General features: G+C 44.9%; 98 protein-coding genes, 1 tRNA gene and 1 other RNA gene (1 of these 100 cut by a window edge). 61 read left to right on the top strand and 39 right to left on the bottom strand.

The window, feature by feature from the left end; genetic code table 11:
* The coding region (locus OH456_RS16650) for a transketolase-like TK C-terminal-containing protein (RefSeq protein ID WP_333482765.1) at positions 1 to 325 on the top strand (325 nt) is incomplete at its 5' end.
* A gap of 67 nt (positions 326 to 392) precedes the next feature.
* Here OH456_RS16650 and OH456_RS16645 read toward each other — a convergent pair.
* Positions 393 to 623, bottom strand: a complete 231-nt coding sequence (locus OH456_RS16645; RefSeq protein WP_124940580.1) for a hypothetical protein — start codon at positions 621 to 623, stop codon at positions 393 to 395.
* 189 nt (positions 624 to 812) lie between these two features.
* Here OH456_RS16645 and epd point away from each other — a divergent pair, with 189 nt between their 5' ends.
* From epd to mscS, 4 genes are all read left to right on the top strand, one after another.
* A complete protein-coding gene (gene epd / locus OH456_RS16640; RefSeq protein WP_124940581.1) occupies positions 813 to 1,838 on the top strand; it encodes an erythrose-4-phosphate dehydrogenase in 1,026 nt (341 codons plus the stop codon).
* Positions 1,839 to 1,990: 152 nt separating this feature from the next.
* Positions 1,991 to 3,154, top strand: a complete 1,164-nt coding sequence (locus tag OH456_RS16635) for a phosphoglycerate kinase (protein WP_270033897.1) — start codon at positions 1,991 to 1,993, stop codon at positions 3,152 to 3,154.
* A gap of 136 nt (positions 3,155 to 3,290) precedes the next feature.
* Positions 3,291 to 4,367, top strand: a complete 1,077-nt coding sequence (fbaA, locus tag OH456_RS16630) for a class II fructose-bisphosphate aldolase (protein WP_124940582.1) — start codon at positions 3,291 to 3,293, stop codon at positions 4,365 to 4,367.
* Positions 4,368 to 4,628: 261 nt separating this feature from the next.
* On the top strand, positions 4,629 to 5,495 hold the full coding sequence (gene mscS, locus OH456_RS16625) for a small-conductance mechanosensitive channel MscS (RefSeq protein ID WP_124940583.1): 867 nt from the start codon (positions 4,629 to 4,631) through the stop codon (positions 5,493 to 5,495).
* A gap of 37 nt (positions 5,496 to 5,532) precedes the next feature.
* On the opposite strand, the gene OH456_RS16620 is transcribed toward mscS, so the two are convergent.
* Together OH456_RS16620 and OH456_RS16615 are read right to left on the bottom strand one after the other, a co-directional pair.
* The gene (locus tag OH456_RS16620; RefSeq protein WP_006075600.1) at positions 5,533 to 6,036 is read right to left on the bottom strand and encodes a YbaK/EbsC family protein; all 504 of its coding nucleotides are present in this window, start codon (positions 6,034 to 6,036) and stop codon (positions 5,533 to 5,535) included.
* Positions 6,037 to 6,038: 2 nt separating this feature from the next.
* Positions 6,039 to 6,659, bottom strand: a complete 621-nt coding sequence (locus tag OH456_RS16615; protein WP_124940584.1) for a LysE/ArgO family amino acid transporter — start codon at positions 6,657 to 6,659, stop codon at positions 6,039 to 6,041.
* Between the two features lie 142 nt (positions 6,660 to 6,801).
* On the opposite strand from OH456_RS16615, the gene OH456_RS16610 reads away from it, so the two are divergent.
* Together OH456_RS16610 and OH456_RS16605 are read left to right on the top strand one after the other, a co-directional pair.
* Positions 6,802 to 7,698 carry a LysR family transcriptional regulator ArgP gene (locus OH456_RS16610; RefSeq protein WP_006075602.1) on the top strand — a complete coding sequence of 299 codons (897 nt, stop codon included), beginning with the start codon at positions 6,802 to 6,804 and terminating at the stop codon, positions 7,696 to 7,698.
* 104 nt (positions 7,699 to 7,802) lie between these two features.
* Entirely contained in the window at positions 7,803 to 8,498 is a 696-nt protein-coding gene (locus OH456_RS16605; protein ID WP_006075603.1) for an oxidative stress defense protein, read from the top strand.
* A gap of 47 nt (positions 8,499 to 8,545) precedes the next feature.
* Here the strand turns inward: OH456_RS16605 and serA are convergent, their stop codons facing one another.
* The 5 genes from serA to OH456_RS16580 form a co-directional block, all read right to left on the bottom strand.
* Entirely contained in the window at positions 8,546 to 9,775 is a 1,230-nt protein-coding gene (gene serA, locus OH456_RS16600; RefSeq protein WP_124940585.1) for a phosphoglycerate dehydrogenase, read from the bottom strand.
* Positions 9,776 to 10,066: 291 nt separating this feature from the next.
* Entirely contained in the window at positions 10,067 to 10,723 is a 657-nt protein-coding gene (rpiA, locus tag OH456_RS16595; protein WP_006075606.1) for a ribose-5-phosphate isomerase RpiA, read from the bottom strand.
* Between the two features lie 151 nt (positions 10,724 to 10,874).
* A complete protein-coding gene (locus OH456_RS16590; protein ID WP_268665826.1) occupies positions 10,875 to 11,468 on the bottom strand; it encodes a 5-formyltetrahydrofolate cyclo-ligase in 594 nt (197 codons plus the stop codon).
* Positions 11,469 to 11,471: 3 nt separating this feature from the next.
* Positions 11,472 to 11,655: non-coding RNA, 6S RNA (gene ssrS, locus OH456_RS16585), on the bottom strand.
* A gap of 1 nt (position 11,656) precedes the next feature.
* On the bottom strand, positions 11,657 to 11,968 hold the full coding sequence (locus tag OH456_RS16580; RefSeq protein ID WP_240206453.1) for a cell division protein ZapA: 312 nt from the start codon (positions 11,966 to 11,968) through the stop codon (positions 11,657 to 11,659).
* Between the two features lie 285 nt (positions 11,969 to 12,253).
* On the opposite strand from OH456_RS16580, the gene OH456_RS16575 reads away from it, so the two are divergent.
* The 3 genes from OH456_RS16575 to OH456_RS16565 are packed head-to-tail and all read left to right on the top strand — an operon-like array spanning position 12,254 to position 15,291.
* Entirely contained in the window at positions 12,254 to 12,835 is a 582-nt protein-coding gene (locus OH456_RS16575) for a YecA/YgfB family protein (RefSeq protein WP_006075507.1), read from the top strand.
* A gap of 32 nt (positions 12,836 to 12,867) precedes the next feature.
* Positions 12,868 to 14,061 (top strand): 2-octaprenyl-6-methoxyphenyl hydroxylase, encoded by a 1,194-nt coding sequence (gene ubiH, locus OH456_RS16570; RefSeq protein WP_270033893.1) that lies wholly within the window; start codon positions 12,868 to 12,870, stop codon positions 14,059 to 14,061.
* Positions 14,062 to 14,070: 9 nt separating this feature from the next.
* Positions 14,071 to 15,291, top strand: coding sequence for an FAD-dependent 2-octaprenylphenol hydroxylase (locus tag OH456_RS16565; protein WP_031494012.1), 1,221 nt, complete (start codon positions 14,071 to 14,073; stop codon positions 15,289 to 15,291).
* A 130-nt stretch (positions 15,292 to 15,421) separates the two neighbouring features.
* Here OH456_RS16565 and OH456_RS16560 read toward each other — a convergent pair whose 3' ends face one another.
* The 3 genes from OH456_RS16560 to ygfZ all read right to left on the bottom strand — a co-directional run bounded on the left by OH456_RS16560 (position 15,422) and on the right by ygfZ (position 17,751).
* Positions 15,422 to 15,628, bottom strand: coding sequence for a DUF1107 domain-containing protein (locus tag OH456_RS16560; protein WP_006075511.1), 207 nt, complete (start codon positions 15,626 to 15,628; stop codon positions 15,422 to 15,424).
* A gap of 683 nt (positions 15,629 to 16,311) precedes the next feature.
* Entirely contained in the window at positions 16,312 to 16,776 is a 465-nt protein-coding gene (locus OH456_RS16555) for an aminoacyl-tRNA deacylase (RefSeq protein ID WP_006075512.1), read from the bottom strand.
* A gap of 3 nt (positions 16,777 to 16,779) precedes the next feature.
* Positions 16,780 to 17,751 (bottom strand): tRNA-modifying protein YgfZ, encoded by a 972-nt coding sequence (ygfZ, locus tag OH456_RS16550; protein ID WP_270033892.1) that lies wholly within the window; start codon positions 17,749 to 17,751, stop codon positions 16,780 to 16,782.
* Positions 17,752 to 17,929: 178 nt separating this feature from the next.
* Between ygfZ and OH456_RS16545 the strand changes: the two genes are divergently transcribed.
* Positions 17,930 to 18,190, top strand: coding sequence for an FAD assembly factor SdhE (locus OH456_RS16545; RefSeq protein WP_006075514.1), 261 nt, complete (start codon positions 17,930 to 17,932; stop codon positions 18,188 to 18,190).
* 440 nt (positions 18,191 to 18,630) lie between these two features.
* Here the strand turns inward: OH456_RS16545 and nadB are convergent, their stop codons facing one another.
* Positions 18,631 to 20,253, bottom strand: coding sequence for an L-aspartate oxidase (nadB, locus tag OH456_RS16540; protein ID WP_006075515.1), 1,623 nt, complete (start codon positions 20,251 to 20,253; stop codon positions 18,631 to 18,633).
* A 372-nt stretch (positions 20,254 to 20,625) separates the two neighbouring features.
* Here nadB and rpoE point away from each other — a divergent pair, with 372 nt between their 5' ends.
* The 11 genes from rpoE to acpS all read left to right on the top strand — a co-directional run bounded on the left by rpoE (position 20,626) and on the right by acpS (position 29,766).
* A complete protein-coding gene (gene rpoE, locus OH456_RS16535) occupies positions 20,626 to 21,204 on the top strand; it encodes an RNA polymerase sigma factor RpoE (RefSeq protein WP_038228970.1) in 579 nt (192 codons plus the stop codon).
* A gap of 26 nt (positions 21,205 to 21,230) precedes the next feature.
* Positions 21,231 to 21,833, top strand: coding sequence for an RseA family anti-sigma factor (locus tag OH456_RS16530; protein WP_038228972.1), 603 nt, complete (start codon positions 21,231 to 21,233; stop codon positions 21,831 to 21,833).
* The gene (rseB, locus tag OH456_RS16525) at positions 21,830 to 22,810 is read left to right on the top strand and encodes a sigma-E factor regulatory protein RseB (protein ID WP_006075274.1); all 981 of its coding nucleotides are present in this window, start codon (positions 21,830 to 21,832) and stop codon (positions 22,808 to 22,810) included. Before OH456_RS16530 ends, rseB begins: the two co-directional genes overlap by 4 nt.
* The gene (locus tag OH456_RS16520; protein WP_124940592.1) at positions 22,807 to 23,277 is read left to right on the top strand and encodes a SoxR reducing system RseC family protein; all 471 of its coding nucleotides are present in this window, start codon (positions 22,807 to 22,809) and stop codon (positions 23,275 to 23,277) included. Before rseB ends, OH456_RS16520 begins: the two co-directional genes overlap by 4 nt.
* Positions 23,278 to 23,400: 123 nt before the next feature.
* Positions 23,401 to 25,194, top strand: a complete 1,794-nt coding sequence (gene lepA, locus OH456_RS16515; RefSeq protein WP_006075276.1) for a translation elongation factor 4 — start codon at positions 23,401 to 23,403, stop codon at positions 25,192 to 25,194.
* Positions 25,195 to 25,295: 101 nt separating this feature from the next.
* The gene (gene lepB / locus OH456_RS16510; protein ID WP_270033887.1) at positions 25,296 to 26,192 is read left to right on the top strand and encodes a signal peptidase I; all 897 of its coding nucleotides are present in this window, start codon (positions 25,296 to 25,298) and stop codon (positions 26,190 to 26,192) included.
* A 10-nt stretch (positions 26,193 to 26,202) separates the two neighbouring features.
* Positions 26,203 to 26,880, top strand: a complete 678-nt coding sequence (rnc, locus tag OH456_RS16505; RefSeq protein WP_006075278.1) for a ribonuclease III — start codon at positions 26,203 to 26,205, stop codon at positions 26,878 to 26,880.
* Positions 26,873 to 27,862, top strand: a complete 990-nt coding sequence (gene era, locus OH456_RS16500; protein WP_006075279.1) for a GTPase Era — start codon at positions 26,873 to 26,875, stop codon at positions 27,860 to 27,862. The genes rnc and era overlap by 8 nt, the downstream gene beginning before the upstream one ends.
* Before the next feature lie 60 nt (positions 27,863 to 27,922).
* On the top strand, positions 27,923 to 28,627 hold the full coding sequence (gene recO, locus OH456_RS16495) for a DNA repair protein RecO (protein WP_006075280.1): 705 nt from the start codon (positions 27,923 to 27,925) through the stop codon (positions 28,625 to 28,627).
* Between the two features lie 17 nt (positions 28,628 to 28,644).
* The gene (pdxJ, locus tag OH456_RS16490; protein ID WP_006075281.1) at positions 28,645 to 29,379 is read left to right on the top strand and encodes a pyridoxine 5'-phosphate synthase; all 735 of its coding nucleotides are present in this window, start codon (positions 28,645 to 28,647) and stop codon (positions 29,377 to 29,379) included.
* 6 nt (positions 29,380 to 29,385) lie between these two features.
* A complete protein-coding gene (gene acpS, locus OH456_RS16485) occupies positions 29,386 to 29,766 on the top strand; it encodes a holo-ACP synthase (protein WP_006075282.1) in 381 nt (126 codons plus the stop codon).
* 15 nt (positions 29,767 to 29,781) lie between these two features.
* Here acpS and barA read toward each other — a convergent pair whose 3' ends face one another.
* Positions 29,782 to 32,601: a two-component sensor histidine kinase BarA gene (barA, locus tag OH456_RS16480; protein ID WP_006075283.1), complete on the bottom strand. Its 2,820-nt coding sequence runs from the start codon at positions 32,599 to 32,601 to the stop codon at positions 29,782 to 29,784.
* Positions 32,602 to 32,798: 197 nt separating this feature from the next.
* Here barA and rlmD point away from each other — a divergent pair, with 197 nt between their 5' ends.
* From rlmD to OH456_RS16450, 6 genes are all read left to right on the top strand, one after another.
* Positions 32,799 to 34,112, top strand: coding sequence for a 23S rRNA (uracil(1939)-C(5))-methyltransferase RlmD (gene rlmD / locus OH456_RS16475; protein ID WP_270033886.1), 1,314 nt, complete (start codon positions 32,799 to 32,801; stop codon positions 34,110 to 34,112).
* 69 nt (positions 34,113 to 34,181) lie between these two features.
* Complete coding sequence (gene relA / locus OH456_RS16470; protein ID WP_038228982.1) at positions 34,182 to 36,404, top strand: GTP diphosphokinase; 2,223 nt, start codon at positions 34,182 to 34,184, stop codon at positions 36,402 to 36,404.
* A gap of 95 nt (positions 36,405 to 36,499) precedes the next feature.
* Positions 36,500 to 37,306, top strand: a complete 807-nt coding sequence (gene mazG, locus OH456_RS16465) for a nucleoside triphosphate pyrophosphohydrolase (protein WP_031493536.1) — start codon at positions 36,500 to 36,502, stop codon at positions 37,304 to 37,306.
* Between the two features lie 162 nt (positions 37,307 to 37,468).
* Positions 37,469 to 39,109: a CTP synthase gene (locus OH456_RS16460; RefSeq protein ID WP_038228988.1), complete on the top strand. Its 1,641-nt coding sequence runs from the start codon at positions 37,469 to 37,471 to the stop codon at positions 39,107 to 39,109.
* A gap of 75 nt (positions 39,110 to 39,184) precedes the next feature.
* On the top strand, positions 39,185 to 40,486 hold the full coding sequence (gene eno, locus OH456_RS16455; protein WP_063605881.1) for a phosphopyruvate hydratase: 1,302 nt from the start codon (positions 39,185 to 39,187) through the stop codon (positions 40,484 to 40,486).
* Between the two features lie 198 nt (positions 40,487 to 40,684).
* The gene (locus OH456_RS16450; RefSeq protein WP_006075619.1) at positions 40,685 to 41,860 is read left to right on the top strand and encodes an Ldh family oxidoreductase; all 1,176 of its coding nucleotides are present in this window, start codon (positions 40,685 to 40,687) and stop codon (positions 41,858 to 41,860) included.
* Between the two features lie 24 nt (positions 41,861 to 41,884).
* Here the strand turns inward: OH456_RS16450 and OH456_RS16445 are convergent, their stop codons facing one another.
* Entirely contained in the window at positions 41,885 to 42,937 is a 1,053-nt protein-coding gene (locus OH456_RS16445) for an AraC family transcriptional regulator (protein WP_006075618.1), read from the bottom strand.
* Positions 42,938 to 43,050: 113 nt separating this feature from the next.
* Between OH456_RS16445 and OH456_RS16440 the strand changes: the two genes are divergently transcribed.
* The gene (locus OH456_RS16440; RefSeq protein ID WP_006075617.1) at positions 43,051 to 44,190 is read left to right on the top strand and encodes an arginase family protein; all 1,140 of its coding nucleotides are present in this window, start codon (positions 43,051 to 43,053) and stop codon (positions 44,188 to 44,190) included.
* 88 nt (positions 44,191 to 44,278) lie between these two features.
* Here the strand turns inward: OH456_RS16440 and OH456_RS16435 are convergent, their stop codons facing one another.
* From OH456_RS16435 to OH456_RS16425, 3 genes are all read right to left on the bottom strand, one after another.
* Positions 44,279 to 45,418: a glycerate kinase gene (locus tag OH456_RS16435; RefSeq protein WP_270033885.1), complete on the bottom strand. Its 1,140-nt coding sequence runs from the start codon at positions 45,416 to 45,418 to the stop codon at positions 44,279 to 44,281.
* 9 nt (positions 45,419 to 45,427) lie between these two features.
* Positions 45,428 to 46,693, bottom strand: coding sequence for a GntP family permease (locus tag OH456_RS16430; protein WP_031495021.1), 1,266 nt, complete (start codon positions 46,691 to 46,693; stop codon positions 45,428 to 45,430).
* Between the two features lie 161 nt (positions 46,694 to 46,854).
* Positions 46,855 to 47,997 (bottom strand): sugar diacid recognition domain-containing protein, encoded by a 1,143-nt coding sequence (locus OH456_RS16425; protein ID WP_107306340.1) that lies wholly within the window; start codon positions 47,995 to 47,997, stop codon positions 46,855 to 46,857.
* Positions 47,998 to 48,090: 93 nt separating this feature from the next.
* On the opposite strand from OH456_RS16425, the gene OH456_RS16420 reads away from it, so the two are divergent.
* From OH456_RS16420 to OH456_RS16395, 6 genes are all read left to right on the top strand, one after another.
* On the top strand, positions 48,091 to 48,462 hold the full coding sequence (locus OH456_RS16420) for a YacL family protein (protein WP_031494037.1): 372 nt from the start codon (positions 48,091 to 48,093) through the stop codon (positions 48,460 to 48,462).
* A gap of 207 nt (positions 48,463 to 48,669) precedes the next feature.
* Complete coding sequence (locus tag OH456_RS16415) at positions 48,670 to 49,008, top strand: P-II family nitrogen regulator (protein WP_038229080.1); 339 nt, start codon at positions 48,670 to 48,672, stop codon at positions 49,006 to 49,008.
* 18 nt (positions 49,009 to 49,026) lie between these two features.
* The gene (locus OH456_RS16410) at positions 49,027 to 50,256 is read left to right on the top strand and encodes an ammonium transporter (protein WP_038229081.1); all 1,230 of its coding nucleotides are present in this window, start codon (positions 49,027 to 49,029) and stop codon (positions 50,254 to 50,256) included.
* Between the two features lie 136 nt (positions 50,257 to 50,392).
* Positions 50,393 to 51,403 carry a Fe(3+) ABC transporter substrate-binding protein gene (locus OH456_RS16405; RefSeq protein WP_038229082.1) on the top strand — a complete coding sequence of 337 codons (1,011 nt, stop codon included), beginning with the start codon at positions 50,393 to 50,395 and terminating at the stop codon, positions 51,401 to 51,403.
* A gap of 83 nt (positions 51,404 to 51,486) precedes the next feature.
* Positions 51,487 to 53,112, top strand: coding sequence for an ABC transporter permease (locus tag OH456_RS16400; RefSeq protein ID WP_270033882.1), 1,626 nt, complete (start codon positions 51,487 to 51,489; stop codon positions 53,110 to 53,112).
* Entirely contained in the window at positions 53,112 to 54,143 is a 1,032-nt protein-coding gene (locus OH456_RS16395) for an ABC transporter ATP-binding protein (RefSeq protein WP_236109186.1), read from the top strand. The genes OH456_RS16400 and OH456_RS16395 overlap by 1 nt, the downstream gene beginning before the upstream one ends.
* 208 nt (positions 54,144 to 54,351) lie before the next feature.
* On the opposite strand, the gene OH456_RS16390 is transcribed toward OH456_RS16395, so the two are convergent.
* The 16 genes from OH456_RS16390 to rpsU all read right to left on the bottom strand — a co-directional run bounded on the left by OH456_RS16390 (position 54,352) and on the right by rpsU (position 75,096).
* Entirely contained in the window at positions 54,352 to 55,764 is a 1,413-nt protein-coding gene (locus OH456_RS16390) for a phosphoglucomutase/phosphomannomutase family protein (protein ID WP_006075052.1), read from the bottom strand.
* Positions 55,765 to 55,824: 60 nt separating this feature from the next.
* Positions 55,825 to 58,230, bottom strand: coding sequence for a GH36-type glycosyl hydrolase domain-containing protein (locus tag OH456_RS16385; RefSeq protein ID WP_088876657.1), 2,406 nt, complete (start codon positions 58,228 to 58,230; stop codon positions 55,825 to 55,827).
* Between the two features lie 21 nt (positions 58,231 to 58,251).
* Entirely contained in the window at positions 58,252 to 60,222 is a 1,971-nt protein-coding gene (locus OH456_RS16380; protein WP_236109183.1) for a beta-N-acetylhexosaminidase, read from the bottom strand.
* A gap of 9 nt (positions 60,223 to 60,231) precedes the next feature.
* A complete protein-coding gene (locus OH456_RS16375) occupies positions 60,232 to 61,110 on the bottom strand; it encodes an N-acetylglucosamine kinase (RefSeq protein ID WP_270033880.1) in 879 nt (292 codons plus the stop codon).
* A complete protein-coding gene (locus tag OH456_RS16370; RefSeq protein WP_270033879.1) occupies positions 61,103 to 62,824 on the bottom strand; it encodes a glycoside hydrolase family 9 protein in 1,722 nt (573 codons plus the stop codon). Before OH456_RS16370 ends, OH456_RS16375 begins: the two co-directional genes overlap by 8 nt.
* Before the next feature lie 53 nt (positions 62,825 to 62,877).
* The gene (locus tag OH456_RS16365) at positions 62,878 to 63,870 is read right to left on the bottom strand and encodes an ABC transporter ATP-binding protein (protein WP_270033878.1); all 993 of its coding nucleotides are present in this window, start codon (positions 63,868 to 63,870) and stop codon (positions 62,878 to 62,880) included.
* A 52-nt stretch (positions 63,871 to 63,922) separates the two neighbouring features.
* On the bottom strand, positions 63,923 to 64,912 hold the full coding sequence (locus OH456_RS16360; protein ID WP_252038697.1) for an ABC transporter ATP-binding protein: 990 nt from the start codon (positions 64,910 to 64,912) through the stop codon (positions 63,923 to 63,925).
* A 2-nt stretch (positions 64,913 to 64,914) separates the two neighbouring features.
* Positions 64,915 to 65,940: an ABC transporter permease gene (locus tag OH456_RS16355; RefSeq protein ID WP_006075061.1), complete on the bottom strand. Its 1,026-nt coding sequence runs from the start codon at positions 65,938 to 65,940 to the stop codon at positions 64,915 to 64,917.
* 2 nt (positions 65,941 to 65,942) lie between these two features.
* Positions 65,943 to 66,929: an ABC transporter permease gene (locus tag OH456_RS16350; protein ID WP_006075062.1), complete on the bottom strand. Its 987-nt coding sequence runs from the start codon at positions 66,927 to 66,929 to the stop codon at positions 65,943 to 65,945.
* A 149-nt stretch (positions 66,930 to 67,078) separates the two neighbouring features.
* Complete coding sequence (locus OH456_RS16345; protein WP_038229092.1) at positions 67,079 to 68,761, bottom strand: ABC transporter substrate-binding protein; 1,683 nt, start codon at positions 68,759 to 68,761, stop codon at positions 67,079 to 67,081.
* 696 nt (positions 68,762 to 69,457) lie between these two features.
* Positions 69,458 to 70,153, bottom strand: coding sequence for a VC0807 family protein (locus OH456_RS16340; RefSeq protein WP_124940604.1), 696 nt, complete (start codon positions 70,151 to 70,153; stop codon positions 69,458 to 69,460).
* Positions 70,154 to 70,394: 241 nt separating this feature from the next.
* Positions 70,395 to 70,470: transfer RNA gene (locus tag OH456_RS16335), tRNA-Ile, on the bottom strand.
* Between the two features lie 141 nt (positions 70,471 to 70,611).
* On the bottom strand, positions 70,612 to 72,462 hold the full coding sequence (gene rpoD / locus OH456_RS16330; RefSeq protein WP_006075065.1) for an RNA polymerase sigma factor RpoD: 1,851 nt from the start codon (positions 72,460 to 72,462) through the stop codon (positions 70,612 to 70,614).
* Positions 72,463 to 72,562: 100 nt separating this feature from the next.
* Positions 72,563 to 74,329, bottom strand: coding sequence for a DNA primase (gene dnaG, locus OH456_RS16325; RefSeq protein WP_006075066.1), 1,767 nt, complete (start codon positions 74,327 to 74,329; stop codon positions 72,563 to 72,565).
* Between the two features lie 81 nt (positions 74,330 to 74,410).
* Positions 74,411 to 74,854, bottom strand: a complete 444-nt coding sequence (locus OH456_RS16320; RefSeq protein WP_006075067.1) for a GatB/YqeY domain-containing protein — start codon at positions 74,852 to 74,854, stop codon at positions 74,411 to 74,413.
* A 26-nt stretch (positions 74,855 to 74,880) separates the two neighbouring features.
* Entirely contained in the window at positions 74,881 to 75,096 is a 216-nt protein-coding gene (gene rpsU, locus OH456_RS16315; RefSeq protein WP_001145625.1) for a 30S ribosomal protein S21, read from the bottom strand.
* A 242-nt stretch (positions 75,097 to 75,338) separates the two neighbouring features.
* Between rpsU and tsaD the strand changes: the two genes are divergently transcribed.
* The gene (gene tsaD / locus OH456_RS16310; RefSeq protein WP_038229098.1) at positions 75,339 to 76,358 is read left to right on the top strand and encodes a tRNA (adenosine(37)-N6)-threonylcarbamoyltransferase complex transferase subunit TsaD; all 1,020 of its coding nucleotides are present in this window, start codon (positions 75,339 to 75,341) and stop codon (positions 76,356 to 76,358) included.
* 111 nt (positions 76,359 to 76,469) lie between these two features.
* Positions 76,470 to 77,282, top strand: coding sequence for an alpha/beta fold hydrolase (locus OH456_RS16305; RefSeq protein ID WP_270033875.1), 813 nt, complete (start codon positions 76,470 to 76,472; stop codon positions 77,280 to 77,282).
* 78 nt (positions 77,283 to 77,360) lie between these two features.
* Here the strand turns inward: OH456_RS16305 and plsY are convergent, their stop codons facing one another.
* A complete protein-coding gene (plsY, locus tag OH456_RS16300) occupies positions 77,361 to 77,957 on the bottom strand; it encodes a glycerol-3-phosphate 1-O-acyltransferase PlsY (protein WP_038229101.1) in 597 nt (198 codons plus the stop codon).
* Positions 77,958 to 78,062: 105 nt separating this feature from the next.
* Between plsY and folB the strand changes: the two genes are divergently transcribed.
* The 3 genes from folB to OH456_RS16285 are packed head-to-tail and all read left to right on the top strand — an operon-like array spanning position 78,063 to position 79,718.
* Positions 78,063 to 78,422 carry a dihydroneopterin aldolase gene (folB, locus tag OH456_RS16295; protein ID WP_270033874.1) on the top strand — a complete coding sequence of 120 codons (360 nt, stop codon included), beginning with the start codon at positions 78,063 to 78,065 and terminating at the stop codon, positions 78,420 to 78,422.
* Positions 78,419 to 78,901 carry a 2-amino-4-hydroxy-6-hydroxymethyldihydropteridine diphosphokinase gene (gene folK / locus OH456_RS16290; protein ID WP_031494595.1) on the top strand — a complete coding sequence of 161 codons (483 nt, stop codon included), beginning with the start codon at positions 78,419 to 78,421 and terminating at the stop codon, positions 78,899 to 78,901. Before folB ends, folK begins: the two co-directional genes overlap by 4 nt.
* Before the next feature lie 13 nt (positions 78,902 to 78,914).
* Positions 78,915 to 79,718: an undecaprenyl-diphosphate phosphatase gene (locus OH456_RS16285; protein ID WP_038229107.1), complete on the top strand. Its 804-nt coding sequence runs from the start codon at positions 78,915 to 78,917 to the stop codon at positions 79,716 to 79,718.
* A gap of 11 nt (positions 79,719 to 79,729) precedes the next feature.
* On the opposite strand, the gene OH456_RS16280 is transcribed toward OH456_RS16285, so the two are convergent.
* Positions 79,730 to 80,956: a multifunctional CCA addition/repair protein gene (locus OH456_RS16280; protein WP_270033873.1), complete on the bottom strand. Its 1,227-nt coding sequence runs from the start codon at positions 80,954 to 80,956 to the stop codon at positions 79,730 to 79,732.
* Positions 80,957 to 81,042: 86 nt separating this feature from the next.
* Here OH456_RS16280 and OH456_RS16275 point away from each other — a divergent pair, with 86 nt between their 5' ends.
* Together OH456_RS16275 and OH456_RS16270 are read left to right on the top strand one after the other, a co-directional pair.
* The gene (locus tag OH456_RS16275) at positions 81,043 to 82,707 is read left to right on the top strand and encodes an AAA family ATPase (protein ID WP_236109178.1); all 1,665 of its coding nucleotides are present in this window, start codon (positions 81,043 to 81,045) and stop codon (positions 82,705 to 82,707) included.
* On the top strand, positions 82,704 to 83,306 hold the full coding sequence (locus OH456_RS16270) for a general secretion pathway protein GspB (protein ID WP_236109177.1): 603 nt from the start codon (positions 82,704 to 82,706) through the stop codon (positions 83,304 to 83,306). The genes OH456_RS16275 and OH456_RS16270 overlap by 4 nt, the downstream gene beginning before the upstream one ends.
* Positions 83,307 to 83,360: 54 nt before the next feature.
* On the opposite strand, the gene OH456_RS16265 is transcribed toward OH456_RS16270, so the two are convergent.
* From OH456_RS16265 to OH456_RS16250, 4 genes are all read right to left on the bottom strand, one after another.
* The gene (locus OH456_RS16265; RefSeq protein ID WP_236109176.1) at positions 83,361 to 85,112 is read right to left on the bottom strand and encodes a PglL family O-oligosaccharyltransferase; all 1,752 of its coding nucleotides are present in this window, start codon (positions 85,110 to 85,112) and stop codon (positions 83,361 to 83,363) included.
* A gap of 70 nt (positions 85,113 to 85,182) precedes the next feature.
* The gene (uvrA, locus tag OH456_RS16260; RefSeq protein ID WP_006070977.1) at positions 85,183 to 88,011 is read right to left on the bottom strand and encodes an excinuclease ABC subunit UvrA; all 2,829 of its coding nucleotides are present in this window, start codon (positions 88,009 to 88,011) and stop codon (positions 85,183 to 85,185) included.
* Between the two features lie 158 nt (positions 88,012 to 88,169).
* Positions 88,170 to 89,039 (bottom strand): UTP--glucose-1-phosphate uridylyltransferase GalU, encoded by an 870-nt coding sequence (gene galU, locus OH456_RS16255; RefSeq protein WP_006070978.1) that lies wholly within the window; start codon positions 89,037 to 89,039, stop codon positions 88,170 to 88,172.
* Between the two features lie 175 nt (positions 89,040 to 89,214).
* Positions 89,215 to 89,865 carry a LuxR C-terminal-related transcriptional regulator gene (locus OH456_RS16250; protein WP_006070980.1) on the bottom strand — a complete coding sequence of 217 codons (651 nt, stop codon included), beginning with the start codon at positions 89,863 to 89,865 and terminating at the stop codon, positions 89,215 to 89,217.
* Positions 89,866 to 90,125: 260 nt separating this feature from the next.
* Here OH456_RS16250 and OH456_RS16245 point away from each other — a divergent pair, with 260 nt between their 5' ends.
* From OH456_RS16245 to OH456_RS16155, 19 genes are all read left to right on the top strand, one after another.
* A complete protein-coding gene (locus OH456_RS16245; RefSeq protein WP_006070982.1) occupies positions 90,126 to 90,677 on the top strand; it encodes a single-stranded DNA-binding protein in 552 nt (183 codons plus the stop codon).
* A gap of 262 nt (positions 90,678 to 90,939) precedes the next feature.
* Positions 90,940 to 92,931 carry an RNase E specificity factor CsrD gene (gene csrD, locus OH456_RS16240; protein WP_270033870.1) on the top strand — a complete coding sequence of 664 codons (1,992 nt, stop codon included), beginning with the start codon at positions 90,940 to 90,942 and terminating at the stop codon, positions 92,929 to 92,931.
* A 12-nt stretch (positions 92,932 to 92,943) separates the two neighbouring features.
* The gene (locus OH456_RS16235) at positions 92,944 to 94,452 is read left to right on the top strand and encodes an MSHA biogenesis protein MshI (RefSeq protein ID WP_268665842.1); all 1,509 of its coding nucleotides are present in this window, start codon (positions 92,944 to 92,946) and stop codon (positions 94,450 to 94,452) included.
* Positions 94,449 to 95,099 carry a type II secretion system protein GspM gene (gspM, locus tag OH456_RS16230; RefSeq protein ID WP_124940615.1) on the top strand — a complete coding sequence of 217 codons (651 nt, stop codon included), beginning with the start codon at positions 94,449 to 94,451 and terminating at the stop codon, positions 95,097 to 95,099. The genes OH456_RS16235 and gspM overlap by 4 nt, the downstream gene beginning before the upstream one ends.
* Positions 95,092 to 95,418 (top strand): hypothetical protein, encoded by a 327-nt coding sequence (locus OH456_RS16225; RefSeq protein ID WP_038229124.1) that lies wholly within the window; start codon positions 95,092 to 95,094, stop codon positions 95,416 to 95,418. Before gspM ends, OH456_RS16225 begins: the two co-directional genes overlap by 8 nt.
* Positions 95,419 to 95,433: 15 nt before the next feature.
* Positions 95,434 to 97,107, top strand: a complete 1,674-nt coding sequence (gene mshL, locus OH456_RS16220; RefSeq protein WP_268665973.1) for a pilus (MSHA type) biogenesis protein MshL — start codon at positions 95,434 to 95,436, stop codon at positions 97,105 to 97,107.
* A 48-nt stretch (positions 97,108 to 97,155) separates the two neighbouring features.
* A complete protein-coding gene (locus OH456_RS16215; RefSeq protein ID WP_006070992.1) occupies positions 97,156 to 97,995 on the top strand; it encodes an ExeA family protein in 840 nt (279 codons plus the stop codon).
* Positions 97,996 to 97,997: 2 nt separating this feature from the next.
* Entirely contained in the window at positions 97,998 to 99,071 is a 1,074-nt protein-coding gene (locus OH456_RS16210) for a tetratricopeptide repeat protein (protein ID WP_270033868.1), read from the top strand.
* Complete coding sequence (locus OH456_RS16205; RefSeq protein ID WP_270033866.1) at positions 99,061 to 100,785, top strand: GspE/PulE family protein; 1,725 nt, start codon at positions 99,061 to 99,063, stop codon at positions 100,783 to 100,785. Before OH456_RS16210 ends, OH456_RS16205 begins: the two co-directional genes overlap by 11 nt.
* 29 nt (positions 100,786 to 100,814) lie before the next feature.
* Positions 100,815 to 102,038: a type II secretion system F family protein gene (locus OH456_RS16200; RefSeq protein ID WP_006070996.1), complete on the top strand. Its 1,224-nt coding sequence runs from the start codon at positions 100,815 to 100,817 to the stop codon at positions 102,036 to 102,038.
* A 6-nt stretch (positions 102,039 to 102,044) separates the two neighbouring features.
* Positions 102,045 to 102,512: a hypothetical protein gene (locus tag OH456_RS16195; protein WP_270033864.1), complete on the top strand. Its 468-nt coding sequence runs from the start codon at positions 102,045 to 102,047 to the stop codon at positions 102,510 to 102,512.
* Between the two features lie 89 nt (positions 102,513 to 102,601).
* Positions 102,602 to 103,138, top strand: a complete 537-nt coding sequence (locus OH456_RS16190) for a prepilin-type N-terminal cleavage/methylation domain-containing protein (RefSeq protein WP_412104842.1) — start codon at positions 102,602 to 102,604, stop codon at positions 103,136 to 103,138.
* Positions 103,139 to 103,155: 17 nt separating this feature from the next.
* Complete coding sequence (locus OH456_RS16185) at positions 103,156 to 103,632, top strand: type II secretion system protein (RefSeq protein ID WP_006071001.1); 477 nt, start codon at positions 103,156 to 103,158, stop codon at positions 103,630 to 103,632.
* Between the two features lie 147 nt (positions 103,633 to 103,779).
* The gene (locus OH456_RS16180) at positions 103,780 to 104,253 is read left to right on the top strand and encodes a prepilin-type N-terminal cleavage/methylation domain-containing protein (RefSeq protein ID WP_006071003.1); all 474 of its coding nucleotides are present in this window, start codon (positions 103,780 to 103,782) and stop codon (positions 104,251 to 104,253) included.
* Positions 104,243 to 104,821, top strand: coding sequence for a type IV pilus modification PilV family protein (locus tag OH456_RS16175; protein WP_270033863.1), 579 nt, complete (start codon positions 104,243 to 104,245; stop codon positions 104,819 to 104,821). The genes OH456_RS16180 and OH456_RS16175 overlap by 11 nt, the downstream gene beginning before the upstream one ends.
* Positions 104,821 to 105,549 (top strand): PulJ/GspJ family protein, encoded by a 729-nt coding sequence (locus OH456_RS16170; RefSeq protein ID WP_270033862.1) that lies wholly within the window; start codon positions 104,821 to 104,823, stop codon positions 105,547 to 105,549. Before OH456_RS16175 ends, OH456_RS16170 begins: the two co-directional genes overlap by 1 nt.
* Complete coding sequence (locus OH456_RS16165; RefSeq protein WP_270033861.1) at positions 105,539 to 106,012, top strand: hypothetical protein; 474 nt, start codon at positions 105,539 to 105,541, stop codon at positions 106,010 to 106,012. Before OH456_RS16170 ends, OH456_RS16165 begins: the two co-directional genes overlap by 11 nt.
* On the top strand, positions 106,009 to 109,983 hold the full coding sequence (locus OH456_RS16160) for a DUF6701 domain-containing protein (RefSeq protein WP_270033860.1): 3,975 nt from the start codon (positions 106,009 to 106,011) through the stop codon (positions 109,981 to 109,983). The genes OH456_RS16165 and OH456_RS16160 overlap by 4 nt, the downstream gene beginning before the upstream one ends.
* A gap of 151 nt (positions 109,984 to 110,134) precedes the next feature.
* Positions 110,135 to 110,148 carry the 5' portion of a rod shape-determining protein gene (locus OH456_RS16155; RefSeq protein ID WP_006071009.1) on the top strand. It continues 1,030 nt past the right edge of the window, so 14 of the gene's 1,044 nt are visible here — the first part of the coding sequence; the start codon lies at positions 110,135 to 110,137; its stop codon lies beyond the right edge, outside the window.

Raw genomic sequence — 110,148 nt, 5'->3', positions numbered from 1 at the left:
GGGCTCTGAAGTTGAGCTAGCAACAAACGCTTACGCTGAACTGACAGCTGAAGGTAAAAAGGTACGTGTAGTGTCTCTTCCTTCTACTGACGTATTTGATGCGCAAGATGAAGCATACCGTGAAGCGGTTCTTCCTGCGGCAGTGACTAAGCGTATTGCTGTTGAAGCAGGTATTGCGGATTACTGGTACAAGTATGTTGGCTTCGGTGGCAAGATTATCGGCATGACAACATTCGGTGAATCTGCGCCAGCGGGTGAGCTGTTTAAGATGTTTGGCTTCACAACTGAAAACGTTGTAAACACAGCAAAAGAGCTACTTGCTTAATTTAGAAGACTCAATAAGCATCGTTAGTACATGAAAAGCCGAGCCCTAGAGCTCGGCTTTTTTATGACTATTCAAATTCACTACCTTTGTTATCCAACTCGCGTCTGCCACAGGTTTGGCAAGTGACATAGCGGTCCATATCATAGTAGTGCCCGCCATTGATAAACGCGTGCAGCAATAACTTAATTCGACCAAGGACCTTTGGGTCTTTGTCATAGCGACTTGGTTTACGTATCAAGACTTCGTTATGAACAGTTTCTTTATTACATGATTGGCAGTAATGCTGACCAGTAAACATGGGGCACCTCCTGTGCAGTGAAAACGAGGTCGTTAAATGGCACGAGAGATGAACCCTTTAACCATGGTAGCAGAGTGAACTTCTAGCGGATGGCGTGTTTTGGAGACTTGCCTCGCAACTGTTAATGCGAAATGACAGTTGATCGGTTACTATGCACACCTTCATAACGTGAACTAAGGATGTAGTGCGATGTTAAAAGTGGCTATTAATGGCTTTGGTCGCATTGGACGAAATGTACTTCGAGCAATCTATGAAAGCGGCAAAAACGATAAAATACAAGTCGTCGCGGTCAACGAGCTTGCTCAACCTGAAGCAATGGCACATTTGCTTCAATACGATACTAGTCATGGTCGATTTGCCAAGAAGATCTCTCACGATCAAGAGCACCTGTATGTTAATCACTGCGATGGCAAGTTCGATACGATTCGAATTTTACACTCTGCTGAGATAAATTTGCTGCCTTGGCGTAATTTGGACGTTGATATCGTCTTGGATTGCACCGGGGTATTTGGTTGTCGTGCCGATGGCCTAGAACATATCGCTGCGGGTGCTAAAAAAGTGCTATTTTCTCACCCTGGTTCACACGATCTTGATAACACTATTATTTATGGTGTGAATCATGACTCCTTGACACAAGAGCAGGTTATTGTTTCTAACGGCTCTTGTACCACTAACTGTATTGTTCCTGTCATTCAAGCGTTAGATGAAGCCTTCGGCATCGATTCCGGTACCATTACCACTATTCACTCGGCGATGAATGACCAACAAGTTATTGATGCCTATCACAGTGACTTACGAAGAACGCGTTCAGCAAGCCATTCTATCATTCCAGTTGATACTAAGTTGCATAAAGGTATTGAACGCATTTTTCCGAAATTTTCTAACAAATTTGAAGCAATTTCTGTCAGAGTGCCAACAATTAATGTCACCGCTATGGATTTAAGTGTAACTATAAATACGAATGTGAAAGTTAATGACGTAAATCAAGTCATTATTAACGCATCTCGGTGTACATTAGACGGCATTGTTGACTATACTGAAGCACCGCTGGTTTCGATAGACTTTAACCATGACCCACACAGTGCCATTGTCGATGGGACACAGACCCGAGTAAGCGATGGTCGCTTGGTCAAGATGTTGGTTTGGTGTGACAACGAGTGGGGCTTTGCTAATCGTATGTTAGACACTGCTTTAGCGATGCAGGCGTCCAAGTAGTATCAAGGGCGCAATTTGGGAAAATATTAATTTTGATGCTTGAAATTAATATTCATAAGCCCAATATAAGTAAGCAGTTGATGAATTCCAAAACTTGGCAAGAAGCCGGGTTTTCAAAAACTTTATTTATTTTTTAGTTGAGAGGACTAAACATGTCTGTAATCAAGATGACTGACCTGGAACTAGCAGGTAAACGCGTATTTATCCGTGCGGATCTGAACGTACCTGTGAAAGACGGTAAAGTAACTTCTGACGCGCGTATCCTAGCGTCTCTACCAACCATCAAGCACTGCCTAGAAGCTGGCGCTAAAGTAATGGTTACGTCTCACCTAGGTCGTCCTACTGAAGGCGAGTACGCAGAAGAGTTCTCTCTACAACCAGTTGTAAACTACCTAAACGACGCTCTTGATTGCGAAGTTAAGCTAGCAAAAGACTACCTAGAAGGCCTTGAGCTAAACACAGGTGAACTTGTTGTTCTTGAAAACGTTCGCTTCAACAAAGGCGAGAAGAAGAACGAAGAAGAGCTATCTAAGAAATACGCAGCACTATGTGACATCTTCGTTATGGATGCATTCGGTACAGCTCACCGTGCACAAGCATCTACTCATGGCGTTGGTATGAACGCACCAGTTGCATGTGCAGGTCCTCTACTAGCTAACGAACTAGAAGCGTTAGGTAAAGCAATGGATAAGCCAGCTCGTCCAATGGTTGCTATCGTAGGTGGTTCTAAAGTTTCTACTAAGCTAACAGTTCTTGAATCTCTATCTAAAATCGCTGACCAACTTGTTGTTGGTGGTGGTATTGCGAACACGTTCATCGCAGCTGCGGGTCACAACGTAGGTAAGTCTCTTTACGAAGCAGACCTAGTAGACACAGCTAAGAAGCTAATGGATGAGTGTGCAATTCCAGTGGCAACTGACGTTGCATGTGCAAAAGCATTCGACGAGAACGCTGAAGCAGAAATCAAACACGTTTCTGAAGTTCAAGACGACGATATGATTTTCGACCTAGGTCCAGACTCAACTGCTGAACTAGCGAAAATCCTAAAAGATGCTAAAACTATCCTATGGAACGGCCCTGTAGGTGTATTCGAGTTTAAGAACTTCGAAGCAGGTACTGAAGGCATTTCTAAAGCGATCGCTGAATCAGAGGGTTTCTCTGTAGCAGGTGGTGGTGACACGCTAGCGGCTATCGACAAGTTCGGTATCAAAGCTGACGTTTCTTACATCTCTACAGGTGGCGGTGCATTCCTTGAGTTCGTTGAAGGTAAAGTACTACCAGCAGTAGCAATGCTTGAAGAGCGTGCTAAAGCATAATCATCTTTATAGAGCGGGCTTATTGGTCCGCTTTTATCTATGCTGCAATGGGTGATTAACTTTGATACAATGCCGCCCATTGTGAGCAAACGATTGCCAATTTTTATTTAAAACGACAGAAAATAGGACTTATTCCATGTCTAAGATCTTCGACTTCGTAAAACCAGGTGTTATCTCTGGCGATGACGTTCAAAAAGTATTTGAAGTTGCTAAAGAGAACAACTTCGCTCTTCCTGCAGTAAACGTAGTTAACACTGACTCTATCAACGGTGTTCTTGAAGCAGCAGCTAAAGTTAAAGCTCCAGTTGTTGTTCAGTTCTCTAACGGCGGTGCTGGCTTCTTCGCTGGTAAAGGCGTTAAGCTTGAAGGTCAAGGCGCGCAAATCCTAGGTGCAGTTGCTGGTGCAAAATACGTTCACGCAGTTGCTGAATCTTACGGTATCCCAGTAATCCTTCACACTGACCACGCTGCTAAGAAACTTCTACCTTGGATCGACGGTCTTCTAGATGCGGGTGAAGAGTTCTTCGCTCAAACTGGTAAGCCACTATTCTCTTCTCACATGATCGACCTTTCTGAAGAGTCTCTAGAAGAGAACATCGAAATCTCTGCTAAGTACCTAGCTCGCATGGCGAAAATGGGTATGACTCTTGAGATCGAACTAGGTTGTACTGGTGGTGAAGAAGATGGCGTTGATAATTCTCACATGGACGCATCTGAGCTTTACACTTCTCCAGAAGACGTAGCATACGCATACGAGAAACTACACGCTGTTAGCCCACGTTTCACTATCGCTGCTTCTTTCGGTAACGTACACGGTGTATACAAGCCAGGTAACGTTGTTCTAACTCCAACTATCCTACGTGACTCTCAAGCATACTGTGCAGAGAAGTTCGGTATTGCACCTAACGCTCTAAACTTCGTATTCCACGGTGGTTCTGGTTCTACTGAAGCAGAAATCCAAGAGTCTATCGGCTACGGTGTTATCAAAATGAACATCGATACTGATACACAGTGGGCAACTTGGGATGGTGTCCGTTCTTACGAAGCTGAGAACCATGATTACCTACAAGGTCAAATCGGTAACCCAACTGGTGAAGACGCGCCAAACAAGAAGTACTACGACCCACGCGTATGGCTACGTGCTGGTCAATCTTCAATGGTTGCTCGTCTAGAGAAAGCATTCGCTGACCTAAACGCTATCGACGTACTATAAGATTAAATCGTATAAGATTTAACTGATAGTCAGATTAAAAAAGTCGCTCTTTAGAGCGGCTTTTTTTGTGTCTGATGAAAATTATGTGATTGTGCTTAAAAAAACTGGCATAAACGTATATGTTTGCGTAACCTTTTGTTAAGTAATGTGTATTGGTATTCATACTCTCAATACATCTCACCAAGTGCACCTTTGCTAATAGTACAGTGGTATTAGCTAAGGTTCGCTACGCACTATTTATATTTTCAAGAGGTAAACAATATGGCCAATGAGTCAGTTGATATCCAAGCACCTATTGTGGATGGATTGTCGAAAGCGGAGCAGTGGTTAACCAACAACTCCGATTTACTTGTTCAATATGGCGTGAATATCATTTCAGCTATTCTGATTCTGTTTATTGGTAATATCGTTGTAAAAGCGGTGGCTAATAGCGTTTCTAAATTGCTGCATAAGAAGAAAATGGATAAGGCCGTTGTTGAGTTTATCCACGGTATTGTTCGCTACACATTATTCGTTATTGTTTTAATTGCCGCATTAAGCCGAATTGGTGTTCAAACTGCGTCAGTGGTAGCGGTAATTGGTGCCGCTGGTTTAGCCATCGGTCTAGCACTGCAAGGTTCACTATCAAACTTTGCAGCAGGTGTCTTGATTGTGGGTTTCCGTCCTTTCAAATCAGGTGACTATGTTGAGATCGGTGGAGTGGCTGGTTCAGTGGACTCTATTCAAATATTCCAAACGATTCTAACTACTCCAGACAACAAGATGGTTGTTGTGCCTAATGCCTCGGTTATTGGCTCACCGATCACGAACTACTCTCGCCATGCCACGCGTCGTATCGACCATGTTATCGGTGTCTCTTACGGTGCAGATCTGAAGAAGACTCAAGAAGTGATTCGCAAAACCCTTGAAGCGGATGAGCGCATTCTAAAAGAGCCAGGCACTACAATTGGTGTCGTCGCCCTTGCAGATTCTTCAGTGAACTTTGTTGTGCGTCCTTGGGTTCGTACCGAGCAGTACTGGGATGTATATTTTGACTCGCTCCAAGCGATCAAAGAAGCATTAGACGCAGAAGGCATCGAAATTCCATTCCCTCAAATGGATGTTCATTTGAACAAAGTTGAAAGCTAATCCGCGTTTTACTGTCAATAAAGCAAAAGGTGAAGCATTATGCTTCACCTTTTTTCATGTCTAGTTCAATGATGTCATTTGGCAGCAGAAACAGTACTCGTTTTAAATCTGCTCCTGACAAACCGAAAGTCCATTCAGGTAAACCTGGTGTGTATAAGACTTCCTGAGCTGAAAACAGAGCCTTATCGACGACAATCATTATCTCTTCTGGTAACCCAATAGGACAAACCGCTCCTGGTACACAACCTATTTGTTCAGTCATATCTTCGTTGCTGCAAATTGAAGTGCGCTTTCCAACCGCTTGCTTCAATAGAGCTTTGTCGAGTCGGGTATCTTTATCGGTGAGAAAGAGTGCAAACCCGCCTCCTTTCTTCTTCAAAAATAAACTCTTACTATGAGTGCCTGTCCATCCTAACTCTTTGGCAATTCGTTCATCAGTGGCAAAGTCAAGAATAGGCTCGTGTTGCCACTGGTTAAATGAAATAGCATGCTCATTGAGTAGGGCAACATTGGTCAAATATATCTGCTGGGTATTATCCATCGTTAGGCCATCAATCCTTTAGTCAGTAGCAAGGCGATAGTAAACATCATAGCGGCTACTGCCAAGTCGATACCTTTCTTCACCCTTGGTTTAGACAAGGTTGGTCCCAGTTTTGCGGCTCCAAGCGATAAGGAATAAAACCAAACAAACGATGCGAGTACTGTGCCAATCGCAAAAGCGATACGATCGTTTCCTTCAAACTGACCACCAATGGAGCCGAGAATGACCACGGTATCCAGATACAGATGAGGATTTAATACCGTAACCGCTAATGCTCCTAGAACGACAGTGCGGCGACCGCGAGCTAAGACTTCACCTGAAGACTCTTGAGCCGATGGCTTTTTAAAAGCGCTCTTTAGAGAGAGCAGACCATAGCCAGTTAAAAATGCAATGCCGCCTAACGTTACCCCAGTAAGCAACAGTTCATTTTGCGATAATATCGCACCGCCACCGAAGATCCCCAAAGAGATAAACGTCATATCTAGCAGGCTACAAACCGTTGCCGTCGTAAGATGATGATTACGCTTAATTCCTTGATTTAAAACGTAAGCGTTCTGAGCGCCAATTGGGATAATCATTGTCGCGCCCAATCCGAAACCTTGAAGAAGCACCCAAAAATTCACTTTAATTTCCTCACCGCAGCATAAAAGAGAGCGTGAGAATAGCGATTCGTTTATGATTAGGATAGTTAATAATATTAATGAGAAATAAGTCATACTTATGATGTGTGATTTGTAATCAAAGCGATGAAAAAGAGGGCGATTTATGCGCGGATTAGATTACAAATGGATCGAAGCGTTGGACGCAATTGTTGAGCAACGAAGCTTCGATAAGGCGGCAGAGCACCTGTATATTTCTCAGTCTGCCGTGTCTCAACGAGTTAAGCAATTAGAAAAATGGCTGGCTCAGCCTGTCCTTGTTCGAGAGCAACCACCAAGACCGACCGCTGTAGGGAAAAAGCTCTTAGGTTTATATCGTCGAGTGCGGCTACTTGAGCAAGAACTGGTGCCAGAACTCGCGGCTGACTTGGGGGATAAACCGCTTTCAGTGTCATTAGCAACCAACGCTGATAGCTTAGCGACGTGGCTGCTTCCGAGTTTGTTTCCGCTTTTGGAAGCGAAACGAGTTGAACTCAATCTCATTGTTGATGATGAAGGTCGCACCATCGAAAAGCTCAAAAACGGTGAAGTAGTCGGCGCAATAAGTTTAGAGTCGCAATCTATCCCTGGGTGTGTGGCTGACTATTTAGGGCGAGTCGATTATCTTTGTGTGGCAAGCCCAAGCTTTATTAAACGCTACTTCAGCCAAGGAGTGAACCGAGAAAGTTTAATTAAAGCGCCAGCAGTGGCTTTTGACCAACATGATAAGATGCATCAGCGATTTGTTAATCAACACTTTAATATTATGCCGGGCAGCATACTCAAACATACGGTGCGCAGCTCAGAAGCCTTTGTGAAGCTTGCGGTCGCGGGTGTGGCTTACTGTCTTATCCCCAAGTTACAAATTCAAGATGAACTGGCATCGGGGGCGTTAATTGAGCTTACGCCTAATATTTTGCTGTCTCATCAAATTTATTGGCACCACTGGCAACTTGAAAGTGGGGTGCTTGGTGAGGTTTCAGACGCCATTATTAGTCACGCGAGACAGTATTTGCCTCAGTAGTGGAACGTCATGTTTGTGTCAGTGTTTACTTTTTAGGGAACCTATATTCTCAACTTATGCCTAATCTTGAGTATAAAGGTTAAAAACAGAACGAGGATTCTTCAATGAAACGCTCATTTGCACTAGGTACATTAGTCGTTGCCCTGTTTGCTACGCCAGTTTTTGCAAGCCAACCAGATTTCCCCCATATCTCAACCACGGGTTATGGTGAGATAGAGGCAACACCAGATATGGCAGAGTTTTCGGTGCGAGTTGTACAGTCTCAAATGAATGCTGACCAAGCTAAACAAGGTGTTGACTCTGTGGTAGACAAGTTTCTTTCTGGCTTGATGTCTGAAGGCATCGAAAAGAAAGATATTCAGAGCTCAAACCTGTACTTATCGCCTCAGTACCATTATCCAGAAAAAGGTAAACCTGAGTTGGTTGGCTATCGTGCATCGCGTACAGTGACCGTTCAGGTGATGGACTTAGAGAATCTTAATAACTATCTCGATCTTGCGCTTGAGTCAGGGATTAACCAAGTTGACAACATTCAACTTAAAGTGAAAGACCAAGGTCAGTACCAAGAAGCGGCACGCATGGCGGCCATTAAAGATGCGCAAAGCAAAGCTGCTTCGCTAGCGAAAGGATTTGATCAAAATCTTGGCAAAGTATGGCGTATTGAATATCGTCAGCCGATGAACCAACCCGTAGTGATGCGCAGTATGGCGATGGATAGTAAAATGGAGTCTAATAGCTATCAAGACTCGGTAATTACTATTCGTGACCGAGTGGATGTTACCTATCAAATTGGAAAATAAAAAAACGCCCTGACTAGTCAGGGCGTTTTTTTTTAGCTGTTGTTCGCTTAGTGCAGAATACGAGCTCGTAGTGTGCCTTCAATCAACTTTAGCTTAGCCAGCGCTTCTTCAGAGCGTGCTGTTTCGACATCAATAACCACATAACCGATATCTGAAGCTGTCTGCAAATATTGACCTGCGATGTTGATACCTTCATCCGCAAAGATGGTGTTTATCTGAGTTAGAATACCAGGGCGGTTTTTGTGAATGTGCAATAGTCGTGAACACTCGGTGTGCTCTGGCAGTGATACTTCTGGGAAGTTCACACTTGAAAGCGTTGAGCCGTTATCAGAATATTTCGCCAGTTTTCCAGCCACTTCTATACCGATGTTCTCTTGAGCTTCTTGCGTAGAACCACCGACGTGCGGCGTTAGGATCACATTGTCGAATTTCATCAATGGAGACTCAAATGGGTCTGCATTGGTCTTTGGTTCTTCAGGGAATACGTCAATTGCAGCTCCTGCAAGGTGACCTGCTTCGAGGGAATCGCAGAGAGCAGGGATATCCACCACGGTGCCACGGGCAGCGTTAATGAAGATGGCGCCCGGCTTCATTCTTTCAAACTCAGCGGCTCCCATCATATTCTTGGTTCCTGGGGTCTCTGGTACATGCAGAGAGATAACATCACACTTATTTAGTAGCTCAGTCATGGTATGAACCTGAGTTGCATTACCAAGTGATAGTTTGTTCTCAATATCGTAGAAGTACACACGCATACCTAAGTTTTCAGCAATAATGCCAAGCTGGGTACCGATGTGACCGTAGCCAATGATACCGAGTCGCTTACCACGCGCTTCGTATGAGTTATCGGCACTTTTCTTCCAGATTCCACGATGGGCAAGGGCATTTTTCTCAGGGATACCGCGCAGTAGTAACAGGATTTGACCAAGAACCAATTCTGCAACACTTCGCGTGTTAGAAAATGGTGCGTTGAAAACAGGGACGCCACGTTTCGCAGCAGCATCAAGGTTAACCTGGTTGGTACCAATACAGAAACAGCCGATTGCGACTAATTTGTCTGCGGCATTAATCACTTCTTCAGTCAGGTTAGTTCGTGAACGAATCCCGATAAAGTGAACGTCTTTAACGGCTTCAATCAGCTCTTCTTCTGGTAAGGAGCCTTTATGATAGGTGATATTGGTGTATCCAGCCGCTTGCAAAACTTCTACTGAAGATGGATGTAAACCTTCAAGTAGCAGAATCTTTATCTTATCTTTTTCCAGTGAAACTTTGGCCATTTAACTCATCCTTAACATGGGAAATTCGGGCTTAATTAGCGCACATTTGACAGTGAGAATATCGAGGAGGGAGCTTCCAACTGCTTGAGGCAAACGTTTTCCTTGTGCGTCTTGTGACCAATAAAGTAACAAAAAAGTTGTACGTTGGGTAAGAAAATTACGGAATAAGGCATAATTTTCTTATAGAAAAACGAAAAAACGGCACCTAAGGTGCCGTTTGTAGTCTAATGACGTAATCGCGTTTAATATATTGACCAGCTTTGCTAGGTGCTATTAGAACCCGTTTAGTCTTTATTCTTCGATTTTTGCACCTTCTGGAGTGCCAGTAATGATCACATCAGCGCCACGGTGTGCAAATAAACCTACCGTTACCACGCCTGCTAGAGCGTTGATTTTGTCTTCCATATCTTTAGCATCAGTGATTTGCATACCGTGTACGTCTAAAATGACGTTACCGTTGTCTGTAATCACGCCTTCACGGTAAACCGGGTCACCACCAAGTTTCACTAGTTCGCGAGCCACGTAAGAACGTGCCATTGGAATAACTTCTACAGGTAGTGGGAACTGGCCAAGAACATCAACGGCCTTAGTACCATCAACGATACATACAAACTTGTCTGAGATAGCGGCTACGATCTTCTCACGTGTTAGTGCTGCACCACCGCCCTTGATCATGTCACGAGTTGGGTTAATTTCATCTGCGCCATCAACGTAAACATCAAGATAAGCCACATCGTTGCAGTCGAAGACTTCAATGCCTAGCGCTTCTAGCTTCTCTGTTGAAGCAATCGAACTGGATACTGCACCTTTGATATCTTCTTTGATTGTGCCTAGTGCATCAATGAAGTGGTTTACAGTTGAGCCTGTGCCAACACCAACAATGCTATCTTTTTCGACATACTTTAGCGCCGCCCAACCAGCAGCTTTCTTCATCTCGTCTTGAGTCATGGTTGAATCCCAGTTTTGATTTAAGGTGAAAATGCGGGCGAATTATATATCAATTTCGACGACAAATGCGCTGAAAAAATAGTGATATGACAAAAAACTGCGAAAAACAGCAATCGATTGCTCTATTTCTCTTCGGAGGTGAAGTAGGAAGCTATTTGTTCCAGTGCCAGATCTTACTTGGTGTGACTATAGTGGCTAGTGGAATGTCCCATGACTCGCTCGGCAGTGTATCTACTTGTTGGCAATCATGCGCAAGGCCAATAGCAGTCGGGCCTAAATCAGAGTTTTCCCAAGGAGCTAACGTTCGATCATAGTATCCACCTCCCATGCCTAAGCGTTGACCTGAATCATCAAAGGCGACCAAAGGGGTAAAGATAATATCCAACTCGGACACTGGACAAATAGCTCGCTGATCAAGCTTGGGCTCTAAAATCTTATATTGATTGAGGACTAAAGGCGTATCTTGAGCGTAGCGAAGGAAAAGTAACTGACCTTTTGAGAAGGGGTGAATCACTGGCAAATAGGTTTCGATACCCTGTTGCCAAAACGATTGAATGGTCGGTAACGTATCCAGTTCACCATCTGTGGCTAGGTACAAAGCGACTTTTCTGGCAGTACTAAGGATGCTCAATTCGCCAACTCTTGTCATTAAGTTATTGGCGTGGATAGATTGTTGGTCTTGGTTTATCGATTGGCGACGAGAGCGTACGAGAGTACGTATTTGTTGTCTTGTAGAAAGAGACATTAGGAATACCCCAGAGTGCCGTTGAGGATTGTGGCCCTTGAACCAGCTGGTTCAAGGCGGATCAGCAATGTTAACCGTAGGCTTCTCGGTACGAGCCGAGCTTGCTCAATAGTTATCAAATACTAACCCTTTGGTATTGCTTATCGGCTCAGGGACTTAAATCCACTGACGTACACCCCAGGGTAAAATTAGGTTTGCTGTCCTTGCTTTACTTTACTAATTGCATCTTCTAGAGATGCGGTGAGCTGTTCCATACGCTCGTTCATTTGTGCCACTTCTTGTTGTGACTCATCGCTACGATTATTGAGTTCATACGACATGTTCAATGCAGCAATGGTAAGCAGTTTAAGCTCGTTGGTTACTTTAGTCCTTTGGGACATTTCTTGCAATCGATTATCTAGGTCTTGGGCTGCTTTAATCAGGGTTTCTCTCTGATCTGGGGGGCAATTCACCCGTGTCAGTTTTCCCAAGATTTCGACTTCGACAGCTTGATTTTCCATAATGACAAGAACTCTTTTAAGTATCACCACATTAGGTAATGTTGAGGAAGAAACTATAGGTAAACGAGCATTAAGATTCAAGCTTTTCTGTAGTGTCGGTGCCAATTGCGTGGCTAACAACACACGAAATCGACAATTCGCACAAAAGCTACTCAGAAACGTGTGGGATGGCGTTTTCGCCAGAGGTGGGAAGTGATAGCATTGCAGGTCAGATTCAAAAACCTATGTTATGAATAGCGAGCTTATTCATAAACATGGTGCTAATTCATTGAAACGAGTATTGCTATGAGTGAAACAACACTACCTAATTACATTACGATTGCTACTGAGCTGCAGCAGGCGGGGTTGGCAGTATCGCCAGCGGAACTTCATGGCTTGCTTGTGGGTATGGTAAGTGGTGGATTAGGGCTGAGCGATGACAGCTGGCAGCCACTTATTTTCGATTACACCAATGATGGTATGGGTTGGCCGCAATCGAATTTGGCTACGGCGAAATCTCTACTCGCTTTTTCAATCAAAGAACTAACGGCAGAACAGGGTTTTGAGCTTTCATTGCTTATCCCTGGAGAAGAGGTTGAAGCAAGTGTCTTTGAAATTGCCGATGGTTTGAGTGAATGGGTAAACCACTTTATTTCCGGACTGGGCTTAATTAATGCGCCTCTAAAAAAGGCATCTGCTGATGCCAAAGAAGCGCTTGCTGATTTGGAAGAAATAGCAAGACTGGGCATCGATGAAGATGATGATCTAGAAGAACAAGCTCAGCTTTTGGAGCAGGTAATCGAGCACGTAAAAGCGTGTGCATTGACCATTCATGCTGAGTTTGGCGTAAAACCAAGTAAACCGTCAGAAACACCGACCATTCACTAATTAGTTCGTCCGTCTTATCAAGGAGAAAGGCAGTGTCAAATAAGTATGATGTTGTAATTGCAGGAGGAGCAATGGCAGGGGCTACTCTAGCTATGGCTCTCGACTACTGCAGTGATCATGCGTTGAAGATTGCTGTTATCGAACCATTTCTTTCGGACAGCCAATCGCACCCTGGCTTTGACGCTCGTTCGATCGCTCTTTCCCATGGTACCGTAGAGATTCTCAAGCAGTATAAGTTGTGGTCGTTGATTCAAGACCATGCCACACCTATTACTCATATTCATGTCTCAGATCGCGGTCACGCCGCCATGACTGACTTCTACGCGGCGAAAGAAGGGTTAAAGGCAATGGGGTATGTGGTCGAACTTGCGGAGCTAGGGCGCCGATTTAATCAAAGACTCACTAATAGCTCGAACATTGATTTACTTTGCCCTTGCTCGGTAGAGGATGTAGCTCAACACCAGCATCATGTTGCCGTCTCAGTCAAAGATGAGTCTGGCAGCGTCAGCCTACTTGAAGCAAAACTTCTTGTGGCTGCTGATGGAGCAGACTCAAAGAGCTGTCAAACTGTAGGTTTAGAGCAGCTGAGTCATGATTTCGGACAAGTTGCGATCGTCGCTAACGTCAAAACCAGTGAAGATCCTAATGGTCGCGCCTTCGAGCGTTTCACTGAACATGGTCCGTTAGCCTTGTTGCCTATGTCTGATGAGCGAAGTTCTTTAGTATGGTGTATGACTCCGGAGCGTGCACAGCAAGTCGTGAACCTTCCTGACACTGACTTCTTGTCCCTTCTTCAACAAGAATTCGGCTGGCGCTTAGGTCGTTTTACTAAGGTAGGGGCGGTTGCCAGTTACCCACTTTTGCTACGTCATCGACCACAAATTGTTAAACATCGAGTCGCTGCTGTCGGTAATGCAGCTCAGACGCTACACCCTATTGCAGGGCAAGGCTTTAACCTTGGGATTCGCGATATTGCGACTTTGGTCGATTCGTTGCTTGAAAGCCTTCAAGATGTAGGTGAATACGCTAATCTAAATAGATTCCAAAGCAATCGCCAGCAAGATCGAGAGCTGACGATCACCATGACGTCTGGGTTAGTACACATATTTTCAAATGACTTTTTTGCCCTTCGATTAGGCCGAAATGTAGGTTTAGGGCTAATGGATAATTTTCCACAGCTTAAGTCGCCGATTTTTAATCGAGCACTTGGGGTTGTGAATAGGTAGTACAGAGATATGCAAAGTTTTGACTTAGCCATCATAGGTGGCGGAATGGTGGGCCTTGCTCTCGCCCGCGCACTGAAAGACACCGATCTGCGAATCGCAGTCGTAGAAGGGAATACTCCAGACAAAGATATTTCAGGAGACCCTGATATTCGTGTCTCAGCTTTAAGCCGTGCCAGTGAGACCATATTGAAAAACCTCGGGGCATGGGATGCAATTCAGAAACATCGCTGTGCTCCTTATTACGCTATGGAAGTTTGGGAGCAGGACAGCTTTGCTCGTATTGAGTTCTCTGCTAGTCAGATGTCTCAACCAGACCTTGGCCATATCGTTGAAAATCGTGTCATTCAGTTGGCCTTGTTAGAGCAAGTTGAAGGACAAAATAACGTGACGCTCTTTATGCCGCATCGTTGCCAGTCAATGGCCGTAGGTGAAAGTGAAGTGTGGATGACGTTAGATAATGGGCAGTCATTTACTAGCAAATTGGTAGTGGGTGCAGACGGTGCCAACTCATGGGTGAGAAAGCAGCAAGATATCCCACTTACTCATTGGGATTATGGACACAGTGCCCTAGTTGCGAATATCTCGGTTGATGACTTTCATGATTGTGTTGCGAGACAAGTGTTTACACCGCAAGGGCCGCTTGCATTTCTACCATTAGATGACCGCAGTCTATGTTCTATCGTTTGGTCAACCGAACCACAACGAGCAGAAAAACTTGCCAAAATGTCGGAAGCGGAGTTCAACAAAGCGCTGACCGCTGAATTTGATAGCCGCTTAGGTCTCTGCCATGTGAAGTCTGAACGACGAGTTTTCCCTTTGAAGATGCGTTATGCGCGTGACTTTGTTACCGAGCGAGTTGCACTTGTTGGTGATGCTGCACACACCATCCATCCACTCGCAGGGCAAGGTGTTAACCTAGGATTGCTTGATGCTGCCAGTCTGTCACAAGAAATATTTAAGTTATGGCGCGCAGGAAAAGATATTGGTCGCAAGCGTAACCTGCGTGAATATGAACGTTGGCGCAAAGCGGAGGCGGCTAAAATGATCGCTGCTATGCAAGGCTTTAAAGACCTGTTTGAAGGAGATAACCCTGCGAAGAAACTTATTCGCGGTATCGGTATGAGCTTGGTAGGACAGTTGCCTGGTGCGAAGCAAGAAATTATGAGCCGTGCTTTGGGAATGAGGGGGCACCTACCAGAACTAGCAAAGACAGAAGTCAGTCAGAGTTAACCACTGAGTTAAATTTAAAAACTAAAAAGGGGCAGCGTGGCTGCCCCTTTTGGATGGTTGTAGTTGTTGCCCATCTTGGTGGGCTTAAGTTTAGCGTAGGGTTGTTATCGTTATTCGATTGTAATGTTCTTTAAGCGTATGCGCAGCGAAGTTTCATAACCTCTTGGTTTATCTCTTTTACCGCTTGGAAATGACGCTTTTCGGCGCGTTCAGGAATGATCAATTTACCATTGTCAAACTCAAATCCGCCTAAACCATAAATATAGATTCTGCCTCTGAATAGTCGACTCACATGTTTAGCAATCATACCTGGTGTATAGCGCTTAAACAGTCTCATTTAGCCTTCCTTATAATGTTACCTAGCGAACGAATTATAGTTAAAACCCTAATCTAAATGTGTGATAGCACGGGCTTTACGAGCGTGCTGATACAACCAAGTGAGCGTTTTGTGGAGCGTTTTGCAATTCCATTGCGATGTCACGATATCTCCGTGATATTTAGCACAAAAGCCTCGATTGGGGTCTTCCATTCTCAATTTTTGCTCTATTTGAATAGCTTAGTATGACACTGGTATGAATCGAGCTTTTTAGTCGCCCTGCAATCATCAACCTGTTTGTTCCATTGGCTATTATTAATAGGTACGTATATGTAGACCGACCAAATCAGAAAAAGTTGTCACGAGGACACACTCTTTTACAAAACCTAGACATAAAGGGGAGAGATCGTGTGGAAGGTAGCAAGGGAACTCGAAAAAAAAGCCCGCATAGCGGGCCAAATGTCACAGATGCATTACACAAAAGTGGAGTTACTGCCTGAGCAGAGATTCACTCTAGTGTTGCCACCAGTAGCCTTGAAGTGCTAACTGGTGACAATATGTACAATACCCCAAAAAAACATCAATGACTATTTATGCTTAAAAAATGTATAAAATCTCATTGAATCTAAGTGTTAAATTAGATCCATTTCACGCTTCTATGATCTAAGACGACATTAATTTGCATCGATTGGTTACGGAAACCGCTACCGAGTGATATCCGACCATTGAGGAGAACAGTGAGCAACGAGATCACTGAGCGCGATCTCAAGACCCGCAATGCGTTGCCCACTGCTGATGGTGACTAAGGTATTTTGCTTTAATTCATTATCAAAAATGATAGGCATGGGGTTTTTTAACAGCAAGGGAGTGACTGTGCCAATAGCAAAACCTGTAAGAGCTTCAACTTGTTCACTGGAAACACAGGTCATTCGACGAGTATTCAATAAAGCGCGTACTTTTTTCGGATCCACTTGTTTGTTGCCCTGACAGCAGGCAAGGACAAGTTGGTTATCCATATCTCGCAGTAACAAGGTTTTGACCATTTTGTGAGTTTCGATACCACGTAATTTGGCAGCATCCTCGATGGATACTGCCTCACGGGATTGCATCAAGACTCTATAGGGAATATCACGTTCATCCAGATAGGCGGTTATGCGTGTATCAATCATCCCTTACTCTTGGTCGAGTGGGTAAGGTGGCAGTTCTAGGCTCAAACGACTGTTTGGTTGAGAAGCTAAACGGAACTGAGAATCTTCATCGAGATTGTTGGCAATAACCATAGCGGCAACGAATTCGCCATTGCTGTACTGGTAATGTGCCAGTACCTCTCCGGCCTTACGCCAGTTCTCTCCCACTGAACGCTCGATGTCAATAATGTCGTCAACGCTAAGTGGAGAATCGAGTAGACCTCTCACATTTGCCAGCATGCGTTTGTTGATGCCACGATATTTCGCTCTTGCGACGGTCTCTTGACCTGTGTAGCAGCCTTTATTGAAGCTAATGCCATCTAGTGCTTGTAAATTCAAGGCTTGAGGTATGTGTTGATTTTGCTGCTCTGCTTCTAAGATAGGTAGCCCTTGCTCAATATCGAACTTGGTCCATAGTGATTCCGCGACCCAAAGTAACTCAGAATCAGAAGAAAGTAATGATTGCAGGTCATCATCAACTAACAGCATCCAACGCTCATCATTAATTTGAATAGCGGTGCTGCCCTTGTTTTGGCGCACAGCACCAGAGGTTGGGAATTGTTGATCAACCCATTGTTGAGCGCTTTTTCCCATCACACCTATAAGTGTTTTGGTGCTAATAATGAGTTCTACCTTAGAAAAAACGGCATATTTCTTGAGTTCCGTCAGTTCTTTCTCTAGTGCCGATTGAGGTTGAATCATGGCGTATCCGTTCTCAATGTGACACAGTCTAAAAGCACTCCACACTTTACCTTTAGCGTCACAATGCGCTCCAAAGGTGGATTGATTCTGCTCCAGCGAAACCACATCACAGGTAACCTGACCTTGAAGGTAAGACTTACGATCGTCGCCGGTCATTTCGAGAGCACCCCAACGATTCAGTTTGGTAAACAACAAATCGGGTAGTTCTGTGGTAGGTGTTATTTCAATTGCCTGTGTGTTTGGTTGCCAATCCATAGTTCTTGGTCTCGTTGGTAAACATATCACCCATGTTAATCTTCAGGATGGATTTTGTCAGCTGAATGTTGTTGCACGAAATCTTGTGATGAAAGTAGAGTTTGTGTGATGCAGACAGTGGTGAGCGATAAACTTGCTTGTTACACTCGGCCGATATTAGTTGTAGATGGAGAATGGAATGTACTCTAGTGAAGAAAAAGCTCGAATTAAGTGGGCATGTCGTCGGGGTATGTTAGAACTGGACGTAGTGATTATGCCGTTCTTTGAGGAATGCTTTGACACTCTCAACGATCAAGAACAGAAAGACTTTGTCTCTCTGTTAGAGTGTGACGATCCAGATTTATTTACTTGGGTAATGGGCCATGGTCGTAGTGAAAACTTAGGACACGCCTCTATGGTTGATAAAATCGTTGCTCATAACCTCAGCAAGGTCCGCTAAGCTCTTTTCAAGTCATGCAGGTAAGGCTGCGCTCGATAATGCCTACCTGCAGATTCATCCCTCATGTCTCGCTGCGATTATTAATAGTTCACTTACTATTCTAGTATTGGCAACTTGCATCGCGTCGTCCGCCCCGCTTTTACTCACACTTTACGTCATCGCTATATTCGGTCGGACTTATTGGTTGCATCCTGCCTTAAATGGCCAATTAATCTTGAAGTCATCTTTGGTCACATTAAATAATACCGAGCTTAACTCCCCCCGTTACTTTCTTGCTTTTCGCTACTGGCTTATAGGAATTTATGATCAAGACAATGGCTGGCGCTTAATCTGGCGGGATAGTTGTGATGAGTCGGCGTATCGTCGTTTGATTTTGGTAATAAAAAAGCAGTCACATCAGTGACTGCTTCGATATCATGGTGACGAGATAGGTCCCCAGATCAGACCGTTGGAGCTTGGTCTTGAGGCGATAGTATCGTTGGTCCGCTATTTTCTAACATATCAGGGTAGTCGAGAGTATAGTGCAGTCCGCGACTTTCTTTACGCTGCATTGCGCATCTCACCATCAATTCGGCAACTTGCAGTAAGTTACGCAGTTCAAGTAAGTTATTCGACACTTTGAAATTGCTGTAGTACTCATGTGTTTCTTGTTGCAACATTTGAATACGACGAAGTGCTCGCTCTAGTCGCTTGTCTGTGCGTACGATACCCATGTAATCCCACATAAATAGGCGTAACTCGTGCCAATTATGTTGAATAATGACTTCTTCATCAGAACAGCTAACTTGGCTTTCATCCCAAGCTGGAAGACCATCAACCAGAGCTGCATCGTCGAATTTCTCTAGAATGTCATTGGCTGCAGCCCAAGCATAGACCACACATTCAAGTAGAGAGTTTGATGCCATACGGTTCGCACCGTGAAGTCCGGTATAACTTACTTCACCGATGGCGTACAACTGTTCAAGGTCTGTTTTACCAGACTTATCCACCATGACACCGCCGCAGGTATAGTGAGCGGCCGGAACGATTGGAATTGGCTCCTTCGTCATATCGATGCCAAGGTCTTGAAGGCGCATATGGATGGTTGGGAAGTGTTTAATAATAAACTCTTCAGGCTTATGACTGATATCCAAATACATGCAATCTGCACCGAGACGCTTCATCTCGAAGTCGATAGCGCGAGCCACAACATCACGAGGAGCAAGTTCTTCACGCTCATCGAAATCGGGCATAAAACGCGTTCCATCAGGGCGTTTTAAGTAAGCGCCTTCGCCACGTAAAGCTTCCGTCAACAGGAAGTTTCGCGCGTCAGGGTGGAATAGACAAGTTGGGTGGAATTGGTTGAATTCTAAGTTAGCAACACGACAGCCTGAGCGCCAAGCCATAGCGATACCGTCACCAGAAGAGACATCAGGGTTAGATGTGTACTGATACACTTTTGATGCACCACCTGTGGCTAAGACAACAAACTTAGCGCGTACCGTTTCAACGTGCTCTTTATTGCGGTTCCAAATATAGGCGCCAACCACTTTGTCTTTATCACCGCCAACCTTGTCTTCAGTAATAAGGTCTAGTGCGTTGTAGCGTTCGAAGATTTCGATATTAGGATGGCTATTAACGTTATCTTGCAGAGTGGTTTGCATTGCCATGCCTGTGGCATCGGCGGCATGCAGAATCCTACGATGGCTATGACCACCTTCACGAGTCAGGTGATAACGAGGTTCTTCGTCTTTGGCGGTCTCTACTTGGTCAAAAGGAACACCACCATCGATTAACCATTGCACGCACTCTTTCGCATTTTCTGCGATAAACTGAACGGTGTCTTGTTCACAAAGCCCGGCTCCAGCGATATTGGTATCGTTAACGTGAGACTCGATGCTGTCTGTCTCATCGAATACCGCAGCAATGCCACCCTGGGCGTAGTAGGTCGCCCCTTCACTTCTTGGGCCTTTACTTAATACGATAACTTTAGCGCGTTCGGCGACTCGTAAAGCCAACGATAAACCTGCGGCGCCACTTCCTATGACTAAAACATCACAAAGATGCTCTCGGTTTGTGTTCATAATTACTTTAAAATCCTGACCTATCGTAGAGTAAAATCACTCTACCTAGATAAAAGTGCGCGATAGGAAGCTGCATAGACAGCTGGCGAAGGGCACTTGCATCAAGGATTACCTACCTGAGATAACACGTTGAAAAATCGATTGTGTTAAGGAGCTAAGTAATCCATTCTTGTAAATTGACAACATTGTAGTTGACGCCAAATCACATTGTGAATGATTAATGACAAAAAAACTGAGAAAGTTTTGAACTTTCCTATCTGCCTAGAGTCACAATAGTGCTCATGTTAGCGGTGGTGTCAAGACTACAATATGCATAATTAATACTCATATCTGTGAAGGTAAGGGTAATAACGAATAGGAGTGAACGCTCGCATGAACGAGCAGCCGACCGATCAGGTGTTGATTGAGCGCGTTCAAAGTGGAGATAAACAAGCATTTAACCTATTGGTTTTGCGCTATCAAAACAAGGTTTGCAATCTCATATCAAGATACGTGAGCAATTCGGGTGATGTAGCGGATATCGCCCAAGAAGCGTTTATAAAGGCGTATCGTGCGATCCCGACGTTTAGAGGTGAGAGTGCCTTCTATACTTGGTTGTATCGCATAGCAGTGAACACCGCAAAGAATCACATTGTGGCTCAGAGCCGTAGGCCGCCAGCCAGCGATGTTGATGCAGAAGATGCCGAATTTTTTGAAGCCGGTAACGCTTTGAAAGAAATTTCGAACCCAGAGAACTTAACGTTGTCGAATGAATTGAAGCGAACTGTTTTCGCTGCAATTGAAGCGTTACCTGAAGATTTGAAGACTGCAATGACGCTTCGAGAGCTTGATGGTTTGAGCTACGAAGAAATTGCAGAAGTAATGGATTGCCCAGTAGGAACGGTACGTTCGCGTATCTTCCGTGCTCGTGAAGCGGTAGAGAAGAAGATTAAGCCTCTTCTTCAACGCTAAAACTAGTTACAACTATGGTGAATATAATGGCTGACAAACAGAAGCTTTCAGCATTCATGGATGGAGACCTGATCGATGACGCGCTTATTGAAGCGTTGGAAAAAGATCAGGAGAGCAAAGAAACTTGGCATAATTATCATCTTATTGGTGATGTCATGCGTGGTGATGAGCCACAAAGTTTAGATTGGAATATTGCTGAAAGTGTGGCGTCTGCGCTCGAAAATGAGCCAGCGCATACGAGTGATATCGTAATGCCTATCGAGTCACAACCTACGCCTTCACAAGCGAAGCGCTTATTACCAGCTTGGATAACACAGTTTGGTCAAGTAGCGGTAGCGGCGTGTGTGTCTTTGGCAGTTATTTTAGGAGTACAGCAGTACTCTGGCCAAGATCCAGCACAGCCTGAAGCTGAGCAATTACCTGTTTTGCAGACTATTCCGTTTGCGGGCAGTGCTGAGCCAGTCAGCTTGACACGTGATTCGGTTGCAAAAAGCTCGAATGAAAGTGTCAACGTGCAAGAACAGCGTCGTCGTATCAACGCATTACTGCAAGATTACGAGTTACAGCTAAGACTAAACAGCGAAGATAATGCTTCGCACTCTGCTGATACAGAATCGGTAATTGAATGAAAAAATTTCTGACCAGTTCATTATTGCTGTTCAGTTTATTTGGTACCCAAGCCTTTGCAGAAGAAGAGTCTTCTGCGGAGGCTTTGTTGCATCAAATGAACGATGCCAGCCAGCAATTGAATTATGAACTGTCCTACATCCTTATCAAAAAGAACAGCATAGAGCCGTTACTTTACCGACACGCGAAAAGCGATACTCAACAATTAGCCCATCTTGTTTATCTAAGTGGTCCAGTAAGAGAAGTGATTCGACGTGGTAATGAAGTCAGTTACATCGAACCGGGTGTCGATCCGTTCACGATTGAATCTGGCAAGATGGTGGCTCCGTTGATGCCTTTACTCAACAGCGATGTAAAGCAGCTGAGTGAATACTATGATTACGTTCGAGTAGGCCGTGCGCGTGAAGCGGGAGCGCCGACACAAGTATTTAGAGTCGTTCCAAAAGATGGACTGCGTTACTCTTATGTATTGTGGGTGGATGAAAAGAGCAAGCTTCCGTTACGTGCTGATCTATTGGATCGTGACGGTGAAATTTTAGAGCAGTATCGTGTGATCTCATATGCGGTGAATGATCATATTGCCACAATGTTGAGCTCGCTTGATGACGTGCAGCTTCCGGCGGTTCTATCACTACCGAAAGGTAATATTGAGCAAACATTTTGGCATGTGGGTTGGGTTCCCAATGGTTTTCAACCTAAAGATCTTAATCGCTACCGTATGCTAGCAACTGAAGATGTGGTTGAGAGCCAAATGTTCACTGATGGTTTGTTCAGCTTTTCGGTCTATATCTCTGATCGTGATAGTAATTCTCTAAAAGGTCAGTTGATCCGTCAAGGCCGACGTACGGTTCATAGCATTGTTCTTAATGACAAACAAATTTCAGTCGTTGGTGATATCCCTCCTGCCACAGCGCAGCGTATTGCACAATCTGTTACACTTAACAAAGTAAATAAGGCAGATGAAGGCATTACCCCATGATGACCGCACTCGCGACGGTGACCTCGGTTGAACCCCAGGGTCACCAGCTCCACGTTGAACTAAGCTGTGATCAGCAAACCAGTTGTAGCTCCTGCCAGTCAAAGAGTAGTTGTGGAACTGGTATTGTTAGTAAAGCAGTGGGTAAGAAGCAACTTCATTGGCAGCTTGCTACGTCTAAACCTGTAAAGGCAGGCGATGTGGTTGAAATTGCGTTTCCGGAAAAGAGCTTACTTCAATCCGCAGCGTTGATTTACCTACTACCGCTACTGTTTTTGTTCATTGGAGCTATTGTGGGTCAATTGTGGTTAGCGCCATTATTAGGTGCTGGCGAGCTGGTGGTCATACTGACTTCAGCGTGTTTTGCTTTTATTGGCTTTAGGTTAGCCAAAAAGTGGGTTACCCCAATGGAGCGAGCTTCTTTCCAGCAAGTGAAGTTGGTCAGAGTGCTTGGTGAGTCGATTCTCTAGCCCATTGTCTAAATAAGGTGCGAACCGCATCGAAATTGGGTAGAATCTGCCAACTTAATTGAAATGCGCGTTTTTCCGCATTTTCTATTCCTTTTTGTTTAAGAGTTTAGCTACATCAAATCTATGAAGCACATTCGTAACTTTTCGATTATCGCCCACATCGACCATGGTAAATCAACCTTGTCGGACCGTTTGATCCAGGTTTGCGGCGGCTTAAGCGACCGTGAAATGGCGGCCCAGGTTCTTGATTCTATGGACCTAGAGCGTGAGCGCGGTATTACCATCAAAGCTCAGAGTGTTACTCTGGATTACACGGCGAAAGATGGGGAAACCTATCAGCTAAACTTTATCGATACTCCAGGGCACGTAGACTTCTCGTATGAAGTATCTCGTTCTCTAGCGGCTTGTGAAGGCGCGCTTCTTGTTGTTGATGCGGGCCAGGGTGTGGAAGCACAAACACTGGCGAACTGCTACACAGCCATTGAAATGGAGCTGGAAGTTGTTCCAGTATTGAACAAAATCGACTTACCAGCTGCGGAACCAGAGCGTGTCGCTGAAGAGATCGAAGAAATTGTTGGTATCGACGCAATGGAAGCAGTGCGTTGTTCAGCAAAAACAGGCCTTGGTGTTGACGATGTTCTAGAAGAAATCGTCAAAGCGATTCCTGCGCCAGAAGGCGATCCAGAAGCGCCACTTCAAGCACTGATTATTGACTCTTGGTTCGATAACTACCTTGGCGTAGTTTCTTTGGTTCGTATTAAAAACGGTAAACTGAAGAAAAACGACAAGATCAAAGTGATGAGTACTGGTCAAGTTTGGGGTGTAGACCGTTTAGGTATTTTCACACCAAAACAGATTGATACGACAGAGCTCAACACCGGTGAAGTAGGCTGGGTTGTTTGTGGTATTAAAGACATTTTAGGTGCGCCAGTTGGTGATACGCTGACTACCGCGAAAAACGGTTGTGAACAAGCGTTACCTGGTTTCCAAAAAGTGAAACCACAGGTTTATGCAGGTCTGTTCCCAGTCTCCTCTGACGATTATGAGAACTTCCGTGATGCACTTGGTAAGCTAAGTCTAAACGACGCATCTCTATTCTACGAGCCAGAGAGCTCTGCAGCACTTGGTTTTGGTTTCCGTTGTGGCTTCTTGGGTATGCTTCACATGGAAATCATCCAAGAACGTCTAGAGCGTGAATACGATCTGGATCTGATTACAACAGCTCCAACCGTAGTCTACGAAGTAGAGAAAACCGACGGTTCACTTCACTACGTGGATAGCCCAGCTAAGCTACCTGCTACCAATGATATTGAAGAGATTCGTGAGCCAATCGCACGCTGTAATATCTTAGTGCCGTCGGACTACCTAGGTAACGTGATTACATTATGCGTTGAGAAACGTGGTACTCAGGTTGATATGGTTTATCACGGAAACCAAGTTGCGGTGACTTACGATATTCCGATGGCAGAAGTGGTATTGGACTTCTTTGACCGTCTAAAATCAACGTCTCGTGGTTATGCATCACTGGACTACAACTTCCAACGTTTTGAAGCGTCAAACATGGTACGTGTTGACGTGTTGCTGAACGGTGACACAGTTGATGCATTGGCGATCATCACTCACAAAGACCAATCACAAAGTCGTGGTCGTCAGCTTGTTGAGAAGATGAAAGAGTTTATCCCTCGTCAGATGTTCGATATTGCGATTCAAGCGGCAATTGGTAACCACATCATCGCGCGCTCTACCGTTAAGCAGCTACGTAAAAACGTAATTGCAAAGTGTTACGGTGGTGACGTGAGTCGTAAGAAGAAGCTGTTGAAGAAACAGAAAGAAGGTAAGAAACGTATGAAGCAGATCGGTAACGTCGAGCTGCCACAAGAAGCGTTCCTTGCAATTCTGCATGTTGGCAAAGACTAATTCTTTGTTTTACGACGACATAATTTAAGTTTGAAGTGAAAGTGCCGTTGTGGTGCTTTCACTTTCGTTATTTTTATAGATACGAAAATTAAGGGAATGAAATGGCAAATACCTTCTCATTGATCCTCGTCATCGTGACGTTAGTGACAGGTGTCGTTTGGGTGCTGGATAAGCTCGTATTGAGAAAAAAACGTGAGCAAAAGCTCGCGGATATCCAAGCTCAAGCTACCCAAATCGATGAAGCAACCGCAAACAAAGCTGTTGCCCCATCATGGTTTGTTGAGAACAGTGTTTCTATTTTCCCTGTTATCGCCTTTGTTTTGGTATTGCGTTCATTCATTTATGAACCATTCCAAATTCCATCTGGTTCGATGATGCCGACGCTTTTGGTTGGCGACTTCATCTTGGTTGAGAAATATGCTTATGGTCTAAAAGATCCAGTATGGCGTACTCAGCTAGTTGAAACCGGTAAACCAGAGCGTGGCGATATTGTGGTATTTAAATACCCACCTCAGCCAAGCATCGACTACATCAAGCGTGTTGTTGGCTTACCAGGTGATACTGTTCGATATAGCGCGCGTAAGGATATTTGCATCCAAACCAAAGGTACATCGACGTGTAAACCGGTGAAGCTATCCAATGTGGAAGATAGCCCATTTGTACAAAATGGTATCCCTCTGATTCAGATGGATGAAAAGCTGGGTAAAGTGGAACACCAAATCTTGGTTAACCCTTTGCGTCGTGACCGTGTTGACCAGTATCAACCACGTAACGGTGTGAATGAATGGGTGGTTCCAGAAGGTCATTACTTTGTAATGGGTGACAACCGCGATAACAGTGCTGACAGCCGCTACTGGGGATTTGTGCCAGCAGGTAATTTAGTGGGCAAAGCTGTTGGTATCTGGATTAGTTTTGAATTTGAACGTGGCGCAGATAGCATTCTGCCTACATGGATCCCAACCGGTGTAAGATTTAATCGCATCGGTGGAATAGACTGAACGAGAGAGCATGAATTCTTCTATTGAACGATTAGAAAAAAAGCTCGGCTATCATTTCAATGATAGCGAGCTGCTCATGTTGGCGCTGACTCACCGCAGCGCCAATGGTAACCATAATGAACGACTAGAATTTCTGGGCGATTCAATTTTAAGTTTTGTCATCGCTGACGATCTTTATCACCGCTTTCCTAAAGTGAATGAAGGGGATATGAGTCGAATGCGTGCCACCTTAGTGAGAGGGAATACTCTGGCTGAGCTAGGGCGCGAGTTTGTCTTGGGAGATTACTTAAAATTAGGTCCAGGCGAATTGAAGAGCGGTGGTTTCCGTCGTGACTCAATTTTAGCGGATGCCGTTGAAGCGATCATTGGCGCGATTTATCTCGACAGCGATGTAGAGATGGTTCGTAAAATTGTATTGAGCTGGTATATGACTCGCTTAGAAGCAATTAAGCCAGGTGTTTCCCAAAAAGATCCAAAAACTCGCTTGCAAGAGTTCTTACAAGGTCGAAGAAAACCACTACCAGTCTATACAGTGACTAATATTAAAGGGGAAGCGCATAACCAAGAGTTTACCGTTTCCTGTGAAGTGGCAGGTGTGGATGAACCTGTTATCGGTCGAGGCACCAGTCGCCGCAAGGCAGAGCAAGCGGCTGCGGAACTGGCTTTAGAGAAAGTGACCAATGTCTGATAAACCTGAGTCTGAACAAGAATTCGATATTGATGCATACTTTGCATCATCTGGCGAAGCGACAACCAGCGCAGAAAACCAACACTGTGGTTTTGTTGCGATTGTTGGTCGTCCAAATGTAGGTAAATCAACGCTGCTAAATCATATTTTAGGGCAAAAGATTTCCATCACATCGCGTAAACCGCAAACTACTCGTCACCGTATTATGGGTGTCGATACCGATGGGGATTACCAAGCGATTTATGTGGATACGCCAGGGCTACATATTGAAGAGAAGCGAGCGATTAACCGTTTGATGAATCGTGCAGCTAATAGCTCATTGAGTGATGTGAACCTAGTGTTATTCCTAGTTGATGGCACTCACTGGACTGACGATGACGAAATGGTGCTTAATAAGCTGCGTAAGTCAGACTTCCCAGTCATCCTATGTATGAACAAAGTCGATAACGTGAAAGATCGTAACGACGTAATGCTGCATATGCATGAGCTGTCGAAGAAGATGGACTTCGTGGATGTAGTGCCTATTTCTGCCAAACATGGTAAGAACACAGATGTGCTTCGTAAGCATGTACGCGAACATCTACCTGAAGCGGTACATCATTTCCCTGAAGAGTATGTCACGGACCGTTCTCAGCGTTTCATGGCGTCAGAAATCCTGCGTGAGAAACTCATGCGTTTTACGGGTGATGAACTGCCTTATTCAGTGACGGTTGAGATTGAGCGTTTTGATTACAACCCAGACACTGATGGCTTCCATATCAATGCTTTGATTCTTGTTGAGCGTAACGGCCAGAAGAAAATGGTTATTGGTAAAGGCGGCGAAAAGATCAAGACGATTGGTCGTGAGGCTCGTCTAGATATGGAAGAGCTGTTCGATCGTAAGGTTTACCTTGAGACTTGGGTAAAAGTGAAATCGGGCTGGGCTGATGATGAGCGTGCTCTGCGTTCATTGGGCTATATCGACGATATCGAAAACAAATAATACTATTAGGTAGCGAGGACGCTGAGCGTCCTGCTCCGAGACCTTAGACAAGATATAGTTATGGATGGATTACAACGCTGTTTTGTTTTGCATCGAAGACCCTACAGTGAGTCGAGTCTTATTCTTGACGTATTCAGTGAAGAGTATGGTCGAGTTACGCTTTTGTCTAAAGGTGCTAGAAGTAAGCGCTCCAACCTTAAAGGGGCGCTGCAACCTTTTACCCCTCTCCTGTTAAAATGGTCCGGCGGCGGTTCCATGAAGACCCTTCGTCAAGCTGAAGCCATCAGCCTTGGGTTACCTTTATCTGGTATCAACCTTTACTCAGCTATGTATGTGAACGAACTCATTGCCCGTGTTCTCGCCAGTGAAATCCCGTTTCCCGCTTTATTTCATGACTATCTTCAAGCTTTAACAGAACTGGCTCACAATACCAATCCTGAGCCCGCTTTACGGCGATTTGAACTCGCTCTCCTTTCTGCAATGGGATACGGTGTAGACTTCCTTCACTGTGCCGGAACAGGTGAACCTATTGAGCCAACGATGACTTATCGTTATCGAGAGCAGAAGGGGTTCATTGCCAGTGTGCGTAAAGACAATCTCACCTTTCTCGGTGAGGAATTGATTGCCATCAGTGAGCGTCGTTTTAACAGTAAAACACAGTTACAAGCGGCAAAACGCTTTACACGCATAGCATTAAAGCCGTATCTTGGCGGGAAACCATTAAAAAGCAGGGAGTTGTTTCTTCCGAGACTGAAACAGCTCTGACCATGGAGTAAACATCGATGAGTTCTATCCTTTTAGGTATCAATATTGACCATATCGCTACGCTACGTAATGCGCGCGGTACTAAGTATCCAGATCCAGTTCATGCAGCAGAAATTGCAGAGCGTGCTGGCGCTGACGGTATTACTATTCACCTTCGTGAAGACCGTCGCCACATCTTAGATCGTGATGTACGCATTTTGCGCGAAACACTACAGACTCGTATGAACCTAGAGATGGCGGTCACCGATGAGATGATCGATATTGCCCTAAAAACTCAACCTGAGTTTGTTTGCTTAGTACCTGAAAAACGTGAAGAGCTGACGACCGAGGGTGGGTTAGATGTAAAAGGTCAGCTTGAAAAAATCAAAGCGGCAACTGAGAAGTTGTCTGCAGCAGGCATTAAAGTGTCGCTATTTATTGATGCCGATCGTGAGCAGATTGATGCCGCTAAAGCAGCTGGTGCACCATTCATTGAACTGCATACTGGTCATTATGCGGATGCAGAAACTGAAGAAGATCAGCAAGACGAGCTGAAAAAAATCGCGGCAGGCGCAAGCTACGCTGCAGATATCGGCATCACAGTGAATGCTGGTCATGGTTTGACTTACCACAACGTCGCACCTATTGCGGCATTACCTGAGATTTATGAATTAAACATTGGTCACTCTATCATTGGCCGCGCGGTATTCGATGGCCTACATAAAGCCGTTGCAGATATGAAAGCGGTCATGGAATCGGCTCGTCGAGGTTAATGAATCGTGGCAATTCAAGGTCTAGGTACCGATATCGCAGAAATAGAACGTGTTGAGAAAGCCTTAGCGCGTTCAGGCGAGGCGTTTGCGCAGCGTATTTTGACCGATAATGAGTTGGTTCAGTTTCAGCAATTGAAACAGCAAGGTCGCTTTCTTGCTAAGCGCTTTGCTGTAAAAGAGGCGGCATCAAAGGCATTGGGGACCGGGATTGCTCATGGTGTGACTTTCCAAGATTTTGAAGTCTCTAATGACGAAAACGGCAAGCCAATACTCACCCTGACAAAAAAAGCCGCAGAAATTGCGGCTTCAATGGGTGTGACGTCCAATCATTTGTCTATCTCTGACGAGCGTCACTACGCTGTCGCTACCGTCATCTTCGAAAGCTAAACGATAGAACCTAACCTAGTCGTTAGGTTCTCTATTTCCCTTCAAGTAAAGCTCAGACGTTTTTAGCACTTTTTCCATTTCATCTTGCAGTTCAAAGAGCTCTGGCTCGATATCTTCTAAGCTGTCGCCAGCGCGCAAGGCTTTCTCTATGGTCGCGCAGATAGATTTAAGTCTCGGTACGCCGCAATAAGAGCAACTGCCATGCAATTTGTGGATTAGATGGATAACCTGTTCCTTATCATCGAAATCAGTGTCCAACACTTGCTCTGAAAGTGCATACACTTCAGGGATAAAGTCGACTAACATTTGCAGCATATCGACGGCTAAGTCTTCTTTGTTAGCGGCTTGTTTGAGTGCCGCTCCCCAATCGATCACCAAATTAGTTTCCGTTTCCGCTTTAGGCTGAATGCTTGGCTCATCAGATGTTATGTCCACTTCATTTGGAGCAACGAAATCTAAGCTGGCATCAGTGTCATGATTGCGAACTGGTACCCATTTGTTGAGTACTTGCAACAACATTTTTTCATCGATAGGTTTGGTGAGGTAATCGTCCATTCCTTCAGATAAAAGTCGGTCTCGTTCACCCGTCATTGCGTGGGCAGTGACGGCGACGACAGGCGTCTGACTGTTCTGCTGGGTCTCTTTAATTAATTTGCAGGCAGTAACCCCATCCATATGAGGCATTTGAATGTCCATAAATACCATATCAAAGTGCTGCTCTTGGGCTTTCTCAACCGATACTTGGCCGTTGGTGCAAGAGACCACGCTCTCAACACGCTCCGACAATAATGCTGTAATGAGCTTGAGGTTGGCAGGGTTATCATCCACTGCCATTACGGTGAGTGCGCGCTTCTCGGTAGACTCAACTTCCATAACAGGTGCGAGTATTGCTGGCTGTTTTTCCACTAACGATTGCAGTAACTTCTTACGTGATAATGGTTTGGTTAAGCACTGTACTTGATGGGTTTGCATCAAGTAGTCAGATAGGGCGAGCTGGGTGCTGGCAGTACCGATGATGATGTTTGATGTAGCTTCCTGACAACGGGTGATCCAACTTTCAATCACCGTCAATGGCACTTCTTCATTGGTAGGCAAACACAAAATGATGTAGTCGAACGCTTCCACTTTATCTGGCAACGTTGAGCGATAGGTCACCATAACCCCTTCATTAGTAAGGGTCTGTTGTAATACCGATGCCGCTTGCATATTTGGTTCAATCAGTAGTAGTCGCTTGTTATGGATGACCGCAGGATCGATAAGGTCGATCATTGGAATATCTGTAGAGTTCAGTTTAACCGTAAACCAGAATGTTGAACCTTGGTGCAGGCGACTGGTTAAGCTAATTTCACCGCCCATTTGTCCAACTAGCTTTTGGGTAATAACCAAACCAAGTCCAGTACCGCCATAACGTCGAGAGATACTGGCGTCCGCTTGACTGAAGGCTTGGAATAACTGCGCTTGTTGTCGCTCTGAGATACCGATACCGGTATCGCGAACCATAAACTGCAGCTCAACACGGTCTTCTTTCTGAGATTTGAGTTCAACGCTGATATCAATGTTGCCACGCTCAGTAAACTTGATGGAGTTACCCACAAGGTTGGTCAAAATCTGTTGAATACGAAGTGGGTCACCAACAAGGCCGCTTGGAATTTTTGAGTCAACTTTTAAGGTTAGTTCCAAGCCTTTTTCATGGGCACTGGTTGCTTGAAGGGCGACAACTTCCTCAAGACTGTCTTGGAATTCAAATGGAATATTCTCAAGTGCCAGTTTACCGGCTTCGAGTTTGGAGAAGTCTAAAATGTCATTGATGATGTTAAGCAGGTTATTTGCCGATTTCTCAATGGTCTGTAGATAGTCTGTTTGACTGTTGGTCAGCTGAGTTTTCAGCATCTGACGAGTAAAACCAATTACACCATTAAGTGGGGTTCTTAGCTCATGAGACATGTTAGCAAGGAACTCTGACTTCACTCGTGCCGCTTCTTGCGCACGCTTTTTGGCGATATCCAATTCAACGTTTTGAATTTCAAGCTGTTCTAATGTCTCACGTAGATCGGACGTTGCTTGGTCGATACTGTGCTGCATTTCCACATGATATTCGGACAGCGAGACTGCCATGGCATTGATACCATTTTTCAACGAGTCCAGCTCGCCGTGCATTTTGCCTTCGATACGAACATCCAAGTGACCACGACGAATACGGTCTACCATGTTTTTCATGTGAGAAATTGGACGCGTCACATCGTACATCAAACGGTAGGCAAAGATTCCCGATAGGATAAGACCAAGAACAAGGACTAGAATCGCAGAGAAGACTTCCTGATATTGTTGTAAACGCAGTGAAGAAAGGTCGAGCTCTACGGCGATATAACCGAGCGTCTTATTGGTTGAGGTCAATTCTCGCGTATCTGATACCAGCTGACTTTCAGCTAGAATAGGGGCTCTCAAAATTAACGTATTGTCGTGAATTTCGTAGGAGCTTAAAAAAGGAATCGGCTGATCTTTCGGGTAGGTTAACGTATCAAAGTTGGGATGAAAGTTTGAGGTTACAAACAGCTCATGAGAAGCATCGAATACCGCAATACTGCGAACGAATTTAGAATTCTTACGGTGGGCGTAACTAATCAGGCGTCTAACCGATTCACGACTTTGGTTGATAAGACCTTGTTCACTGGCAATCGCCAGCGGTTCAATAATGCTAGAGCCGGCGTTAAGTACTTGTGATTCTAGGTCGTGGTAGCGATTGTAAGAGAAGAAGGCACTCAAAAGGAGACCGATAATTAAGGTCGGTGCCAAAGTCAATGTGATTACGCGAGCGCGCAGGCCGTATCTTGTCATTTTAATTCGAAGTCATTATTTGCCAACAGAGTTACATCTGCTGGGTGGATATGGGACAATAGCCAGTATTGCATCCTCAAGATGACGTAAGCTTAATCAAAGCAGCGCTGTTCGACAATCATTCAAATAAAGAATAGTGAAACTCTAACAAATTTTTATCGAAGCAGCGCATTACGCTCTGCTCACTGGGTACAGTAATGGCACGTTTTTTTAAACCAACAAAGAAAACTTCATTCTCAAAAAAGCACCAAGAGGTGAACATTGAACGCATGGACCATCATGGTGCAGGTATTGGTTACTTAAATAACAAACCGGTATTTGTTGAAGGTGCGCTCACAGATGAGAAGGTGTTGGTGCAGTTAACGGAAAGCAAAGCAAAGTTTGCTAAGGCTACCTTGATCAAAGTGCTAGAAGCTTCTGAGCAACGCGTGAAGCCATTTTGTCCTCATTACCATGAGTGTGGCGGCTGCAATCAGCAGCATGTAGAACGTCAGCAGCAGATTGAAAACAAACAAGTAGCCTTATCACAATTGATGAATAAGTTAGCGGGCCAATCCGTGCCGTTAGCTTCTTCTATTACCGGAGAAGGTCTTGGTTATCGCCGTCGTGCTCGCTTAAGTATTCACCTCGATAAGCAGCGCAACTTAGTCATGGGGTTTCGCCGTAAGCAGAGCAATCACATTGTTGAGATTGACCACTGTCCGGTATTGAATGCGCAATTAAACGCATTGATACCGCCATTACGAGACATATTCGCAGGCTTTAAACAGCAACAGTCACTTGGCCACCTTGAATTGGTCATGGGTGATAATGGACCTGTGGTTGTTGTTAGGCACATCAAACCTTTGACTAATCACGATCAAAAACACTTGGTCGATTTTGCTGACAGTCAGGCACTCACGCTTTACCTGATGCCAGAGTCAGGGCAGTTACAACTAATAACGGGTGAACAGCCTTATTATTCGGAAGTAGGGGTTGAATTACCCTTCCTGCCGACACACTTTATTCAAGTGAACCGCGAGATAAATAGCAAAATGGTCGCTCAAGCACTGGAGTGGCTAGCGCCTAAATCCAGTGACAATGTACTCGATCTTTTTTGCGGCTTGGGTAACTTCTCTTTACCTTTGGCGAAACTATGTCAACGTGTCGTAGGTGTTGAAGGTATTCAAGATATGGTGGATTGGGCGCAGCAAAATGCCGCGCTTAATCACCTAACGAATGTTGAATTTTATCAAGCAAATCTCGAGCAAGATCTCTCTGAGATGTCATGGGCAAAACAACAGTTTGATAAAATCCTGCTTGACCCTGCCAGAGCAGGCGCAAGCGGCGTGATAGATCAAGTTTCTGCGCTAGGAGCAACGCGAGTGCTTTATGTTTCTTGCAATCCTGCTACCCTTGCCAGAGATACTCAAAGCTTGATTGAGCAGGGCTATAAGTTGGTTCGATTGGGTATGATGGATATGTTCCCTCACACCAGTCATCTAGAATCCATGGCGCTGTTTGAGAAGTAGCTGAATTAAAATGAGAACAAGCTAACTGGGATAGGTTAGTTAACCAATAAAACTAGGAAGAAAAAAGAAATGGTTGCGGTAAGAAGCGCGCATTTGAACCCTAACGAACAGTTCGAGCTAGACAAATGGATTGCTTCTCTAAAGCAAGACAAGAACACCTCGAAAAGGCTTAAAGAAGTTTACCGTCAGTGCGAAGATATTGTCGCTGGCAGTGAACAGGGGTCCTTGTTGTTGTGGCGCGGCAGAGAGATGATTGAGATCCTCATTACCCTTTCGATGGATAAAGCCACGCTGGTGGCTGCTCAGTTGTACCCTGTTGTTTCTAGTGGCATCTACGATAGAGAGCAGCTAGAAGAAAACTATGGCAAAGAAACCATTAAGCTGATTGATGGCGTCGAAGAGATGGCGGCTATTGGTCAACTTAACGTGACGCTAGAAGGCTCAGAGGCGTCCGGTCAAGTCGATAATGTCCGCAGAATGTTGCTGGCGATGGTGGATGATTTCCGTTGTGTGGTCATCAAGCTGGCTGAGCGTATTTGTAACCTTCGTGAAGTCAAAGATGAGTCTGACGAAGTTCGCCGAGCCGCCGCTAAAGAATGCGCCAACATATATGCTCCTCTTGCCAACCGTTTAGGGATTGGTCAGCTAAAATGGGAAATCGAAGATTACGCTTTCCGTTATCAGCAACCCGAAACTTATAAACAGATTGCTAAACAATTGTCTGAGCGCCGCATTGTTCGTGAGCAATATATCAAAGACTTTGTGGATGATTTGACGGCTGAAATGAAGGTGTCGAACATCCTTGCTGAAGTCAGTGGTCGCCCTAAGCATATCTACAGCATTTGGCGAAAAATGCAGAAGAAAAGCCTCGATTTTGATGAGCTTTTTGACGTGCGCGCTGTACGCATCATCGCTGAGCGACTGCAAGATTGTTATGCGGCACTCGGTGTTGTTCACACCAAATACAAGCACCTTCCTAGTGAATTTGATGACTATGTGGCGAACCCTAAGCCCAATGGTTATCAGTCTATTCATACCGTTATTCTTGGTCCTGAAGGTAAAACGATAGAGATCCAAATCCGAACTAAGCAAATGCATGAGGATTCGGAGCTAGGTGTTGCTGCACACTGGAAATACAAAGAAGGTGGTAGTGGCGGCCGTAGCGGATACGACGAGAAAATTACCTGGTTGCGTAAGCTACTGGATTGGCAGGAAGAGATGTCAGACTCTGGCGAAATGCTGGATGAACTTCGTAGCCAAGTATTTGATGACCGTGTGTATGCCTTTACGCCTCGTGGCGATGTGGTTGATTTGCCTATGGGGGCAACACCACTGGATTTTGCTTACCACATTCACTCCGAAGTGGGACACCGCTGTATCGGTGCCAAAGTGGCAGGTCGCATTGTTCCATTTACTCATAAGCTATCTATGGGTGATCAGGTTGAGATCATTACAGCCAAAGAGCCAAACCCGTCTCGTGACTGGTTAAACCCATCGCTTGGCTTTGTTCACTCTGGTCGTGCGCGCGCCAAAATTAACGCTTGGTTTAGAAAGCAAAGTCGTGAGAAGAACTTAGAAGCTGGCCGTGAAATTCTTGAAGATGAATTAGCCAAAATCGGTGCAACGATCAAAGACGCTGAACAATATGCCTTGAAGCGTTTTAACGTTAACACTCCAGATGAGCTGTATGTTGGTATTGGTAGTGGTGATTTACGAATAAACCAAATCATTAATCACATCAACGCATTGGTGAATAAGCCTACGGCCGAAGAAGAAGATCAACAAGCACTTGAGAAACTTCAAGAGTCAGAAGGCAAAGCACCAGCTCAAAGCCGACCGCATAAAGACGCAGTTGTCGTGGAAGGTGTCGATAACTTGATGACGCATTTGGCACGCTGCTGTCAGCCAATTCCGGGCGATCAAATCAAAGGTTATATTACTCAAGGTCGCGGTATTTCGGTTCACCGAGCTGATTGTGAGCAGTTAGAAGAACTCAGCCATCACGCACCAGAGCGTATTATTGATACCGTTTGGGGCAGTGGCTTTGTTGGCTCTTATATTTTGACTATTCGCGTTGAAGCTATGGAACGTGGCGGATTACTAAAAGACATCACCACACTGCTTACTAACGAAAAGATCAAAGTGACCACTATGAAGAGTCGCAGTGATTACAAGCGTCAGTTATCGATTATGGATTTTGACCTAGAGCTGACGAATATCGAAGTGCTGTCACGCGTGACTAAGCGTATTGAACAAATTAAAGACGTCATGAGTGTGAAGCGCTTGGGTTAAGCAAGACTCAAGTGAGCGTTATACTGACGTAATCACATCATGTTGAACAATAATAAAAGGTTGGTTTTCCAACCTTTTTGTTTAGGAATCTAACTATGTCTCAACCCATTGAACAACTTCTCACTATTATGGCTCAGCTTCGAGATGAGCAGCATGGCTGTCCATGGGATCGCAAACAGACCTTCGAAACCATCGTACCGCACACCATCGAAGAAACGTTTGAAGTGGTCGACGCTATTCATAACCAAGACTGGCAAAATCTAAAAGAAGAGCTAGGCGATCTGTTGTTTCAAGTGATTTTCTATAGCCAGATGGCAAAAGAGCAAGGGTTATTTGACTTCAACGAGGTTGTTGAGGGATTGAATGACAAGCTCACTAGACGTCATCCGCACGTTTTTTCTGATGTGGAATTTGCAGATGAAGCCGCTATCAATGCCAATTGGGAAGCTGAGAAAAAGAAGGAAAAGGCTGAGGTAGGCAAAAACGAAGAAAGTATTCTAGACTCAATACCACAATCGTTACCTGCACTTTCAAAGGCCAATAAAATCCAGAAACGTTGCGCTAAATATGGCTTTGATTGGGATGCGTTAGGACCTGTCGTTGACAAGGTTCAGGAAGAAGTTGAAGAGGTGGTTCAGGAAGCGATTCAGGTTGATGTTGATGAAGAGAAGCTGGAAGAAGAGGTCGGAGATCTATTGTTTGCCGTAGTGAATCTTTCTCGACATTTGAAAAAAGATCCTGAGGTTGCGCTGAGAAAAGCGAACAATAAATTTTCTCGTCGCTTTAAAGGTGTTGAGGCAAGGGCTGGCGAAGATGGTAAATCCCTTACAGACTTTAGCCTTCAAGAGCTTGACCAGTTTTGGAATGACGTAAAAAAACAAGAAAAGTCCTCGGATTTGTGAACCGCTTCTCATTGGTGTAAGTTTCTACAATTGATTTGAAGCAAAAAATAAAAATTTTGAATGTGATAAGTTTCACGTTGTGGCGGTAAAGGGCTTCTGGTATATTTGCATCCCGTCCAGAAGAAATCCATTTTCCCTCATTCAACCAACTTCAGGTTAAACATGACGACAAATTATATTTTTGTTACTGGCGGGGTAGTATCCTCTCTAGGTAAAGGTATTGCAGCAGCATCTCTTGCAGCAATTTTAGAAGCACGTGGTCTTAAAGTGACCATGATGAAGCTTGACCCTTACATCAACGTTGACCCGGGCACAATGAGCCCAACTCAGCACGGTGAAGTGTTCGTCACGGAAGATGGCGCTGAAACTGACCTTGACCTTGGTCACTACGAGCGTTTCATCCGTACCAAGATGACAAAACGCAACAACTTCACTGCTGGTCGTGTTTACGCTGATGTTCTTCGCAAAGAGCGTCGTGGTGACTACCTAGGTGCAACTATTCAGGTAATCCCTCACATTACTAATGCTATTAAAGATCGCGTGATCGCTGGCTCTGAAGGCCACGATGTCGCTATCGTTGAAGTTGGTGGTACAGTAGGTGATATCGAATCACTACCGTTTATGGAAGCCATTCGTCAGTTAGCCGTTGAGCTTGGTCGTGAGCGTGCAATGTTTATGCACCTAACTTTGGTTCCTTACCTAGCAGCAGCTGGTGAAGTGAAAACCAAGCCGACTCAGCACTCTGTAAAAGAGCTACTGTCTATCGGTATCCAACCAGACATTCTTGTTTGCCGTAGTGATCGTATGATCCCTGCAAACGAGCGTAAGAAGATTGCGCTTTTCTGTAACGTTCAAGAAAAAGCGGTAATCTCAATGAAGGACGTAGATTCTATCTACAAGATCCCTCAACTAATTAAAGCGCAAGGTCTAGACGACCTAGTATGTTCACGCTTTGGTATCTCTGCTCCAGAAGCTGATCTTTCTGAGTGGGAACAGGTAATTTACGAAGAAGCTAACCCAACGGCTGAAGTAGTTATCGGTATGGTAGGTAAATACATCGAACTACCAGATGCTTATAAGTCTGTAAACGAAGCGCTAAAACATGCAGGCCTTAAAAACCGCCTGAGTGTGAAGATTAAGTACGTTGATTCACAAGACGTGGAAACAAAAGGCGAAGAAGCGCTAGCTGGTCTAGACGCAATCCTTGTACCTGGTGGCTTCGGTGACCGTGGTGTTGAAGGTAAGATCCTTGCTGCAAAATACGCTCGTGAAAACAAAGTACCTTATCTAGGCATCTGTCTAGGTATGCAAGTGGCACTTATCGAATACGCGCGTAACGTTGCGGGTATGGAAGGTGCACATTCAACAGAATTTAACAAAGAGACTAAATACCCTGTGGTAGGCTTGATCACAGAGTGGGTAGATGGTGAAGGTAAAGTTGAAGAACGTACCGAAACGTCTGATCTTGGCGGTACAATGCGCCTTGGTTCTCAGCTATGTCACCTAGAAAAAGGGACAAAAGCGTACGAACTATATGGCAACGCTAAGATCCATGAACGTCACCGTCACCGTTACGAAGTGAACAACGTACTTCGTCCACAGATTGAAAAAGCAGGTCTTAAAGTTTCTGGTCTGTCAGCAGACAAGAAACTAGTTGAAGTGATTGAGAACCCAGCTCACCCATGGTTTGTAGCTGCGCAGTTCCACCCAGAGTTCACTTCAACGCCTCGCGATGGTCACCCGTTATTTACAGGCTTTGTGAAAGCGGCGGGCGAATTCCAGCGCGGTACTGAAGAAAAGTAAAAGGATACGGGCGGTTGCGAAGGTTGTGCGGCTGCCCTTAATTTTGACATTTATATTCAATGAGAGGAAACATTAATGTCTAAGATCGTTAAAGTTCTAGGTCGTGAAATCATCGACTCACGTGGTAACCCAACTGTAGAAGCTGAAGTACACCTAGAAGGCGGTTTCGTAGGTATGGCGGCAGCTCCATCTGGCGCATCTACTGGTTCTCGTGAAGCTCTTGAGCTACGTGACGGTGACAAAGCACGTTTCCTAGGTAAAGGTGTTCTTAAAGCTGTTGAAGCTGTTAACGGTGCAATCGCTGAAGCTCTAGTTGGTAAAGACGCTAAAGCTCAAGCTGAGATCGACCAAGTGATGATCGACCTTGACGGTACTGAAAACAAGTCTAAGTTCGGCGCGAACGCTATCCTAGCAGTTTCTCTAGCAAACGCTAAAGCAGCAGCTGCTGCTAAAGGCATGCCTCTATTTGAGCACATCGCTGAGCTTAACGGCACTGCTGGCGTATTCTCTATGCCTCTTCCAATGATGAACATCATCAATGGTGGTGAGCACGCAGACAACAACGTTGACATCCAAGAGTTCATGATCCAACCAGTTGGTGCTAAGACTCTTAAAGAAGGTCTACGTATCGGTGCGGAAGTATTCCACAACCTAGCTAAAGTTCTTAAGTCTAAAGGCTACAGTACTGCAGTTGGTGACGAAGGTGGTTTCGCTCCTAACCTTAAGTCTAACGCTGAAGCTCTAGAAGTTATCGCAGAAGCTGTTGCAGCTGCTGGTTACGAACTAGGCAAAGACGTTACTCTAGCTATGGACTGTGCAGCATCTGAGTTCTTCGACAAAGAAGCTGGCATCTACAACATGAAAGGCGAAGGTAAGACTTTCTCTTCTGAAGAGTTCAACCACTACCTAGCTGAGCTAGCTAACCAATTCCCAATCGTTTCTATCGAAGACGGTCTAGACGAGTCTGACTGGGATGGCTTCAAGCACCAAACTGAACTACTAGGTGACAAGCTTCAACTAGTAGGTGACGATCTATTCGTTACTAACACTAAGATCCTTGCTGAAGGTATCGAGAAAGGCGTAGCTAACTCTATCCTTATCAAGTTCAACCAAATCGGTTCTCTAACTGAGACTCTAGCTGCTATCAAGATGGCTAAAGACGCAGGTTACACAGCTGTAATCTCTCACCGTTCTGGCGAAACTGAAGATGCAACTATCGCTGATCTAGCGGTAGGTACTGCTGCAGGTCAAATCAAAACTGGTTCTATGAGCCGTTCTGACCGTGTTGCTAAGTACAACCAGCTAATTCGTATCGAAGAAGCTCTAGGTGAAAAAGCACCTTACAACGGTCTTAAAGAAGTTAAAGGTCAAGCTTAATCGCTGATTTTTAAATAGCTTTTGTAAAGCCGCTCTTTATAGAGCGGCTTTTTTTATGCCTGAATATTATTGAATAGGACATCCAACGGGGTAACGAAGGAGTAACAGTATCCAGTATGTTACTTATGAAATAACTCAGATGCGCTAAAGTGATTACAGTTCAATAAAACGTATCCCTACTTACTAGAGGAAAAGATCATGGCTAAAGTGACCAGCCCTACTACTACGTTTAATAACGAGTATTTTTCATTCATTGTTTCTGAGTCATGGAAACACATCGGTGCTGACCAAACTCACGCTGATATCCTTGCTCACAACCTATTGGTTGGTGGCCTACAAGGTAAACTTCACCAAGGTCTTGGCGTTATCGAAGCAGTAACGATTCCATACGAAGCAGGCATCCTAGATCCTACATCGACGCCAGAGCTAGAGTCTGAAGGTGATACTTGGGCAGTATACAACGGTAAGAAATCTTCTGGTCACTACGTTTGTACGCTAATGGCTCAAACGGCTATCGAGAAAGCACGCAAACACGGTATCTCAATCGTATTTGGTTACGACCACTGTGACGGCGGTAACTTCTCTAACTACACACAGATGGCAATGAAAGAAGGCATGTTTGCGATGTCTTCAAACAACTCTGTACCTCTTAATGCACCATTCGGTGGTATGGATCCAGCAATGTCTTGCCCTCCGTTCGATGCAGCTCTAGTTGGTGGTGAAGAACTACCTCTAGTCACATCTATCATGATCGGTGAAGGCTACGACTCTCACATCTGTGACGCTATCGTAAACGACCGCGACCTACACGTTGCAGCGCTTGTTGACCAAGACACTGGTGAGCTAACAGCTGACGCTCGTAAGTGGGGCTCACTAATCGAAGGTTACGGCCGTGTGGCTGACTGTAAAGCACCATGGACATTCCTAACACCACGCCTTTACTCTCTAAACATCTGGAATGAAGTAATGACGGCAATCATCAACCCGAAAGGTAAGATTGCTCCTGAGCTTCCAGCAGTGCCAAGTGACTTCTTTACGATGGAAGATGCGCCATGTCCAGTAGGCGGTTCTTACATTCTAGTCATCGACCCAAGCCACTTTGGCCCAATCGAAGAAGTGAAACGTAAGAGCGACATGTTCGTGAAAGCGATTAAAGAAAACCGTCCTCGTGCCGGCTTCAACGAAGTTTACATTCCAGATGAATGGGGCTTAAAAGCACTCTCTACGGCAACCGATGAGCACCAAGTTATGGACGCTCACTGGGTTGGTTTCAAAGACTTCCTAAAACGCTCTGGCACTTCTATCGAAGAGTTGAACGCGAAATGGGAAGCGAAAGTTGGCGCTGAACGTGCAGCAGAAACTATCCGCAAATAATTTTAAAATCAGACGCACTTGATTTTATGCCCAGTCTCCCTCGGACTGGGCTTTTTTCGTTTCTAGCTTGAATTGCGAAGGCGAAACCTGATGATAAGCTTTGAACGCGCGAATAAACGGTGGTGCCGAGTGATAGTCGAGGAGGTTGGCAATATCGGATAACGATAATGAAGTCTTCAGTAAATACTCATTGGCCATTTGCATTCGAACGTCGAGCACGAGTTGTTTGTAAGTTTTACCTTCATCATGAAGTCGTCGTCGTAAGGTTCTTGCGGTGAAGCCTAAATCTTCAGCCATTTGTTCCATGGTGGGTACTCCGGAAGAGAGAAGAGCGTACAGGCGCATTCTTATCTGATCGCAACTGGTGCTGGCTCGTGATTGCTGGTTCATCTCCGCACTGTGCTTCGCTGCGATATTGGCGACTAAGGATTCATTCGCAGAGATGGGCATATCGATCCATTCAATGGGGAGCCTAATTTGATTACTCGCTGCGTTGAAGGTCGGCATGATACCTAAATACTGGTGATAGAGGTGTTTATAACTTGGCGCGGCATAACTAAGGGAAATTGAGACTTTATCTTTATCAAATTGCTCTCCCAAGAGCTTTTTTATTCCAAGGTAGTAATGACCAATACTGTCTTCGATAGTGTAGGGCTGCGGCGTCCAAAATGCGGAACGATCTTCGGCAGTGATATAGGCATATTCTCGGTCGTAGGCAATACGAATATCCACGTAGTCACTGGTCATCCAGGGTATATGAATGATCGTTTCTAATAGCTGCTTAAGTGTCTTACAGCCTAGCATGGCAAAGCCCAAAGCTCCGGTGTCTTCAATGGTAAGCCTACTTGCGATGCGTAATCCGATACCATCGATGTTCAACTGTTCCATGGACAATTTCATTAACGTCAGCACTTGTTGAGTCGTCATCAATTCATAATGACCATAGCTAATACGTCTGATTTTAGCGCGGCGAAGAAACGGATCGATAGCCAGTGGCTGTTTCGCCAAATCTCTGAGTAATGATTCCCAGTGGCCAACAATGGCTTGCAAAAACTGCTGCTGATGTAGTGAGCTCATGTTGTTGTCCTGAAATGTAATCTCATTGGCCGGAAATGTAATTATAGTAAGCGAGGTGAGTGGATACAATATAGACATCGCTGAAAAGCAGAAAAAACAATGAGGACAATAATATGTTCAAGCCAAAACGTGTAGAAATTTCAAAAGAGAAACTCGAACTTTACCAAGATATTTATTGGAATAAGTCGGATGCAGACTTTTATATCAATGAAGACATCGCTCCAATGCAGCAGCGTATGGCGGAACAAGGTGTAGAAGCATTCAGTTTACTGGGTAAAGAGCATGTTGGTGCATTTGGCGCACCTTATGTGAACAGCTTTGAAAACGCGGACATTGTTATGTATGGCTTGACCATGGATAAGTGTTCACCAAATGCTGGTGGTCATAAATTTGGTCCTGGTGCGATTCGTGATGCCTCTAAAACTGGTATGGGCCTTATTCACCAAGATGGCACGATGCCATTTGAACTATGTAACATCATCGATTACGGAAACTGGGATGGCCTTGGTCAGTTCAACTTAGATGAAGAAATGCGCAATGCGCAGAAAGTGGTTGATGACATGGTGATCAACCACGGCTGTACTCCATTCTTCTTTGGTGGCGACCATACCGTTGCTTACCCAGGGCCTGCGGCACTTGCGAAAGTGCACGGTCCGGTTTCACTTATTCATATTGATGGTCACTTTGACCTACTCACACGTGCTGACTTTGATTACGAGTCATATTCAGGTAACTGGTATTGCCGCCTAGCATCAGAAGGTGCTATCGACCCAACGACCAGTGTCAGCATGGGTATGCGCGGTCGCTGGTGTGCATCTCAACAAGGCAAAGCGAAGGCGATTGGCGGTAACTTCTACTTGGCTGATGAAATTTACGATTTAGGCGTGGATTACATTGTAGAACAGATCCTTGAGAAACAAGGTGACGGTCGTCCGGTGTACCTAACCTTTGACTTAGATGGCCTAGATCTTCTTGATCACAGTGCAAACTCAAGCCCAGATCCATTTGGTGTTTCTGCTCGCATGTATTACGACATCTTCCGTAAACTTCGCGCGACTAAGCGTATTAATTTAGTGGGTGCTGATATTGCCGAGTTTGCGCCTCAGAAAAACTCTGACGAGAAAGATGCGCTGCTTACTGCTGCATTTGGTTGGGAGCTTCTAGTATGGCTAGCTGAATGTCGCCACATCCGCGAAGGTAAGAAAAACCCAACAGAATGGCCAATGAGCTTCGGTCGTAACATCGAGTTCTAATAGCATTTCTTGCGCTTAACGCGACGGTAGGAATGATAATAAAAAATGCCCACTCAATTGAGTGGGCATTTTGTGTTTCTAAAGCGGATTATTTGCTGAAGTTCATCGCCATTGCCGCTGCAATATTACGAGAGGTCATTTCAACGTTGAACGCCGCTTCTTTTAAGGCGGTTGGTAGGTCAGTCGCACCTAGTACTACGCTGTACGCCGCATCAATACCGTGTTCGTGAACCACTGCGCAGTCTTTTGCTGTGCTACCTGCAATGGCTATCACAGGAATGTCGTATTGCTTCGCAGTACGTGCCACACCAATAGGCGTCTTACCATGAATGGTTTGGCTGTCAATTCGGCCTTCACCGGTAATCACAAGGTCTGCATCTTTTACCACTTCGCTTAGGTTCACCGCATCCATCACAATTTGGATACCTGGACGTAGTGACGCATCAAACAAACCAAGTAGCGCTGCACCGAGGCCACCAGCAGCACCGGCGCCTGCGGTATCAATGACATCACGACCGTTAGTAGCTTTGATGACACTAGCATAATGCGCAAGGTTGCTATCGAGGGTTGCTACGATCTCTGGTGTTGCGCCTTTTTGTGGACCAAACACGTGCGAGGCGCCTTTAGGACCACACAGAGGATTATCAACGTCGCACGCGACTTCCAAGCGGATGTCTTTCAGGCGAGCATCAAGGCCTGATAGGTCAATGCTGGCCAGCTTATCGAGTTCTCCACCGCCAAAGCCAAGTTCATTACCTCGTTGGTCCAGCAATTTAGCACCAAGAGCCTGCGCCATACCTATGCCGCCATCATTGGTAGCGCTGCCGCCAATACCAACAATAATGTGCTTCACACCGCGCTCTAGCGCCGCTTTGATTAATTCGCCAGTTCCATAAGTTGTGGTAACAAGCGGGTTGCGTAGCTCAGGTTCAACCAGATGTAGGCCTGACGCCGCAGCCATTTCAATAATAGCTGTAGAACCATCCCCCATAAGGCCGTAGAAGCCTTCAACTTGCTGACCTAAGGGGCCAGTAACTTGGCAAGTAACAATCGAGCCTTCAGTAGCATCAACCAATGATTGAACCGTACCTTCACCACCGTCCGCCATTGGAAGTTTGATATATTCAGCATCGGCAAAGATTTTCTTAAAACCGGTTTCGATCGCTTCGGCAACTTCCATGGCCGTTAAGCTTTCTTTGTATGAATCTGGAGCAATAATAATTTTCATAATAGGACCTTATACAAATAGACCGAACACACCAAAGATCATTACAGAGACAAAGGCGATCACTAGACCAACCGCAGACTCGTAAGGAATGAGTTTGAGACGCTCGCGAATATCCATATGCACAGCGCCACCAGTGGCGTGGAAGAAACTACCGTGTGGCATGTGATCCAATACGGTAGCACCTGAGTGAATCATGGCAGCACCGGCTAATGCTGGAACGCCAAGCTCAAGAATTGTGGAACTAAACACACTAGACGCAACGGCGGTACCGGCTGTAGTAGAAGCGGTAGCAAGCGCCATCATTGCACCTGAAATTGGTGCCAATAGATAAGAAGGAAGGCCTGATGCAGTTAGGGAATCGATAAGCACATCTTTCAGACCAGAGTTAGCAATAATGCCAGCTAAGGTACCGGTACCTAATAACATAACTGCGACAGGTGCCATACGTGATAGACCGGAAACGGCAAAGTGGTTAGTGTCAGCAAAACGACCCATGACGACGGCACCAAGTAAACCACCTAATGGAAGCGCGATAAGTGGGTCTACGTTAATACCAGCAATTGGGCGAAGAGAAAGTAGAGCGATCGCCACAAGTGGAGCAACAATCGATGCGCCAAATGACGGTAGTCTAGAGTGATCAACAGCAACCACTTCGCTTTCTGCTACTTTAGAGCCTTTGTTGACGAGCTTTTTCGCGAGGAAGTAAGCGAAGATCATGCCGCAAAGTCCTGGAATCACACCTGCAGCCATCACCGAAGTTAGTGGAACGTTGAATGCGTCAGCTGCTGCAATTGAGTTTGGGTTAGGCGACATGACGTTACCGGCTTTACCGCCGCCAACCATCGCAAGCAAAATTGCTGTTTTAGAGATGTCCGCGCGGCGAGCAATGGCAAGAGCAATTGGAGAAACGGTAATAACTGCAACATCGACGAATACGCCAACGGCAGTCAGAATCATGGTGGCGATAGCCAGAGCAAGAAGGGCGCGAGTCTCACCGACTTTCTTAACGATGGTTTCTGCAATAGAGGTTGCCGCCCCTGATTCAATTAGAACGCCAGCAAGAACACCAGCAGCAAGAATACGCAATACAGCAGTAACAATGCCTTGTGCACCGCCAATCATTAGAGCAACCGTATCGGTTAATGACACGCCACCTACAACACCGCCGATCAGGGCACCGATGATCATGCCATAAGCTGGTGGAACTTTTTTGAGAATAAGGGCAATGGCAACAACAAGAGCTGCGAGTGCGCCTAAGGTAGAGACTTCAATCATGGTTTAGTTTTCCGCTAATTTAATAATTTTCTTATTGGGTGTTTGCACCCTTTATGAGCGGAAGATTAGCTATTCAGGCGAGGATTTTCTTTATGCGAACTGACGAATTTATCATTGTGGGTAATAGATAATTTGTGCAAATGCACAGATTAACATAATGTTTACAAACATTTTAACGCAAGATAAAGCTGGATTTTGTCATCTAACTTATTGATATCTAAATTTGTTTCTTGTTGTATTTTGTCTAGGCGGTATCGCAAAGTGTTACGATGAATATGGAGGGATTCACAAGTTTGAGCCAGATCGCAATTTTGAGCAAAAAAGGTGCTCAGAGTTTTCAATAGGACCTGTTTGCTGTCGGCTGCCATTAATTTCTCGATGGGTGCTTTAAGCTGAGTAGCTCGCCATGGGTCTTGTTTGATACTGCTGACCAGTACCGAAAGTTTGCGATCTTGATAGAACATGACAGCATCATCATTACTGGTACTACTTTCTATCGTTGCTTTGGCCGTTTCATATGAGCGCGCAAGGCCGATTAGCCCCGGAAAATAATCACCAATCGCCATTTGAATCGAAAAGTCACACTCATTGTCGATGCGTTTTACCAGTTTAGCGACTCGCTTCTGCTCTTCTTTACGATTCCAAGTGTGATTAACAATAGTCACGGGCTTAAGAACCACGATCTCATTCATAGAAACTGAAGCAATACCGACTATATTGTCGCGCTCCGGGTGTTCCAATAGATGAACCAGTTTTTGTAAGTGTTCTAGTGTGACTGGTTCGCCTGCGCGTGGAATTACTTTAATAACAGTGGCGACTCTTGGCTGGGAAAGATCGAGGTCCAGCCTTTGGGCAATGGAGAGCAACTGGCCATCATTCAAGCTCGAGCCTTCGATAAGTTGTAGCAGCAGCTCTTCCCTATGACGTTTATTCCATTGGACCTGAGACATTAATGCCGCTTGTTCGACGATCAGCTCAGCCGTCATTTTAACCAGTTCACCGTAGCTTCTTACCTCTTCCGGTGTCCCAGAAATACCCACTACGCCAATAACATGTTCGCTGTAAATAATAGGGAGGTTAATACCAGTTTTTACGCCAGAAAGAGTGGAGGCAACAGAGTCATTGATCTCAATCGTGCGGTTATCACGAATGGCCAACAGTGCACCTTCGTGTGTTTGATGCAGTCGACTAGGATCGCTTGAGCCAATGATCACGCCATTTTCATCCATAACGTTAATGGAGTAGGCAATGATCTTTTTTGCACGATCAACAATTTGCTTAGCAATGAGAGAGTTAAGTTGCATTGTATTGGCTCTTCTAAGGAATTGTTGTTGAGTATACCTGATTGCTAGTGATTCTGAGGTATAATCGGCGCGAGTTTACAGAGAGAAAAAGTGATGGAATTCGAGTTTATTAAAAACAGTTTCACTGGTGAATATCTGGTGAAGTGCGAAATGGGTCAAGAAGTGATCGCTAGATTACTTCAGGAAGAAGTTAGTACCGACGACCGCACCATCATGGAAATAAAAGCACTGCTATCGAAAGCGTCACAATTTTCTGGTAATGAACACAAGTGGCAGGGCAAAGAGATTTCTTTGAGTATTCTCGAGTCTGAAGTCCATGTGTATGAAAATACGTTAGCTTTTGAGACGTTAACAGAGTCCGAAGAAGAGTTTTCACTGTATGAAAGTGAAAGCTACAGTGAGTGCGGTTTGGAGGATTTCTTGTCTGTTATCGAGCAGTGGGAGCGCTTTATACATAATCGCTAAGTGGATAAAACGGTTATTTTGCACATTCTTAGTGCTAATAACATTTAACGCATTATTTTTGTGAATACCTTGCACCAATAAAGTGCAAGGTATTTTCATTTTTATAACATATAAAACTTGAATCCTTATATTTCAATAGGTTAAAAAGTTGGCACGCACCTTGATTGCTGTTCTAAGCAACAGGGATAAAAAGGCGAAGGGGATGCCATGAAACTTATTAACGCAATCATTAAACCATTCAAGCTGGATGATGTAAGAGAAGCACTTGCAGATGTAGGCATTGAAGGGATGACAGTTTCTGAGGTCAAAGGATTTGGTCGTCAGAAAGGTCACACAGAATTATATCGCGGTGCAGAGTATCAAGTGGACTTTCTACCGAAAGTGAAGCTGGAAATTGCAACGCACGCAGACAACGTAGACCGAGTTATAGAAGCTATCACTAATGCGGCTCAAACCGGCAAGATTGGCGACGGAAAAATATTTGTGTACGACCTAGCCCAAGCAGTACGTATTCGTACGGGCGAAATGGATGCTGAAGCACTTTAAGGGATTGGAGAACATATTATGGAATTAGCAACAACAGTCAGCGAACTGCGTTATGCGCTAGACACTTTTTATTTTCTTATTTCAGGCGCGCTCGTAATGTGGATGGCGGCAGGCTTTGCCATGTTAGAGGCTGGCCTAGTTCGCTCAAAAAACACCACTGAAATCTTAACCAAAAACTTCTGTTTGTACGCTATCGCATGTACTTGTTATCTCATTGTGGGTTACAACATTATGTATGTGGACAATGGCGAAGGCGGCTGGCTACCATCGTTTGGTGCGCTAATCGGCACTCAAGGTGAAGGTGCAGACCACTCTCTAGAGTCGGACTTCTTCTTCCAAGTTGTTTTCGTAGCAACAGCAATGTCAGTGGTATCCGGTGCGGTTGCTGAGCGTATGAAGCTTTGGTCTTTCCTTATCTTCTCTGTCGTACTAACGGCATTTATTTATCCTATGGAAGGTTATTGGACTTGGGGTGGTGGTTTCCTATCAGAAGCAGGCTTTAGTGACTTTGCTGGCTCAGGTATCGTTCATATGGCGGGTGCAGCGGCTGCATTAGCTGGTGTTCTGTTGCTAGGTGCTCGTAAAGGCAAGTACGGCAAGAATGGTGAAATCTACCCAATTCCAGGTTCAAATATGCCTTTAGCTACTCTAGGTACGTTTATCCTATGGTTAGGCTGGTTCGGCTTCAACGGTGGCTCTCAATTAATGGTTTCAGATTTTGAGAACGCGACAGCAGTAGGTCAAATCTTCCTTAATACTAACGCAGCAGCAGCAGCGGGTGCTATTGCAGCAATGCTAGTGTGCAAAACAACGTGGGGTAAAGCTGACTTAACTATGATTCTCAATGGTGCGTTAGCGGGTCTTGTTGCTATCACTGCTGATCCTCTGTCTCCTTCACCTGTATACTCAGTAGCTATTGGTGCAGTAGGCGGTGCACTAGTCGTATTCAGCATCATTGGCCTAGACAAGCTTAAGATTGATGATCCAGTTGGTGCTATCTCTGTTCACGGTGTGTGTGGTTTCTTCGGCCTAATGGTAGTGCCACTAAGCAACGGCGATGCAACGTTTGGTGCTCAGCTTTTAGGTGCAGCAGTTATCTTCGGTTGGGTGTTCGCGGCAAGTCTTGCTGTCTGGGCGGTGCTGAAAGCGACAATCGGTATTCGTGTAACAGAAGAAGAAGAATTAGAGGGTATGGACATGCACGATTGTGGTGTAGGTGCTTATCCGGAGTTTGTTAGTGTTAAGTAATGTTTTGTTACAAACTTAATCAAAACCTGCCTTTTATGGCAGGTTTTTTTATATCAGATCATTGTTTTCAGAATTAATATGAATATAATAACGCAACTGATAAACGTTCTCATTATGAATTAAAGGAACTAAAACGATGAAAAAACTGCTAACTCTTTCAGCAATTGCAGCTAGCTTTGCAGCACCAGCGATGGCCGCTGAAGAAGTCAACGTTTACTCTTACCGCCAACCTTTCCTTGTTGAGCCTATGTTTAACGAGTTCACTAAAGAAACGGGCATTAAAGTAAACGTAAAGTTTGCTAAGAAAGGTCTGGCAGAAAAACTTCAGCAAGAGGGCGAATACAGCCCGGCTGACGTAGTGTTAACAACAGATATTAGTCGTCTAGCGGAATTGACTGACAAGGATGTAGTTCAAGCGGTAGATAGTGACGTAATCAACGCTAACGTTCCTGCTCAATATCGCGATAAAGAGAATGAGTGGTTTGCATTAACACTGCGTACTCGTAACGTATACTCTTCTCGTGACCGCGTAGGCAAACTAGGTAATGATTTTGATTATATCGACCTAGCAAACGCTGAGTACAAAGGCAAAATCTGTACTCGTAGCGGTAAGCACCCTTACAACGTATCTCTTGTGTCTTCTATGATTGCTCACCACGGTGAAGCGGAGACAAAAGAGTGGCTAGAAGGCGTAAAAGCTAACCTAGCCCGCAAACCACAAGGCAATGACCGCGCTCAAGTGAAAGCGATCAGCGAAGGCCTGTGTGACGTATCTCTAGGTAACAGCTACTACCTAGGTAAGATGGTTAATGACAAAGAGCAAAAAGCTTGGGCTGATGCGGTATACATTAACTTCCCGAACCAAAACACAACGGGTACTCACGTAAATATCAGTGGTATGGCGATGGCGAAATACTCGCCAAACAAAGACAACGCATTGAAGCTAATGGAGTTCTTAACAGGCGACAAAGCTCAGCAAATGTATGCAGAAGTTAACTATGAGTACCCGGTAAAAGAAGGCGTTAAGCGCTCTGAGCTTGTGGCGTCATGGGGTGATTTCAAAGCCGATAAAATCTCGCTTGATGAGATTGCTGAATATCACAGTGCTGCAATCAAATTGTTAGACGAAGTTAAGTTCGACCTATAATCGATAGAAAGGGGGTATAATACCCCCTTTGTTATTCTGGTTAAGAACTTCCGACTTCGTGTCGCCTGCTGTATGTTTAGGCAATGAAAGAAAAAAATGATGTTTGGAAAACCAGTAGTGGAGTACTTACTCTGCTACTGGTTTTGCCTATTTTAGCGATCTTCTATACTGCACTTGGTGAATCAAGTGATCTCTTCTCGCACCTTCTTGCGACGGTGATGCCCACCTACATCTTAAATACGGTGAAATTGGTCGCTGGTGTCTTGGTTCTCTCTTTGTTTCTGGGGGTTCCTAGTGCATGGTTGATGGCTATGTGCAAACTGCCAAGTGAAAAAGTGTTGCAGTGGGCCTTGGTGCTACCACTAGCCATGCCGGGGTATATCATTGGCTACATCTTTACTGATTGGTTTGACTTTGCTGGTCCCATCCAAATATGGCTACGAGATGTCTTTAGCTGGCAAGCAGGGGATTACTGGTTTCCTGATATTCGCACCGTTGGAGGTGCTACAGTTGTCTTGTCGCTAGTACTGTATCCTTATGTCTATCTGCTGTGCCGTGCGGCATTTATGGAGCAGAACGTCTCACTGTTGCAATCGGCACGTTTGTTAAAGTGTTCTCCGTTGGCAAGCTTTTGGCGCATTTCATTACCACTCGCTAGACCATCTATCGCCGTTGGTTTGTCATTGGTGGCGATGGAGACCATAGGCGATTTTGGTACCGTGAGCTATTTTGCCGTGAGTACTTTAACCACGGCGGTCTACGACACTTGGTTGGGGTATTCTAATTTAAGTGCTGCTGCGAAGATCTCGGCCATGATGATGGTGGTGATCGTGTTGTTACTCGGCGCCGAGCGCTATAGTCGACGTAAGCAAAAGCTATTTCAAAGCCAATACAACAGTCACGAAGACTTTCGCTATGAGCTATCGGGCTGGAAAAAATGGTTAGCGCTGTTCTGGTGTTGGGGCCTAGTGTCGATTGCATTTATCTTGCCGCTTGGTCAGTTGATGATTTACGCCTACAAGTATTTTGCACAAAGCTGGACCGAAGAATTTCAGACCTATGCCATGAATAGCCTCAAAGTGTCATTGATGGCAGCGATTATTGGTGTCTTTGTTGCTATCGTCGTGAACTTCTATCGTAGGCTTGCACCAAATAGAAAAAGTGTGGTCTTTATGCGCGCTTCTTCGCTTGGCTATGCCGTACCGGGAACCGTCTTGGCAATTGGGGTTATGGTCACCGTGTTATTTATGGATCACAGCGTCAACGATTTTGCTAAATGGATGGATTGGCAACGCCCTGGATTGATTTTCTCTGGTTCCATGTTTGCACTTGTTTTTGCAATGGTGGTGCGCTTTTCTGCCGTTGCTATCGGTAGTATTGAAACCAGTTTAAGTAAGGTATCGCCGTCTCTTGATATGGCTTCACGCACTATGGGATGTAAGAAGAACCAAATGCTGCTTCGAGTGCATTTACCGCTTATTAAACGGGGCGTGTTGATCGCTGGTTTATTGGTGTTTATCGAATCCATGAAAGAACTAAATGCAGCCCTGTTATTGCGTCCTTTCAATTTCGAGACTCTGGCTACTTACGTGTACAACTTTGCTTCTGACGAGCACTTAGAACTTGCCGCGATGCCAGCGGTATTGTTAGTGTTGGTCGGCCTACTACCTCTTATTATTGTTAACCGTTCACTGGAGCAAAACCACTAATGACTACGGCTTTGTCTATCAAAAACCTATCTTGCCAATATGATGGTCAGACGATTTTAGAGTCCTTATCGCTTCAGGTTGAACAAGGTGAAATTGTTTGCTTGTTGGGCGCGAGTGGTTGCGGAAAGACCACGCTACTCAAAGCGGTGGCAGGCTTATTGCCTCTTTCTCAAGGTGTGATGACGCTTGGTGAGCGCGTGATCGACAATGGTGAAGTATGGCTAGCGCCAGAGCAGCGTAATATCGGTATGATCTTTCAAGATTATGCGCTATTTCCTCACTTAACCGTGGCTCAAAATGTAGCCTTTGGTCTAAAGGGAATGGCTAAGCAAGAACAAGATGTGATTGTCGAGGAGATGCTGACGTTGGTTCATTTGGATCAGTTTAGCGATCGTTATCCTCATCAGCTATCGGGCGGACAACAGCAGCGTGTCGCCATTGCTCGTAGTTTAGCTTATAAACCCGATCTACTTCTGCTTGATGAACCATTTTCTAATATCGATACACAAGTACGACATGAGCTGATTCGAGAGATCCGCAAGATTTTCAAAAAGCAGGGTGTAACAGCCATCTTTGTGACTCACAGTCGAGAAGAAGCGTTTGCGTTTGCCGATAAAATGGCGGTGATGAACCAAGGTGTGATTGAGCAGTACGGTACAGCATCAGAGCTGTATTTCTGTCCATCGAGCAAGTTCGTTGCTGACTTTTTAGGTGGCGGAAGCTATCTAGCCGCAACGTACTTGTCAGGCTCTACATTTAATACGGCCATTGGTCAGATAGAAGCATCGTCATGCACCTTGATTGATCAGGGAGCAAAATGCCAGTTGCTTGTTCGACCGCAGCACGTTCAGTTAAGGGCCTCAGATAGCAGCTCGATCGCTATTCTTGAGCAGCACTTCATGGGTGACCATTGTCGCTATGTGGTAGAAATTGAGGGTACTAAGGTATTGGGTACTTCGATGGAAGCCTTGGATGTCGGCCAGAACGTGGCTGTGAGCGTAGAGTCACAAGGTATTGTGGCTTTTGCCTAATTACTCAAGTGTAGTTCATTTGCTCTGCTCAAATACGCACGAAAGGTCACTCTCTTGCAATAAAGTGGCATCCCCAATGACTAGGTACAAAAAAGCCCGGCGACAGTCACCGGGCAAAATGTTCTTCACCTATAGGGAGCTTCTCACTATTTACTTGGATTGAAGGTGACTCAACCCAATATACGGTAAGAAGACGCGGACGCAGAGACTATAAAGACAAGAAGTCTTTCATCTGCTGAAGAACATATTCTGCTTGCGCTTTATCTTCCATCTCACAAAAAATACGCAATAGTGGCTCGGTACCAGAAAAGCGAGCAATGACCCAACCACCGTTTTTGAAGTAAACTTTTGCTCCATCGGAGTAGCTGACTTTCTCTACCTCATAATCAAACTCAGGCAGAGACTTTTCGACATAAATCTTATGGTAAAGGCTGTCCTTTTGAGCCGGCTTGAAGGTGCAATCACCTTCTGCCGTGTAGGCATAACCGTATTTGCTATAGATCTCATCAAGTAGTTCAGAGAGCTTTTTGTTGGTGACACTAAGCATCTCCACCAATAAGCTAGAAGCAAACACGCCGTCCTTACCTTTGATATGGCCACGAATGGTTAAACCGCCGGAGCTTTCACCGCCGATTAATGAGTCGTCTGCCTCCATTTGGGCACTGATGTGCTTAAAGCCTACGGGAACCTCAAAGCTCTTTTCACCATAACTCTGTGCGATTTTATCGAGTAAGTGGGTTGTGGCGATGTTACGCACTACTGAGCCTTTCCAACCTTTGTATTCAAGAAGGTAGTAATAAAGCAGCATTAAGACTTCATTAGGGTGAATAAAATTACCTTTTTCATCAATAATCCCTAAGCGATCAGCGTCGCCATCAGTACCAATACCAATATCGTACCCTTCTGCTGCCACCAAGTGTTTCAGGCGATATAGGGTTGCAGCACTAGGGGATGGCATAAGCCCACCGAAATCAGGGTTCTTCCCATCGTTAATCACATCGACATCACAGCGACCATTAATCAGTACAGTTTGTAGTGCATTTTTGGCTACGCCAAACATAGGGTCGATCAACACACGTAGATTAGCTTTTTTAATGGATTCAATATCAATAAGCTCAATGATTGAATCGACAAACTCGTTCATTGGGTTTATTTCGATGATTTGTTGGTTGTCCACGGCGTGCTCGAAGTCGATAGATTTTACCTCCGTAGCAGTTAAGGTCGCGATTTGAGACTCTATCTTTTCAGTAATCACTTCATCGGCATCGCGACCACCTTCAATAAATACTTTAATGCCGTTGTAATCAGCAGGGTTGTGAGATGCGGTGATGCAAGCCGAGTAAGCGCAGTTCATGCTCTTGGCTTTAAACATAACGATAGGCGTTGGCACAAACTTATTGATAAAGTGCACTGGGATTTGGTTCGCGGCTAGCACTTCGGCAAACCAGCGGCCCGCTTTGTCCGATAAAAAACGTCGGTCATAGCCGATGATAAATCCTCGTTCTGCGACGTTTTCATCATTGATGATGTTAGCCAGTGCTTGCGCTACCAGTTTGACGTTATCACGAGTGAACTCTTCACCAATAAAAGCGCGCCACCCGCCTGTTCCAAATTTGATCATACATTGCTCCTTGAGAAGAGCCCCGTAGGGCTCATTATTATGGTCAACTCAGGCTTTTGATTAGCCGAGAACAACGTTGACTTGGTTTACGCTACCCGCAGGTTGTGCAGGAATAGCACCTTCAATATCGTCACCGTTTAAGGTGATACATGTGACGCCTTTGCTGACATGGTTGGGGTTGGTAACTTTGATATGGTAAGTTGCGCCTTGCCATTCTCGAGTGACGTCAAACTCAGGCCAGCTTGTTGGAATGCATGGGTCAACGATAAGGCCGTCAAAGCTTAAGCGAACCCCAAGGATGTAATTAGTTGCGGCAAAGTAAGCCCATCCTGAGGTACCGGTTAACCATGGATGATTGGCGCGGCCATGATCCTGATGGTCACGTCCCATAATAAACTGCACATAGGAGTACGGTTCGGTAACTCGAGTTTCAATCATGTCGTTCTGGTTATACGGATTTAGAGCGTCATAGAACTTCATCGCTTGATCACCGCGTCCTAATTTAGCTTCAGCGACCCAAGCCCATGGATTAGGGTGAGAGAATATTGCCCCGTTCTCTTTTACTCCTTGGTAGACCCGAGTGACGAAGCCAATATCGTCGTTAGGAGTGGCGAAAGATGGTGCGTTGAGATGCAAGCCGTAATCGGAGTAGAGGTATTCGTCGACCGCGTCCATGGCTTTCTTACCACGTTCTTCGGAGACAGCACCCGATACTACCGCCCAAGTGTTTGATTCTAAATGAACCTTGCCTTCGATCTGTTCGTTGGTTCCGACTTTATCGCCATTTTTGGTAATACCACGGATGTACCAACCACCATCCTCATCCCAAAGGTGAGTCTCGCAGGCATCTTGAACTTTTTTCGCCATCTGCCCATAGTGCGCCACATCGTCAAGTTGCCCCAATTTACGAGCTAAGTCGACAAACTCTTGCAGTGCCCAGTAGTGAAGGAATGCTACCATGGAGGATTCTCCTCCGCCTAAGTTGAGGCAGTCGTTCCAATCGGCACGCAGACCTTTTGCAATACCAGTAGCACCAACATGTTTGTCTGTGAAATCAAGCGCTGCCTTCATATGCTCATACACAGTAGCATCACCACCATCTGCGTAAGGTATGACGTCATTGAAGAAGTCCATTTCGCCAGTTTCCATCACATAGCGGCAGATAGTTGGCACTAACCATAGGTGGTCATCAGAACAGGTATCCGCGATACCGTGGATCTTATCTTCATCGCTAGGTGTTGGTACTACCGTCGGTGATTTAGAAGGTTTAACGTCGGCTTTCTCTGGATCGAACCAATCAGGATCGAACAGGTGCAAGCCATAACCAGCCTTAACTTGGCCACGAAGCAGATCGACAATGCGTTTTTTAGTCATTTCAGGAGCAGAGTGAGGGACGGCCATGGCATCTTGGGCCGTATCTCGGTATCCCAAGCCAGTGCGACCTCCCACCTCGATAAATGAGGCAAAGCGAGACCAAACCACACAGGTTTCAGCTTGATACAGAGTCCAAGTATTCAACATGGTATCTAAGCCTTCATTCGGAGAGCTGACTTGGAATTTCGCGCAGCGTGTCTCCCAGTGAGCTTTGATGGCCTCAAAGGCACTATCCACTTCAGATAGGTTTTGATATTTAGCGCGAAGTCTGGCCCCGTTGCCCTTGCCAATACCTAGAATGTAAGCGAAACGAACCTCTTCTCCTGGCTGAATAGTGAATTGTTTATGCAGGGAACCGCAATGGTTATAACAGGTTTGCGTATGATTCGAACAACGTCCTTGTTCAACGGCAATAGGGTTCGATTCATCTCGGTAAGCACCAAGGAAATTATCTCTTTGACCATCGTAGCTATCGGGTTCAAAGGTTGATGCTAGATAGTAGAAGCCTTCAAAATCGTTGGTGTTGTAGAACAAGTCATACTCAATCACACCATCGTTATAATCGGTGCCTGCTGAGTAAAGTGACATCTGGTGGTTTTGGTTATCAGAGGCGATATGACTGAATGAGAACTCAACAAAAGAAAAGGCACTGATAGTGCGAGGCTTATTACTGGTATTACGAATGACAACATCCCAAATCTCAGCATCTTCACCCTTAGGAACAAACAAGGTTTTGGTTGCCTCTATTCCCGCATAGTCACATTTAAATTTCGAGTAAGAAAGACCGTGACGAACCTCATATTGAGCCTCGTCGAGACTCTTTGCTACAGGCTGCCAAGAGATAGACCAGTAGTCTCCGGTTTCATCATCGCGCAGGTACACATAGTGCCCTGGGCGGTCAAAGCTTGCATTTGGTCTGAATTTGGTGACTCGATTGTATTCCGGTGAGTTGTAGAACGAGTAGCCACCGGCATTATGAGAAATCACAGTACAGAATTTTTCAGTACCAAGGTAATTGGTCCATGGCGCAGGAGCATCGGGACGAGTGATGACGTATTCACGATTCTCGTTGTCAAAATAGCCGTATTGCATGTCTATATCCTTATGGGGAAATTAAATTTTATCGTTGTTATTGTTGTTCGTCTGGAGATGCGCGTTTTCAGTTTCCTCGATCTGAGTCCAAGGATCGCGATATTGAACACCTTGGCGTTGCAACAAGCTAAGGTGGGCTTTCAGTCTTGCTAAAAATGCGCTGTAGTTTTTTCGATTCTCTGGACACCAAGCGGTCTCTGCTAGAGCGAGTAGTCGGGGGAATATCATGTAATCTAGGCGTTGCTGGTGGCTGACTATTTCAGTCCACAGCGCAGCTTGCATGCCTAGTATCCGTTTTTTGATTGGGTCATCGGAGCTCAGCTCAGAGAGAGGTTCATATAGGTAAGCTTGCTCCAGTGTGATGACGTTTGCCCAATCAACACCAGGCTCTGTTGGGCAGTGATCTTGTGCCATATCCAGATAGGTGGTTTGACCCGGCTGCAGTACGACGTCATAGCCGAGCTTGGCGCAGTTAATAGCAGCTTCTTCGCTTAGCCACGAGTATATGACTGTGTCTTTGCTAACTTTGTGTCCAAAGTGTGCTTCTTCCCAGCCCAGCATGCGTTTACCCAGAGACTTCAGTTTGTCTTCAGCGTAACGAAGTAAATGACCCTGCAGCTCTTTAGAGCTACTGTAGCCGTGAGTCTCCATTAAAGCTTGGCAACTTGGGCTTTTCTCCCAAACACCCACAGGTACTTCATCTGCACCAATATGAACGTAAGGAGCAGGGAACAGCTCGCTAATCTCTTCCAAGACGATATCAAGGAAGCGATATGTGCCATCGATACCTGGCGACAACGTATTGTCGTTGTAATGTTGGACACTGCGGTAGATAGAGCGGTCATTAGGATCAACCAGCATATTTGGCAATGACTTGATGGCGGCACGGCAGTGACCTGGAATATCGATTTCGGGAATCACTTGGATGCCGCGTTGTGCTGCAAATGCTACGACGTCCTTAATCTCTTCTTGGCTATAAAATCCGCCATAACGCTGATTGATATGATGGAACTGAGCATCAAGGGTTTCATTTGGGCCTCGCCAAGCGCCAATCTCAGTAAGCTCAGGTAGCGCTTTTATTTCAACACGCCACCCTTCATCATCCGTTAAATGCCAATGGAAGGTATTCAATTTATAATGAGCAAACAGGTTGATAAGGCGTTTGATGTCTTCAACCGGTTGGAAGCTACGCGCACTGTCTATCATCATTCCACGATAAGCAAAACGAGGTTTATCATGTATTTGGCAGAAAGGAATGTAGAGAGTATGGCGCGCCACATCAAAATCCATCAATTGAATTAAGGTCGCTGCACCATAGATAAAGCCAGACTGACTGGTTGATTCAATGACCACACCGTTATCATTTACGATCAGCTTATATTCTTCAGGATCCAGTACTGGTGAATGCCTAAAATGAATATCTTGCTGACCAATAGACTTGGATTCGATACTGAACAAGCGAGTTACTTCTTCGGCTAACCAATTGGCAGCAGATTGAAACTCACCATTGTCGACGGTTATCTGACTATAACGAGTTAGCTCATAGACACCACTATTAAAGTTAGCTGACATCGGCTCTGGAATAAGCTTATGTCTTGCTGCTTTGACGCTAGGTACTTCAGTTGGTTGGTCGATCGCTTCTTTCAACACAATAGGTGACACAGATACGGTGCATTGCGTACCGGAATCTGTGGTTAGGTACGCTTCTTTTATACCATCAGAGAGCAGTTTGAATGGTGATGTAGAAATAGCAAACTCTACGTAGCAGTGGTTGTTGGCATAAAGTGGCGTGTTGTTTATCGATAAAGAGCAGAGACTGCCTACTTGCTTCAGCGTTCCATGAGATAAACTGGTTTTCTCAATATGCCTGTCGAAAGCAAAATTGAGTTGCCAATTAGCCACGCTTTTTTCAGAGAGATTGTGCAGTGTAAGCCCAAAACGGCTGCCTTTGGGTAAGATTTCAATCACTGCTAAGTCGATACGAAAGTCCATAGATATACCTCAATCGTAAAGATTGTGACTTGGCTGTCCTGCCATCATCAACGCACCGTCCATTGCATCTCCTTTTGGAGACACTATCCAACGTTGCGCTGCTGGCGATAACCAATCAAAAATACGTTCGGCAATACTGCCCATTAAACAGATGTTTTCTGCCCCACGTTGATGCAAGGCGGTAAGAAACATCTCAATATCACTGGCGGTTTGCATCAGTAATTTTTTTGCAAGAGGATCATTGAGATAGGCATACTCAAAAATCTGCGGTGAAAACTGACCGTAATCTCTAGGCAAGGCGGTCTTTGACCATTCAACAATATTGTCAATGTCATTGTTAAAATGCGTCATTACGATGTCGGCCAAAGGAGAAGAATCCAAAATACCGTCTTGAATAAGCAACACATCTTGAATCAACCTTAGCCCCATGATAGCGCCGCCTCCTTGGTCAGAAATCGGAAACTCGCGCCCACCAACGACGTGCTGCGTTGTACCTGAAATAAACAGACCAACAGAGCCTGTGCCCGCTATCATGATGGCGCCATCTTTGCCTTCATGAGCGCCCAAACATGCACCGTAGCCGTCGGTATTTAGAGTGATACTGGCAAATGGATGCGGGGCTGATAGGAAAGCGAGGTAACTGGCTTTATGCTCTGCGCCTGCTAGTGCTAGACCCACGTCGACTTGGTTAAAGTAGGAGTTATCCAAACCACCTTGTGTCAGCGCGACGGATATCGCTTCGATGATTGAGGTTAAAGCAACCTCAACCCCCAACATGATATTGGCGCTACCACTTTTACCTTCACCGATAATCGTGCCATCTTTATCTAGAACTCTGGCACGACACGAGGTGCCGCCCCCGTCGATCCCCGCGATGAATCTAGCCATGATGCTCACCTTTGCTATCGCTATGCTTTAGTGCCACGGCCAACAGATACCATGCAGCATGAGGAATCCATTGCTCACCCCAACGCCAGTTTTGCAGCATGTCGTCTTTTTGATTTCTGGGGTTAAATGCAATATCTCGTTCATCGTCAAAGCCGCCAGTAATGCCGTTACAGATACCGCCATGGGCATTGAAAAATCCTAGCTGCGGTAGATAATCGGGGTTATTAAAACCGTAACCGTCTAACATACACATGTCATAGGGGTTCAACCCTAATATCCAGTCGAGGCAGTGAGTAGCATAGCTCTCTAGCTGTTGCTTTAATGAACTGTCAGAGACTACGTCCTTGGCAATCAAAGCCATGGATGCGAGAGAAGCAATACGGGCATTTTCACCTTGCCACCAATATCCAGACTCGTTGTTATGTGGAATGAAAAAGGCAGAGCGTTTTGGCTCATCAACGCCTTTTACATACTGTCTTGGGTAGCTAAAGGGGTTAAATAGTTCAGCGGTTACTGTTAGTTCAAATTGACAGGCTTGTGTGACTAATTGCGCGAAACGTTGTTGACGTTCTAGGTTAGTTTCAATAGCGAGATATTCTGCTAATGCAATGACAGGTAATCCAGCTTCAGCAGCGTGGTAAAACGGTCGAGAACCATCGCTGTCACTAGACCAGAAAAAGTCGTAGTTGTCGTCGGCTTTGGCTCGCAATGCTAATGAGTCCGCCCAGATTCTCGCTTGATCTAAATAAAGGTCTTCACCACTCGCTTTATAAAGCTCGACCGTTGCCAGCAGTGCACAGTACTCATCAATGATATTAGTAATGCCGTCGTTGAGGTATTGCGTATTATGTTCTTGTAAGTGCCAATAGCCTTTTCGGGCTATCTCAATAAAATGCGTTGCTTGAGAAGAGGTGGCCGACTCAGATTGGCTTGCTTTGGCAAGAGCGGCAATAGCGATGCCAGCACCTTGTCGAAAACCCGCTTGATAGTCTTGTTTCTTGTGACCTAATTGAGTCTCGTAGGCACAGATATCGCGCTGTTCGACATCTTTGCTCCACTTATCAAATACGGTCATGTAAAAGTAACCGTCGCTATGTTGCATGCGAGCAAGAAACTCGGCGCCATAAAGCGCTTCCTCTTGTAAACGTGCACGCACAAAGTGTGGGGCGTCTTGTTGTGCAAGCAGGAGATCGTCCGCTTTCAGCATATTCCAAACCACCATTGGAGTTTGCTGTGGATTGAGGTAATTCGCGTAGGAAAGGTGGCTTAGATATTTACTGACATCTCCAGAAGCATCATACCAACCACCGTGCACATCGGCGGTTTCATCGCTGCCGATAATACGCGCCTGCTTATCGTGTTCATCGAATTGTCCACCGCAGCGTTGAGATTTGAAATAATGAATGACATCTGAAAAACTGCGCGTTAATAGGTTATGTTCTTCAATAACAAAATCATGAGAGCGAACGGACTGGTAGCGAAGGTAGTAACGTCCCGCCTGCTGATACTGACTGAAGTTGATAGTAAAAAACACTCCACAATGCCAGTTGTCGACAGACTGTCCGCCTTCGAGTGTGAGCTCTAGAACGGTGTTTTCAGAATACGCATCAACTAAATATGCAGTCGTCACTGGATGATGTGGATCAGTACACATCAACACTGCGCGTTTCGCATTGTTTACCTGATAGCCAATATGATTAGTGAGCAATTGCATCGTTTTTTCATTCACCTGTCGAGAAGAAGCGCTCCCATTACAGGAGCGTTTAATTAGTTTTCGTAGAGATAACAACGTACAAAATGGTTATCGGCGAGTTTGGTCACTGGCGGTAAGGCTTCCGTACATTTACTGGTTGCGTGTTTGCATCGACCCGCAAATGGGCAACCAACGGAGGCTGGTGTCCAGAGTGGAATCTCGCCTTTATTACCTTCCAACTTCTCATGAATAGATTTCTTCGGATCCGGTACCGCAGAAACAAGAAGTTGGGTGTAGGGATGTTGAGGGTTGGCTATGACCTCATCGGTATCGCCCCATTCCACCATATGGCCGACGTACATCACCGAGATATCTTCTGCGATATAGCGAGCGGTTGCGATATCGTGAGTGATGTAAAGCAATGACATTTGTTTCTCAAACTTCATCTCTTCCATCAGGTTGAGAACGCCAGCTCGAATCGAGACATCGAGCATAGAAGTTGGCTCATCAGCCAGGACAACTTCTGCTCCAACCGCAATATTCCTCGCTAAGTTAACACGCTGCCTTTGACCACCTGAAAGCTGGTGAGGGTATTTGGTTGCGGTTTCTTTAGGTGGAATTAAACCCACTTGATCGAGCAGATCGTACACTCGCTCTTCTAGCTCTTTTTTGTTGCTTTTCGACACCTTGTTATGGATCAGCAATGGACGTGCAATATGATGAAAGATTGTGTGTGTTGGGTTTAATGAACCAAACGGATCTTGCCATACCATCTGCACGCCTTCGCGGTATTTCATCAACTCACTGCGCGCTTTGATCTCTTGAATATCACGGCCGCGATATTTAATTTCACCACCACTTGGGGCATACATTTTGGCGATCATTTTTGCCGTTGTTGATTTGCCAGAGCCTGACTCACCAACCACCGCAAGGCCGCGACTTTTGTACATTTTGAATGAGACGTCATTGATAGCACGCATCATTGGTTGTTTTAGCGTATTACTGTTTATTGCGAAATCTTTGACAACATTTTTGCCTTCAATCAGCAGTTCACCATAGTTGCTCATAATGTTTCTCCAGAAATTCCTTGTATAACTTGCTCAGTTCGTTGCTGGTTGCTTATGACAACTCTTGCGATACAGCGATGGTGTCGCCATATAAGTGGCAGTTAGAAAAACGGTTCGGTTCAATTTGGCGTAACTTCGTTGGCACGCGGGTACATGTTTCATGGACACGATCGCACCGTGCTTGGAAGCGACAACCTTGTGGAATCTCCAACAGGTTTAGTGGATTACCTGGAATGCCCGTTAACTTGGTTTTAGGACCTGTTAAAGGAGGGAATGAACTTCCCAGCCCTTTTGTGTACGGATGGTAAGGTGAATCTAAAATCTGTTGTGAAGGGGCGACTTCAATAAGCTCACCGGAATACATGATCCCAATGCGATCTGAGAACTCCACCATGAGTGAAATGTCGTGAGTGATGAACAAGATCGAAAATCCAAACTCCTCTTTGAGGGCATAGATCTTTTGCAGAATCTCACGCTGTACAACCACATCAAGCGCAGTGGTTGGCTCATCCATGATGATCATTTTCGGGTTGAGGGCGAGAGCAATCGCAATCACTAAGCGCTGACGCATACCACCAGAAAACTGGTGCGGGTAGTCGTTTAGACGGCTTGGATGAATATCAACAATCTCCAATAAGCCTTGAGCACGTCTTACGGCCTGTTCACGAGTCATATTGGTATGGCGCATAATAACGTCACAGAACTGCTCTTCCATGGTCAGTACAGGGTTCAAAGCATTCATGGCGCTTTGGAACACCATAGACATTTGGCTCCAGCGGAAAGTTTGCATACGATCATCACTGTATTGAAGGATATCTTCGCCATTGAAGATCACTTCTCCACCTGAAATAAACGCGGGCGGCTTGTGCAAGCGCATTAGTGAGAAGGCAACGGTTGATTTGCCACAACCAGATTCCCCAGCAAGACCAAACACTTCGCCTTTAGCGATATCGAAACTAACATTGTTGCACGCTCGAACATCGCCTGCCTCAGTGATGTAATCTACGCACAAATTGCGGACTGAAATTAGTGGTTCTGACATGATTAACGATCTCCGCTCCAAAGTGCATTTTGTGGCGCGACTTGTACTTCGCGTTCCTGTTTGTCTTGTTCTGCGATTTTCTTCCAGCGTTTAAGGCCTTTGTGAGAACGAAGTTGCGGGTTGGCAATTTCATCAACGGCAAAGTTAAGCAGTGCTAAGCCGGTAACAAGAAGAGTCAACGCGATACATGGAGCTAGAATTTCCCACCATGCGCCAATCAGCATGGCTGAGGAAGTTTGAACGTTATAAAGCATGATGCCCCAGCTGATGGTGTTTGGATCGCCCATTCCCAAGAAAGAGATAATGGCTTCCATCAAGATGGCGTAAGACACTGAGCCGATGAAACTTGCACCAACAATTGAGATTAGGTTTGGTAGCAGCTCAACAAAAATGATGCGTAGTCGTGATTCACCAAGTACTTCAGCCGCTTTTACAAACTCTTTCTCTCGCAGCGATAAGGTTTGTGCACGAATAACCCTTGCTCCCCATGCCCAAGAGATGGAGGCAATAACGACCGCGATGGTCATTGGCCCCGCCTCACCAACGAAAGCGGCAACAACAAAGAGAAGAGGCCAGGGCGGAATCACCAGCATGATGTTCATTGCCGAGGTCAGTACACTGTCAACACGGCCGCCAAAGTAACCCGCGGAAATTCCGATTACCGTGGCTAACACGCATACGATTAGGCCAGCACTAAAACCCACCATCAGTGATACGCGAGCGCCGTAAGCTACTTGAGACCATACATCACGCCCCATACGCGTGGTTCCCAATACATGATCTGCCTTTTTCGACATGAGTAACGTTCTACGATCATCCGCTAGATTTTGCGCTACCCAGCCGTCTGGGTTAGCTTGTGCTAACTTAACCACCGCTGATGGGTATTCGTGAGGGTTACCCGTACGCTTGTCTGGTGCATGTTTGGTGACTAGAGGTGCGGCAATGGCCACAAACATAAATAAGCCGATGATGATAAGTCCGATACGCGCAGTGGTGTTGCGCCAAACTAAAGAGAGAAAACCTTTCATGACTATTTTCCTCCTTTGCGTAGACGTGGGTCTAGCACGACATACAACATGTCTGCAGCTAAGTTAAAGAACAGCATAAAGAGCGTCATAATAAGAAGTTGTCCTTGCAGTACTTGATAGTCACGAGCATGAATTGCATTCAGCATGACACTGCCAAGTCCCGGATAGTTGAAGATGATTTCGACGATTAACTGACCACCTATCGCCATACCCAACGCCATAGAAAGCGCAGTGACACTTGGTAGGAGCGCATTACGCGCTGCGTAGTTGAATACCACGCGGTTTTCACTTAAGCCCTTACCGCGAGCCATGGTGATGTAGTCTTCTCCCAACAAGTTGATCATGTTGTTACGCATGTTCACTAGAAAGCCGCCGATTTGAATGATTGTGGCGCAGAATAGGGGAAGCGCTGCGTGATAAAGCATATCTTTGATAAATGCCCAGCTTGTCCATTCAGGAATGGTGCCTGGGGTATACGCATAGCCCGTAGGAAACCATTTCAGGCCTATCGCAAAGATGAACATAGCTAACATGGCAATAACCACAGGTGGAATCGCCTGAATAATGAGCATTCCAGGGGTAACGAATGTGTCGAAACGAGAACCGCGCTTCCAAGCTGCGAAAATGCCAAGAACCGAGCCGATAGAGAAAGACATCACGACAGCGGTTCCCGCCAGAAACAGTGACCAACCGAATGCGCCGCCTAACAGCTCACTAACTGTTAATGGGAAGAACTGAACCGAAACACCAAGCTCCCAACTTAAAATGTTCTTCATGTACGTTAGATATTGAACGAATAAATTACCGTCAACAAAGCCCAGCAGCTCTCTCATTGCTGCAATACGCTCCGGTGTAATTTGCACCGTTGTATGGGCGAACATCATAGTGACCGGATCGCCCGGCATCGCCCTTGGAATAATAAAGTTGATAGTAGCCGCAACTAATAGTGCTACTGCATATAATGACAAACGTCTTAAAAAATAACCCATAACTCACACCTTAATTACCCAGCTTTTCCTTGGCTGGCTACGCCGCCTCCAAATTAGAGACGAGCAATCCCCTGACGACGAGCGCCAAACATCAAATAGACATAGAGAGGGGAAGAAAGCGGTACGGATGTACCGCTTTTAGTTTGTGTTTACTTAACTGGTTTTAGGTCCAGTACGTGTAATAGACGCTCTGGAATACCTGCCCAGATATTTGGACGACCTTTAGGATTTTGCTCGTTCCACCAACCCGCAAAACGAGTGGTGTTGTATTGGTACATGTAAGCACCTGACATCACTGGAATAGTGACTTGGTCTTGAGCAATGATCTTCTGGATGCCATGAGCAATTTCTAGCTGCTCATCTTTATCTGCCGTCTTGTAGAAGCTATTTAGCAAGTTATCTAGCTCAGCATTTTTATAGAAGTGCATTGCAAAGCGAGGCATACCGTCACCAGCTTGAAGCGTTGAGTTATAACCAGAGTTCCAATACGTGTATGGATCTGCACCGTGGAAGTAGTTGGTATAAGCGACGTCGTAGTTACCTTCTAACATTGCTTGATTATAAACAGAGAAATCAGGCGTACGAGCTTTGGCTTTGATGCCCGCTTCAGCTAGTTGCTCTACAGCGAGTTGAACCGTGTTGTTAAAGTCTGTCCAGCCGTTAGGTGATTGGATAAAGAGCTCAAATGATTTACCTGATGGAGTGTCTACAAAGCCATCGCCATTCACATCTTTAAAGCCTGCTTTTTCTAGCAATGCTTTTGCACCGTCAACATCGTAGCTGTTGTAGCCTTTGTATTTATTGTGAATCGCTTCGTCAGACCAAGTGGCGAATGCGTAGCCAAGGCCAGAAGCGAAGTCATTCACAGTACCGCCGCCATAGAAGGCGATGTCGATGATAGTTTGACGGTCAAGAGCCATCGAGAATGCACGGCGGAAGTCGACGTTAGTAAGGGCTTCTTTTTTCGCAGCATCATGGTTTTTGAAGTTAACAACAAATGCTTGTGTACCCGCTGGTGGATACCAGTATTGATGGTTTGGAGAAGCGGCAGCATAAGTGCGGTCAATGTCAGGAATGAACGATGATGTCCAATCCATTTCTGAGTTAACAACTTTGCCTAGGAACTGGTCGTTGTTAGCAATCTGTGGAACACGCAGACAATCAACCTCTAGGTTGTCGTTGTCCCAGTAGTTAGGATTACGACATTGAACGTATAGCTGTGGAGTGAATGTATCGATCTCAGTAAATGGACCAGAACCTACAGGATTTTCGTTAGTGAAGGTCGTTGGATCTTTAACGTCTTTCCACACGTGCTCAGGAACCACTGGCACTTTAACAATCTCGTATGGGACGTTAGAGTTTGCTTCTGTTAGATAGAACTTCACTTGGTAGTCATTCAGCTTTTCAACTTTCTCTACCCAAGAGTTGATGCCGCTTTGGTCTAGTGCTGGATTTTTCTGCACTAGATTGAATGAGAATAGAACATCATCGGCGTCGAATGTTTCGCCGTCAGACCATTTCACACCTTTACGGATATCAAAGGTCACTGTTTTTAGGTCATCAGACATTTTGAAGCCTTCAGCCAAACGGAACACTGGTTTGTTGCCATGCATTTCGTTGAAAACAACTAAAGGTTCGAATAGGAAATCTGTTGTAGTGTGTAGGTTGGTCGCACCCAGATAAGGGTTAAAGTTGCGTACAAAAGTGTTGAACTCTTTCGGGTGGATGGTCAGTTCGCTGCGTTCCGCTGCGACGGTAACAGAGCTAAAGCCTGTTACTGAGGTTGCGATAATTGCTGTCGCTAGTGCTGTTTTTTTAATATGCGCAAGCATAGCTATTCCTTACTATTTGCTTTTGTTTCACTGGAAGGTAAGCCTACCTTCCTCACATTGTGCTAAAGCCTACCTCTTAACATGTGTCCTAAAGAGTGGCCTGTAGGCCTTAGGCGTTATTAAGAAAACACCTTAAAAGATAATTTATCAATTACTGTTCCCGTTAAAAACGTCAAAATAGTATTTTGACACGTCAAAAACGTCAAAAATCGATGGCAATGAGTGTTTTTTGAACAAATTTGGTGGTGGGTAAACATCACATTTTTAAGTGGTAAAAACAGAGTTTGTTAGTGATTACAAACCAGGTGTATCTTTATTTATAAAGCCTTAAATTCAGTTTTAGATTTGCTGTGACTATGATCACTAGGTGAATTTAAACGTTAATTTTTAATGGAAAATTGAGTGAGCTATTTGTTGTGATTACTATCGCAAATTGATGAATAATCCGTTCTTTTGGCCTCCATTATCGCGACGAATACACTCAATTAGATTTGATTAATGTGTTTTTTAATACTTAATTTACGGCGAGAAAATTAAGTGTTTTGCGTCAAAAGATGCTTTAGATTGAAGTGAGCACTGAAGACTTAAGTAACACTAACAGAGAGAATTTTCGAACAGCAGAGGACAGCTTCTGTATGTGAGGGAACGTTTGTGTGGATGTGCCTGAGAGAAAAACTGCTCTCAGGCGTTGGAGAATTATTCGCTATGGAAGATCTGCTCGGTTTCTAATGACGTCATTTGTCTGATTTGGCGCCACAGGTAGTAGAAGATACCAACCATCATCAACATACTTGGAATTGCGATGATAGGGTAGCTATATAGTGTGAGCTTACCAAGCTCCTCGTTAAACGCTGGTGTTCCTGCTGGGCTGGTAACAATCCATGTTGCTAAGAAATAGTTCATCGCTGAGGAAAAAGCAAAAGTACTCGCAAATAAGTAGTTTGAGGAGACTAAGCAACGTTCGAAGCCTTCGGTATTACCATTCTCATTCAAGCGCTGTTTGATTAATGACAGATTAAACACGCTGTCATTCAAAATCATCTTTTGCATGAATGGGTAACGAGTAAATGTTGAGCCTAGTACCGCTAAACCGATTAGGCCAGGAATCAGGGCTTCTTTAAAGGCCAACCAGCGCGTGTCTAGTTCTAATAGGCCTATACCACCGGTCAATAGGACGCTCACGAAGCCTAGCGCAGCGATAAAGTTAAACTTATTGTTGCGGATTAGGTCCATGCCACCGTACACGACAGGGAAGAGTAAAGCGACAACCAACGCCATGGTCGTCCCTAGGTGTTCATCACCGCTAAATTTCATCAAAATGAAGGACGGGATGAAAACGTTAAATAGGATTTCAAATAGGGGATTCGACTTTTTAGCCGTCGCGTTATTCATAATATCTTTCAGACTCTACTTTATTGACTGCTAACTACACGTTGCAAGGCAGTGTTCAACGCCAAGAAGCAAGTGTAAAGCGTTAACTGGTGAAGTTATGTAACGATATATTAACTAGCAGGGTTTCGATGCTCATTTGATAACGTTACTCGCTTAGCGTATTGAGTGCTAGTAGTAATTGTTTAGTACGACTGAAAAACGAAAAAGGCGCATGGATTTCTCCATGCGCCTTCTCTAAATTTGGTGGCCCCTCGCAGACTTGAACTGCGGACCAATCGATTATGAGTCGACTGCTCTAACCACTGAGCTAAGGGGCCGATAGGTGGATGATTATAGGGGAAGGGACGCTGGGTGTCTAGACACAATAAGGGGTAATTGCGCTTGCTTTTTAATCACTTAAACCGCATAAAACAAAAAAGGTGAGCTAGTGCTCACCTTTTTGTTAAATTGCTTACGAATTACTCGTCAAGGAAGCTGCGCAGGGTCTCTGAGCGGCTTGGGTGACGCAATTTACGTAGTGCTTTCGCTTCGATCTGACGGATACGCTCACGCGTTACGTCGAACTGTTTACCCACTTCTTCTAGAGTGTGGTCAGTATTCATGTCGATACCGAAACGCATGCGTAATACTTTTGCTTCACGAGGAGTAAGACCTGCTAGCACGTCTTTAGTTGCCACTCGTAGGCTAGTCATTGTTGCTGAATCAACAGGCAGCTCTAGAGTAGTATCCTCAATGAAGTCACCTAGATGCGAATCTTCGTCGTCACCAATTGGTGTCTCCATAGAGATAGGCTCTTTAGCGATTTTTAGTACTTTACGGATCTTATCTTCCGGCATTTGCATACGTTCTGCCAATTCTTCTGGAAGAGGCTCACGGCCCATTTCTTGAAGCATTTGGCGAGAGATACGGTTCAGCTTGTTGATCGTTTCGATCATATGCACTGGAATACGGATTGTACGCGCTTGGTCTGCGATAGAGCGAGTGATTGCCTGACGGATCCACCATGTCGCATAAGTTGAGAACTTATAACCACGGCGATATTCAAACTTATCTACTGCCTTCATTAGACCGATGTTACCTTCTTGGATCAGATCCAAGAACTGTAGACCGCGGTTGGTGTACTTTTTAGCAATCGAAATTACGAGACGTAAGTTCGCTTCAACCATCTCTTTCTTCGCACGACGAGCTTTCGCTTCACCGATAGACATACGACGACTGATGTCTTTGATGTTTTGAACAGAAAGCGATGTTTCTTCTTCAATGATGTCTAGTTTTTGAATCGAACGACGAATGTCATCTTCGTAACGTTTGATTTTCTCTGCGTAAGGCTTGTCAGAGGCAAGTACTTCATCTAGCCAAGCTTCACTTGACTCATTACCAGTAAAGACAGCAATGAAAGACTTCTTAGGCATCTTGCCGTATTCAACAGCTTGACGCATGATCAGACGCTCTTGAGTACGTACACGATCCATAGAAGTGCGCAATTCGTTCACTAGGTGATCAAATTGTTTTGGTGTCAGACGGAATTCTTTAAAGACTTCTTGGACCAACTCATGTGACTTAGCCACCTGTGGGCTGTCGTAACCATATTCGTTGATAACCAGTTGAAGGTCTTGATAGCTATTGCGAAGCGCTGTGAACTTCTCTAGAGCAAGTTCAGGGTCGATACCTGTATCTTCTTCCTCTTCCTCACTATCGTCATCTTCATCAACGTCTTCGTCGTCTTCATCTTCCAGATCTGCTTCAGAAAGCTCAGAACCGATGTGAGTCGCCGTTGGCGCTGTCGTTTCTTCTTCGTTTGGATCGACGAAGCCTGTGATTACGTCGGTAAGGCGAAGCTCTTCAGCTTGAACCTTGTCAAACTGTTCAAGAATATAAGGGATAGTGCCTGGGTATTCAGCTACAGAGCTTTGAACTTGGTTGATACCGTCTTCAATACGTTTCGCAATGTCGATCTCGCCTTCGCGAGTCAATAGCTCAACGGTACCCATTTCACGCATGTACATGCGCACTGGGTCAGTTGTACGGCCGATTTCACTTTCTACACTTGAAAGTGCCGCTGCAGCAGCTTCGGCAGCATCTTCATCAGTGATGTTGTTGTCATCATTCAGAGCAAGGTCATCAGCATCAGGAGCAGTTTCTACTACCTTAATACCCATGTCATTAATCATCTGAATAATATCTTCTACCTGTTCAGAATCGACGATTTCTTCAGGTAGGTGGTCATTTACTTCTGCGTAGGTCAGATAGCCTTGTTCCTTGCCCTTAATGACAAGTAATTTTAGCTGTGACTGCGGATTTTGGTCCATAGACGATATCCAACTTAAGATCTGGTGAAGGAATTTTAGTATGCGAAATGCAAACCACTAATATTAACAAATTTATTCATTGCTGACTAACTGAATTGGGTTACGCTTTTAAGTCTAGCATCAAGGCTAGCAGCTCCCGTTTTTCTTCGACTGATAAGCCGACACTTCTTTCTTTGGCCTGCAGGTTTTCAATTTGTTTTTCGATGCACTGAGACAATATCTTGTCCAATGAATCGATAAATACGTCTTCTTGATTGTCGTCGTCAAGTGGAATAACCCAACTTGCGAGACGAGACAGAAGTGCCTCATTGTTGCTACCACGCCATTGTTCTAATAACTGGCCTGTAGTCATATGGGGATGCGCTTGACATTTATCAACCACTTCCACGAATAAATTCAACCCCGGTAATGATAAATCTCTTACCGTTGAGAGGTCAGGTACCATTTCAGCATAGCTCGGATTTTGCAAAAGGAGAGCTATCACTTCACGCATTGGTGTGCGTTTAATCTCTTTATGAGGCTGAGCTCGCGTTTCTTGTTGGCCTTGTCGGTCAATTAGTTGCTGAAGCTGCCTTTCATCAACAAGCCCAAGTTTGCGTCCGAGAAGTTCTCTCAAGTATAGACGCAGGGTTCCACCTGGCACTTTATCGATGAGTGGAACGGCTAGCGTACTAAGCTTCGCCATTCCTTCTTTTGTTCGACTATCTACCTGCTGCATTAGCGAGGAGAACATAAAGTCAGAGAGAGGCATTGCATTTTGTACTTCAGTTTCAAATGCCTCTTTACCGTTTTGACGAATGAAGGAATCGGGATCCTCGCCATCCGGCAAAAACATAAATTTTAGTTGTCGGCCATCGTTTAGATACGGCAAAGCATTTTCCATGGCGCGCCATGCTGCATCTCGTCCCGCTCGGTCACCGTCGTAACAGCACACCACGGTGCTTGTTTGACGAAACAAGACCTGAAGGTGATCGCCTGTGGTCGATGTGCCAAGTGAGGCGACGGAGTAATCAACACCGTATTGAGCTAAGGCAACAACGTCCATATAGCCTTCAACAACCAAGACTTGTGGCGGCTCTCTATACGCCTGCAACACTTCATAAAGGCCGTACAGCTCTTTACCTTTATGGAAAATCGGTGTTTCGGGTGAGTTGAGATACTTAGGCGTGTCGTTACCAAGAACGCGTCCGCCAAACCCAATTACTCTTCCGCGCCTATCGCGGATTGGGAACATGATACGTCCTCTAAATCGGTCGTATCGGTTACCTTTGTCGTTCTCAATTAGCATACCGCCGGACACCAACATGTCTTGGGTAGCTTTCTGTTGACCGAAGTTCTTTCGAACACTGTCCCACTCGTCAGGCACATAACCAATGCCAAACTTTTGGACAATTTCTCCAGAGAGTCCACGACCCTTTAAGTACTCTATAGCGGCTTTATTTGATGAAACTTTAAGCTGATCTCGGTAGTACTGTCCGATCGTACCCATGAGATCGTACAAAGATCGTTTCTGCTCACTATTGGCTGTAGGCCCTTTGGAAAAATTGCCTGAGCTGCCATTACGTTGTTCACGAGGGACATCTAACCCAAGTGAAGCGGCCAGCTCTTCGATCGCCTCAACGAACTCAAGGCGTTCATATTCCATAAGAAAGTCAATCGCATTACCGTGTACACCACAGCCAAAACAATGATAGAACTGTTTCTCTTGGCTAACACTAAATGACGGTGTTTTCTCGTTATGGAAAGGGCAGCAAGCACCGTAGTTCTTACCTTGTTTTTTCAGTTTTACGCGCGCATCAATGATGTCGACTATATCGAGACGAGCCAACAGATCATCAATAAAGCTACGAGGGATAATTCCTGCCATAAAACCTTTTTACGAGAGTGAGATACAAACAAGCCGTGCGTTCCAAAGGATAGCACGGCTTGCTGCAATTTGATTGGGAGATTAAGCGAGTTTAGCGCGAACTAGACCACTTACTTTACCCATATCTGCACGGCCTTGAATTTGTGGCTTAAGCACACCCATTACCTTACCCATGTCTTGCATGCCCGCAGCACCAGATTCGGTAATCGCACTTTCAATCAGTGCAGATACTTCCTCGTCAGTCAGCGGTTGAGGCATAAAGTCCTCAAGTACGGCAATTTCAGCTTGCTCAGCTTCAGCAAGGTCTTGACGACCAGCTGCTTCAAATTGCGTAACAGAGTCGCGACGTTGTTTAACCATTTTAGTCAGCACAGCAAGAATGTCGTCTTCGCCCAGAGTAATCTGTTCGTCAACTTCACGTTGCTTAATGGCGGCTAAAGCTAAACGAATAGTGCCAAGGCGCGGTTTGTCCTTGGCTTTCATCGCTAGTTTTTGCTCGTCTTTGAGTTTATCAATCAGAGCCATAACTTAAATCCTATTGGACCTAGTTATTAGTACAGGCGAACGCGACGAGCGTTTTCGCGAGCTAGCTTCTTAGCGTGACGCTTTTGAGCTGCTGCTTTAGCGCGTTTGCGAACTGTAGTTGGTTTTTCATAGTGCTCACGACGACGCACTTCAGAAAGGATACCTGCTTTTTCGCAAGAGCGCTTGAAACGACGTAGTGCAACGTCGAACGGTTCGTTTTCACGTACTTTAACTACTGGCATATGCCTTTCACCTCAGGGGTTAACTATTCATTAATGCTGGCGCTTGTTTGTTAGGTCTAAGACGTTCCTATCGAAGTTCTTAGTTCTAAGCGATAAACCAGCTAGATCAAAAATGGTGCGGAATTTTAATCCGATCAGATGGGCTTTGTAAAGTACTTTGTCGTCTATCTCTTGTACAAAATTTGTTTGAGAGCCAATGACGAGGTAATATTGCGCCAATTTCGAAATATGTCGAGAACAATATGCGCATTTTAGGTATTGAAACCTCTTGTGATGAAACTGGCATCGCAATCTATGACGATGAGAAAGGATTGCTTTCGCATCAACTATATAGCCAAGTGAAACTGCACGCCGATTATGGTGGTGTGGTTCCTGAACTGGCGTCTCGTGATCATGTTAAAAAAACGATCCCGTTGATCAAAGCTGCATTAGCGGAAGCGAATTTAACACCAAAAGATATTGATGGTGTCGCGTATACCGCTGGTCCGGGTCTGGTTGGTGCACTATTAGTAGGTACTACGATTGGTCGAAGCATGGCGTACGCGTGGGGGGTTCCGGCTATTCCTGTACATCATATGGAAGGCCACCTGCTTGCTCCAATGTTAGAGGACAACCCACCGCCATTTCCATTTATTGCGCTTTTGGTCTCTGGTGGCCACAGTATGATCGTTGAAGTAAAAGGCATTGGTGAATATCAGATCCTTGGTGAGTCTATTGATGATGCTGCGGGTGAAGCCTTTGATAAGACCGCTAAATTGATGGGGTTGGATTATCCAGGCGGACCTTTGTTGTCTAAATTAGCTGACAAAGGCACACCGGGTCGATTTAAGTTCCCGCGCCCAATGACGGATCGTCCAGGTTTGGATATGAGTTTCTCTGGTTTGAAGACTTTTGCTGCGAATACAATCGCCGCCAATGATGATAGTGAACAAACCCGTGCAGATATCGCTTATGCATTCCAAGAAGCGGTGTGCGATACACTGGCAATTAAATGCAAGCGTGCTCTAAAACAAACTGGTATGAAGCGTATTGTTATTGCCGGTGGAGTGAGTGCTAACAAATTCTTGCGTCAAGAGCTTGAAACCCTCGCGAACAAAATTGGAGGCGAAGTCTATTATCCTCGTACTGAATTTTGTACCGATAATGGTGCCATGATAGCTTATGCAGGTATGCAGCGACTGAAAAATGGTGAAGCCGCTGAGCTCTCAGTAGAAGCTACGCCACGTTGGCCAATTGACCAACTAAAGCCGATTAAAGCGTAAAGAAAAGGTCACTTAGGTGGCCTTTTTTAACGACATATCTTAACAAAACAGCGAAAGTTTGTGACTTACTATCTGTGTTAACCTGTTAAAAAACATAGGGAATGAACGAATATGAAACAATTCAAGGTTGATGGCCAAACCATGGCATATCAAGATGTGGGTCAAGGACCAGTAGTTCTTTGGGGTCATAGCTATTTGTGGGACAGTGCTATGTGGCAACCTCAAGTAGAAGCGCTAAGCCAACACTATCGCTGCATTGTTCCAGACCTTTGGGCACATGGCGAGTCCGAGGCAGCGCCAACTTCGATGTCGAATCTTAAAGATTACGCGCAACATCTCTTGGCGTTAATGGATGAGCTTGAAATTGATGAGTTTTCTATCGTTGGTTTGTCCGTTGGCGGGATGTGGGGCGCAGAGCTAACCGCATTAGCACCAGCGAGAGTCAAAAGCTTAGTCCTTATGGACACGTTTGTAGGTCTAGAGCCTGAAGTTGCTCATGCTAAATATTTCGCCATGCTAGCAACGATCACCGAGCTTAAAGCCGTGCCAGCACCAATTGTTGAAGCAGTGGTGCCACTGTTCTTCGCCAATAATGCCAAACAGGTTAATGCTGATCTTGTTGATGGTTTTGAAGCTAAGTTGTCTGCGTTAAGCGGTGACAGAGCGGTTGAAGTTGCACGGATTGGTCGTATGGTCTTCGGTCGACGTGATTTGTGCGATGAAATTGAGAAATTCGCGCTACCTTCTCTAGTAGCTGTCGGAGCAGAAGATAAGCCACGTCCGGTACTTGAATCGTATTTGATGAATGATTTGATTTCTGGCAGTGCGATCAACGTGATCCCAGAAGCCGGTCATATCAGTAATTTAGAGCAGCCAGAATACGTGACTGCCATGCTGACAGAGTTCTTAGCTCAGCATAGCTAGTAGTAATAGCTATCTATGCTCGAATAGTATTTAGCGGTGCCAATTGGCGCCGCTTTTTGCTTTTTAGTTAGCTGAAAATTACGAGATTTTTTTCTTACCAAGCTTGGGTTCACTTCCATCAAACAATCGGCGAATGTTTTGGTGATGCCTCAGTAAAATAAGACAGCTCAACATAGCAACAGGAAGCGTAAAGAGTGGTCTTGCCATCCAAGTGTAAACTGGTGCAAGCAAAACAGTGACTATGGCCGCTAAGGACGAATAACGAAAGATCACAGCAACCAGTAGCCAAGTGCCAGTGATAAGTCCGGTGAGATCCCAGCCGATAGGTGCAATTGCACCAAGTGCGGTCGCGACTCCTTTTCCGCCTTTGAAGTGAAAGAAAATAGGGTACATGTGCCCAAGACACGCAGCAATCGCAATGACACCAAGAATGACAGGGTCTATCCCCAGATAGTAGCCACTCCAAACCGGAATTGTACCTTTGAGCATATCGCACAATAGTACACCCACCGCAGCCCCTTTGCCTCCGATACGAAGCACATTGGTAGCGCCTGGGTTATTTGAGCCTACTGTTCTTGGATCGGGTAATCGCAGCAAACGACAGATCAGCACTGCACTTGAGACTGAACCAAGTAAGTAAGCTGCGATGATCATAGCAAACGCTAACGGGGTCATTAGGCACCTTTTCGCAAGAAATTATCTAAGGGGACTGATATCATATCGAAAATAGTACGTTTTTTCCCGACAAATGGGTATCCGACCTCTAATAAAGGACAAATCATGGCATTGGATAAAGTATTTATAGAACAGCTTGAAGTCATTACTACTATTGGTGTTTATGACTGGGAACAAGAAATAAAACAAAAGCTTATATTAGATATTGAGATGGCTCACGACAATGCTCCTGCTGGAAAAAGCGACGATGTCATTGATGCATTAGATTACTCAAAGGTGAGCGAAGCCGTACTCAACCATATTGAAAATGGTCGTTTTCTGCTGGTAGAAAGAGTTGCTGAAGAAATTGCTGAGTTAATTCAAACTCAATTTTTAGTGCCTTGGGTGAAAATTCGTTTAGCGAAACCGGGTGCAGTACCACAGGCCAAAAGTGTTGGTGTTGTCATCGAAAGAGGCGAGGCATGATTACTGCCTTCGTTGGTGTGGGCTCTAATGTGGATCGTGAAAAACACATTCGCGCTGCGTGCCAAGAGCTATCGCTCATCGCTAGTAACTTAAAGATGTCACCGGTGTATGCTTGTGAATCTTTTGGTTTCTCTGGTAATGATTTCTACAACATGGTGGTTCGTTTAGATACATCGCTGAACTTGGTTGAGTTTAGTGCAGCTCTGAAAGAGATCGAAGTAAAGTGGGGGCGAGATATTGACGCGGCTAAGTTTCAAAATCGCACCATAGATCTCGATATCCTGTTGTTTGGAAATGAAATCTCACAAAAAAAACCGCTTGTTCCACGTGAAGACATTTTTAAATATTCATTTGTAACACAACCTCTGTATGATCTTGCTCCAGATTTGGTCATTCCAAATGATGAGCGCTCACTCTGTCAGATCTTAGCGGCGATTCCAGCTCCTGTGGCTTTAAGAAGAATCGATTTTCAATTTTAGTTGGTAGTTAATAATGAGTTACTTTGAAGCCTTTATATTGGCGCTAATTCAGGGGCTTACTGAGTTTTTGCCTATCTCAAGTTCGGCTCACCTGATTTTGCCTTCAGCGGTTTTAGGATGGGAAGACCAAGGCTTAGCCTTTGATGTGGCAGTACACGTGGGTACGTTAGCTGCGGTGGTTATCTATTTCCGCAAGGAAGTGGTTACCCTGTTTGGCGCGCTATTCGGCTCTATTTTCAAAGGGGAGCGCAGCAAAGAGGCTAAGCTGGCTTGGATGATTGTCCTAGCAACGATTCCAGCGTGTATCTTTGGTTTGTTGATGAAGGACATTGTAGAGTTGTATTTGCGCAGTGCTTATGTGATTGCGACAACGACAATTGTGTTTGGCTTGCTGCTTTGGTGGGTGGATAAAAACTCCAAGTTAGCAGACGATGAATACCAAGCGGGTTGGAAGAAAGCGTTATTTATTGGCTTAGCACAAGCTTTGGCGATCATACCTGGTACTTCTCGCTCTGGTGCAACCATCACCGCGGCGCTGTATCTCGGATTTACTCGCGAAGCGGCAGCGCGTTTCTCGTTTCTGATGTCTATTCCAATCATCACTTTAGCTGGTGCTTACCTTGGTCTAAAACTGGTGACAGGCTCTGAGCCCATTCATGTTGGTTTCCTGCTAACTGGCATCATTGTGTCTTTTATTAGCGCATACATTTGTATTCACTTTTTCCTAAAACTGATCTCAAGAATGGGTATGACACCATTTGTGATCTATCGATTGATTTTAGGTGTGGGCTTATTTGCGTTTCTACTGATGAGCTAAGACGATAAAGCCTAAGCTTTAGGGCATAGGCTTTGTTCTACGGCTTTAACACGACGCTTATCCAGTTCTTCTTTAATCGCTTGTCCTTTAAAACCATCTGCTATGATGTTTTGTACTTCCACGCTGATTGCTGCTTGGTAAGCTTGCATGAAACGTTCGGCTTGTGGATACGGGTTACTCTCCAGTCCTTTTCGTCCTTTATGGTCGGCTTCACAGCACATCAAAACTTGCTGTAATTTCTCGGGCTTACGCCACACATCGAGTTGACCAAAAATCTTAATGAAGGTTGCCGGCCTTAGTTCGGCCGCGCGATGAACGTTGGAGTGCTGAGCACAAACCGCAACAGCTAAATCACGGTACTCATTAGGCACACGTACACGACTACAAAGAGACTTTATAGCTTTTTGCCCAGTGTGTGTATGAAGCTTATGGCTTGGCCACTCTTCTGCTGGCGTTAGAGATTTTCCGAGGTCATGGACTTGAGCGGCAAAACGGACAATTGGCGATGTGCTTAGCAATGCGGCTTGCTGCGCAACCATCAGCGTGTGTATGCCTGTATCGATCTCAGGATGCCACTTTTCAGGTTGCGGAACACCAAACAGTGCGTCTAATTCTGGCAAAACAACCGCAAGAGCACCGCAGGAACGAAGTACATCTAAAAATACCTCAGGATGACGAGTTGTCAGTGATTTGTGCCACTCTTGCCAGACTCGTTCGGCGGTTAAGTGTTGCAACTCTCCATCGTTAACGATTGATTTCATTAAATCCATGGTTTCTGGAGCGACCGTAAACCCTAGATGTCTAAGCTTGGCGGCGAAACGAGCGACACGTAATACTCTAAGCGGATCTTCAACGAATGCCGGTGATACATGACGTAGTACTTTATCTTTTAAGTCTTGTTGTCCGTTGTAGGGGTCAATAATACGCCCTGAATCATCTTGTGCCATGGCGTTGATGGTAAGGTCACGGCGCATTAAGTCCTGCTCTAGAGTGACATCGGGCGATGAAAAGCATTCGAAACCAGTGTAGCCTTTACCAGCTTTGCGCTCAGTGCGAGCGAGTGCATGCTCCTGTTTCGATTTAGGATGTAAGAAGACGGGAAACTCTTTGCCTACAGCTTGAAAGCCGTCAGCCAACATTTGCTCAGGAGTTGCACCAACCACGACCCAATCTTTGTCGTAGACCTCAAGTTTTAGTAATTGGTCGCGCACTGCGCCCCCAACAAGATAGACTTGCAAATTGGCTCCCCTTTTTCGTACTTAGCCGTTGGCATTCATCTAGCTCAATGGTACTTTGCTTTGACTGATATTGTAAGGTTGAATGGATGTATAAGGATTATTTTGGCTTTTACGAGGTGCCTTTTTCAATAGTACCAAGCTCTCGTTATTTATTCTTGAGTCAGCGACATCGAGAAGCAATGCAGCATCTTCAAGCCGGTCTCGGACAAGGTGGTGGATTTGCCATGTTAACGGGGGAAGTTGGGACGGGAAAAACCACTGTAGCCAAAGCTATGTTAGCGTCACTGGATGATAAAACAGCATCTGGATTGATCCTAAATCCAACCTTTTCGAGTCAAGATCTGCTTGAAGCTATTTGCGATGAGTTTTCTCTTAGTTACCCTGAAAAGGCCTCCTTAAAACAGCTCAGTCAAGCCATATACCAGTATCTTATCGATAATGACCAACAAGGTATTAATACGCTGCTTGTAATCGATGAAGCGCAGCATCTCTCTGCGGAAGTTCTTGAGCAGTTGCGACTGTTGACTAATCTTGAAACGGATGATCATAAGTTACTGAAAGTGTTGTTGATTGGTCAACCTGAGTTGCAAGACAAACTGCGTACAACCCAATTACGTCAATTGGCCCAACGAATCACCGGACGTTATCACTTATTGCCGCTTACGGAAGGGGAGACTCGCCAATATATAGAGTTTCGTTTGTCGACGGCTGGCGGTGACACTTCGCTGTTTTCGAAGGGGGCTATCGCTGTGATGAATAAAGCCAGTCAGGGTATTCCGCGTTTGATTAACCTCATCGGTGATAAAGCGTTGCAGTATGCTTATCACTCAGGCGAGAAACAAGTATCTAAGTCCTTGGCACAAAGCGCTTGTGAGGACATTCTTTCGTTCCAAGCTCCTGGTGTAGGACATTCGGTGCAAAATACAAGTGGTGGTTTGTCAGAGTTATTGTCGACGTATGCAATGCCTGCGCTACTAGGTATTGCGATTGCAGGGGGGCTGTACTGGAAAGGCGCCGAAGGATTAGCGTGGTTGTCATCATTATCAAACCAACAGCTTGTTGCTGAGCCAGTCAGTACCTCAAACACTCCCTCCCAAGAAGTGATATTACCTGTTAACAATGTTGCAGAACCTTATCCTAAAGAGCTACTGCAAGATTTGTTTAAACGAAAAGATAAAATATCGGCGATTCAAGAGCTTTACGCGGTTTGGGGCTATAAAGCAGGCGTACTTGATGGCATGTGCGAAGAGTCACCGAGCAGTAGTTTTGAGTGCCAAAAGTATTTAGGTACCTTGTCTCAGATAGAACAACAGAATCTGCCCGTTGTGATGTCTCTGTATTTGGATGGACAACAAAGCTATGTGGTGCTGTATCAAGTTTCAGACGACCAAGTGCAAGTACTGAATGGTCAGCAACGTATCTCTTTGCCGAAGTCATGGCTTGAGCAGTTATGGACTGGTGAATACTACTCTATCTGGCAACGTGAACTGCAAACGACGCTCCGATTAAATCAACAGGGAGCGCAAGTTCGGTTATTGGATGAAAAACTGTCAAAAGTGCTTGGAGGTACACCTTCTGGTAGCGATATTTTCGATGAAGCACTAAAGCGCAAAGTGGAAATCTTTCAGCGTTGGCAGAATATTGATGTTGATGGCATAGCTGGGCGTAATACGTTACGTAAATTGGAGCTGTTAACCCAGAATAACCCTCCTTCTATCGAAGCTAAACAGAACCAAGAGGGGTCACTATGAAGTCTCTAATCTGGAGTAGTTTGGTCCTCGTATCTATCGGTACAATGGCCTCTCAGAATGCACCTGAGGACTCACAACAACTAAGCAAACCATATTCTATTTTGGCATACCCTGATTTTTCGGAGCTTAAACCGTTGCCGCAAGTAAGCGTGCCCGTTACTACGACTCAGGTCACTCAAGTCGCAAACACAACGAGTGCTAGTTCACCTATTGACGTTGTGCCAGATACCAACACAGTTTCAGAACAGCCTTTTGATTTAGAGAACTTAGATCTGAGTGGTTTAGACCCTGAGATTGCTCGCAAGGTTGCATCTGCCATCAATAAGACAGAACCTTCTTTAATACCAAGTAATTCAGATCATATTGCTCTAGAAGATAATCAAGCTCGTTATCGTGGACGTCTGCCTGCCTTGAACTTACAAACTCATATGTATTCGTCTGACGCTCAGCGACGTTGGGTCAAAATCAACGGCCAGGAGTTAAAAGAGGGAGATAGGCTGAATAACATCCAACTACTCGCTATAGAACCTCAGTTTATTACGATTCGCTTTGATAACGATATCATTGATATTCCTGCTCTATATGAATGGGGTGGATAAAAAACGGGACGCTAAAGTAGCATCCCGTTTTCTTAGTCATTGAGCGTATCTAGTTTATAGCTGAGACTTCGCCTGTACTGGTTCGGTAGCAACTAGCTCAAACTGCTGATAAGGGAACAGATACTCCGCTTCGGTTTTTACTTGCTGAGCTTTACTCGTATCTCCTATCCCTTGGTAAGCCAATATGAGATTACGATAAAAGGCAGGACGTGGCTTGTGACGGATAATATCCACAGACCAGTCAATATAAGGTTGAATAAGCGTTTTATCGCCAGTGCGTAACCCGAGCTTCAGATAAGTGCTATAGACATCCCAGTCATAACGATCTTGCCATGCCATGGGGTTACTGACTTTCTCTAAGATGGTGGCGTCGACTGGGTCAGATTTTTCAAACCTGTTTAATACATAATTGGTATGCAAAGACGCAACCATATAGGTGGTAACCAAAATTGGTATCAAAAGAGACATCACTCGTGTCAGTGTCTTAGTTACACCGGATAAAGAAGCTTGTTTTAATCGAGGCGTACGTTGATCTACCCAATAAATCAGGATGATAAAGGTAATCCAGTGTATCAATGAATGATAAAACGGATACTCCAATTGACTGTGCAGAACAATGGGTAGGAATAGAGCGAATATAGCCAAGCGTGTCCCAGGTTTAGCGGTGTAAATTCGGCTTAGGACGAAAAGAGCCGCGAGCAAAATGCCTAAAATCGGCAGCAATCCCCCCTCAATTCCCCAAAACAACAATTCGTTCTGTGGGTGATCTAGAGCAGGTACCCCAGCAGAAAAATGGTTGTTGAGCTGGTGCTGTCGAGCCGTATACACCATGTACTCAGGTTCAAATTTTCCTAATCCATAGCCAGTAAATGGCTTCTCGATCAGCATATCTATGGACTGGCTGTAAATCGTTGCACGAATGTCGGTAAAGCTGGCTTTTTGTTCGATAAGGTTTTGGCTACTGGTGTTCCCAAACCCAAGAAAAAGTCCCAATGCTACGCCAGCTAAACTAGCAAAAGTCCAGCCTCGAAAGCGCTTCCTAGTCGAGTGTCGGTACAGATAAGGGATAAGCAGCAATGTTCCGATTAGTGCACCTAGCCAGCCGGTTCTTGAGCCTAAAACGACAATTAGAGGTAAGGTAATTACGGGTGTTAAATATAAGATGGAGACATCGCTGATGTGCCAATTATATTTATGTCGTTGACGTGCGAGCAGATAACCAGATAGAACCAGAGCGGTAGCGAGAAAGCTCGCCATCACATTAGGCTGTTGGAAGATGCCGTAGGGCCGGTTAATGACTACGTCATATCCCATGAAATTATCATCGGACAGCAAGAAATACTGGCCATAGCCAATCGCAGACTCAATCAGAGCCGCTAGGACAACTAACCACAGAAACCGTTGTTTCTGCTTATTGGTGAACTGAAACTGCTGCAAAACAATGAACAACAACATGCCACTCCACAGAGCAATAAAGCGAGGAGCGACGGAAATTATGTCGGGCTTGCTGTAGAACAGTGGAGTACTTAACAGAATACAAGATAGCAACAAACCAATAGTAAGTTTGCTGTAACGCAATATTTGGTTGCTACCGAGTTGATAAAGCCCAATAGCTAAAGCGACGCTAAATGCAATCCATGCTGTGTTATTGAAGGTAAGTGCAAGCCCTAAGCCGCCTGGATTTGGCCAGAAAACATGTGTCGCGATGAGATAAAGCATCGCCATAGCGGCCATGAATTTTCGATTGAGCGGGGGACGAACTCGGTTTTCAGCCAGTTCTGTACCGTTGGTATGAATAATTGCCATGCTTGCTACTAGTTAATGAACAAGAAAGAGAGTGACGTAACCATACGTCACTCTTCTAAGATGCCCTAATTTAACCTTTTAGCATAGGTTTTAGGAAGCGTGCTGTGTGAGAACCTTCGACTTGAGACACATTTTCTGGGGTGCCTTGAGCGATAATTTCTCCTCCTCCTTGTCCACCTTCTGGCCCTAAATCGATGATCCAGTCAGAAGTTTTAATGACATCAAGGTTGTGCTCGATAACCACGACGGTATTGCCATGGTCACGCAGACGATGAAGAACGGACAAGAGTAGCTCTATATCGTGGAAGTGCAGACCGGTTGTTGGCTCATCTAAGATATAGAGTGTTTTACCCGTATCACGTTTAGAGAGTTCTCTAGCCAGTTTAACCCGCTGAGCTTCACCACCTGAAAGTGTCGTAGCAGCTTGACCGAGACGAATGTACGAAAGACCTACGTCCATTAAGGTTTGTAGTTTTCTAGCAATTACAGGAACCGGATCGAAGAACTCACGAGCATCTTCTACAGTCATTTGTAGCACTTCATCAATGGTCTTGCCTTTGTAGCGAACTTCTAACGTTTCACGGTTATAACGCTTCCCTTTACATACGTCACAAGGCACGTATACATCAGGTAAAAAGTGCATCTCTACTTTGATAACGCCGTCACCTTGACATGCTTCACAGCGGCCGCCGCGAACATTGAAGCTAAAGCGACCAGGTTTGTAGCCACGAGAGCGTGACTCTTGAGTGCCTGCAAACAGTTCGCGAATGGGGGTGAAGATACCAGTATAAGTAGCAGGGTTAGAGCGGGGTGTACGACCTATTGGACTTTGGTCAATATCGATCACTTTATCGAAATGCTCTAAACCTTCAATCTTCTTATAAGGGGATGGTTCGGCAGTTGTCGCTCCATTGAGCTGAGTGTGCGCTATCTTAAAGAAGGTATCATTAATCAGGGTGGATTTACCTGAACCGGAAACACCAGTAATGCAGCTAAATAGACCAACTGGAATAGTTAAATCGACATTCTTAAGGTTATTGCCTGTTGCACCTTGCAGCTTCACCACCTTCTTGGCATCCATTGGTGTACGCTGTTGAGGAATCGCAATTTCTCGTTTCCCGCTTAGGTACTGACCGGTTAGTGATTCTTCTGATTGGATAATGTCTTCAATAGTACCTTCAGCTACTACAGAACCACCATGTACGCCTGCACCAGGGCCAATATCAATGACATGGTCTGCCGTTCGGATAGCGTCTTCGTCGTGTTCAACAACCAATACGGTGTTACCTAGATCTCTTAAGTGCGTTAGCGTATTGAGAAGACGTTCATTATCGCGCTGGTGGAGACCAATAGAAGGCTCATCGAGAACGTACATTACCCCGACTAGACCCGCTCCAATTTGACTTGCCAAGCGGATACGCTGCGCTTCCCCGCCTGAAAGCGTTTCGGCACTGCGTGACAGGTTTAGGTAGTTAAGGCCGACATTAACGAGGAAGTGCAGACGATCATTGATCTCTTTCATGACCTTCTCTGCTATTTGGGCACGTTGTCCCTCAAGCTCTAATGATCGGAAAAAGTCCATGGCACCACTGATGCTCATTTCGACGATTTCTGGCAATGTGGTATCAGCAATAAAGACATTACGAGCTTCTTCACGCAGACGAGTACCGCCACAAGAACCACAGGATTTTGTCGAGATATACTTCGCGAGGTCTTCACGCACTGAGTTAGATTCAGTATCACGATAACGACGCTCAAGGGTATTTAGGATCCCTTCAAATGGATGGCGTTTCACGCGGATATCACCGCGATCGTTAACGTAGTTAAATTCCACCTCTGTGCGACCTGAGCCTGTAAGTACCACATCTTTGATCTTTTTGGGCAGAGATTTAAAGGGCGCGTATAAGTCAAAGTCGTAGTGCTTGGCCAGTGAGGTCAGCATTTGGAAGTAGTAATAGTTCTTCTGATCCCAACCACGAATCGCACCTTCAGCAATGCTCAGATCTTCATCCATCACGACTCGTGCTGGATCGAAGTATTGCTGGACTCCTAAACCATCACACGTGTGGCAGGCACCTGCAGGATTGTTAAACGAAAACAGGCGAGGCTCAAGCTCTTGCAAGCTATAACCACAGTAAGGGCAAGCAAAATTGGCAGAAAAGATGATGTCCTCTTTTTCTGGTTCATCCATCCAAGCAACACCGACGATGCCACCTGAGAGTTCAAGCGCGGTTTCAAAAGATTCGGCAAGACGCTGCTGTAAGTTATCTCGAACTTTAAAGCGGTCGACAACCACCTCAATGGTGTGCTTTTTATGCAACTCAAGTGTCGGTGGATCTGAAAGATCGCAGGTTTCTCCGTCAATACGGGCGCGAATAAAACCTTGAGCTGAGAGGTTTTCTAGAGTTTTAACATGCTCACCTTTACGCTCCTTAACAATTGGAGCTAGTAACATCATTTTAGAGCCTTCCGGTAGCTCTAGAACTTTATCAACCATTTGGCTAACGGTTTGTGCGGCTAATGGTGTTTTGTGTTCTGGGCAGCGTGGCTCGCCCACTCGAGCATACAGCAAGCGCAAGTAGTCATAGACTTCTGTGATGGTACCTACAGTTGAGCGAGGGTTATGCGAGGTGGACTTTTGCTCAATAGATATGGCTGGAGACAAGCCTTCGATGTGGTCAACATCAGGCTTCTCCATCAAGGATAAAAACTGTCTTGCATAAGCGGATAAGGATTCCACATAACGACGTTGCCCCTCTGCGTACAGAGTATCAAAGGCAAGTGAAGACTTACCTGAGCCCGAAAGGCCAGTGATAACGGTCAGTTTGTCGCGAGGAATTGTCAGATTGACGTTTTTTAGGTTATGGGTTCGAGCACCCCTAACTTCGATCTTATCCATTGTTGCCACTCATGTAATACTTAGTGTGACAAGTATTACATAGTGTGAAGTTTGTGCAAAGAAATACTGGATAAAAAAACAGGTCCATAAACGTAAAAAGCGCCACTTCTCGATGAAAGTGGCGCTACGGCTTACCGTTTATTCTTTGAGCTCAAGGCTTACGCTTTCTTCGTAGCGTGTTTGCCAAGCTCTGCAGTTTTCTCATCTTTTAGGTAAAGATTCTCAAAGCAGTAGTTCGTTGCTTCGATATAGCCTTCTACGCTGCCGCAGTCAAAACGTTGACCTTTAAATTTGTAGGCCAAAACGCAGCCAGCTTTTGCTTGTTTAAGCAAGGCGTCAGTGATTTGGATTTCACCGCCTTTGCCAGGTTCTGTCTGTTCAATTAGCTCGAAAATATCTGGAGTCAGAATATAACGACCAATGATCGCTAGGTTGCTAGGCGCTGTGCCTTGCTCCGGCTTTTCAACCATATCATCTACACGGAAAAGATCGTCTTTAATCATTTCGCCAGAGATAACACCGTATTTGTGCGTTTCATCTTCAGGAACTTCTTGAACCGCAACGATTGAGCAGCGGAACTGCTTGTAGAGCGCGACCATTTGAGCCAGTACACCTTGATCTTCGTTAACACAAAGGTCGTCCGCTAGAACGACGGCAAATGGTTCGTCACCTACAAGCTCACGACCAGTCAAAATTGCATGGCCGAGGCCCTTCATTTCACGTTGGCGAATGTAGGTGAATTGTGCTGAATCAATGATGTCGCGAATATCAACAAGAAGCTCTTCTTTATTAGTGCCACTAATTTGGTGTTCAAGCTCGTAGTTTTTATCGAAGTGATCCATGATGGAGTGTTTACCACGACCTGTAACAATACACATTCCGTCCATTCCCGCTTGAATGGCTTCTTCCACACCGTATTCAATCAGTGGTTTGTTAACCACTGGCATCATTTCTTTAGGCATAGATTTTGTGGCGGGTAGGAAGCGAGTTCCGTAACCAGCTGCCGGGAATAGGCACTTCTTGATCATGATAAAACCCTTTATCTTTATTCGTTTTAATTTGTTGCCACTGACGGGCGATTGGACCTAAGTCTACATAGTATCGTTAGTTTATGACAGTAGAAATGTGTCAGAGTTCGCTCTGTTTTGCGGTGAAAACTCATAGCGAACTCTCTACTTAGAAGAACGTGTATTGTTTATATTGTTAGGAGAGAAGGTTTTGATTAGCCCAAGCTATCGCTTGTAGGCGGTTTTTTACCGAAAGTTTTCTAAACACCTGATAAAGATGGGATTTTACTGTGGATTCAGTAATAAATAGGTCTTCAGATATTTGTAAGTTGCTGGCTCCCGATTGCAGACACCGCAGGATCTCGATTTCTCTAGCCGTCAAATCTACCACAGTGGGAGAGGTATTTGCTGAAACCACATGGCGATAGTGGTGTAACAGTTGGCTGGTTACTTCTCGAGGTAGCCAGTTTTTGCCGTTAATGATTTCTCCTAAACCAATCACGATTTTCTTAGCGTCTTCGTGGCTGTAAAAGAGCCCTTTGATATGACCATATCTAAGGATCTCCTCGGTCGTTAGCCGATGCGGAACATTGATCAGTACGGTCTCAAAATTTTTGCTTGCTAAAGGCAGGTTTAACACTTGTTGGAAAAGATCTAAGGATTCTTCGTAATCAAAGAGCAAAATACGATTACGAGAACCGGAGGTGGTTGAAAGTAGATCCTGAGGAGTGATGGCTTCAATAGCATTAATACTTAGATGGGATAAGCGCTTTACCCTTTTGGTAACTGAGTCCTCTTGATTAAGAGTGACATGTTGAATGACGCGTTGGTAATTATTTCTTCTCATAGCACACTTTTACTGGTGGTTTTTATGCATGTTGACGAGTATGTAGTTTATGTTCTAGTGATAAAAAAGTAGTTTGAGAGTGACTTAAAACTATCTAAGTAATTGATATAAATATAAAGTTTATCATTGTTTGCTTCGCTCGTAATAACGAGGGGAAAGGGGTTATTTTGGTATCCTCAGGATAAGCGCTGTTGCGGTACCAGTGGTTCGTGTTATCCTACTGGGCTAATTTGAAACACACTGTGGTTACGGAGCAAAACATGGCAAGCCGTGGAGTAAACAAAGTCATTCTAGTGGGTAACTTAGGTAACGACCCAGAAATTCGTTACATGCCAAACGGCGGTGCCGTGGCGAATATTACAATCGCAACCTCTGAATCTTGGCGTGATAAAGCGACAGGCGAGCAGCGTGAAAAAACTGAGTGGCACCGTGTTGCTCTGTTTGGCAAGCTAGCGGAAGTTGCTGGTGAATATCTGCGTAAGGGCTCTCAAGTTTATATTGAAGGTCAACTGCAAACTCGTAAGTGGCAAGATCAAAGTGGTCAAGACCGCTACACAACGGAAGTCGTTGTTCAAGGCTTCAACGGCGTGATGCAAATGCTAGGTGGCCGCCAAGGTGGTGGTGCTCCTATGCAGGGTGGTATGCAAGGCGGCATGAACCAAGGTGGTGGCATGCAGCAGCAAGCTCCTCAACAACAGGGTTGGGGACAGCCTCAACAACCTGTACAACAACCAGCTCAGCAAAAACCTGCTCAACAGCAGCCGCAGTACAATGAGCCACCAATGGACTTCGATGACGATATCCCGTTCTAATCAGTGCTGAATATCAAGTCAAATTAAGTTCTATTTGATTATTGCATAGAAAAGCCGCGATGAATTCGCGGTTTTTTTTGTTTCTTAGAGACAACGCATTGCTTGTTGCTTAACGGGTTATAGTAAATTTGATATAACAAACAGTTAACGCGATAGCTTATTTTATATAATGTGCGCATGAATCTCTCTTGTTGCATCAACGAGTTGAGTTCGGACGATAAACGTTAATGACATCATCGGTTCAAAAAGGACTTTAGTACCTATGAGGCAAACTCCCACCCTCAAACTGAGCACTCGCTTAGTGGCTTTTGTGACAGTAATTGTCATGAGTGCCGTATTTATTCTGTTTGTTGGCGGAACACTATCCATTAAAAGGATGGGCCAAGAGTACCTCAATCACCACTTGGCTGGCATTGTTCGAGTTATCGATAAAGAACTAGAAGACCCCGATGCAGCCTATATGATGCAGCGTTGGATGCCTAAGATGCTGCAAGCCAGTAATATCATTGAGATGCAGCTGACCTCTTCAGCTGGTGTGGTATACCGATACAAAAACACCTCTCCAACTATAGATCGCACCATTGTGTATCGAGAAGGTTTTGATTTAGAGCGTAATGATGGCTATCGCGTCGAATTTACCGCGCTGCCCCCTTATTTGGATGTTCGTTATTCCATTGAAGCCATGTGGTCGGTCACCTTAGCTTTTGGGTTGATTGTCTTTTGCCTAATGCAAGGGGTGAAGTGGCTTCGTAAACAGCTAGTTGGCTCTGAGTTATTGGAAGAACGAGGCCGGATGATCTTAGGTGGTCGCGTAGAGCAGTTTGCTAAAGGAGATGAAAGAGAATGGCCTTATACCGCTAGTGAGGCTTTAGACATTCTAATCGAAGAATTGCAAGATGCTCGCCAAGAGCGCAGTCGATTCGACACCTTTATTCGCACGCAAACCTTCCTTGATCCATTGACCGGCAGTGCAAATCGAATGCTATTTGATAGCAAACTAGAATCTGCGATACATGAAAGCGGCGCTCAGGGCGGTGTTATGCTATTTCGAATCGAAGACTGGGATCAAGTACAGGAGGTTCAAGGTAAATCAACGTCAGATGACTTCCTCGTGGAAGTTGGTGAAGTGATTTCCAACGCGGTTCAGAAATATCCTGATGTGATTTTCTCCCGTTACTATGACGCCGATTTTGCCGTATTTATTCCGCATCAAAGCAGCAAAGATGTTGCTAACCTAGCAAACCAATGTATTCGTCAGCTTGAAAAGATCACGCCGCCAACGCCTCTTGATGAAGAGAACTGGTGTCACATTGGCGTCAGTATGTATTCCGAAGGTGAACGCCAAGGGCGCATCATGGAAGAAGCAGAAACGGCGCTGAAAAGTGCTCAACTGCAAAAGGTGAATAACTGGAGCCGATTTAGCAAGCAAGTCCAAAAATTCGATGAGCGTGGCAGTGTGCGTTGGCGTACATTGTTTGATAAAGCGCTTCTGCCTGAGAATCTACTTATTTTTTCGCAGCCCTGTTATTTGTACGAAAAAGGGAAGGAGCTCGACGTACTTCACAAAGAATTGTTTGCACGAATTGAAGATCCGGAACGAGGTATTGTTAAAGCGTCACGATTCCATTCCGCTTTACTTCAAGTAGGTTACGAGTCCAATTTTGATCGTGCTGTGCTCAATAAAGTGTTACGAAACATTAAGAAAAGTCCGGCTATTCTACCGATTTCTATCAATCTTTATGTCGTGCCATTTGCCAACAAAGGTTATTTTAAGTGGTTTCGTGATGAGTTGTTGCAGTTACCTATCGCGGTACGCTCACAACTGAGCTTTGAATTTTCCGAAGCAAGACTAGTTCAACATCTGGACTATATTCGCCCAGTTGTTAGAATGCTGTCCGGTTTAGGGTGCACAGTAATCGTAGGTCAGGCTGGTCGTTCGATTGTGAGTACTCATTACATCAAAGATCTGAAAGTAGATTATCTTAAGTTGCATCGCAGCTTAATTAAGAAAATTGATCAACGGGATGAAAACCAATTGTTTGTTCGCAGCATGGTTGGTGCTTGTGGGGACTTCAAAACACAAGTTATTGCCGTAGGCGTGGAAAATAAAAAAGAGTGGCATACGCTGCTTGATCTTGGTGTTAGCGGTGGTCAAGGACGTTATTTTGCAGCTGAAACACAACTCATGCCAGATCCTAAGCCAAAAGCGGCAATGATAAAGCCTGGACGAAGAAATCGTTGGAAAAGAACCTAACGCGGAAATGTTATGACGTTTAAAAACATCGTTGCTCGATTTAGGTCGAAACAAGCGAATACTTCCCCAATGGTAGTTATTATGCAGTCGGACGGCGTCTTTTTGTCAGAGAAAGGACAGCTTAAGGTTAGTAACTGTGATATTACTGCCAACAATTGGCAAAAGGCGCTTGAGCAACTGCTGCAGCCCAAAGCAACCAAGGGCCAAGGCGTCAATGTTGTCATTGGTAGCGACCTTTATCATACCTATCAAATAGACACGCCAAGAATACCAAAATCTGAATGGCCTCAAGCTCTGCCTTTTTTATTAAAGGATGTTATCAGTGAGCGAGTGACTGAGATTGTTGCCGATGGTCTAGAGCTGCCAAGCTTGAATAAAACAACTGCCTATGTGATTCAGAAATCCTGGCTGTTACAGCTTCGTGGTGTATTAGAAAACTTAGGATTGGAACTGTCTCAAGTTATTCCAGAAGAGCTATTTTGGGCAAGAGCTCAAAAAGAGAGTCACAGCGCTGTTTTACTGCAAAGAAGTCGTTTTCATCATTATCGAGTGAGTGCTTTTGTTGAACAATTGCCGATTTTCCATCGAACTATTCGTAGTGTTTCTGGCCCTGTTATTCAAGGTGAAACCATTGGACTTGATGTCGACAGCTTAGCGCTTGAGTTGCAAAGGTCTCTTGATTATCTGTCATCACAATTAAAAACAGGTGGCGTACATGCGTTGCAAGTTTGCTGTGATGAAGAATCGGAAAACCAACTGGCTGAAGCACTCACTGCACGATTGAATGTCAAAGTGAAGCCGCTCGTTTCCGAGCGTACGGGGTGGTCTGGAGCGTTATTAGCTCAAATTGCTAGTGAGCAGTTGGAAGGGCCAGCAGTTAACCTGTATCCATCGTATTTAAAGCCTAAACAAGAACATTTCACCTTAACTAGAGTTGCGTCTGTAATGGCTCTGACAGTAACAGCTGCTGTTGCGGTGTATGGGTATATTTCAGTTTCAACAGTTCAATTAGAAAGCGAGCTAGCACAATCGGAGTCTCGCGCAGACTCATTACACGATGAATTAAGCCAGCAAAAAGCGGCGTTGGAGTCACATCGACCTTCTCCGGTTAAAGTTGCCGCCGTAGAGCGCTTAAAGCAGGAGATCGCCGCGAAAAAAGACGCGTTGGATGCGGTAGATGACTATGACAAAGAGCAGCAAGTTGGCTATTCAAGCGTGATGAACTCGCTTGCGACGTTGGGAAGAAACGACATTTCAATTCAACAGATTTACCTTGATAAAAGCAATATTGATATTTCTGGATTAGCACGAAACGCCAGTGTGATTCCAAACTGGGTTGGGCAATTCAAGCAAGAGCAAAGTCTGGTTGGAAGAACCTTTAAGACCTTGAAAATTGGTCGTAATACTAATGATGTCGTGACATTTGAATTGCGTACCAGTCCAGAAAATCGATCTCTAGATACTGTGGTAAATGCGCGTGAAAAAGTGGATGCGACACAAGTATTGGAGGCTCAGCAGTGAAGGACTATTGGCTGAAGTTAGATCAGAAGTTCCTCGCCTTAAGTACAAGAGAAAAATCGTTACTCTCAATCTGTGCTTTCGTCATTGTGGCTATGATGCTTTATCTGCTGTTGCTAGAGCCTAGTTTATTGCAAAAGAACCGTTTGGAACGACAACTTCAACAAGTTTCCAGTGAAAACATGGAATTAGAAGGGCAGCTTTCAGTATTGAGCAGCCAGCTTAAACAAGATCCAGACAAAGACATTAATCTTGAGTTCAATCAGTTAATTGATGAGAGCCAAGCGTTATCAGAACAGCTCTCTGGATTGGTGGATAATCTTATCTCACCGGTCCAAATGACTAACCTGCTTGAATTGGTGTTAAGCAAGAGCCAAGGTTTGAAACTTGTCGCTCTTGAGTCGCTACCACCAGAGCCTATTACTGGCACTGATGGAGCAAGTGAGTACTCCGGTTACTTCGTTCATCCAGTTAAAATTGAATTGACGGGTAACTATTTTGCTATCGCCAAATATCTATCTGAGTTGGAGCAAATGCCGGTTAAATATTATTGGCGCAGCTTTAAATATGATGTGGAAAAACATCCCAAAGCTCGCTTGATTTTAGAAGTGTACACACTGGGCACTCGCAAGGAGTTTATCGGTGGTTAGAGCAATATTTATCGCCTTATTGAGTGTTTCCATGTCTTCGTGGGCGACCCAAGATCCCACTGCACCTTTAGGGTGGGCGCAGCCAACACAAGTACAAACGAAACCGAAGAAAAAAGTGGTGTACCGATTGCCGACATTGCAAAGCATTGTTTGCGAACAGGCAATGCCGTGTTCAGCCGTGATGAATGACAAAGTGGTTGAAAAAGGTGATGTCATTAACGGTTACAAAGTCGTCAATATCAACAGTGAAAATCTCCTCCTTCAGCGCGCAGGCAAGCAGTGGAAACTTGGCCTATTTGCGATGGACGTAAAAAACTAAGGCTATAAGAATATGATGCGTAAGGTAGTAGTCGGTATATGTATCGCAGCATTGGTGGGATGTTCAATGGGACATCGAGATCCGGTTGAAATAAAGCAAAGTCTCAATGAATCGGTAAACAATGCGAATAACAAGAGCCTAGATGAGTTGCCCCCAATGGTGGAAGCCGACCTAATGCCTGAGCTAGACACTCAGGCAGGCTCACATTCGAGCCGAACGCTGAAGCGTTTCCGAGTGCAAGCCAATGGTGTTGAAGCCAAAGCATTTTTCACCAGTTTGGTAAAAGGAACTGAGTACAGCGTGTCTATTCACCCGAGTGTATCGGGTAAAATTACTGCTAACTTGAGTGATGTGACGTTAGATGAAGTGCTGGATAACGTTAGTGATATGTATGGTTATGACATTGAGAAAAAAGGTCGAATCATCCAAGTGTATCCAGCGGGCTTACGCACAGTTTCTATTCCAGTGGATTACTTGCAGTTCAAACGTTCAGGTCGCTCATTAACCTCGATCACGACTGGAACCATCTCCAGCAGAGATTCGAGCAATAACAACAATAGCAGTAATTCAAACAATAACTCGAACTCGAACAGCTCAAGTTCGAGCTCGTCCAGTTCATCGAACTCAAATAACGTTAATGGTGGCAATAGCAACAATAATGAGCAAGGTGGTACTCGCATTGAAACCACCAGTGAAAGTGATTTCTGGCCTGCGCTTGAGCAAGCAGTGAGTAAGTTGATAGGAACTGGTGACGGCCGCAGTGTAGTGGTTACCCCTCAAGCCAGTTTACTTACGTTACGCGCTTATCCCGATGAAATTCGTCAGGTTAGAGAATTTTTAGATATGTCGCAGCAGCGACTTCATCGTCAAGTGATTCTGGAAGCAAAGATTCTAGAAGTAACGCTGAGCGACGGTTATCAACAAGGCATTAGCTGGAGCAATATTGGTGCGGCAATTGGTAGTGGTGGTGTGTCTATCTCCCGACCAGCACAAAACCCAGTACCACCTTTAAATCAGATTGGCACCCTGTTAGGTGGGCAAACCAACGTGACCATTACGGACGGACACTTTGAAGCCGTATTGAGCTTTATGGCGACGCAAGGCGATCTCAATGTCCTTTCTAGCCCTCGAATCACCGCCGCCAACAACCAAAAATCGGTTATCAAAGTGGGTACCGATGAGTACTTCGTTACTGATATCTCAACGGTAATTGGTTCTGGTGAAAATGCCAACGTAGCGCCTCAAGTTGAATTAACGCCCTTCTTCTCGGGTATTTCTTTGGACGTGACGCCGCAAATTGATGAAAAAGGTAATGTTCTGCTGCATGTTCATCCTGCGGTTATTGAAGTTCAAGAAGAGAAAAAAGAGATAGAAGTGTTAGGGGATTCTATCATTGTGCCGCTAGCGAAAAGTTCTATTCGTGAATCAGATTCTGTTATCCGTGCAGCTGACGGCGACGTTGTAGTGATTGGTGGCCTGATGAAATCGGCAACCACTGAAATGGTCTCTAAAGTGCCATATCTTGGGGATATCCCTGCATTGGGACACTTGTTTAGAAATACGCAAAACGTGACAGAGAAGACGGAGTTGGTCATCTTGCTACGTCCGACTGTTGTTGGCGTGAATACATGGCAGAAAGAAGTTGAGCGTTCTCGTGACTTACTTAACGAGTGGTTCCCAGAAGATTAAAAGGCCTAGAGCTTGACGTTTGAGTTGAAGCGATTGGAACGATAAACGGTGTACTTAGACTATTTCGGATTTGAGCAATACCCATTTGCGCTGACGCCCAATACTGCGCTGTTTTTTGGTCTGTCGCCGCATTATGAGGCGATACAGACTGTGACGGCGGGCGTGGCACTTGGTGAAGGAGTCCTCAAAGTCACGGGCGAAGTAGGTACTGGAAAAACCTTAGTCTGCCGAATGTTAATCAAACAGCTCGAGGCTGATTACAGCTTAGTTTATCTGCCCAATCCGGTGTTGTCCGGTGCTGAGTTAAGAATTGCTATTGCTAAAGAACTTGGCATAGAGCAATGCCAGCAACATACGTTGCTCGAAGATATTCAGAAAAAACTTATCGAAGCCAAACAGTCCAAGCGACCAGTAGTAGCTTTGATTGATGAAGCTCAGGCCTTATCTGATGAAGCACTAGAGACGCTTCGTTTATTAGGAAATCTAGAAACCGAAGACAGCAAATTGATGCACTTAGTGCTGTTTGGGCAGCCCGAATTGGATACGCGACTTGAACAGCATCACCTAAGGCAATTTAGACAGCGAATCACCTTCAGTGCCACATTGCGTACTATGGCAAAAGCTGAGTGTTTTGCTTATGTCCAGCAGAGAACGATGAGCGCTGGACGTGAAGAACATCTGTTCAGTCATCATCAACTGGCTGCCATATGGCGAGCAAGTAAAGGCGTTCCAAGATTAGTGCACCAAATTTGCCATAAAACACTGTTGTTAGCGTTTGGTGACAACAGCCAGCAGGTATTAAACCGCCACTTGTATCTGGCGATAAAAGATACTTTTGATGCCACCAAGCCGATATTCAAATACCCAGTACTCTGGGGATGGAAATAACTATGAGTGCGATTAATAAAGCCTTATCAAATCTGACTAGTAAACCCAATAATTCTCATGTGAATATTGAGCAAGCTGTAATACCCAAAGTGAGAAATACCTCTCCCATTGTGTGGATTGGGGTTGGAATCTTAGTCAGTTTAGCGATGGGAAGCTGGGCGTTTTCTACAGCAAATATGCCACCTTCTATGAGTGTGCCTCAAGAAGGTTCACGCTCTTTAGCGCCGCCTCGCACCCAATTAAATTCACCGACAGCGAATTTAGGCTCCGCTTCTTCTAATGTGTTTGACTTACCAAAGGCAAAGCTGACTGATGTTCAACGTGTATCGTTAGTCAAAGACCAGTCAAAAGCCGTCACTACGATGGCAGATATGCACGTATTGCCGTCCTCTGCTGAACCTATTTTGTTAGCCCAACTATCTCCAAATAAAGTTGAGCCTCAAGCCAACGGTGGAGAGATGGTGGTTGAGCAAGTAGAACTCAGCTCGGAACAGTTAGCGGAAAAGGCCATTCAACGTGCCAAGAAATCGATTGATGCCAATGATATTAATGGTGCACTTGAGAATTATACCGCTGCACTTAGATACGCACCGGAAAACGAGCAAGTGAGACAGCGATTGTCGGCGCTCTACTACGGTAAAGGTCAGACCCGAAAATCGTATGAACTTTTGCAAGAAGGGATTAATCGTAACCCGTCTGGTGAAAGGTTACGTTTGGCGTTAACGAAATTACTTATCAAAGAGAATCAACAGGAGGCAGCCCTCACGCCATTGGTTTATCTGCCTGAGTATCCATCGATTGAATACTTATCACTAAGAGCCGGTCTCGCGCAGCGAAATAAACAAGCCGATTTGGCCTATCAAAGCTATGAGTTGCTTACCCAACAAGACGGTGAAAATGCTCGTTGGTGGATGGGGCTTGCTATTCAGCAGGAGCGTAAAATGGAGTTTTTACTGGCTAAAAACTCTTATGAAAACGCGCTCGAAAAGATAGGTGTTTCAAGCCAATCGAAAGCATTTATTCGCGACAGACTTAAGGTCATAGAAAACCTCGAAGGAAGTAATGATGCAAATTAAACTTCGTAAACGTCTCGGTGATCTACTGGTTGAAGAAGGCATTATCAATGAACAGCAGCTACAGCAGGCTTTGTCGATTCAGCGTAATACAGGCCGAAAGCTTGGTGCAACACTAATAGAGCTGGCTGCCCTGTCCGAACAGCAGATGCTAACGTTTTTATCGCAGCAATTAGCTTTACCATTGATCGATTTAAGTCGGGCACAAGTCGATGTGGATGCGGTTCAGCTTCTTCCTGAAGTTCATGCAAGACGCTTGCGAGCACTTGTGATTGGTCGTCGAGACGATACATTACGAGTCGCGATGAGCGATCCAGCGGATCTTTTTGTTCAGGAGTCGTTGTTAAACCAACTTGGTCAATACGCTATCGAGTTTGTTATTGCTCCCGAAAAGCAATTGCTTGACGGTTTTGACCGCTACTATCGCCGTACCAAAGAAATCGCTTCATTTGCAGAGCAGCTTCATGCTGAGCATCAGTCGACGGATGTTTTTGACTTCAATATTGAAGAAGATGAAAGCGAAGAGGTGACGGTCGTTAAGCTGATTAACTCTTTGTTTGAAGACGCCATTCAAGTAGGTGCTTCTGATATTCATATTGAGCCAGATGCCGAAGTGTTGCGTCTTAGACAGCGTATTGATGGCGTGTTACATGAGACGTTATTAAATGAAGTGAATGTTGCGCCAGCGATGGTACTGCGATTGAAGCTTATGGCAAATTTGGATATTTCGGAAAAGCGTCTACCTCAAGATGGCCGATTTAATATTAGAGCCAAAGGACAGTCGGTTGATATTCGTATGTCGACTATGCCCGTTGAACATGGCGAATCTGTGGTCATGCGTCTGCTCAACCAATCAACAGGTGTCAGAAGGCTTGAAGAGTCGGGGATTCCAAATGATCTGCTGATTAAGTTGCGAAAGCAGTTGCGTCGCCCTCACGGAATGATCTTGGTCACTGGACCAACGGGGTCCGGCAAAACCACGACTTTATATGGTGCGCTGACTGAGTTAAATAGTCCTGGAAAAAAGATCATTACTGCAGAAGATCCGGTTGAATATCGTTTGCCTCGAGTCAATCAGGTTCAAGTAAACCCAAAAATTAATTTAGACTTTTCATCGATCCTGAGAACTTTCCTACGCCAAGATCCTGATATTATTCTCGTCGGCGAAATGCGTGACCAAGAAACCGTGGAAATTGGTTTGCGTGCTGCATTAACCGGGCACTTGGTTCTTACAACTTTGCATACCAATGATTCTGTCGACAGTGCGTTACGAATGATGGATATGGGGGCTCCTGGGTACTTAGTTGCTAGTGCCGTAAGAGCGGTCATTGCCCAACGTTTGGTGAGAAGAATTTGCCCCGATTGCAAATGTGAGCATCCAGCGGATGAGCATGTAAAGCAATGGCTGATGACTCGCTTCCCTAATCAAACAGAGATGACCTTCCATAAAGGGCAGGGGTGTCAAAACTGTAATCTAACCGGCTATCGAGGACGGATAGGCGTATTCGAAATGCTGGAACTCGACCAAGGAATGATGGACGCCTTACGGGCGAATGATGCTGTACTGTTCTCACAGCGAGCTAGAGCCTCGAAAGAATATAAACCCTTGCTCGCGTCTGCAATGGAACTCGCAATTCAAGGAACCGTCAGCCTAGATGAAGTGATGGCACTGGGTGAAGGGGATGCTTCCGGTAGCATCGAACCTATTTACATTTAGTTTAATGGTTTATAGCTAGAGATAAGACAATGCCAACCTATCGTTATAAAGGGCGCAATCTTGATGGTTCAGAGATTTCTGGTCATCTAGAGTCTGCCAGTGAAGAAACCGCGGCGGAGATTTTGATCTCTCGTGGGGTGATTCCAACGTCGATCTCACAAGGTGGTAAGTCAACGTCATTTAGCGACAGCCTAAGTGCATTGATAGCGCCGGCGGTACCTTTAGAAGTGCTGGTTATTTTCTGTCGTCAGTTGTTCAGTTTAACGAAAGCCGGTGTGCCATTGTTACGCTCCATGAAGGGCCTGACACAAAACTGTACTAACAAGCAGTTGAAATACGCCTTGGAAGAAGTCGTTAATGAACTAACTAACGGTCGTAACTTATCGAGTTGTATGCAGCTTCATCCTCGCGTGTTTAGTCCACTTTTTGTTTCTATGATTGCTGTGGGTGAAAATACGGGACGTTTAGACCAAGCATTAGAGCAACTGGCTGCCTATTATGAGCAAGAAGTCGAAACTCGTAAGCGTATTAAGGCGGCAATGCGCTATCCAACCTTTGTGTTGACCTTTATCGTTGCCGCGTTGTTTGTACTGAATATCAAAGTTATCCCTCAGTTTGCTGATATGTTTGCCAGGTTTGGCGTCGATCTTCCTCTTCCCACTCGTATTCTGATTACTACCTCGAACTTCTTCGTCGGTTATTGGCCGCTCTTATTGGGTGCGATGGCTGGCAGTTTGTTTGCGTTTCGTGCTTGGCTTGCTACGGCCGCGGGTAGGGAAAAGTGGGATCATATTAAGTTGAGGCTGCCTATTGTCGGCGGCATTGTAAATCGTGCTCAACTTTCACGTTTCTCAAGAACATTTGCTCTTATGCTTCGTGCTGGCGTGCCTTTGAATCAATCATTGGCGTTATCGGCTGAAGCAATAGACAACAAGTACTTGGAAAACCGCATTATGGAAATGAAGGCGGCTATTGAGGCCGGAAGCACGGTGTCTTCAACTGCTATTAATGCCAATATTTTCACGCCGCTTGTTATTCAGATGATCTCTGTCGGAGAGGAAACGGGTCGTATTGATGAGCTTCTGTTAGAAGTTTCGGATTTTTACGATCGCGAAGTTGATTATGATTTGAAGACCCTAACCGCCAGAATTGAGCCGATTTTGCTCACTGTGGTTGCTGGAATGGTATTAATACTGGCTCTTGGCATTTTCCTGCCTATGTGGGGCATGCTCGATGCCATGAAAGGAATGTAACGAGCGATGGCTATCAAGAGTGTCTTTTTCCAAAGAGATGCGCTGCGCTGGCTAATTTGGAGTTGTGTGATTCTAGCACTTGTAGGGTTTTTCTTATCTACGGTGAATCGTAATCAAGAAAAAATCACCCGTACTCAAGCGGTAGTGATCGGCAAAGTTATGCAACAGCGCATTAATGAATTGCATCAAGCTTGGTTAATAGAGAAACAACCAAATTATCTACAAGTTGATAATACCGTCGTAAAATTTGACCAAACCGGTTGGATTACCCTATCAAATAATGAAAATAGAAACTGTAAATACTTGTTATCAATACTTTACAGCGACGCGGATTCTATAAAACACAATCTATTTATAAAATCAGAGCGAATTGATAAAAAAAACTATAGTTGTGTATACGGTATAAATACTGATATTGAAATTAAAGCAATTAAAATTAATAGCTTGCATATGGAAGTCATTTTTTTGACTTGAGTAAAAAAATTGACGTTAATGCTTTGTAATCATTATTCAACTAGTTATAATTTGGGCAGAAAATCACACTTTTGATATAAATGGATCAAATAATGAAAAAAGCTCAAGGTTTTACACTAGTCGAGTTAGTCGTGGTTATTGTGGTATTAGGCCTACTTGCAGTAGCGGCTCTACCACGATTTGTTGATGTAACAGAAAGTGCAAAAGAATCTAGCGTTGAAGCGGTTGCTGGTGGTTTTGCAACTGGTGTGTTATCAGCTCGCGCGCAATGGGAAGCTAATGGCCGAACTAAGTCAGGTGTAAATAACTACGTTGATTACGATGGCACTCGTTTCTGGTTGACTCGCTCGGAAGATGGCACAACAGGCTTCCGTGATGGTTACCCTAGTAATACTAACGCTAACAATAGCAACAACGTAAATGTCGAAGCGTGCGTATTCCTTATGGAGAACTTACTGCAAAACTCTCCAGCGGTTGAGCAGTATACAAACAGTCCTTCAAAAGGCACTAAGTACTTAGCGCAGGCAGTGAGCAGCACTAAATGTCGCTATACACAAAACGAAAGTAACCGTCATTACTTCGAGTACGATATTCGTACCGGTAAAGTTACTGTTGAACTTAAATAAGTTGTAGGAATATAAAAATGAAAAGACAAAGTGGTTTCACGCTAATTGAAATGGTCGTGGTGATCGTTATTTTGGGTATTCTTGCAGTAACAGCAGCACCTCGTTTTTTAAATCTACAAGGTGATGCTCGTGAATCATCTCTCAATGGTTTAAAAGGTGCGATTTCAGGTGCAAATGGCATTGTTTACGGCAAAGCTGCAGTAGAAGGTGTTGAACAGCAAGCAACGGCTACCATTAATGCGGGTACTAATGAAGCAGTAACGGTTGCATTTGGTTACCCAACTGCTGATGCTGCTGGCCTTGTAAGTGCAGTAGATGGCTTGCAACAAGATTGGATGTTTGCGACTCGTCGTGACGCGCTAATTGCTACCTTTGATGATGGTTCAAATGCTAACTTCCGTACGATTCGTCAATCTAACTGTTTTGTAAGATACGACGAATCAACTCAAGCGGGTACAGCACCTAGAGTAACCGTTGAAGCGTCAGGTTGTTAATTAGCCAAGACGCAAAAAGGTCAGCTCCGGCTGGCCTTTTTTGTGTTGTGATAGGTATTCTGATTTTTAACGATTTCTAATGATAGATAGGTGAGTTAGTACTGTCCTTTTGTATACTATTTATCAATCATTTTCGCAGGTACTACTATGTTAATCCCACAACGTAAGTTATCAGGGTTTACGCTAATCGAACTGATCGTGGTGATCGTTTTAGTTTCGATTGTGTCGGTAGTGGCTGCGAGTCGATTTTTAAACCGTTCGGGCTTTTCTGTCATTGCAGCACAAGAACAAGCTATTGCGATTACTCAGCAAATACAGCTTGGGCGAATGCAATCCAATATCAGCGATATCGGTGAGCTCAATAGCCGCTACCAACTGGCGATTAAAGATGGTTGTTTTGGCTCTCGGTACAGTTGCACTCTTGCGAACCCTGAAGAGCAATCGGACTATTTAGCGTTGGATAACATTCAGGTCTCTGCTCCCACTAGCTTGTTGAATTTTGACTTACTTGGTCGTCCAGTATGTGAATCTTGTACTTACCCCATTACGATTCAATTCACTCAATTTAGTGAATCGGCATCCATTTGTATTAATTCAGAAGGTTTTGTCGATGCGTGCTAGAAAAATGAGTCAAGGGATGACGCTGATCGAAAGCGTACTTGCCATAGTGATCTTGGCTATCGCTTTGATTACATTGACGAGCTTCTTATTCCCTAGTGTGCAGAAAAGCGCTTTACCGCACTACCAAGTACGAGCAGCTTCATTAGGACAAGCGGTGTTGAACCAGATATTAGCTGTGAGTTTTGATGAGCAGAGCGATCGTAACGGTAGCCTATGGCGTTGCGATGAACTTGATAAGCAATGCACATCACCCGCTTCATTAGGTCCGGACAAGAACGAGCAGCCCGCCTTCTATAATGATGTCGATGACTATATAGGCTGCTGGTACGGTGCCAACGCCCAGCAGCAGTGCCAGCAAGGCTTATCTATTACAAGACTTCTCGGTGGTGATGAGCAAGACGACTACCGCAATTTTGTCGTTAATATTCTGGTTAGCTACGACTACGATAACGCACTCGGTGGTCAAGCAACTCCGCATCAAACAAGCTCGTTCAAAAAGATCATTGTCCGTGTGTCAGCGAGTAATTTCACCGAATATGAGTTTGTTGCGTATAAGGGGAATTACTAATGTCATTCTCCGTTAAGCAATCAGGCGGTTTTACCTTACTAGAAATGATCATCACCATGGTGGTGGTTGGAATTCTGTTTTTAGGAATTGCTGGTTTTGTCGAGTTTGGTGCCCGTGGTTATGTGGATTCAGTAGCGCGCACTAAAATCCAGAACCAAGCACAGTTTGTTATTGAGAAAATGTCCCGTGAGCTTAGGCACGCCGTCCCCAACAGCATTCAAACCTCTTTGAACGGTCAATGTATCTCATTTTATCCAATAACCTTTTCCGGCTTTTATCATTTGGATGAGAAGTTAGGAAAAACTGAGTTTGTGGTGGGTAACATTAACCAATATCCCCATAAATTTGCCAATACCGAAAGGTTGATCATTAATCCAAGTCGACAGCAAGATCTTGAAGGTCGTCGAGCGATAAGTTTGGCAGGAGTCAGCTCTGTGGTCGAAGCACAATATTTTACGTTAAATCAACTACCAGAACAGAACTCGGTTGGGCAGCGTTTGTATATCTACAATTCAGCAAACAAGGTCGATTATTGCATTACCACGTCTGGTCAGATAGAGCGAAACGGTATTCGTGTTGCCACCAATATCGAACCAGTAAAAAGCAGTTTTACTCACCTGGAAGCGTCACTGCTTCGCTCAGCTTTAGTTCGTCTAAATCTAGTATTTAATCAAGCGGGAGAAGCGTCTAACTTCCAACATGATGTACAGGTGCTCAATGTCCCCTAGAAAACGTTCACAGCAAGGGAGTGTCTACATCGTTGCCATTTTTGTTGTGGTGGTAATGGGTATGTTGGCAATGAATCTCAATAGAATTCAATGGTCAAGTAACGAGACGCTATCACGTGAGTTGATTGGTACCAAAGCTTGGTTTTTGGCGAACTCTGGTGTTGAGTGGGCGTTGACGCAGCTCTATCCATTAAATGAATCGAGTCTAACAGAAGATCTAGAAATCAGATGTAACCAGCTTCAACCATCGTCATCTGTAGCAATGTCTTATTTAATTTCTCAAGTGGGTATTAACTGCCGTAGCCTTTCAGTTCAGTGTGAAACGGTTAATGGTGGCGACCTAGAACTGATTCCAAAACAGCTCAGCTATTTTAAAATTACCAGCACGGCAATATGCGGAGATGGACAAGGGTTTGATATTCAGCGTCAGCAAGAAGCTTGGGTAAAAGGATTCTCTGAATGAAGCAATTGATCGCTCTATTTATTAGCTTGTTCGTCGTAGCAAATAGTTATGCAATAGAATATTGCGACTACTTTCCAGAATCAGTTCAAACTAACTATCGCCAAGATGGTTACCCTTACGTCTCTCAAGTGGACTTTTCGGGGCATGACCAGACGCTTATTTTTGATGTGGATGGTTTTAAAATGCCATTCAATTATCTAGCGAACAGTCCAGCTCATAGCGGTACAGCGGCCCACTGTTACTATCCAAATGCTCCAACTGATAGTTGTGCAGTGAACCCAACTAATCATGCGCCCACTTTACCAGTTGATTTACCTGTCTTTCCTACGAACCTTGAACCCTCAAGTTGTAGTGATAAGCACTGCTCATTGCCAAGTGGTAGTAAAGTGCAATCTATAACGATGAGGCAAGGTAAGACTCTTACGTTAGAAGGAGGGGAGATTTGGATTGGCTCGTTGACCTTGGAGCATGCAGCAAAAATCAAAGTGAGTGCGCCAACAATCCTGCACTACCGCCAGTTCTACATAAGTGGTCATTCACATATCAATAAAGATGGTGCAATAACTGATCTTATTTTAATTGGACACGGCTCTAACGCAGCTATCAATCTGACGAATCACAATAAGATCTCTGCTGCCCTATACGTAGATCCATCTAGTTTTCAAAAGGGGTTTAGGGTAAGCGGTGAGCACAACGATCTTAATATGAATATTACGGTCAACCATATGTCGGTCACAGGTAAGAAGAATAGCTTTAATTTACCTAAGTTGTGCGATGACACACCACCTCCACCTGAGTTTAAGCTTGATCTTTGCCCTTATTTCAAAGAAGAAGTGCAGACTACCCTTTATGACACATCTGGATCGCCACAAGGGCTTCTGAATGTGAATAGTGAATATGACAATGATAGAGACGAATGGTTTGATGATTTTGATGTCAACGCTATCGTTTTACCGCGCAATAACACTGGCCTCGCGTTTTCTCGCTTTACTAATAACAGCACTTATGGCGGCTGCTTTTATACGTCTTCATCCATTGGTTTACGTGGCTTTGGTTGGCAAAACTGTCAAGTGGAGCCCACGAAGAGCTTTGAAAACTATCCACCGCAATTGGATGATTTTCCAGGTGGTGACTATTCGAGCGACTTTAAGTGTAAAGACGGCAAAATATGTCATTTGAAATGGACTAATAATAAGATCAAGAAGTTAGAGGTTAAAGATGACAGTAAGCTTATTATTGACTCTGGCGAGTATTGGGTTAATGAGCATATACATCTGGAAGATGCGGAGATCCAACTGATCAATGGGCCAGTTAAGATCAATTATCGAGGAATAAAAGCAAACGGAGAGCTGTATCCACCTCACTTCAAAGATGAGCTAAAAATCAATACATTAGGAAACAGTGAAGATTTACTTTTTGTCGGGCATGGCGCGGGCAGTGACATTGAAATAGAGAGTGAAGACTCTGTTATCAAAGCCTATTTTTATGTCCCTCCTGAAGCTGCTACTGTCGGAACGCGAGGTTTCTTAGTCAATGGTGAAGACAACTACATCTTTGGTGGGGTTGCTGCCCCAAATGTGACGCTTGGTGAGCGTGACTATGATGATCGGAAACGACATAAAGACAGAGATGATAATGATATTGAAGGTGAAGGTAATGTGTTGTTTGCGCGTATTCCTGCGCAATGTAAAGCGCCACCACCAAGTCGAGACTACTATTTGGAATTAGAGCCATTAAAAGGCATCGCATTGAGTTGTGAAACCCAACGAGTCACGTTTAATGTGGTAGATAAGTACGGTAAGCCTATTGAAGACTACACCAAAGGCGTCAGAATTACAGCGCCTGCCTCTGCCACAATGCAATTGATAGAAGGGATTCGTATTAGAGAGGGGCTATACAACCCAAGTACTAACGGCCGGGTTATATTTGATGTGAGTAGCCAACATATCGAACAGCTCAGCGTGTCCGGTGAATTGGTGGAGAGTGCGAACAATACGCTTGTGACAGGTAACTACGAGTTTACGGCAAACAAGTTTGAATTTACGCCGCAAGCGTCTAGTTTGATTGCTGGAAAATCGGCAACGCTCGAAGTACGCCCTGTGACCTGTAATGTAACGCGTTCAGGTCTGTCCCAAGTTGTAGCGGCAAAAAACTATTCTGGAGTGCAAAACGTTGATATTGCAGCGACACGTTATCTAGAACCCAAATCTCCAACAGTACAGGCATCAGTTAAAGTCAAAGCTGCACAGAGTAATGATTTTGTGCCAATTCCAGTGACGGATCTCGCACTAGATTTTTCTCATGGCAGTAGCACCCCTGATGCTGATCGCAGTGCTTTGATGGATATTCAGTACGATGAAGCTGGGCGAGTTTCTTTTGAGTTATCTCAGACGCGTTGTGTCAATGAGAGTGAGCATAACCCTTCAGACCAACAAGGTGCGGACGCCGCGAAGCAATGCGTCACATATAAAGGAGTTCACGAGCTAAAAGTAAGACCGTGGACGTTCGCGATCTGTGATGCATCAAACTACCAATTAGCATTAGATGGTACTTCATCTCAAGGCAGTGGCTATAAAGCAGCAGGGGAACGCTTTAATCTAGATGCCGTTCCAATTCGATGGCAGAAAAATGGCGCGACTCAAGGTCAAATCCCGATATTGCCATCATTTTGCCAGTCGCAATTTATCACCAAAAATTACTTCGATAATGATGCGCCTGTCTCCAGTGTTTTACTCACTGCCACTGAGAACACGCCTGCAGTTAGACCTGTCGACGAAAGATTCCCTATTAAAATGGATGGTGAGGACGGGTCAACATTTGTTCGTAGTAATCGAGGTAGTAATGGTGTGTTGCCATTTTACGCTCTCTATTGGGAAGATGTCGGAAGTCTTCTAGTACAGACTCAAAGTCAATCGAACTATTTGGGGATGGTAATCAATCCAAGTAGCCGTAGTATCGGCCGCTTCTATCCTCATCATCTTGCTATGGTCTCCAATCAATGGGGCTATGAGTCAGGGCATTCAGGGTTTGCATATATGGGCCAACCAATAAAACCAAGCTTTGTTGTGGAGGCGCGTAATCTAGAAAAATCACCTACCCCTAACTATGGTTATTTCGCCTCCAATTTGATGGTGAACTTAAACCATGTTGCTGCCAATGAAAGTGGTGATAGTTACTTACCGAGAATAAATGCGACTGCAACGAGTTGGGATAGTGAAGCTTGGAAGTGCGATTCTACTGATTTGTCATGCAACACTTCACGAGCTCGACTTGAGGCTAGCTTTGGTGATTATGTTTTCTCTAAACGTTATCAACTGGATGGTGTTACCTCGATAAAAGAACTGCCTGTTAAAGGGCACTTTGGGGTACAGTCTAATTTAGTTGACGGTGTAGATTTTGAAAGCCCTTCTTTAACTGTAAATGGTACCAACGCGAAAGCGTTCCCTAGACAACCCGAGTTTCGTTATGGCCGTATGGTGATAGATAACATTGGCGGTGATTTGACAACGGACATCAATATCCCTTTGAGAACGGAATATTGGACTGAGACTGGGTTTGTGCTCAATAAAGAGGACAGTGGTTCCGCATTCAATGGTAAGCACTACTGCCGGCAGATCTTGTGGTCAGGTCAGCTAGAGACGGATGCAAAGCTGTTTAATAAAGACGGCAATACTATAACCACAGAAGATGCTGCCATCAGCCAAGGTAGCAGCAGCCAACTCTTTGCAAGCAACAATAGGATTCGCGAACAAGTTAATTTGTGGTTAAGGCTTGATCAAAGTGCCCCAATTAAACTGAACCAAAATGATAGTCCTGTTAAGTGTTTTGACAGTAATGCGGGTCGTTCTTGGTTGAGATATAACTGGCGCGGTGTGGGTGATGAAGATCCACATGCCGTAGTGACCTTCGGATCACATAGAGGAAATGATAGAGTCATTTATCGAGGTGAGCCACGCCTTATCGGACAATAAATCCTGTGAATTTTTTGCGTTAAGTAAGGAAACTGTAAGAAAATGCGGGTTTCACCCCATGTTTCTGCTTCAATGCCTTGCTGTGATGGCAAGGCATTGGTACATTTAGTGCAATTTTTGTCTTCTCATTCTTGCAGGACGAGCGAAGAATATGTTTAAAAAACT

It is taken from the genome of Vibrio sp. La 4.2.2 (genome assembly GCF_027586995.1).
Taxonomy (GTDB): domain Bacteria; phylum Pseudomonadota; class Gammaproteobacteria; order Enterobacterales; family Vibrionaceae; genus Vibrio; species Vibrio mediterranei.
The sequence above is the reverse complement of the archived record's forward strand: the minus strand, read 5'-3'. Positions and strand labels throughout refer to the sequence as shown.

What these genes read in the sequence shown, in the direction of transcription:
- OH456_RS16645 (WP_124940580.1), bottom strand. Translation starts at nt 623, where the DNA reads ATGTTTACTGGTCAGCATTACTGCCAATCATGTAATAAAGAAACTGTT.
- epd (WP_124940581.1), top strand. Translation starts at nt 813, where the DNA reads ATGTTAAAAGTGGCTATTAATGGCTTTGGTCGCATTGGACGAAATGTA.
- OH456_RS16635 (WP_270033897.1), top strand. Translation starts at nt 1,991, where the DNA reads ATGTCTGTAATCAAGATGACTGACCTGGAACTAGCAGGTAAACGCGTA.
- fbaA (WP_124940582.1), top strand. Translation starts at nt 3,291, where the DNA reads ATGTCTAAGATCTTCGACTTCGTAAAACCAGGTGTTATCTCTGGCGAT.
- mscS (WP_124940583.1), top strand. Translation starts at nt 4,629, where the DNA reads ATGGCCAATGAGTCAGTTGATATCCAAGCACCTATTGTGGATGGATTG.
- OH456_RS16620 (WP_006075600.1), bottom strand. Translation starts at nt 6,036, where the DNA reads ATGGATAATACCCAGCAGATATATTTGACCAATGTTGCCCTACTCAAT.
- OH456_RS16610 (WP_006075602.1), top strand. Translation starts at nt 6,802, where the DNA reads ATGCGCGGATTAGATTACAAATGGATCGAAGCGTTGGACGCAATTGTT.
- OH456_RS16605 (WP_006075603.1), top strand. Translation starts at nt 7,803, where the DNA reads ATGAAACGCTCATTTGCACTAGGTACATTAGTCGTTGCCCTGTTTGCT.
- serA (WP_124940585.1), bottom strand. Translation starts at nt 9,775, where the DNA reads ATGGCCAAAGTTTCACTGGAAAAAGATAAGATAAAGATTCTGCTACTT.
- rpiA (WP_006075606.1), bottom strand. Translation starts at nt 10,723, where the DNA reads ATGACTCAAGACGAGATGAAGAAAGCTGCTGGTTGGGCGGCGCTAAAG.
- OH456_RS16590 (WP_268665826.1), bottom strand. Translation starts at nt 11,468, where the DNA reads ATGTCTCTTTCTACAAGACAACAAATACGTACTCTCGTACGCTCTCGT.
- OH456_RS16580 (WP_240206453.1), bottom strand. Translation starts at nt 11,968, where the DNA reads ATGGAAAATCAAGCTGTCGAAGTCGAAATCTTGGGAAAACTGACACGG.
- OH456_RS16575 (WP_006075507.1), top strand. Translation starts at nt 12,254, where the DNA reads ATGAGTGAAACAACACTACCTAATTACATTACGATTGCTACTGAGCTG.
- OH456_RS16565 (WP_031494012.1), top strand. Translation starts at nt 14,071, where the DNA reads ATGCAAAGTTTTGACTTAGCCATCATAGGTGGCGGAATGGTGGGCCTT.
- OH456_RS16560 (WP_006075511.1), bottom strand. Translation starts at nt 15,628, where the DNA reads ATGAGACTGTTTAAGCGCTATACACCAGGTATGATTGCTAAACATGTG.
- OH456_RS16555 (WP_006075512.1), bottom strand. Translation starts at nt 16,776, where the DNA reads ATGATTGATACACGCATAACCGCCTATCTGGATGAACGTGATATTCCC.
- ygfZ (WP_270033892.1), bottom strand. Translation starts at nt 17,751, where the DNA reads ATGGATTGGCAACCAAACACACAGGCAATTGAAATAACACCTACCACA.
- OH456_RS16545 (WP_006075514.1), top strand. Translation starts at nt 17,930, where the DNA reads ATGTACTCTAGTGAAGAAAAAGCTCGAATTAAGTGGGCATGTCGTCGG.
- nadB (WP_006075515.1), bottom strand. Translation starts at nt 20,253, where the DNA reads ATGAACACAAACCGAGAGCATCTTTGTGATGTTTTAGTCATAGGAAGT.
- rpoE (WP_038228970.1), top strand. Translation starts at nt 20,626, where the DNA reads ATGAACGAGCAGCCGACCGATCAGGTGTTGATTGAGCGCGTTCAAAGT.
- OH456_RS16530 (WP_038228972.1), top strand. Translation starts at nt 21,231, where the DNA reads ATGGCTGACAAACAGAAGCTTTCAGCATTCATGGATGGAGACCTGATC.
- rseB (WP_006075274.1), top strand. Translation starts at nt 21,830, where the DNA reads ATGAAAAAATTTCTGACCAGTTCATTATTGCTGTTCAGTTTATTTGGT.
- OH456_RS16520 (WP_124940592.1), top strand. Translation starts at nt 22,807, where the DNA reads ATGATGACCGCACTCGCGACGGTGACCTCGGTTGAACCCCAGGGTCAC.
- lepA (WP_006075276.1), top strand. Translation starts at nt 23,401, where the DNA reads ATGAAGCACATTCGTAACTTTTCGATTATCGCCCACATCGACCATGGT.
- lepB (WP_270033887.1), top strand. Translation starts at nt 25,296, where the DNA reads ATGGCAAATACCTTCTCATTGATCCTCGTCATCGTGACGTTAGTGACA.
- rnc (WP_006075278.1), top strand. Translation starts at nt 26,203, where the DNA reads ATGAATTCTTCTATTGAACGATTAGAAAAAAAGCTCGGCTATCATTTC.
- era (WP_006075279.1), top strand. Translation starts at nt 26,873, where the DNA reads ATGTCTGATAAACCTGAGTCTGAACAAGAATTCGATATTGATGCATAC.
- recO (WP_006075280.1), top strand. Translation starts at nt 27,923, where the DNA reads ATGGATGGATTACAACGCTGTTTTGTTTTGCATCGAAGACCCTACAGT.
- pdxJ (WP_006075281.1), top strand. Translation starts at nt 28,645, where the DNA reads ATGAGTTCTATCCTTTTAGGTATCAATATTGACCATATCGCTACGCTA.
- barA (WP_006075283.1), bottom strand. Translation starts at nt 32,601, where the DNA reads ATGACAAGATACGGCCTGCGCGCTCGCGTAATCACATTGACTTTGGCA.
- rlmD (WP_270033886.1), top strand. Translation starts at nt 32,799, where the DNA reads ATGGCACGTTTTTTTAAACCAACAAAGAAAACTTCATTCTCAAAAAAG.
- relA (WP_038228982.1), top strand. Translation starts at nt 34,182, where the DNA reads ATGGTTGCGGTAAGAAGCGCGCATTTGAACCCTAACGAACAGTTCGAG.
- mazG (WP_031493536.1), top strand. Translation starts at nt 36,500, where the DNA reads ATGTCTCAACCCATTGAACAACTTCTCACTATTATGGCTCAGCTTCGA.
- OH456_RS16460 (WP_038228988.1), top strand. Translation starts at nt 37,469, where the DNA reads ATGACGACAAATTATATTTTTGTTACTGGCGGGGTAGTATCCTCTCTA.
- eno (WP_063605881.1), top strand. Translation starts at nt 39,185, where the DNA reads ATGTCTAAGATCGTTAAAGTTCTAGGTCGTGAAATCATCGACTCACGT.
- OH456_RS16450 (WP_006075619.1), top strand. Translation starts at nt 40,685, where the DNA reads ATGGCTAAAGTGACCAGCCCTACTACTACGTTTAATAACGAGTATTTT.
- OH456_RS16445 (WP_006075618.1), bottom strand. Translation starts at nt 42,937, where the DNA reads ATGAGCTCACTACATCAGCAGCAGTTTTTGCAAGCCATTGTTGGCCAC.
- OH456_RS16440 (WP_006075617.1), top strand. Translation starts at nt 43,051, where the DNA reads ATGTTCAAGCCAAAACGTGTAGAAATTTCAAAAGAGAAACTCGAACTT.
- OH456_RS16435 (WP_270033885.1), bottom strand. Translation starts at nt 45,418, where the DNA reads ATGAAAATTATTATTGCTCCAGATTCATACAAAGAAAGCTTAACGGCC.
- OH456_RS16430 (WP_031495021.1), bottom strand. Translation starts at nt 46,693, where the DNA reads ATGATTGAAGTCTCTACCTTAGGCGCACTCGCAGCTCTTGTTGTTGCC.
- OH456_RS16425 (WP_107306340.1), bottom strand. Translation starts at nt 47,997, where the DNA reads ATGCAACTTAACTCTCTCATTGCTAAGCAAATTGTTGATCGTGCAAAA.
- OH456_RS16420 (WP_031494037.1), top strand. Translation starts at nt 48,091, where the DNA reads ATGGAATTCGAGTTTATTAAAAACAGTTTCACTGGTGAATATCTGGTG.
- OH456_RS16415 (WP_038229080.1), top strand. Translation starts at nt 48,670, where the DNA reads ATGAAACTTATTAACGCAATCATTAAACCATTCAAGCTGGATGATGTA.
- OH456_RS16410 (WP_038229081.1), top strand. Translation starts at nt 49,027, where the DNA reads ATGGAATTAGCAACAACAGTCAGCGAACTGCGTTATGCGCTAGACACT.
- OH456_RS16405 (WP_038229082.1), top strand. Translation starts at nt 50,393, where the DNA reads ATGAAAAAACTGCTAACTCTTTCAGCAATTGCAGCTAGCTTTGCAGCA.
- OH456_RS16400 (WP_270033882.1), top strand. Translation starts at nt 51,487, where the DNA reads ATGAAAGAAAAAAATGATGTTTGGAAAACCAGTAGTGGAGTACTTACT.
- OH456_RS16395 (WP_236109186.1), top strand. Translation starts at nt 53,112, where the DNA reads ATGACTACGGCTTTGTCTATCAAAAACCTATCTTGCCAATATGATGGT.
- OH456_RS16390 (WP_006075052.1), bottom strand. Translation starts at nt 55,764, where the DNA reads ATGATCAAATTTGGAACAGGCGGGTGGCGCGCTTTTATTGGTGAAGAG.
- OH456_RS16385 (WP_088876657.1), bottom strand. Translation starts at nt 58,230, where the DNA reads ATGCAATACGGCTATTTTGACAACGAGAATCGTGAATACGTCATCACT.
- OH456_RS16380 (WP_236109183.1), bottom strand. Translation starts at nt 60,222, where the DNA reads ATGGACTTTCGTATCGACTTAGCAGTGATTGAAATCTTACCCAAAGGC.
- OH456_RS16375 (WP_270033880.1), bottom strand. Translation starts at nt 61,110, where the DNA reads ATGGCTAGATTCATCGCGGGGATCGACGGGGGCGGCACCTCGTGTCGT.
- OH456_RS16370 (WP_270033879.1), bottom strand. Translation starts at nt 62,824, where the DNA reads ATGCAATTGCTCACTAATCATATTGGCTATCAGGTAAACAATGCGAAA.
- OH456_RS16365 (WP_270033878.1), bottom strand. Translation starts at nt 63,870, where the DNA reads ATGAGCAACTATGGTGAACTGCTGATTGAAGGCAAAAATGTTGTCAAA.
- OH456_RS16360 (WP_252038697.1), bottom strand. Translation starts at nt 64,912, where the DNA reads ATGTCAGAACCACTAATTTCAGTCCGCAATTTGTGCGTAGATTACATC.
- OH456_RS16355 (WP_006075061.1), bottom strand. Translation starts at nt 65,940, where the DNA reads ATGAAAGGTTTTCTCTCTTTAGTTTGGCGCAACACCACTGCGCGTATC.
- OH456_RS16350 (WP_006075062.1), bottom strand. Translation starts at nt 66,929, where the DNA reads ATGGGTTATTTTTTAAGACGTTTGTCATTATATGCAGTAGCACTATTA.
- OH456_RS16345 (WP_038229092.1), bottom strand. Translation starts at nt 68,761, where the DNA reads ATGCTTGCGCATATTAAAAAAACAGCACTAGCGACAGCAATTATCGCA.
- OH456_RS16340 (WP_124940604.1), bottom strand. Translation starts at nt 70,153, where the DNA reads ATGAATAACGCGACGGCTAAAAAGTCGAATCCCCTATTTGAAATCCTA.
- rpoD (WP_006075065.1), bottom strand. Translation starts at nt 72,462, where the DNA reads ATGGACCAAAATCCGCAGTCACAGCTAAAATTACTTGTCATTAAGGGC.
- dnaG (WP_006075066.1), bottom strand. Translation starts at nt 74,329, where the DNA reads ATGGCAGGAATTATCCCTCGTAGCTTTATTGATGATCTGTTGGCTCGT.
- OH456_RS16320 (WP_006075067.1), bottom strand. Translation starts at nt 74,854, where the DNA reads ATGGCTCTGATTGATAAACTCAAAGACGAGCAAAAACTAGCGATGAAA.
- rpsU (WP_001145625.1), bottom strand. Translation starts at nt 75,096, where the DNA reads ATGCCAGTAGTTAAAGTACGTGAAAACGAACCGTTCGACGTTGCACTA.
- tsaD (WP_038229098.1), top strand. Translation starts at nt 75,339, where the DNA reads ATGCGCATTTTAGGTATTGAAACCTCTTGTGATGAAACTGGCATCGCA.
- OH456_RS16305 (WP_270033875.1), top strand. Translation starts at nt 76,470, where the DNA reads ATGAAACAATTCAAGGTTGATGGCCAAACCATGGCATATCAAGATGTG.
- plsY (WP_038229101.1), bottom strand. Translation starts at nt 77,957, where the DNA reads ATGACCCCGTTAGCGTTTGCTATGATCATCGCAGCTTACTTACTTGGT.
- folB (WP_270033874.1), top strand. Translation starts at nt 78,063, where the DNA reads ATGGCATTGGATAAAGTATTTATAGAACAGCTTGAAGTCATTACTACT.
- folK (WP_031494595.1), top strand. Translation starts at nt 78,419, where the DNA reads ATGATTACTGCCTTCGTTGGTGTGGGCTCTAATGTGGATCGTGAAAAA.
- OH456_RS16285 (WP_038229107.1), top strand. Translation starts at nt 78,915, where the DNA reads ATGAGTTACTTTGAAGCCTTTATATTGGCGCTAATTCAGGGGCTTACT.
- OH456_RS16275 (WP_236109178.1), top strand. Translation starts at nt 81,043, where the DNA reads ATGTATAAGGATTATTTTGGCTTTTACGAGGTGCCTTTTTCAATAGTA.
- OH456_RS16270 (WP_236109177.1), top strand. Translation starts at nt 82,704, where the DNA reads ATGAAGTCTCTAATCTGGAGTAGTTTGGTCCTCGTATCTATCGGTACA.
- OH456_RS16265 (WP_236109176.1), bottom strand. Translation starts at nt 85,112, where the DNA reads ATGGCAATTATTCATACCAACGGTACAGAACTGGCTGAAAACCGAGTT.
- uvrA (WP_006070977.1), bottom strand. Translation starts at nt 88,011, where the DNA reads ATGGATAAGATCGAAGTTAGGGGTGCTCGAACCCATAACCTAAAAAAC.
- galU (WP_006070978.1), bottom strand. Translation starts at nt 89,039, where the DNA reads ATGATCAAGAAGTGCCTATTCCCGGCAGCTGGTTACGGAACTCGCTTC.
- OH456_RS16250 (WP_006070980.1), bottom strand. Translation starts at nt 89,865, where the DNA reads ATGAGAAGAAATAATTACCAACGCGTCATTCAACATGTCACTCTTAAT.
- OH456_RS16245 (WP_006070982.1), top strand. Translation starts at nt 90,126, where the DNA reads ATGGCAAGCCGTGGAGTAAACAAAGTCATTCTAGTGGGTAACTTAGGT.
- csrD (WP_270033870.1), top strand. Translation starts at nt 90,940, where the DNA reads ATGAGGCAAACTCCCACCCTCAAACTGAGCACTCGCTTAGTGGCTTTT.
- OH456_RS16235 (WP_268665842.1), top strand. Translation starts at nt 92,944, where the DNA reads ATGACGTTTAAAAACATCGTTGCTCGATTTAGGTCGAAACAAGCGAAT.
- mshL (WP_268665973.1), top strand. Translation starts at nt 95,434, where the DNA reads ATGCGTAAGGTAGTAGTCGGTATATGTATCGCAGCATTGGTGGGATGT.
- OH456_RS16210 (WP_270033868.1), top strand. Translation starts at nt 97,998, where the DNA reads ATGAGTGCGATTAATAAAGCCTTATCAAATCTGACTAGTAAACCCAAT.
- OH456_RS16205 (WP_270033866.1), top strand. Translation starts at nt 99,061, where the DNA reads ATGCAAATTAAACTTCGTAAACGTCTCGGTGATCTACTGGTTGAAGAA.
- OH456_RS16200 (WP_006070996.1), top strand. Translation starts at nt 100,815, where the DNA reads ATGCCAACCTATCGTTATAAAGGGCGCAATCTTGATGGTTCAGAGATT.
- OH456_RS16195 (WP_270033864.1), top strand. Translation starts at nt 102,045, where the DNA reads ATGGCTATCAAGAGTGTCTTTTTCCAAAGAGATGCGCTGCGCTGGCTA.
- OH456_RS16185 (WP_006071001.1), top strand. Translation starts at nt 103,156, where the DNA reads ATGAAAAGACAAAGTGGTTTCACGCTAATTGAAATGGTCGTGGTGATC.
- OH456_RS16180 (WP_006071003.1), top strand. Translation starts at nt 103,780, where the DNA reads ATGTTAATCCCACAACGTAAGTTATCAGGGTTTACGCTAATCGAACTG.
- OH456_RS16175 (WP_270033863.1), top strand. Translation starts at nt 104,243, where the DNA reads ATGCGTGCTAGAAAAATGAGTCAAGGGATGACGCTGATCGAAAGCGTA.
- OH456_RS16170 (WP_270033862.1), top strand. Translation starts at nt 104,821, where the DNA reads ATGTCATTCTCCGTTAAGCAATCAGGCGGTTTTACCTTACTAGAAATG.
- OH456_RS16165 (WP_270033861.1), top strand. Translation starts at nt 105,539, where the DNA reads ATGTCCCCTAGAAAACGTTCACAGCAAGGGAGTGTCTACATCGTTGCC.
- OH456_RS16160 (WP_270033860.1), top strand. Translation starts at nt 106,009, where the DNA reads ATGAAGCAATTGATCGCTCTATTTATTAGCTTGTTCGTCGTAGCAAAT.